Below are 109,809 nucleotides of genomic sequence, written 5' to 3' on the forward strand. Positions count from 1 at the left end.
GCCCGGATCCCATAGCTTGGTAAGCAGTACGAATAGCTTGCGCCATCTCTTCTGGTATTGGGGCGCTTAGGAATGCTTTTCTAATGGCCTCACCATTAACGGGTCTCTCTTTCAGGGCGCGCTCAATGACCTCGTCCAGATGGTTTCTTGAGACAAAGAGATCATAGGCAAGAGTCGTTACAACGAAACCAGGTGGAACTGGAAAACCTGAAGCCAACAGCTCGCCAAGGACGGCAGCCTTGCCGCCTACAAGATGGATATCTTTTCTGCTAATTTCTTGTAGATTCAGGACATAACGCTTGTTCATACAGCACCCCTATGAGAACGTGAAAAAAGTCCGAGATATAAAATTTGTGTAACTATAGTAGTTACAGTTTTGGATTCTTAATTAAAACCGTAGAAAGAGTTTAGTTTTCTCACAGACTGAACTGAACGAATGGCTTCATGTTGCCATGAGTCTCCTCATTGCCATAGAAATCAAAAATGTCTCAAATGATCTCCGTTTTGGAAATGGATGATTTTAGGGGGCCACTAGTGACTACAAAAAGAGGATCCTTCAGGTGGGCGAAAACGAGTATATCGTTGAGCGATCTGTCTCCTGCACTACCAGACAAGCAGTTCGACTCCTATAAAGAACTGCTCATGGTCTGATCTTAACCATCAGAGAGTCCATTGGATGCGACGGGATTAATGTCAGGATAAACAAAGTGTGAGCACGAGAAGCAACCTTTAAAGGAAAACCTCGAACTAAGACCATGCGCATCGTTCCTCTCGCGGCCGAAAGTCTTGGGGTGAGGAGCCTGGCAACGTTCGTGGAAGCTGGAGGAATAAAAATTCTCATCGACCCCGGTGTCGCCCTCGGGCCGAAGCGCTACGGCCTTCCACCAGCTAAGGCTGAAATAGGCGCCCTCCAACAGATGAGGAGAAAGCTTCAGGGCTACGCGCGAAGGAGTGATGCTGTCGTTATATCCCACTACCATTACGACCACTACACACCGTTCTTCGAAGGTCTGTACGAGAGCTCAAGCGAGAGCTACGCGAGGGAGATATACGAGAGAAAGCTCCTTTTCATAAAGCACCCACGGGAAAACATAAACTTCAGCCAGAAAAAGAGGGCCTGGGTCTTCCTCAAAAACGTCGAACCGATAGCGGAGAAGATTGAGTTCGCGGACGGCAAATCTTTTGACCTCGGCGGCGTTGAGTTGGAGTTCTCTCCAGCCGTTCCCCATGGAAGCGAAGGTTCTAGGCTCGGCTTCGTTGTGATGACGCTCATCGATGACGGCTCTAAGAGAGTAATCCACGCGAGCGATATTCAGTTGCTCAACAAAAAAGCTGTAGAGTGGATAATCGAGAAGGTTCCAGATTTTCTCATAACTGGGGGACCACCGGCATACCTCGGTAAGCGCGCTGAGGGAAGCTGGCAGGCGGGCATTAAAAACCTCAACGAGATAATCCGCGAAACAGGAGCAGAGATAATACTCGACCACCACATCATTAGGGATAAGAACTATCCGAGGTTCTTCGACGAGCTCGAGGAGAGACCAAAGACCTTCGCGGGCTACCTGAAGGTTGAAGATCGACCGTTGGAGGCTTACAGGCGGGAACTTCACAAAATCGAGGGAGGAGATAAGGAGGAAGTTCCCTTCAAAGTATAACCCTTTTCCCTATCAGGTCAGGAGACAGGGATTTCCTAACGATCAAGAGAAGAAGGCCCCCTGTATACAAGCTCGAAGACCGACGGGGCAAGCATCAAGATCGTGGTTTTGGGCGCACCTTTGCTATCATATCCTACAGGGCAACGCCTAGGGAAATCACTCATCATATTGCTTCGAATTCAGGAAATATAACCTGAACGCAGGTGTTCACAAACGTGGGTAGAAAGTGTTATGTATGGAAAGACAAAATTCAATTGAGGTGAGAAAGTTGGGATGTGAGAAAAATCCTCGAGAAAAAGCATTTAGGATAGCTATGATAGTACTAGTGATAGCAATGCTGGTCTACGCCTTTAAAAGTGGCAACTACTCGGTAGGTGCCCTAAGCGTAATACCCGTCCTTCTTTTTGTATACTCCGAGTGTGGCTCACTGCCCTTCCTGACCTGCGATCCAGAGGATGAGATCCCAGAGGAATTCAGTCTGTAGCCGAAAGGCTTAAGCTTTTTCCATGTTTTCTAAATTTGGTGGTCGATATGAGGAGCTTTTACATAGCTCACGAGGAGGATATAAAGGCTGGAAAGACGACGGATATTTACTTCATCAGAACGAGAAAGATATTGGTCGAAAGGGGAATCCACAGGAGAGTCTTCGCCGACGTAACCACGACGGGACTTCCAAAGGGCTGGAAGTGGGGAGTTCTGGCTGGAATCGAAGAAGTTGCCAAGCTCCTCGAAGGCCTGCCGGTGAACGTCTACGCCATGCCAGAGGGAACGATATTCCACCCCTATGAGCCTGTTCTTCAGATTGAAGGATACTACGAGGAATTCGGCATCTACGAGACTGCCTTACTCGGAATGCTCAGTCAGGCGAGCGGTATAGCCACCGCAGCATTGAGGGTCAAGATCGCCGCGAACTTCAAGCCAGTCTATTCCTTTGGCATAAGGCACATGCATCCTGCCATAGCCCCAATGATTGACCGCTCGGCATTCATAGGCGGCTGCGACGGGGTGAGCGGCGTTCTCGGGGCGGAGATGATAGGTGAAAAGCCCGTTGGAACGATGCCTCACGCGCTGATTCTTACCGTAGGTGACCAGGTGAAGGCCTGGAAGTACTTCGACGAGGTCGTCGAGCCGGAGGTGCCAAGGACAGCGCTGGTTGACACCATCTGCGACGAGAAGTTTGAGGCTCTGATGGCAGCTGAAGCCTTAGGAGAACGCCTGACCGCGGTGAGGCTCGACACGCCCGGCTCGAGGAGGGGCAACTTCAGGAGGATAATCGAAGAGGTCCGCTGGGAGCTCGACCTAAGGGGTTACGAGCACGTTAAAATCTTCGTCAGTGGAGGCCTAAACGAGGAGAGCATAAGGGAGATAGTGGACATCGCAGATGCTTTTGGCGTTGGCTCGTCCATAGCCAGTGCGAAACCTATAGACTTCTCCCTTGACATAGTCGAGATCGAAGGAAAGCCTTTCACCAAGCGTGGCAAGCTCAGCGGAAGGAAGCAGATATACCGCTGTGAGAACGGCCATTACCACAGGGTTTCAGCAGATAAAAAGCTGGAAAGGTGTCCAGTCTGTGGGGCGAAAGTCGAGCCGCTCTTAAAGCCGCTCATCGAAAACGGTGAAATAGTGGCAGAGCTTCCAAAGGCGACGGAGATAAGGGAGTACGTGCTTGAGCAAGCGGAGAGGTTCGGGCTGGGACTCGACTGACAGAGAAGATTGGATTGGCCGCCCCAATGGACCCTGTGGCTGACGGGAGCCTGATGGGCTGTTTTTATTCCTTTATTATGTTGTTAGGGTACTGTTGATAACTTGTGGATTTTGAAGGAGTACCAAAAACTGAAGGGCAATGGGAAGGAAAACGACGAATAGTGAGAATGAAAAAGGAGAGGCTTCAAGCCTCCTCAATGACGATAGCGCTGACCGGGCAGGCCTCAGCGGCCTCAACTGCGCAGTTGTAGAGGTTCTCGTCCTCGATAACCTCCACAACCGGAACTGCCTTGCCCTCGTCGTTCATCTCGAAGACGTCCGGGCAGAGGCTAGCACAGATGGCATCTCCAATACAGGTGTCCTGGTCAACCATAACCTTCCACGCCATGGCACATCACCGCTTTTAGATGAACTTCGGCGAATATAAACTTTTCGTCGAGGAAAAAGACTCAAAACGACGAAAATTCGTGGAAGAAGGAGAAAAATTGGACTCTCATGCACAGAGAGGAACAGGATGGGTCAATAAAGTCCGAGTTTCTTTTTGTACTCATCGCTTATCCTGTCCGGCGTCCACGGTGGGTCGAAGGTGAGCTCGATTTCGGCGTCTTTAACGCCCGGAATCTCGAGTATCTTATCCTCGACAGCCCTGAGAATCCACATCGTCAGCGGGCAGCCAGGGGTGGTCATCGTCATCTTGACGTAAACTGTCTTGTCTGGCCTGATGTCCAGCTCGTATATAAGGCCCAGATTGACAACATCAACGCCGATTTCTGGGTCGATGACTTCCTTGAGCTTCTCGAGTATCATTTCTCTTGTTACTTCGGCGTTGTCATCGACCTGCTTGTCCCTCTCACGGTTTATCGTGATTGTGCCAATTCCCTCGATCTTCTGGAGCTCAGTGTTGAGCCTTATGAGAACGTTGTCGATGTCTGGCGTGTCTTTTGAGAGGGTAATTGTTACAGAACCATCCTCACCGATTTCAAGCCCCTTAACGTACTTCTCATCAACTACCGCTTTAACCTTCTCCATTACCTCTTCTTTGGTTACCATAATTCACCACCTAAGCGAAGTTCAAGATAACAAATTTAAACCTTTTGGGTCAGAAATGGGTAATCAACGGGATAGGATATCGAATATCAATGCCTCTGCTATTTTTGGGGTTATTGCCCTGGCTCTAAGCTCACGGAGAACCCTTTGAATCGAGAAGCGCTTCACACTTGGGGCTTTTCTGAAGGTTTCCCATAGGAGAGGGCAGCCAAACTTGAGATCGTACTTCCCACCAATCAGCTCGATTATCTCAGCTTTATCAAGGGCCAGAAAGGCCGGGAAGTTAAGCGTTATCAGATCTCCGTTCTTGTAGATGGAAATAAGGCCAGAGCTCAGCAAGTCACCGCTGGCTACGATTTTGGCACCTATTTCTCTCGCGTAGTCCTCAACGGCCTTTATGACCATCGAATGGCAGCGGCCACAGATCGGAGCACCCTTGTTCATCTGCTCAGTCATCGCCTCAAGATAACCAGGAATATCAACAAAAACCGCGCCGTAGCTTTTGGCCTTCTCGATAACCCCTTCGTTCATCTGGGGGAGCTTTGCCGTAACTGGTACAACCTCGAAGCCAGCCCAGCGGAGGATTTTGAGGGTTGAGGTACTGTCAGAGCCGGCAGAGAAAGCCAGGACTATTTTTTCACCAACGGGTGAGCGGTCGAAGTCTTTACCTGTTAGGCGGTACTCCAGGAGGGCTCTGAGACGGGAGTAAGCCCTCTCGCCGATGTAAGGCCTAACCTGCTCAAGGGCCTCGCGGTTGTATTCGAGACGATAGCGCTTGATAAAGTCATATCCAACAATCCTCAGCATCAGAGAAGCAAAAGTTGGGAGACTTATTAACTTTACCACTGTGGAAAACATTTAAAAGCGCCTCACCTTAACCCCGTTCACGAACCAAAATCCTTCTGGAGGTGCTTGAAATGAGGGAGATAGTTGAGAGGGTTAAGGAGAAGACGAGCATTCCCGTTTATGATAGGACCATTGAGAACGTTCTGAGCGCGGTTCTCGCGAGCAGCGATGTCTGGCGCATAGTTGACCTCAGCGAGGAGCCGCTTCCGCTGGTCGTCGCGGTGATAACGGCCCTCCACGAGCTCGGCTACATCGCTTTCGAGGAGAACGGCGTGAGGCTCACCGCCAAGGGCAAGGAGCTGGTGGAGAAGTATGGAATCGGGTCGAGAAAGGACTACACCTGCTCCCACTGCGAGGGCAAGACCGTCGAGCTCGACGCCTTCAGCGATCTGCTCGAGCAGTTCAAGGAGATCGTCAAGGACAGGCCCCAGCCGCTCCACGACTTTGACCAGGCTTACGTTACGCCAGAGACCACCGTGGCAAGGATTGCCCTGATGCACACGAGGGGCGACCTTGAGAACAAGGAGGTCTTTGTCCTGGGTGATGACGACCTCACCAGTGTTGCCCTGATGCTCAGCGGCCTTCCGAAAAGGATAGCCGTCCTCGACATCGACGAGAGGCTTGTTAAGTTCATCGAGAAGGTCGCGGACGAGATAGGCTTCAGCAATATCGAGATGTTCACCTTTGACCTCAGGGAGCCGCTTCCCGACTATGCCCTCCACAAGTTCGACACCTTCATCACAGATCCGCCTGAGACTGTTGACGCTATAAGGGCCTTCGTCGGCAGGGGAATCGCCACCCTCAAGGGCCCCGGTTGCGCCGGCTACTTCGGTATAACCAGACGCGAGAGCTCTCTAGACAAGTGGCGCGATATACAGAGGGTTCTCCTCAACGAGTTCAACGTCGTCATAACGGACATCATCAGGAACTTCAACGAGTACGTCAACTGGGGCTACGAGGAGGAGACCAGGGCCTGGAAGCTCCTTCCGGTTAAGGTCAAGCCGTCCTACAACTGGTACAAGAGCTACATGTTCAGGATTCAGACCCTGGAAGGCTCAAAGGGCTACGAGGAAAAAATAGAGAACTGGGACATCTACAACGACGAGGAAGCCTCGACCACATGAAGGTTGAAGGCCTCATAGAATGCTTGAGGCAAAAGCTCGGCCGGGTTCCCGGCCTCCACTCTTTAATTCTCTTCGGCTCGCTGGTTGGGGGCAACTTCATTCCCGGAACGAGCGATGTTGACTTCTTCGCGATCCTTGATGATGGTGTTGAATGGCTCTGGCCTGAAGAAGGACGACGTCCTTAAAACGCTGAAAGATCTCGGCGATGGTGATGCGGTTAGAATATACGAGGCATATCTTGATGGAAGAAAAACATACTTTGACGAAGAGTTTCTGAAAGAGTTCGTGAGATTCAGGGTAGGAAAAATGAGGAAAGGCCTTTAGATCACCTTTTATTTCGTTTCTTCCAGGACCTTGACACCACAACGGCAAGTGTTATCAGAACTGCTCCTGCTATCATGTAGACGTATGTCATCCTTTCACTTGGTGCCGGCTCGCTGGCGATGAAGCCATCAACCTTATAGGCATTAATCATCAGTGGACTCTGAGAGGGATAAATGACCACGTAGCCGTCCAAGCTGCTAACATCTGCGCTGTTCGTAGAGTTACCGATGTAAAGTCCATTTCTCACGAGAAGGAACGTCGCATTGGCCAGCTTTACTGCATTCCCGCTTTCCTCGGGCTCTGGTATGTCAACGTAGAGTATGGTCCTGAGGAACTGAACTCCCTTCTCGTATATTGAGGTATCCGTAAGCCCTGCCTCCTGGAGGGCCCACAGAACCCTGGTCGTGGACGTCAGTCCTACCACCGAGCCCTGAGTGTATGGCCAGCCGCCGTTAGGATACTGTCTTTCTGCGAGGATGCTGAGGCTCTCGTTAAGGGGCCTTTCGAGGCCAAACTCCTTGAAGACGATGGCCGCGTAAGCGAAGTAGTAGGTGGGCGTGTTGTAGTAAATCGGGTTGCCTGTTTTGGAATCTTTCGTCTCGAGCATCCAAGTGAGGTTCTCCTGGAGATATTCTAGAGACCTGGCATAGTCATAGTTCACACCAAGATTCTTGAGCACCCAGACGACGTATTCCGTGTTGTAGAAGTCCTTCCAGATGCCATCCTTAGATATCTTGAGGAGGTAGCTGACAGCATCTTCATAATCCTCGCTGAGCAGGGCCTTAACTCTCGCTACTTCAGCGATCTGCCATGGGAGCAGAGCCGAGTAGTTGGTAGGGAGTTTGGGCTTCTTGCCACAGGCTATATAGTAGTCGGCGAGAATCACCTTCTCCCAGTCGTCGTTGGGTGTTATCTTGTCAATATAAGGGCAGGCTATCGGCTTTAAGTCCTCAAAACCACTTATCTTCGAAGCGCTCAACAGGTCGAGGACGCGATAGTGAAGAATCCCCCAGAAGCCGAAGTGTTCTCTCTTGAGGAGTTCCTCGCGGTATTTTTCACTACCGGTAGCGTAGAGGGCCATTGCTATTGCTACCGTGCTCTGAAAGTCCTCAGTCAACTCAGTCCTCTCACCCATATAGGCGAGTGCAAATGCCCAGTATGCCGCCAGTTCACCCACAACTTCCATCTTCTTCAGGTCTTCCTTTTTTCCCAAAGCCATATAGCCAAATACTCTCTCGACGTCGTTCTTCGGCTGTGCGGCCATAAGCCAACCCTGGGCCCTGTCTATTGCCTCCTGAACCTGCTTCCTAAACCCTGGAAGCTTCTCGTTGAGATAGCCGCTATTGAGGAACTCCCTGAGGGCAATAAGTGCGAGGGCAGTGTCGGTATAGTCCTGCCAGGAGCCGTCTGGATTCTGCTTGTAGATGAGCCAATAAGCGGCGCTGTTTATGGTGGTATTGTACCTTCCACTAGCTATCCTCTCGCCCCTTATGAGCGCGAGTATCGCCATCGCGGTGTACTTGGCTTCGTGGTCTTCGCCGTATGCGAACCCCCATGAGTCAAAAGGTGTCCTGAGCATCATCAGCCACTCGCAGCCCTCGAGAACCTTCGCATAGTCACCAGTTTCATAGAGGGCAAGAACTGAAAAGGCCGTGTCAGGTACGGTCGGCTTGTATACGTAGGGCTCGATTTTAGCGTTTGTGAGAGGAACAGATGATAAGATGATCATAACAAAGAACATTGCTGTGAGAACTTTTCTCATGGCTATCACCTCAAATGAAAAGAGAAAAGAGGCTTAAAAATCAACCGTAGTAGACAACGACGTCAAGCTGGTAGCTGGCCCAGCCGTAGGTGTTGTAGGCGTAGACTATGAACTTCCATGTTCCAGGAGCCGGGTTAAGATATTCGACGTGCTCGTAGCTGGTGGAGGTCTCGGAGCGGTCGACGAGGTTGCCGTTCGGATCGTAGAGATAGAGGTCAAGGTCGTGGAGTGAAGTGTCGAAGGTGAGGTCACCGGTTATCTTGGTAGCTCCGCTGTTGACGGTCATGGTGAAGCTGTCGCTCTTGTCGTACCAGTCGTGGACATAACCAGTGAAGGTCTGGCTGTCGGTGGTGGGAGTTGGGGTAGGAGTGGGCGTCGGAGTGGTTCCGGTAGACTGGCTGAGAGTTCCATCACTGACAACGTCGACCTGGTAGTTGGCGGCACCGCTGTAGCTGACAACCTTAATCGTCCAGGTTCCAGCGGTTGGGTTATAATAACCAACCTTCTCGAATCCGTAGTAGGAGGTGTAGGAGTAGTCGACCTGGTTGCCGTTCGGGTCGTAGAGATAGAGGTCAATGTCACTGGCGCTGTTGTCCCAGTAAAGGGTAGCGGTGACGAAAGTCGCGCCGCTTATGTCGAAGGTGTGACTGACGCTTCCCTTATCCGCGACGGAGCCGGTGAAGACAAGCTTGGCGTAGTTGTCGTAGTTGATGGCCTTGTAGACATTGACCCTACCTGCACCGTATGCGATGTCGGCTATTTCAGCTGGGGCCACTATGTCGGCGGTCTCAATGAGGGCAGTCTTGATCTTGCTGTTGGTCCAGTCCGGGTGAGCCTGGAGGAGCAAGGCGGCAACTCCAGCGACGTGCGGGGTGGCCATGCTGGTTCCGGAGGCCTTGGTGTAGTAGGTGTCAATCGGGGTTCCCATGCTGGTTCCGGCGGCCCTCGGGGCAATGATGTCAACACCCGGAGCGACAACCTCCGGCTTAAGCCTGCCGTCGGCGGTCGGACCCCTGCTTGAGAAGCTGGCTATAGTGTCGGTGCTATCAACGGCACCCACGGTTATGACCTTACTGGCAGCAGCTGGAGAACCGACGGTGTAGGTGTTAGGACCGCTGTTTCCAGCTGCGACACAGACAACAAGGCCCGCATCCCAAGCGGCGTTGACCGCCTGGCTGAGTGAATCAGTACCGTCGGAGCTCTGACTTGAACCGAGGGAGAGGTTGATGACCTTAATTCCATAAGCGTCCTTGTTCTGGACTACCCAGTCAACACCGGCTATAATGTCTGATATGCTTCCAGAACCGTCAGCGGCAAGAACCTTGACGCCGACGAGCTTGGCGCCCGGAGCGACACCGATGTACTGGCCGTTGCTCGCGGCACCTGTTCCTGCGACAATACCAGCAACGTGGGTTCCATGACCGTTGTCATCGTACGGGGTGGTCTTTCCGTTCACGGCATCGTACCAAGCGATGACTTTACCCTGGAGGTCAGGGTGGTTGGCGTCGATACCGGTATCGATAACCGCAACGACTATTCCAGTGCCATCGTAACCGAGGTTCCATACGGCATCGGCCTGAATCTGAGCAACTGACGTTGAGTCAGCGGCCTGAACCTTGTAGTCCTCCTGGATAAACCTCACACCGGACAGCTTGCTGTTTCCAAAGAAGCCTGAGTCGATCATTCCCGCAACGAGAAGGAGATCCTTGACCTTTATTTTAACTGCAACCGCAGGTATAATCTTGTAGCTGTACTTAATCTCAGCGCCCATTATCTTGAGAATCTGCACTGCCCTGTCGCGGTCAGCTGGGCTGTTGAACATTATAACGGTGCTAATATCCTGGTTCCAGTTCATACCCTGGACCTTCTTGAAGAGTCCCGGAGTCAAGAGTCCATAGTTCTTTTCCTGTACAGGGCTCACTGCGATTGGCTTTGTTGGCACAGCTGCTGCAGTCCCTGCAATTAGACCAACAAGAAAGAGTGCAACCACAGCTGCTTTCCAACCTTTCATTCATATACCCCCTTGTTGGATTTTAGCGCATTGAACCATCCGGGTACTCTACCCGTCATCAAGGCACTTCTCTGGACATCTACCGTATAAATCTTTCGATTTTAAAGCGTATTATTACATATGGTCGGTATAACTGGGCGATTTTAGTTGTTTTACGTAAACTTAAAACACAACAGATTGTAAGTTATATTGAGAGAAAACTAACATATAATCCTCAACAGGGAACAATGTAGCACGATGTGCACGGGCCTCCGTAGGAACCCCAGAATATTGGAGAAACAACAATATATTAAAGAAAAGACAAGAGAATTCAGAACTCGTTCAGGCCGAGCTCCTTGAGCTTCTCCTCGGGAATTCTTCCATCCTCGGTCCAGCCGCGGAGTGCATAGTACCTCGGAAGCATCTCCTTGAGCCTGACGACCCTTCCCTTGTTCGGACCCTGTCTGACCGGCTCCTCAAGAAGGCGCTTGGGTAGAGTGTCCTCCTTGAGTGGATCGAGGCCGGCCTTGAGGTTGAAGAGCCTCTCTGCGTTCCAGATGCGCTCTCCGATCTTGAGGTACTCCTCGGTAGTGAGGTCCCATCCGAGAGCTGCATTAAGCATGTCGCGGTAGTCGTCCGCACCAAGTCCGAAGGTTGTGAATACACACAGACCCGCGGCGTCTATCAACGCGGTAAGGTCCTGGAAGATTATGACCATCTTGACCTTCTCGTCGCTGATGTCGTGCGGATCCATCTTGTACGGGTAGCCGAGGATCTCCGGGCTTATCATGTACTGCTTGATGTGGCAGCCACCGCGGTTGTTGGTAGCGTAACCAAGGCCATGACCCTCTGCACCCCTCGGGTCGTAGGCCGGAAGCTCCTGCTTCTTGACGCCCATGAAGTACTCGGTACCGTTGTACATCTCGGCAAGTCTGTAGCCACCCTCGGCAAGCTTGTCGCCGAAGCCCTCTCTTCTAGCTATCTTCTCGAGGTAGTAGTGGAGAACCTCGGTGTTGCCCCACCTGAAGGGCGGAGCCTCCTCTCCGAGATCCTCAGGCTTGATGAGGCCCTTCTCGAAGAGCTCCATGGCAGTGGCAAGGGTTCCACCGGTTGAAATGGTGTCCATACCGAGCTCGTCTATCATGTGGTTAGCCTCTATGATGCTTGCCAGGTCGTTTATTCCAAGATGGGCTCCGAGTGCCCAGATGCTCTCGTATTCGGGACCTTCGGTGACTCCGACCGTTGGGAGCTTGTTAACCCTTCCACAGCCGATCGGACAGGCGTAACAGGGCTTATTCCTGATGAGGTATTTGGCGGTCATGGCCTCACCGCTCTGCTCTTCGGCGTACTCAAACTGGCTGTCCTGGAAGTTCCTGGTCGGGTAGAGGCCATTCTGGTTGATTATATTGACAAGAACTGCGGTACCATACTTGGGCAGTCCACCGCCAGCAACAGGATCGTTCCTCAGCTTGTCGATCTTCTCCTTCACTACGCTGGTGAACTTGGCCCTGTCGGCCACCTCAACCCTCTTGTGGCCGCGAACGACTATCGCCTTGAGGTTCTTGCTTCCCATAACGGCGCCGACACCGCCCCTTCCCGCTGCTCTGTGCTCGTCGTTCATTACCGCAGCGAAGCGGACGAGGTTCTCACCTGCCGGGCCTATTGAGGCGATGCGAACCCTCTTGTCGCCGACTTCTTCCCTGAGTTTCTCCTCGGTCTCGCTCACGAGCTTGCCCCAGAGGTGGCTTGCATCCCTGATTTCAACCTGGTCGTCGTTTATGTATATGTAAACCGGGTGATCAGCCTTGCCCTCGACTATTATAGCGTCCCAGCCAGCGAACTTCAGCTCGGCTCCGAAGAAGCCACCGGAGTTGGCCATGGCTATATAGCCAGTCAGTGGGCTCTTGGTTATAACCATGTATCTGCCGCCAGTTGGGGCAGTGGTTCCAGTCAACGGGCCGGTGGCGTATATTATTTTGTTTTCAGGACTGAATGGGTCAACCGTTGGGTCTATCTCCTTCAGGAGGTAGTAGATACCAAATCCTCTGGTTCCAAGCCACTTCTGGGCAAACTTCTCGTCGAACTTCTCTTCACTGATTTTGCCTGTGCTTAGGTTAACCCTCAAAATTCTTCCCCAGTATGCAAACATGCTTCGATGCCCCCCAGTTGTTGTCGGAAACATTTTTGTACACTAGTGCTAATAAACTTGACGAAAGCAAGATAGGGAAACACAAATGTATCAAGCAAGTGGATTTGTTTAACAGGAAAAATTGTTTAACAAAAAAGTTGAGACCATTTCCGAACAACTAAGTTGGAAAACCGCACATTGGTTCCGAGGAAAATTAAAAATAGTCGAGCTACCAAAAGCCCTTCATACCCTTTTCGGGTATTGGGCAGAGGACTATGCGCCTGGACCATAGACAGTCCGCGCAGCTCGGGCTGTTGCCCCAGCAGTCGGAGTTTGTATCCTGGACAAAGGAGCAGGACCCATTGAGCGGACAGTCAGTGCAGCTTGGATAGAGGGAGTTCTTAACGACGAATCTGAACCAACTGTACTCCCTACTCGTCCAAATGTCCGCTAGGCTCTTCTCCCGAACATTGCCGAAGGAGTAAGCGGTGACTATTTTCTCCCTGCCGAAGACTATCTCAGGATATGTGTGCAAGAAGCGGTAGCAGGGAGCTACTTCACCATCCCACCTTACTACGGCCACTTTCTTATCAATGAACTCACAGTGCCGTTCTGTCCTCAGGGAGAACTCTGCTATCTTCTGTAGATAGCCATGGTAGATGGCTTGGAGCTTGTCAACTATCGGCTTCATGTCCACGCTACCATCGTAGACTATCATATCAGCATGCTCCTTGTTTATGGGAATGATGTTTGAGATGAGTAGCGTATCGACACCCAGAGAGCCAACGTAGTGCGCTATCTCGGGTAGCTCCTTGTAGTTCTCCTTTGTCGCCACGACCTCAACGCCTATGTGGGGAACGTCCCTTCCCAGCTTTTTCTTGGCCTCCTGAATCTTCCTGATGCGGGATCCGGTGTAGTCTGGCTTTATATGTCCAATGTCGACTGGCTGCGTCGGTACGGAATCGATCGAGAAGTATATCAAGTCAACCCCAAGCTTCACAAGCTCCTCTATTCGCTTGTCCGTAAGGAGGAATCCGTTGGTGCTTATGCCGAGGGCAAAGCCGCGTCTCTTCACTTCCCTGACCATGTCCATGAAGCGGGGGTGAACCGTTGGCTCGCCTATGCCACCAAAGTAAATCATCTCCAGCTCTGGAAGCTCCTCTGCATCATCGAGTATCTTGATGAAGAGATCCCAGTCCATGTCACCTTCGTCGTCTTCCCAGTACTGCTTGAAGCACATCTCACAGCGGAGGTTGCAGCGGTTGGTTATCTCTATGTAGAGATATTTCAAATCGGGCTTCTTGGGGATTAGAACGAATGCACCATCAAGGTCGAACTTATGAGCGCCGTTCTCCAACTTAAATCACCTGGCTGCGAAATAAAACGGATATATTTATAACGTTTAGTGGACAAGTTTGGGCAACGGATTTTGCTTGTGCAGTTTGATTCTTCAAACCACACTGGAGAACTAATTTATATGTTGGATTTGACGTACAAGCTTCGATGAAAAGTGAAACCCTGAAAAGTTGGCAACTAGTGAGTAAACCTATTTCACAAGAGACCATTTAGAATTGCACGCGATTTTCCGTCAACGCTCAGCCTTTGGGAAAGGCTGGCGAAAGGCTCGTGATTCTTTTTCAGTGCACGTCCAATTTTGGGATTTCACGTTTGAACGGCAAGTTGCTGATGGAATTCAATTCTGAAGTTTTACCTTGGTGAGGGTTTGCTTTCTTTAGCGCTCCGGAGGAGCGCGGGTGGAGTAAAAACCCAATCAAAGGTATATCAATACGACTGCATTCCTTCGAAAAGCACCCATTGAAACGAAATCCCTTCACGAGAAACCCGCAAACAGGAATCACGAACTTTGATGAAACTTTTGTTTGGCAAATAAACTTTGCAGACAAAGTTTAATCAAAGAGTGCCCTCCCCTTCAACTTGCTGGAGGACAGTCGTGCACTCATAATTTGCTGGTTGGAAAGTGGGTTTAACTTCAAGGGAAGTCTTTCAAGCAGTTTGCTTTTTGTTCTGGCGTCCAAAGGACGCCTTGAGATTAGCAAACCCTGAAAAACTGCAACTTGACTTGACGTTCTTAGAAAAGCATCTAATTTTCCGTCAGCGCTTGCGAAGCAAACTTTGCAGTGCAAAGTTTGACCAAAGAGCAAACTTCTCTTCAAAGTTGTTAAGATAAGTTTGCATGTCTTCTTGAAATTGCAAGTCTAACAGGGGTTTAACCCAAAAACAAGACATTAAAACTGGTTTCACCTCCTTTTTAACGCCCCGAGGGCGTTATATTTGCAGTGAAACACTGTGGAGGAGCCTTTGGAAAGTAAATCCACCTAAGAACAGCCACTTTAAGAGTGACATGCGAACCTTGATCAAACTTCGCGCAGGCGAAGTTTGTTAGAATGGTGCGGGGGCGGGGATTTGAACCCCGGAACCCCTTCGGGACGGGACCCTAAATCCCGCGCCTTTGACCAGGCTCGGCTACCCCCGCGCGGATGGAACTTCTTCCCTGCTCTTTAAAAACTTTGGGGGAACAAAGCTTATAAAGGATGTAAAGGAAGTTTTACGTAAAGGAAACTTTACATGGTGGGAGCATGAACTTGGGCGCTGTCGTTGGACTCATCCTCGGGCTCGCCGTAGGGACCTACCTTCCAGTTATTTACCGGAGGAACGTAGGGCTCGAAAGGGACGAGAGAGTTGAGAGAATAGAGGAAAAGGCCTCGAAGGTGACCCTTGAGCTCGTTCAGTTAGTAAGTGGCTTGGGAATCGCCTACTCGGCCTTTGTTGCCAAGAACCTCTCAACGGCCTTCACGTTCCTTCTGCTGGTTTTCATAGCATCAACCTTCGGACACCTCGCGTTGAAGGTTCACTACTCGAGGGTGATGTGAATGGAGCGATACCGCCCCTTGATTTTCGCCTTCCTCTTTGTGATGTACCTGCCGATGTTATATTTCCTGAACAGCAGGCCCGCCCTGAGCCTGGTCTTTTTCATAGGCGCAGTTGCCGGAACCTGGGCAATCGAGAGGTTCTACAACGCGAAGGTTGAACCTGTCAGGGACGAGAGGACGGAGCTGATAAAGCTGAGGAGCTTCTACCACGGCACATTAGCGTTCTTGACGGGAATAGCGCTCGAATTCATATGGCTCGCTGGAAACGACCAGGAGAGTGCTATCGTATTCGCAAAGCTCCTCGCAGTTCCGCTTACGTTGCTGTTAGGGGCCTTGGTCATCTCCAGGGGGTACTACGCGAGGGTGATGTGAGTGAAGAACCGCCTCCGCGAGCTCAGGGAAGCCAAGGGACTAACCCAGGAGGAGCTGGCCAAAGCCCTCGGCGTCACGAGGCAGACGATAATAGCGATAGAAAAGGGTAAGTACGATCCATCGCTTAAGCTAGCTTTCAAGATAGCGCGCTTTTTTGGAGTTCTCATTGAAGACATTTTCGTCTACGAGGGGGAGAGGGATGATAGTTGAGGTTGTGAACCTCGAGAAAGACTACGGAAAAGTGAAGGCCCTCAAGGGAATAAGCTTCGAGATTCCGGAGGGCGAAATCTTCGGTCTCATTGGGCCTAACGGTGCGGGAAAGAGTACTACGTTAAAGATACTCTCAACGCTCCTCAGACCAACGGCTGGAAAGGCGAGCATAGCTGGCTACGACGTTGTCAAGGACGCCTCAAAGGTCAGGGAGTTCATAAGCTACCTGCCGGAGGAAGCTGGCGCCTACAAGAACCTCACGGGTTACGAATATCTCGAGTTCATGGCGAGGCTCTACGCCAAGGGCGGGAGGAACTTTGAGGAGATGCTGGAGCTCGGCGTTAAGCTGAGCGACTTGGGGGACAGGCTCTATGACAAAGTCTCGACGTATTCCAAAGGAATGACGAGGAAGCTCCTTATAGCGAGGGCTCTGATGGTGAAGCCCAAGCTGGCAATTCTTGACGAACCCGCAAGCGGCCTCGATATAGTCAACGCTTACACCATAAGGAAGACCATCAGGAAGTTCGCGAGGAACGAGGGCGTTACGTTTCTCATCTCGAGCCACAACATGCTCGAAGTCGAGTACCTCTGCAACAGGGTTGCCTTCATCAATGAGGGCAGAATAGTCGACATAGGCACTCCGGCCGAGCTCAAGGAGAAGTACGGCGCTGAGAACCTCGAAGAGGTCTTCATGAGGGCTGTGGGGGCGGAAATCAATGAACCCGTTGGGGGTAAGGGCTCATGAGCGACTTCTGGGTGATGGCGAAGAAAGAACTCAGGAACCTCTTCAGGGACAGGAAGCTTATCTTCGGTCTTGTGGTCATACCTCTCATCCTGTTCCCGGTCATGGGCAAGGTGATAACCCTTGGGCTGGAGCAGGCACAGGGTGAGACGAAGGTCGCCATAGTGGACTTCGACGAGGGAGGGTACGGTGAAGTTCTGATAAAGGCTCTTGAGGTAACTCCAAACGTAACTGTCATGGTCATCAACGCAACATCTCTGGATGAAGCCCTTCAGAAGGCAGTTCTGGAGAAGCAGAACGTTCTTGTGGTGATCCCTCCAGACTTTTCGACGAGGCTTGAAGAAAACGAGAAAGCTACAGTTCAAATTTACGGTATCTTCACGACAATCGGTGCAGGTGTAAAGGAGAGCGTCAGTGAGGGCAGGATAAACGCCGTTATCGGAGTTTTAAGCGATGGGATAGCCCGGATAAAGATTGAGCAGCTCGGGGCTGGAAATCCAGACGCGATACTTCGGCCGATAGAGACAGAGAGCAAATCTGTCATCAGGGGTACGATAGTTGACATCCTGCCGAGCATAGTCTCGAACGTCATAGCCTCGCAGGCCTTCTCAATACCTATGATAGTCTTCCTTATGGTGATGGTCACCGCCCAGATGGCTGCCGGGGCGATGGCGGCCGAAAAGGAGAACAAAACCCTTGAGACGCTCCTGACCCTTCCCGTTGCCAGAACAAAGATAGTAGGTGCCAAGATCTTTGGAACCGCCGTCATGGGTCTGATGGCGGCGATAGCCTACATGATAGGAATGCGCAGCTACCTTGGCTCCTTCGGTCTGGGGGCGACGGGCATAACCCTCGAAGACATTGGTCTCAGCGTGACGCCGACGGGGATGCTGCTCTTCGCCCTCGTCGTCTTTCTGACCATAATCTTCTCCCTCAGCTTGGCGATGATACTCGCAATCTTCGCGGAAGACGTGCAGAGCGCCACAACGGTGGTGAGCGCAGTGATAATGCCCCTTGCCTTTCCCGCGTTCCTCCTTATGTACACTGACATCAGCGACCTGCCAGTGGCCATCAAGTATGTCCTGCTGGCGATTCCGTTCACACACCCGATAGTGGACTACCGCTACATCCTCCTTGGTGACTACGGTTCAGTATTTCTCAGCGTGGGGTATCTTGCCTTAATGGCCGGACTGACACTCTACGTTACCGCGTGGATATTCTCAACGGAGAAGGTTATGACGGCAAAAATAAGCTGGGGAAGGAAGAAGATGGAGTGAGCCTTTCTTTTTATTCTATAGGTACTCCATCTTTTGTCCTCGGTGCGAGCCACTTCATGAGCCTCTGCGGATCTTTGGTACGGATGATTATCGTTATCGGGCCTAGCGGGGATTCCTCGTTGAAGTTCACCACCCCAGCGTAAGCTGCCTGTTTGTTGACCTTTATGATTATCTCCTCGCCGAAGTAGCCCTCCTCAAGGAAAGAGCGCGCCGTGTCGAGTATTGCCTGGCCGCGGAAAAGCTCGTAGAGCCTCTGAAGGGCTTTCTTGCTCCTGGTTTTTCCGGTCAAGATGATGTAGTCTCCTCTGTCGAATGCCTCGAACTCCAAATCCGGAATCAGATTAAGCATCGCCCTCTTGACCTTCTCTATATCCTCCGTCGGATAAACGTAAGCCTCAACCTCAACTTCCTCGAACATATTCCCACCGTCATCCACTCGACCCAAAGCTTATAAAGGCAACCCCCCTATTAATTAGGGTGGCCTAACAGTGTTAGACAACTTCATCGCGAACCTCGCCGAATGGATGCTCGAGATCTCCGGGGGCAGCATCCTGTGGGTCTCCTTCTATGCGGGTCTGTTTGTGGCTATCATGACCTCTCTCGGCGCGATGGTGGCAATATTCGCCAAGAACATCCCTGAAAGGGGAGTTGACTTCAGCCTGAGCTTCGCGGCTGGAGTTATGATAGTCGCGAGCTTCACCAGCCTAATTCTCCCTGCTATAGAAAGCACCGGAGGCTTTGGGCCGGCTGGAATTGGAATAGCCCTTGGCATTCTCGTGGTCTCCATGATAGACCGCCTCATCCCCCATGAGCACATGGTCAAGGGCTACGAAGGCCCAAGCGATTTGAAAGATAGGCTCCGGAAGGTCTGGCTCCTCGTTCTCGCCCTCATAATCCACAACCTGCCAGAGGGATTAGCCATTGGTACTTCTCTAGTTTACAACCTTGAGGTTGGCCTAGTTACGGCCATCGCTATAGGCATTCAGGACTTCCCTGAAGGGACTGTCGTCTCGCTCCCTCTAGCCGTCATTCAGAAAAAGCGCCTCCAACCGATTATGATCGGTGTTCTGAGCGGGTTGGCTGAGATGGCGATGGTAATCCTTGGAGCGATCTTTTTCACGGCCTTTGCTTGGTCTCTGCCCTACGGCCTTGGTTTGGCAGGAGGAGCCATGCTCTACGTAACTGTGAAGGAGATGATTCCTGAGATATACAAGAGGGAAGAGAACGAGACGCTTGTAACTCTGGGCTTTTTCGTTGGATTCTACGTGATGCTCTTCCTCGACTCAATGCTCGGCTAAAATCTTCTCAACGAGCTCCTGAACTTTTCTCTCGTATTCTTCTTTTGGGCAGTCGTTGACTATCATGTAGTCGGCCATTGCTATGACGTTTCCGATGCCGAACTTGAGCTCCTTCCAATCGCGCTCTTCAAAGTCCTCCCAGCTCTGCGGGTCGTCGTGTCTTCCCCTGGCTTTGAGCCGCTCGAAGCGCATATGTGGCGGTGTATGGACAGCGACGATGATGATCTCCTCACCAGGAAAAGCGCTCCTGAAGGTTCCTACCTCGTCAAGAGAGCGGACGCCGTCGATTACAACTACTTTATTCCTTCTGAGCAGTTCTCTGACCTTCTCAACGGCGAGCTTTGCCACGGCATTCTGGCCCAGTTCCTGCCTCAGGCGAATGCTCACCTTGGCAACGTTCTCCTTTGTGAGCTCGAGGCCACGCTTGGCAGTCTCTTCCCTTACGACGTCGCCCATAGAAACGCTCGGGAAACCTCTCTTCTCGAACTCTTTAACGATCTTGCTTTTTCCTGAACCTGGCATTCCTGTCACGATGATTATCATAGTGCCCACGCCAAAGTAAAAGGTCGGGATTTAAAAATTTAATCCGCTCACTTCAAGAAGTCATCCAGGGTTCCCTTTCTTCTCTTTCTGTTCTCTTCTGTGCTTTTCTTTGAGGCTTTTGGGAGCTCGACTCCAAAGTGCATGAACAATCCCTCTACGACCTTCAAACCTATGCCCTCAACTGCCAGGAGCTCGCTCACTTTGGCTCTCATGATGTCCTCCGTTGTTCTAAAGCCCGCGTTGTAAAGCGCCCTCGCTCTCTTCCTTCCGATGTTGGGCAGTCTGACCAGTTCAAGAAGTTCCTCCCTGACGCCGTGCTTGAGCCTTAGATGCAGGTCACGGAGGTAGTCCAGAACGTCTTTCTTCGGCTCGAACAGCTTGTAGAGCTCGATGAGAGAGTACATCAGCCAGTCGGCGAGCTCAAGGATTCTGTAAAGGTCGCCGGGGTCGATGTTGTATGTATCATAGATTCTCGTCTCGGGCACCTCGTTTATCCAGTCAAGGAGAATCTTGGCCGTCTTGACCTCATTGAGAAAGCTCTGGAACCTGTAGTCCTCCCAGTAGGGGATGTTGACGTAGAGCTTCTCTTCCATCTCGTAGGCCAGGTCAAGATAGTCCTCCATTTCCTTCCTGCGTGCGTTCAGCGTGCCCATGTCGGGTGTTGAAGCTATGAGCTGGAAGATTCCGAAGGGATTGGGGTTCTTTTCGAGCTTCGGGAAGGCGTCCTTGAACTTCTTGGCAGTGAGCGGGTCTATGTAGAGCTGGGAAGTTCTCCTGCCGAAGGGAAGGGCTATGAAGCGATCCTCAATGTCCATGTCTATGAACTCGTTCTCAATGAGGAAGTAGACTATCTCCTTGGCCTTCCACTCTAGATGGGACGTGTCGCTTCTCTGGTAGAAGTAGAAGGTCTTTTCGAGGAAGCTTATAAGTTCCCGGAAGTTCTCCACCCCGAAGTTGGTTATTAGGGCTAAAATCTGTCCCCTGAAGGCGGACTCATTGGCGAGCATGGAGAACAGCTTTTCAGGCTTTCCGAAGACGTATCTGCCCATCAGTTTCTTTGGATCCTCGGTTCTCGCAACGATTATAGCCTCTCCAACCTTGTCGTACTTTGGCCTTCCCGCGCGCCCCATCATCTGCTGTATCTCGAGAACTGGGATGTCAATCCAGCCGAAGTTGGAGTAGCGCTTGGTGTCGCGGATTATGACGCGGAAAGCTGGGAGGTTTATTCCGGCCGAGAGTGTCGGAGTCGCCGTAATTACCTTAATCAGGCCTTCACGGAAGGCATCTTCTATCATCGTCCTTTCAGTTCTGCTCAAGCCGGCGTGGTGAAAGGCTACACCACCCCTCAAAGCCTTCTTGAGCTTCTCGTTGGTGGGATTGCTCTCAAGGGAATCCGCAAGCTCTTTGAGCCCCCTTTGTTCCGGCTTAGTCAGAAGCCTCGCTATCTTTGGGGCCAGGCTCACAGCTTCCTTCTCAGCGGAACGCCTTGTGTTGACGAAAACGAGGGCCTGCTTACCTCTTTTGACGGCGTCAATAGCCAACGAGTCCCAGTTGGCTGGATACCTATCTATCTTTCCGTCCTCCCAGAAGAGTTCACCCTGTGCAAAAACTCCCTTTCTGAGCTGAACCGGCCGCCAGTTGCTCACGACGAGCTCGGCGTTGAGCCATTCGGCCAGTTCTTCAGCGTTTCCGACGGTGGCGCTCAGGGCCAGAATCTGAGCCCTGCCGAGCATATGGCTTAGAATCATCTCAAGCGTCGCCCCCCTGTCGTAAGAACCGATGAGATGGACTTCATCCGCCACGACGAGCTTAACGTCCTTAATCCAGCTCGAGCCGTGCCTCAAAAGCGAATCAAACTTTTCGGCAGTCGCGACGATTATGTCATACCTCCCGAGCCACTCATCTGTGGAGTCGTAATCGCCGGTTGTGGCGGCAACGCGGAGACCGAGGACTTCCCACTCCTTAAATTCACGGTACTTCTCCTCGGCCAGGGCTTTAAGGGGAACGAGATAGACTGCTTTACCCCCCTCACGCAGGAGTTTGTTAACCATCACTATCTCGGAAACGAGGGTCTTTCCGCTGGCCGTTGGAATGGCCAGGACTAGGTTTTTCCCTTCCAGCACTCCACTCCTCAGGGCTTCCGCCTGGGGAGGATAGAGCTCCTCTATGCCCCTTTCCAGGATGATCCTTTTTATCCTCTCGTCAACGGGAAGCTCTTCAACCCTCATGGTCAACCAGAAAAAATCGGCGGGGCGCTTTATAGGTTTTTGGTTTTAGCGGGAGAGCCTATCACTCGGCCCCTACGAAAAGCTTAAATGAGATGGTCGGCTAAATAAAAACGTAAAGCCTTTCCGCGGTGGTGAAAAATGGTTAGGTCGTACGTTTTATTGACAGTTGAGATTGGAAAAGTCGAGAGCGTCATAGAGGCCCTCAAGCAGATTCCTGGAGTTACCAAGGCTGACGCAGTTACGGGCCCCTATGATGCCATAGTTCATATAGAGGCCAAGGACCTCGGCGAGCTGACCAGAAAGATACTCCACGACATACACAACATCGATGGCGTCATCGACACTACCACTGCAATAGTCGTAGAAATGGAAGAGGAGGAGTGATTACCTCTTTTTCCTCTTGGATTTGGACTTCTTGTCTTTGGCCTTAGCCCGGGTTTTTCTGATTTCCCTGATCTTCTGACCTATCATCTTCAGGCTCTTGCCCTTGGGGTGCTTGCTCTCTATCCTGACCATGCCACGCCTTCTGTACTCCTCGTCGAGGCCGGCTAACCTTGGATTCAGCTTGTTCTCATCCAATTCGACAACTTTCATCCCGAGGCTCTCGGCTGCATCGACGATTTCCTGAATCGTTGGCCCATCAACGGCAAATTCCTTTCCAACGGTCCGCCCGTATCGCCTGCTGAGCCTTACATCGAGCTCGTTGGGCCACACTACGAACTTTCTCATCCCTTCCACCTAAAAGGTTTAAAAGAGGAGCGGTTAAAAACCCTTTTGGTGAGCCCTATGGACACTTCCGTCTTTGAGAAATATCTCTTTGGTAAGGCCAACAGGGGAGACATTATTCTTGTGGAGTATCCATCAACATATCCTGTAGAGGAGTTCTCGTGGAGTTTCCTGATCCCGGCACTTGTTGAGAGGGGTGGGGTTGTTATAGGTGACTTCTTTGGCATTGGTGATCTTATGTTCCGGAAATACACCCGTAAGGTGTCCGGTAAGGGATACTCAAAGATAATCGAGCTCATCAAGGAAATTAAGATTGTCAAGATAGGTCCGGGTTCGGCCAGTTACGGTGAGGTGATAGAAGAAGTTGTGCCCGTCTATGACTCTCACAGCTTCCTGAAGAACTACCACATGGTTGTTAACAAGATGACGCACTTCCCCACCAAGCCGGAGTACTTCGTAACCTTTGGGATTGCCCTCTACGTCCACTTTGGGGGAGATGAGGCTGTGAAAGCAATACTCACGAGCATCAGCACCATCCCTCTGGAGGAGTGGGTTGGAATCCATTTCATCAACGTCGACATTTTAAGCAGGGAGCACGTAGCGATGCTCGAGGAGATGGCCTCGATGGTTTTCTACATATCAAAAGATGGCCTGATAGTAAAGAAGGGCGGTGAGGCATTTGATTCGGGAGGGGGATAGGGTACTGCTGATAGACAGAAGGGGGAAGAGGTACCTCGTAACGGTCTCGAATAGGGAGTTCCACACGGATTTGGGTATAATCAACCTTGGGGAGCTTCTCGATAAGAGCTATGGAGACACCCTGACCAGCCACAAGGGTGAGGAGTTCAAGATACTGAAGCCAGACATCAACGACATAATAGCCAAAATGAAACGAGGGCCTCAGATAGTGCATCCCAAGGACGCGGGAATAATCATCGCCTACGCTGGAATCTCACCAGGAAATACGGTTATAGAGGCCGGCGTTGGCAGTGGAGCGCTGACGATTTTCCTAGCGAACATCGTCGGCCCGGCCGGCAGAGTTATCAGCTATGAGGTAAGGGAAGACTTCGCCAGGATAGCTCAGAAGAACGTTGAGCTGGCCGGTTTCTCTGACAGGGTCACGATAAAGCTCAAGAACATTTACGAGGGCATCGATGAGGACTACGCCGACCACATTGTCCTCGACCTTCCACAGCCCGAGAATGTTCTCCCGCATGCCGTTGAAGTCCTCAGGCCCGGGGGTTACTTTGTTGCCTACACGCCGTGCATGAACCAGGTTCATCGCTTCTTCCAGGCCCTCCAGGAGTACAGGGATTACTTCTACAAACCGAGGGTTGTAGAGGTCCTTGTCAGGGAGCATGAGGTCAAAAAGGAGTGCATGAGACCAAAAACAACGATGCTGGCGCACACGGGATACATAACATTCCTTAGAAAGCTCTAAGGGCCTTTTCTCATTTTCCATGTGAGTATAGTTTAAGCTCGTTTCTTGGACGTTCGAATTTTCAAACTTTGTGAGTGTAATCGAGTCATTTTGGCATTCCGGACTCGTTCTTCGAAATTCTTTTCCATTTTTAAACCTTTGGTTGACAACATATTTATAAACACTTTATGTTGCAAACCTTTAGATGCCCAAGTTTGACCACGTGTACGGAGGTGTTCATTGTGTATAAAATCCTAGAGAAAAAGGAGATTGCCATGCGCAACACCTGGTATAAAGTTCACGCCCCCCATGTAGCCAGAAAGGTTCAGCCGGGGCAGTTCATAATCGTTAGGGCCTTCGAGAACGGAGAGAGAATCCCTCTCACCCCTGTCATGTGGGATCGCGAAGAGGGCTGGATAGTTCTCGTGGTCTTCACCAGGGGAAGGACCACCATGAGAATGGCCGCTGAGCTCAAGGAAGGCGACGAGATACTCAACATTGCCGGGCCTCTCGGAAACCCCGTTCCAATGAAGAAGTTTGGGAAGATCCTCGCAATTGGGGCCTACACCGGAATAGTGGAGGTCTTCCCGATAGCCAAGGCGTGGCAGGAACTTGGAAACGATGTTACGACCCTTAACGTTACCTTTGAACCGATGGTAGTTCTAAAAGAGGAGCTTGAGGGGGCAGTTTCAAGACACATAGTTGAACCCGTTCCAATAGATCCAAATCTAGACTTCCCGGCAAACATGAGGAACGTTACCAAGAGGCTCACTGAGAAGGTTCATGAGATGCTGGAGAAGGAGGGCTTTGACCTGGTCTTCATGGTCGGCCCGGCGGGCGACCAGAGAGCGGTTTTCAACGTCGTCAAGGAGTTTGGAGTCCCAATGAAGGTCGACCTTCACCCAATCATGGTTGACGGAACCGGAATGTGCGGAGCCTGCCGCGTCACCGTTGGCGGCGAGGTTAAGTTTGCCTGCATAGACGGTCCAGAGTTCGACGCCTACCAGGTCGCGTGGGACGAGCTCATAGCGAGGAGCGGTTACTATACTGACCTGGAGGCGAAGGCCATGCAGGAGTACATGAAAGCCCTCCAGGGAGGTGGGCAGTGATGGCCCTTAAGAGAAAGCTCATTAAGGAACGCGTTCCGACTTCCGAGATCCCGGTTAGGGAAAGGATAAATTCATTCAAAGAAGTCAATCTTGGTTATACCTTCGAGCTGGCCGTTAAGGAGGCCGAGCGCTGCCTTCAGTGTCCATACAACTATGCACCCTGTATCAAGGGATGTCCTGTTCACATCGACATTCCAGGATTCATAAGCAAGCTCGTTGAGTACCGCGACAACCCTGACAAGGCCGTTAAGGAGGCTCTCAACGTCATCTGGGCCTGCAACTCTCTGCCGGCAACCACCGGTCGTGTCTGCCCTCAGGAGGATCAGTGTGAGATGAACTGTGTTATGGGCAAAGTTGGTGACAAGATAAACATCGGCAAGCTCGAGAGGTTTGTCGCCGACTACGCGAGGGAGCACGGCATAGACGAGGAGCTTCTCTTTGAGATAGTACCCAAGATAGAGAAGAAGGGCCAGAAAGTTGCAATCATCGGAGCCGGTCCGGCCGGACTTACCGCCGCTGGCGAGCTGGCCAAGCTCGGCTACGACGTCACAATCTACGAGGCTCTCCACGAGGCCGGCGGAGTCCTTATGTACGGCATTCCAGAGTTCAGGCTGCCTAAGGAGATAGTCCAGAGCGAGATTGAAAAGCTCAAGAAGCTCGGTGTGAAAATCCTGACTGACCACATCGTCGGAAAGACTGTCACCATGGAAGAGTTGCTCGAGGAGTACGACGCCGTCTTCATTGGCTCCGGAGCTGGAACGCCGAGGTTCATCAACGCTCCAGGAATTAACCTCAACGGCATCTACTCGGCCAACGAGTTCCTGACCAGGGTCAATCTCATGAAGGCCTATAAGTTCCCGGAGTACGACACGCCCGTCAAAGTCGGCAAGCGCGTTATAGTCATTGGTGCCGGAAACACCGGAATGGACGCAGCGAGGAGCGCGAGGCGCTTCGGCGCCGAGGTCATCATCGCCTACAGGCGCGGTCCCGAGGATGTAAGTGCCCGTGTCGAGGAGGTTGAGCACGCCAAGGAGGAGGGCATCAAGTTCGAGTTCTTCCTCAACCCGGTCGAGTTCATAGGCGACGGCAAGGGCAACCTCAAGGCGGTTAAGTTCGAGAAGATGAAGCCGCTCGACGAGAAAGACAGCAGGGGCAAGAGGAAGATAGTCGGCACCGGCGAGTACGTCACCATCGAGACCGACACGGTCATCATAGCCATAGGCAAGCATCCAAACAGGCTCATCGTCAACACGCCTGGCCTGAAGGTCGAGCGCGGTAAGATAGTCGTCGACGAGAACCTCATGACGAGCATTCCGGGAGTCTTCGCCGGTGGCGATGCGATAAGGGGCGAAGCAACGGTTATCCTTGCCATGGGTGACGGAAGGAGGGCTGCCAAAGCCATCCATGAGTATCTGACGAAGAAGAGGGAAGAACAGAGAGAGAATGCCTGAGCTCTTTTTTCTGTTCTTCTCAACTTTCCTCTTACGACTACTATCTCATGCTTCTGCCCTAGAATTTGCGGCACCTTTATCAATTTCCCGACGAATAAAACTCCCGGCGATGACGAGCTCCGGAGTGGCTGAATCGGGCATGCCATGATGGAGGGCATACTGGCCGAGCCGTCAGCCTTTTAACCCCTTGAAAAGAGGAAGAAACGAGCGATGAAGACCTCTAGGGTATCTGAAACTGCGCTTCGCGCAGCGAAAAGATGATGAAAACCGAAGGCTGAGCTCACTCCTCCATCTCCTCGATTTCCTCCAGGATCTCCTCGAACTTCTTGAAGTCCTCACTCTTTGCCAGGAGTGTAACGAACTCGTCTATTTCTTTCTTCTCCAAGAACGCTCCAGCGAGGAGCTTGCCCGTGTAGCGGTTGTTCTTTATCTCCCAGAACATGTAGAACTCGGGGAAGTTCTCCTTAATCTTCCGGTAGGCAACGCCGTACTTGGAGTCCTTCAGCGGGTTCTGTTCGAGGTAGAAGTGCCCAGGCTCGAGCTCTATCATGTGAAGAATAGCACCGCGTTTCGTTTTCACGAGTCTAACCTTAACGTCCCATTCCTTCAGAACCTTCATGGGGGACCACCGAAGAGAATAGGGCTGTAAGATACTTAAGCGTTCCGAAGCGAAAGGGAGAGAAAAGTTGAGGGCAATCAAAGGGACTTGAGATACTCCGCGTAAGCCTCGGCGTCCATAAGCTCCTTGAGCTCCTCGTCGAGGTTGCTCGGCTTGAGCTTGGCTATCCAGTTCTCGTAGGGATCCTCGTTAAGAACCTCGGGGCTGTCCTCAAGCTCCTCGTTGACCTCGACAATCTCGCCACTGACCGGAGCGTAGACCTCGGAAACAGCCTTGACGCTCTCGAGCTCACAGAGAACGTCGCCCTTGCTGACCTCTTTACCGACCTCAGGAAGCTCGACGTAGGCAAGGTCACCGAGCTCCTTCTGGGCGTAGTCGCTTATTCCGACGAGAACAGTACCGTCCTCAAGAACCTGGACCCACTCGTGGTCCTTCGTGTAGTAAAGGCCCTCCTTGACCTTGTATTCACCGACCTCAATCATGAGCACCACCAAATTCCTCTAAAACCGCTCGAGATTTAAACCTTTCCATGACGGAACCCTCTCATGGCCGGTCGAGAAGGGCTCTGGGCGTAAAAATTCCCTATTTTTGGGAAGTTCTCCGAACGGATTTCACATTTCTGGGCATTCTCTTTGCATCTGCAAAACAGTTATAACTTCCCGTACCGTAGACTACAACATGAGCCGCATCCCCTTCTACCTCAAAGAGAGGCTCGAGAACCTCCGAGAAAGGATTCTCCATGAGAGGTTTGAGGCGTCGAAGCTCCCGGTCTGGGAGCGGATAGTCCTCACCTGGGCCGCCCTGCTGGCATTCTGGGTGGTCATCTCTGCTAACCTCGAGCCGAGGAACCTCTTTCTAGGTGCGACGGTTACCCTGATAATTGCCTCGTTCATGAGGGACATGCTGACCGAGGACATAAGGCGGACCGGCCACGTTTTGGAGAAACTTCTCTATTTCACCTTCCTCTACCTTCCGCAGTACCTCATCATAATGGCCTTCAGGCTCATAGAAAGCAACCTCAAGGTGGCTAAAAACGTGATCTTCTTAGACATCCATCCGGGCATAGTCAAGATAAAGACTGATCTGCACTCCGACACGGGCGTTACTATCTTGGCGAACTCCATAACCCTGACGCCGGGAACTCTAACCCTTGACGTCAGCAAGAAGCTCGGGGAAACTTACCTCTACGTCCACTGGATAGACCTCGAAACGCTCAACCGTGAGAAGGCCGGAGAGAAAATAAAGGGGGATATCGAGGAATGGCTCAAGAAAGTCTTCTGGTGAGTACCTTCTACCTGCTGGTCTTCACGGCGATATTGATAACCTACCGCGTGGTTAGGGGACCCACCCTTCCTGATAGGATAGTGGGGCTCAACACGATAACGACGAAGGTTGTGATGATAATAGCCATTGTATCGGTCATCCGGAAGGAGTACTATCTAATAGACCTCGCCATAGTCCTGCTCATGGTAAACGCCGTTGGGGGGTTAATTCTGGCCAAATACCTGGAGAGGAGGGCAGTTCATGATTGAGACGATACTTCTTTTGTTCGGTGGGGCGGTTATGCTCTTTGGTGCTTTGGGGATACTTCGCTTCCCCGACGTTTACACCCGCCTCCACGCGGCGACGAAGTGCGATACCGGTGGCGCGATGAGCATAATCTTAGCGCTCATCCTCATGATGGACGCTCCGGCCCTGGTGAGACTGAAGTTTCTTGTGCTGGCCTTCCTGATAGCGATGATAAATCCCATGGTCTCCCATGCCATAGCGCGTGGGGCCTATAAGTACGGCGTAAAGCCCAAAGTAGTGGTGGACATGTATGCTTGGGACAATCCTTGATGTCGTCTTTGTGGCCATGATAATACTCGCGGTGGCCGTTGTTGAGGAAAAGAACCTGGTTAGTGCGGTTGTTAAGTACTCCCTCCTCAGCCTGCTCTTCATCTTGGCTTTATTCGAGCTCAGAGCCCCCGACGTTGCCCTCTCAGCCATAGTCGTCGGCGCGATAGTCATAGGGATATTCCTCTTTACGATAGAGGAGGTGACGAGGTGAGGAAGGTCGCTCTCCTGATAACTCTCGCACTGGCCGTCGTCCTCCTTAGCCTGGACTACTCCCACTCCTTTGGCGGAAGTTATGCCTACTACGTTGGGAACTGGGATGAAATAGGGATACCCAACCTGGTTTCGGCCATCTTAGCCGGCTGGAGAGCCTACGACAGCCTCGGAGAGGCGAGCCTGCTCTTCACTGCCGTCATTGGCTTTTACTTGCTCATTGGAGGGAAGAAGAAGTGAAGATGAGCATCGTCGTGAGGACGACCACGAAGCTCGTCAGCCCCTTCCTCGTCACCTACGCGGCTTACCTTATGCTCTACGGCCATCTCAGCCCGGGAGGGGGCTTCCAGGGCGGTGTAATCCTCGCGGTGGCGGTAATACTTCTTATCACTTCCCACGGGTACAAAAAAGTCAGGAAGAAGTTCAAATTCAACTGGGCAAGCCTCATAGAGAGCTCCGCCGGGGCGATGCTCGTGCTCCTGGGAATAACCGGACTTGCGTTTGGGGCGTTCTATGCCAATTTCCTGCCCACGGAGGGGGGGATAATCCTTCCGTTCAACGTCATCGTCGGCCTTGAGGTCGGTGCGGCGTTCACGTTCGTATTCTACATCCTGCTGAGGTGGGTTGAAAGTGATTAGCCCGGAACAGGCTGGAGTAGTAATCATGCTCATCGGGACCTATGGCCTGATGGCTAAAAAGGAGCCGATAAAGCTAGTGCTCTCCATCAACGTTGTTTCCCTCGGTCTGGTTCTCTTCTTCGTGGGACTGGCATATTCACCGGGAAAGGACGTTCCCATAATGCCTACGGATCCCGTTGACCCGCTCCCAGCGACGCTTATGCTCACCACCCTTGTAGTTGATGTCGCGATAACTTCCCTGGCCTTGGCGATTATAATGCGCATGCGGAGGGATGGGCAGTGATTTCGCTTATGGTAGCGTTTCCGCTCCTCTTTGCCTTCTTCATCGTCCTGCTGGACACGCTGAGGGTGAAAAAGCCTATAATACAGGTTTCCTTCCTGCTCGGTGCCATCCTCCCTGCCGCGGTTCTCTTCATGGGCATCCCGGAGAGAGAGATAGTTGGCGGCTGGAACCGGATAAGCGGCATAGAGGTGGGGATAAGCGAACTGAACCTGCCGTTCATCGTAGGGGAGCTCATACTCTTTGCCTTTGCGGCACTTTACTCAATATCCTACTTCGACTTCAGGGACAAGAAAACACCCAAGGCTTTAGCTTTGCTACTGCTTCTCCACGCTGGCCTTCTGGGAGCGTTCATAGCGGGAGACCTCTTTAACTTCTACATCTACATGGAGATTGCATCTGTCTCGGCCTTCGCGCTCATAACCTTCTCGGGCGAGCCGAACTCTAGGAGAGCTGCCTTCAAGTACCTCATGCTCTCGCTTCTGGCTTCATACTTCTTCGTCTTCGCTATAGGGCTGATATACATGGAGACGGGCTATCTAAACTTGATCCTTATATCTGAGAACGCCGTCCACTCAAGGGAGCTGAACGCGGCCGTTGGGATAGCCTTTGCCTCGCTGCTCCTGAAGGCAGGCATCTTTCCGCTCCACTCATGGCTTCCGGATGCTCACTCGAGCGCTCCCACCCCTGTCAGCGCGGTTCTCTCGGGGGCGGTGGTTAAAGCTCCCGCCTACGGTTTGATCTTCATATTCTCTGTCCTCCCAGTAGGGGGGACCTTAAGAACCCTCGCCATGGGTACGGCAGTCGTGTCCATTTTCTTTGGCATAACTATGGCGCTCCTACAAAGGGACGCTAAGAGGCTTCTTGCATACCACACAGTTTCCCAGATGGGCTACGTCCTGCTTGGGATAGCAAGCCTCAACTTCCTTGGAGCAGCATACTACGCGCTCGCTCATTCACTCTTCAAGGGTGGCCTTTTCCTGAGCGTTGGTGCTCTAGGAAGAAAAACTCGGGAGCTAGGGAAGTTCGGCTACAGGAACGTGCCAATCATGGCGCTTTCCGTGGTCATGCTCAGTCTGGCCATAGGCGGCGTTTCTCCCTTCGTAGGCTCCTACGCGAAGGGTTTGATCTCTTCTGGCCTCGATGGGGCATGGAAGTATGTCCTCTACGCCGGAAGCGTCGGTACGCTGATTTCCTTCACAAAGCTCAACTACTACCTGCTAAGGGGCACCTCTGAGGACATTAAGGCTGTCTGGAAGTTTTCTTCCATCTTCCTCGCCTTCATCACCTTAGGCTCTGGGCTGTATTTAGGAGCCGTCTTTGATCCAAAGGACATCATATATGTAGTCTTGGCCATGGTTCTGTTCTTCCTCCTGAAGGCAGCGGATATCTTCAAGAAGAGAGTCCACGTAGGCTTCGGAGAAATAGGGGAGGAAGTGAACGTCCTCACGGCGGTTTTTATACTGGCAATTCTGGCATCGGTCCTACTCCAGGGGGCGTAGGACCACTTCCTTAACTTCCTTCAGCGCCTCAAGTTCTCCTCTCAGTTCTTCCAGCGTGCCACTCATCCCGCTCACGTCTATGACCGCAACTATCCCGGCCAGCTCTATGCCTTCAAGCTCCTCGGACTCGCTGAAGAGTATGTTTGCTCCGTGCTTCCCGAAGAGGCCGCTTATCTTTGCCAGAACGCCTGGCTTGTCATCTACAATAAGTTCAACTTCCACAAGCTTCTTCCCTGGTAGGGCTATCCTTTCCATGTGCACCTCATTGAGATCCGTGTCAATCTCCAGGAGGAAGTAGGCACCTTCGACAAGACCGAGCTCGTAGGCGTAATCGAGGGGTATCTCAACCTTTCCGCTCTCCTTTATTCGGACTATCTCGTAGTGCCTCATAATTAGAGCTCTCATTTAATTGATAAAAGCCTTGCCCATCAGAAACATTATTAACCCTGTCACCATAAGAAACCAACATGGAAATCATAGGGTACGTCTTTGTAATCATAGCCTTTGCGAGGCTTCTAGCTGAAGGCTTCGAGAGACTAGGCTATCCTGGCTTCCTCGGTGAAATAACCGCGGGTATGATACTCAGCGCCATTCTGCTGGAGATGCCGAGAGATCAGATGCTTCTGATGGCCGAGCTTGGTCTCTTTTTCCTGATGATTTCGGCTGGCCTTGAAGTGACGCCGGAGGAGCTCCACTACGCCGGCAGGATAACCCTTCCCCTCTATGTGCTCACTTATATTGCAATGTTTGTGGTGACCCTGCCCTTCACGAACTGGATGATAAGTTCGGACAACATCATTGTAGCGGCGATACTGTCAATAGCGTCCGCTCCAATAGTGCTCCGCCTCAAGCGCTTCTTCGGTGAGGATTTTCTTCATGTTGCCCTCTCATACGCGGTCATAAGTGAAGTCATGAGTCTCTTCATAGTCTATATAATGGTTAGAATACATGAAAGCCCCGGGAACTATACCCCCATTGTGACCAGCATCCTCAAGGATGCGGTCTTCATTGGCGGCATTATGTACATCAACTACATCATAGGCATAAAGCAGAAAGTCTACATCATAAGGTTCCTGAGGAGGCTTAAGAGCGACGAGGCTGTATTTGGCCTGTTCATGGTGTTTTCAACATCACTAGCGTTCATTAGCGAAGAGATTGGTATGCACTTCAGCATAGGTGGGTTCTTGGCAGGCCTCATGATGCACAGCGACCTCGTTGGAACCAAACAATACGACAGGCTTACCACCATAGTCAGCGGCGTCACTTACGGTATCTTTGCCCCAATATTCTTTGCCTGGCGTGGTCTGAACTTTGAGACAGAGCTTTCCCTCCTTGTACTGGAGTTTTTCGCTGTGGTCTACGTCGCTAGGCTTATCCTATCGGCAGCCATAGTCAGGCACAAGGATGTTTCAACGTCCATTGTCAGGGGTGCTGGAATAGCGAGCTTCGGGGTCCTTGGCCTTCTTGTAGGTGAAATCGGTTACGTCTCGGGCGTTTTAAGCGAACACATGTACGCCATGGCCTCCCTATCAAGCGTCCTTGGAATATTCACCTCTGCCACTCTAGGCAGAGTGGTGAATCACTACCTAGCAAAACCCCAGGAAACAGTCGATTGATGTCCCAAATCTTGTCCCTCAATGTTTTCCCAAGAGAAAGATTTTTTGACGTTCTTTCCAATATAGCGAAACGTTTTTAAGTCCCCCACAGAGTAGCGAGTGAGCGAATCCTTGCTTTGACGTATAACCGTCTAATCCGTGAGAAAGGAAAGGAGGAAGTTGGTATGAGCTGGACGACCCCGAAAAGAGCCTTTATAGGTGCTGCCACCGCGGAAGGTGGGACTAAACTTAACGCTTTCGATAACGCCCTCCTCAAGCTGGGCATAGGCAATGTCAACCTCGTCAAGCTGAGCAGCGTCATACCTGCTCACATCGAGTGGATCGACGAAGTCCACGACGTGCCAATAGGAATGCTCCTGCCAACAGTCTATGCACACATCGAGAGCGACGAGCCCGGGATGACCATCAGCGCCGCGCTTGGCATAGGCATCAGTGAGGGCAATCAGGGCGGACTAATCTACGAGTACGCCGGATACTGCACCAAGGAAGAGGCCGAGGAAATGGTCAGGAAGATGGTCGAGGAGGGCTTCCGCGTCAGGGGCTGGAAGATGAAGGAGTTCAAGGTCGCCTCGGCCGAAATAACCGTCAGGGACAAGCCGGCTGCGGCCATAGCCGCTGTCGTAATGTTCCCCTACTGAGGGTTTAGTTTTTAAGCCCTTTCCCTTCTTCAGCTTTTAGAGGTGGGAACTTATGGGATTTAACGAGCAGGAGAATGCATTTATCGAGTGGTATCCGAGGGGCTACGGAGTGGGCTTCAAGGTTAAGGAGAGGCTCTTTGAGACCCAGACTAAGTATCAGAGGCTTGAGCTCTACGAAACCGAAGGTTTCGGCAAACTCCTTGTCCTCGACGGGACGGTTCAGCTCGTCGAGATAGGTGAGGAAAGCTACCACGAGCCCCTCGTCCACCCCGTCATGCTCGCTCACCCTAATCCGAGAAGGGTGCTCATCATAGGTGGCGGCGACGGAGGAACGCTGAGGGAAGTGCTGAGGCATAAAACTATAGAAAAGGCCATCATGGTCGAGATAGACGAGATGGTCATAGAGGTCTCCAGGATCTACATGAACGTCGCGAGGGGCGCCTTCGAGGACCCGAGGGCGGAATTGATAGTCGGCGACGGCGTTGAGTATCTAAAAAACACGGACGAGAAGTTTGACGTCATCATCGTTGACTCAACGGACCCTGTTGGACCGGCAAAGATGCTCTTCAGCGAGGGATTCTTCAGAAACGCATACGAGAAGCTCAACGATAACGGTCTGTACATCACCCAGGCGGGCAGCGTGTACCTATTCACCAACGAGCTGCTCGACGCCTACAGGGATATGAGGAAGGTCTTCGACGAAGTCCACTACTTCAGCTTCCCGGTCATAGGATACGCATCTCCATGGAGCTTCCTCGTCGGAGTCAAGGGAGATATCAACTTCAGAAAGGTTGACCTTCAGCGCGCTAAGGAGCTTAAGCTCTACTACTACGATCCGGAGAGGCACGAAACCCTCTTTCAGATGCCAAAGTACGTGAGGGAGCTTCTGGAGAAGGTCTAACCCTTCTCCTTACTTCAATACCTTTTTGGAGGTGATTAACCCGTGCTCAAGGCAGCCTTCAAAAACACCAGAATCCTCGATGGAAGAGCGTTCATTGGCATTGGCCTTCTTGGCCTGGCGATGAGTTTTTCCCGTAATCCCGATGTTTATGATGCGTTCATACTGGTTGTTTCGCTCCTCCTGTATGTTGCATATGCCTTCGCGATAAACAACTGTTTCGATGCCGATACCGATTCCCTCAACCCGGCCAAGTGGGATAAGAACCCGGTAGCCAGCGGTGAGCTGAGCTTTCGTGCTGGAGTCATATCCTCCACGTTGATGGCCCTCGTGGGAATTTTCCTCGCCAGCACCCTTGATAGGGGCGAGTTCTGGATATACGTTACAATGGTTGTCCTTGCAACGGTTTACTCAGCCCCGCCGAGGCTCAAGGCCCGTCCGATAATCGACGTGCTCTCCCATGGAATATTCTTCGGGGTGCTGCCCTTCCTCTACGGGGCTTACTTCGATGGTATCCTCACGCAGGGGGAGATGACCATAGCCGTCGCGGTGCTCCTCTACTCCTTTGCCTTAGAGCTGAGAAACCACCTTGAGGACTACGAGAGCGACCTCAGGGCAGGCTTGAAAACCACGCCAATAGTCCTCGGCAGGGAAGCCTCAGAGACCCTCGTGGTGGTCTTCTCGGGCCTCTCACTGGTGCTCCTGCTCGCTTCCTTCAACTTCGCCCTCGGGGCACTGGGAGTGGCCGTTTACGGGTTCAGGGACAACTACAGGCTCATGGATGCGGGAGTGGTCGCTTTGCTAATCACACACATGCTCGGGACGGTGGTGTGAATGAAGATCGCCCTCGTCAGTGACTGGTACTACCCCAAGGTCGGCGGCGTCGCCAGCCACATGCACCACCTTGCAATCCACCTCAGAGAGCGCGGTCATGAAGTGGCCATTGTTACCAACGACCTCGAGACCGGGAAGGAGAAGGAACTCGAAAGCCTTGGCATCGAGCTCGTTAAGGTTCCGGGGAGGGTAAGCCCTATACTTGGGATAAACATGAGCTACTCCCTCGCATCGAGTGAAGAGCTGGGTGAATTTTTGGAGGATTACGATGTCGTGCACTCCCACCACGCCTTTACACCTCTTGCGCTTAAGGCTGTTAAAGCCGGTAGAACCCTTGGGAAGGCGACTCTGCTGACGACCCACAGCATATCCTTCTCCTACGAATCGCGGCTCTGGGAAGCTCTCGGACTGACTATCCCTCTCTTTAGCAGATACCTCCGCTATCCCCACGAAATAATAGCCGTCAGCAAGGCTGCAGAGGCATTCATCAACCACTTCACGGATGTTCCTGTGAGGGTCATCCCGAACGGGGTAGACGATGAGATCTTCAAACCCTTGAGTAATAAGGAAAGGGACCGCCTCAAGTCAGAACTCGGTATTGAGGGAAAGGTTGTCCTGTATGTCAGCAGGATGAGCTACCGCAAGGGACCTCAAGTTCTCATCAATGCCTTTTCGAAGATAGAGGACGCGACACTCATCCTGGTTGGCTCGGGGGAGATGCTTCCTTTCCTGAAGGCGCAGGCTAAGTTCCTGAAGATGGAGGACAGGGTGCGCTTCCTTGGCTACGTGGAGAGCTCTCTCCTTCCGAAGCTCTTCGGCATGGCGGATGTCTTTGTCCTTCCATCCATTACGGCGGAGGCTTTTGGTATAGTAATTCTCGAAGCGATGGCGTCAGGCATCCCCGTTGTCGCGACGGACGTTGGGGGAATCCCCGAGATAATTAAGGAGAGTGAAAGTGGACTCCTCGTTCCACCAGGCAACGAACTTTCGCTTAGGGATGCAATTCAAAAGCTCCTCAACGACGAGGAACTCGCAAAGTGGTTCGGAAGCAACGGAAGGAAAGCTGTAGAGGAGCGTTACTCGTGGAAAAAGGTCGCCGCAGAGATAGAAAAGGCTTATGAGGATGCACTCCTTATAGGGTAAGGGGATAATTATGTGGATGGAAGAACTTACCTGGCCTGATTTTGAGGAAGCTAAGAAATCGATAGATACGGTTCTTATTCCCGTTGGGAGTGTGGAAGCCCACGGCAGGCACCTGCCTCTTGGTACCGACGTTTTTGCCCCTCTAGAGCTCTGCAGGCGCGTGGAGAAGAGAGTGAGAAACGCGGGGAAGGACGTTCTAATAGCGCCGCCGATATGGTACGGCCATACATTCGTCCTGAACGTTTATCCCGGGACCATCGACGTTAGAGCCGATGCCTTCAAAGCCTACGTTAGGGAAGTCATCTCGGAGTTCGTCGAGGAGGGCTTCAAGAGGGTAGTCCTCATGAACGGCCATGGGGGCAACGTTTACCCTCTCGTTGAGGCAGCCGAGGAAGTTGCGGAGAGCTATCCGAACGCCGAGATATGGCTCATAAACTGGTGGATCGACTTCAGGGAGGACATACTCAGCATATGCTCCAGCCAGGGCCATGCAGGCCAGGACGAAACGTCGGTGATGCTCGCCATAAGGCCGGAACTCGTGAAGATGGACAAAGCAGTCGGCGACAAAAGGACGAGCAGGGTTAGGATCATCAGGAAGGACATAGGGAGGGAACTGTTTCCGGATGGAGTCAACGACGACCCCGGATCTGCGACGAGGGAGAACGGTGAGGCAATACTGGGTGTAATCAGCGAGAAGATAGCCCGCCTTCTGCTGGGTGAGGATTAATGGAAAATGAGAAAGTTCTGGAGGAACTTGATAAGCGCATAAAGCGCCTCGAGGCTGAGATAGAACTCGTGGAGAACAGACTTCGCTACCTTGATGAGATAGGCGCACCGTCCAAGTACAGGGCGTTCCGGAGAAAAGACTACTCAATCTACTATCTCCTGCTCATGGGCGTCTGGATGCTTGTGGGATTCCTCGCCCTCATGAGCATCAGGAACCGCCTCCCCGGAGAGATCAATATCCCGCTCCTGCCGTATCTCTTTGTTGCCTTAACGGCCATAGTTTTCCCGCTCATATACCTGCTGTGGAGCAAGCGGGAGGAGCCAAAGACACCAATGGATGAGCTAGAGGAGAGGGAGAGGCTCGCCAGACTTGTTTTGTCCCTCTTCTACCGTCCGCTTAGGAAGGCCATTGAGGATGGGGACAGGGAAGCCTTGAGGAGCCTCGCCGATGAGCTTCTAACCAATCCTATCCTGGCGGAAGCCGTTGAGAGGATGAACGAGGGCGACCCGAAGCTCATGGCCTACGCGCTGTACCTCTACACCTCCTATCAGAAGGGTATGGAGGGAGAACTTAAGGAAGTTCTCTCGTCCCTCCACAACAAGCCCCTGAAGGCGCTCCTCTCGACCCTTGCCGAGGCCTAAAGGTTAATAACCTTTCCTGCTTTCTCTTTAATCGGTGAGACGGTTGAGGTTCGAGGTTCTTAGCAAAGACGATATGAACGCCCTCTCGAGGGAGCTGAGCAGGGCTGGGATAATGAACAGGACCAAGGAAGAGGTTTCGCCCGAGATAGCGCACTACATCGTCATAAGCGGCACCTATGCCGAGCTCGTTGAGAAGGCGGAGGGTATAGAGCCCCTTGAAGAGAGCCTCGAGGAGCTGAGGGCTGCCTTCGACGACATCATGGCCAACTGGGAGATCAACCAGGGGAAGGCCCTTGAGGAGCTCTTTGACGAGTCTGACCTGGGTAAGCTGCTCATAGTCACATCGCTCATCGAGACCGGTGCGGTCGTTGAGGAGGACGGAAGGCTCGTCCTCATGGAGAAACCTCTGCTGGATGGCCTGAGGGTCGAGCTGCGCTTTCCGATAGAGGAGGTTGACGAGTACCTCGAGGAGCTCGAGGAGCGCTTCGAGACGAGCATGGTGACAGAGTTCACACTTGAGAAGCACTACTACGTTGAGGTCATGGAAGTTGACAGGGAGCTCGTTGAGGCTGCCCTTGAGATAGCTGAGGACTATGCAACTGAGGAGAGCATCGTTGAGGCGATGTTCGACGGTATAGCCCGCTCCGTCCTGACCGACGTCATCCTCGATCTCGCTGAAAAGCACAGAAGGAAGAACGAGCTCATTGACGCCCTCCTTGAGAGAGAACCCATAGTGGTCGAGGGAAAGCACGAGAGACTCAACATATACTTTGATGAAGAAGCGATAGAAGACTTCCTGAAGGAGCTTCAAACGCTGGGATACCTCAAGGTGAAGGGCAACAGGATATGGGTCTGACATAAAGCTTAAAAATTCAATCTCCTACCAGCGACGGGGGTGGAGGAGATGGCGGTGTTGAAGGCCATCAAGTTCAAGGACAGGGACGGAGAGCTCTACTTCCGCTGCCCCAGGTGCGGGATGGTCTTCCGCAGGAGCAAGGACTATGTGAGGCACATCAACAAAGCACACGGCCATCTCTTCAGAAAGGCCTGATTCTTCCCTTTTTCTGGGATGAAGAAAAGATTAAGGGTCTGAACCGTGATGAGCGGTTCGGGCTTGCTGACCGTTAGTCTCTGATTACTATCTCTTTCGTTAGCTTGACGATGAACGTCTTCCCGACCTTTTCTCTTGTGACGAGCTCCTTCTTCTCGAGTTCCTGGATGATTCTGCTTATCGTTGGCCTTGAGTAGCCGGTAAGCTCCGGAAGCTCTTCCTGCTTGACAATCCCGCCCCTCTCAAGGATTGCCCTGACAACTATGCGCTCTTTCTCGGTGAGAACCTCGATAGGCACCTTGTTTGCCGCCCAGCGTTTCTTGGCGTAGTAGAGCGAAACCGGCACTGCGACTGCCAGAGACAACATCACCGCGGCGATAACCATGACCCAGTTGGTTCCTTCTTTAGGTTTGGGCACAGTTATCTCTATGTTCTCCTTCACCCAGTAGGTCTCGTAGCCCAGGGACTCTATCTTCTTCTGGACATCCTTTGACATTCCTGCACCGATCAGGATGACAAGATCTGGGTTGAGTTTCTGTATTGCGTTGGCCGTTGAGTCTGACAGAGCGTCCTCCTGTGTGAGGAGCAGAGGATAGCCATAGTTCATTGCCCATCTTGCCGCCGCCAGAGCCGAACCGTAATCACTGGAGCTTGCGACAACAACGGTCTCCGCGCCGTTGGGGTAGAAATGGAGGGCCAGCTTTGCGGCGGTTTCCGTTCTAACGGCTCCACCTATCCTTTCGACCACAAAGCCTATGTTCAGCAGTTCGTCCTGAACCTCGTTGCTTACGGCCTGAGAGTCTCCTATGATAAGTACATGGTTCCAGCCGAACTGAGCGTAGGACTGGAGCTGGGCCAGCGTTCCAGGATCGAGTTCCTTCGGATCAACAGGCAGAATAGGGACACCGAGCATTTTGGCGTAGGGCCACGCCACGATGTAATCTATCAAATCATCGTTCCTCACGATTATCAGGTCGTATTTTGGGGTCTCCTCTTGAGCGGCGGAGAGGGGCAGTATGAGGGATGAAACCATGAACAGGATGAGCACCAAGGCAATGGCCCTTTTAACCATTTTATCACCTGAAAAAAGAGTGGGGAAAGCTCCTTAAAAGGTTTTTCAAAGTTCCAGGCTCTCGCCCGGCTTGAGGATGATGACCTCCGCCTTGTCCCCGACGAGCTTCTTGAACTCTTCCGGGTCCGCGGCGATCGGTGGCCAGGTGTTGTAGTGCATCGGAACGACCTTCCTCGGCTTAAGAAGCTCCACAGCCTTTGCGGCCTCCTTCGGTCCCATTGTGAAGTGACCACCTATCGGGAGTAAAGCCAGGTCAATCGGCCCGTAGAGTTCGTTGAGGAGTTCCATGTCCTTGAACACGAAGGTGTCGCCGGCGTGATATATCTTGACTCCATCGAGCTCGATTACGTAGCCGCAGGCGTTTCCGATGCTGTACTTGCCATCGCTGCTGGAGTGCCAGGCTGGGACTTGGACTATCTTGATCCCATCAACCTCGGTCGGACCATAGTTCATTCCGATAGTTGTTATACCAGGGTTGTTCTCGACGAGGTAATTGGCTATGTCGTACATGGCGACTATCTTGGCACCAGTTCTTTTGGCTATCCCTACGGCGTCACCAATGTGGTCACCGTGGGCGTGGGTTATTAAAATCAGGTCTGCTTCGAGCTCTTCCGGCTTTGCGGCAGCTGCAGGATTGCCGGTCAGGAAGGGATCTATCAGAATCCTTTTGCTTCCGACGATCTCGAAAGCAGCGTGGCCCAAAAACCTCACCTTCACCATGTCATCACCTCAGACGGATATAATAACCAGAACTTACTTAAATCTTTCGACTTCTCTGGAAGTGGGCAATGATGGTCTTTTTAGCCCATTGGGGCTTTATTTATTCTCTTCCATGCCCATATCTGCCTCACTGTCCTTTTTAGGAAAGCTTATATAGAATTCCGCCGAGTCTAGCTCGGTGATGTGATGACGTTTGATTACTTCTTTAAACCCAAGGCCATAGCTGTTATTGGAGCTTCTAATGACCCCCTCAAGTTAGGCTACGAGGTCTTCAAGAACCTCAAAGATTACAAGGACGGCAAGGTTTACCCGGTTAACGTCAAGGATGAGGTCGTTCAGGGCGTCAAAGCCTACAAAAACGTCAAGGACATCCCAGATGAGGTTGAGCTCGCGGTTGTCGTCGTCCCGAAGAGGTTCGTGAAGCAGACGATAATCGACTGCGGCGAAAAGGGCGTCAAGGGGATAATCCTCATAACAGCGGGCTTCGGCGAGGTTGGCGAGGAGGGCAAGAGGGAGGAGCGCGAGCTTGTCGAGATAGCCCACCGGTACGGCATGAGGATCGTCGGACCGAACTGCGTCGGCATAATGAACACTCACAACGACATGAACGCCACCTTCGTAGCCAACGCCAAGAAGGGGGACATCGCCTTCATCAGCCAGAGCGGAGCTCTGGGAGCTGGAATCATCTACAAGACCATCAAGGAGGGCATAGGGTTCTCCAAGTTCGTCAGCATAGGCAACATGGCCGATGTTGACTTCGCCGAGTTCATGGAGTATTTGGCGAACGACCCGGAGAGCAAGGCCATAGCACTCTACATCGAGGGCATCAAGGATGGAAGGAAGTTCATGGAGGTCGCAAAGCGCGTTACCAAGAAGAAGCCGGTCATAGTCCTCAAGGCTGGAAAGAGTGAGAGTGGAGCCAGGGCAGCCTCAAGCCACACGGGTTCTCTTGCTGGTTCATACAAGATATACGAGGCCGCATTCAAGCAGAGCGGCATCATCGTGGCTGATACTATAGATGACATGCTAAGCATGGCGAGGGCTTTCACCCAGCCATTGCCGAAGGGTAAGCGCGTCGCGATAATGACCAACGCCGGCGGGCCAGGAGTCCTCACTGCGGATGAAATTGACAAGCGCGGCCTCAAGCTTGCCAACCTCGAGGAGAAGACGATGGAGGGACTCCGCTCCTTCCTCCCGCCGATGGCAGCGGTGAAGAACCCTGTTGACATGATAGCGAGCGCGAGAGGCGAGGACTACTATAAGACTGCGAAGCTCCTCCTTGAGGACCCGAACGTTGACATGCTCATAGCGATATGCGTCGTCCCAACCTTCGCAGGAATGACGCCAACCGAGCACGCTGAAGGCGTCGTCAGGGCGGTTAAAGAGGTCAACAACGGCAAGCCCGTTCTTGGACTCTTCATGGCCGGCTACATAAGCGAGCCCGCCAAGGAGGTTCTCGAAAAGGCAGGCATTCCAAGCTACGAGAGGCCGGAAGATGTTGCTTCTGCCGCTTATGCCCTTGTCGAGTTCGCGAAGGACGTTGGAGTTTTGAAGGAAGGAAAATGAGGTGATTTTGGATGGCGAAGGTTACCGACATAGTGTTGTGGGACAAGCCCGGGGAGAAGGTTATCCTCCTCGGTAACCAGGCCATAGCCAGAGGAGCGCTTGAGGCCAACATAGCGGTTTTCGCGGCATATCCTGGAACGCCGAGCTCAGAGCTCACCGACACTATGGCTATGGTTGCTAAAAAGGCCGGTGTTTACATGGAGTACTCGACCAACGAGAAGGTTGCCTTTGAGACCGCTTTGAGCGCCGCCTGGGCCGGATTGAGGGCTATGACGGCAATGAAGCACGTTGGTTTAAACGTCGCTGCTGACACCTTCATGAGCGCCGTCGGAATGGGTGTCGAGGGCGGCTTCGTCATAATGGTGGCGGACGACCCAAGCATGTGGAGCAGCCAGAACGAGCAGGATACCCGTGTTTACGCTAAGTTCGCCAACGTCCCGGTTCTAGAGCCGATTTCACCGCATGAAGCCAAGGAGATGACGAAGTACGCCTTCGAGCTGAGCGAGAAGTTTAAGCATTTCGTTATCCTCAGAACCACCACTAGGAGCTCCCACGCGAGGGGAGATGTTGTTCTCGGCGAGCTTCCAGAGGAAATAAAGACCGGTAAGAGGAAGTTCGGTGAGTTTAAGAAGGATCCGAGCAGATTCGTCGATGTTCCAGCCAACGCCAGACGCTTCCACCCGCAGATACTAGAGAAGATCGAGAAGATCCGCGAGGAGCTTAACAACTGCCCATTCAACTGGATAGAGGGTAAGGAAGACGCCAAGGTCGGTATCATCGCTCCCGGTCTGAGCTACGCCTACGTTAAAGAAGCCCTTGCCTGGCTCGGCATCGAAGACGTCAAAATCCTCAAGCTTGGAACGCCCTTCCCTGTCCCCTACGGCCTGCTCGAGAAGTTCGTTGACGGCCTTGAGAAGGTTCTCATCGTTGAGGAACTCGAGCCCGTCGTTGAGGAGCAAGTCAAGACCTGGGCCTACGACAAGGGCCTCACCATCCCGATTCACGGCAAGGATCTCGTCCCGAGGATTTACGAGATGACCACGAGAAGGGCCGTCGAGGCCATAGCGAAGTTCCTCGGCCTTGAGACGCCCATAGACTTCGCCGAGCTTGACGAGAAGTATAAGAAAGTTAGTGAGATGGTCCCGCCGAGGCCGCCGAGCCTCTGTCCTGCCTGTCCTCACAGGAACACCTTCTACGCCATAAAGAAGGCCGCGACGCCTAGGGCGATATTCCCGAGCGACATCGGCTGTTACACCCTCGGTGTTCTCCCGCCGCTCAAGGCCGTCGATACAACTGTCGCGATGGGCGGTTCGATCGGAGTTGCCCACGGTCTCAGCATAGCCCTCAACGGCTCTGTCGCTGAGGATGAGCACAAGGAGGGCAAAGAGAAGAAGGTCATCGTGGCAACCATTGGAGACTCGACCTTCTTCCACACGGGACTTCCAGCTTTGGCAAACGCCATCTACAACCGCTCCAACGTCGTCATAGTTGTCGTGGACAACCTCGTCACAGCAATGACCGGCGACCAGCCGAACCCGGGAACGGGCGACACCCCGCACGGACCGGGTAAGCAGATCAAGATCGAAGAGGTCGCCAAGGCACTCGGTGCGGACTTCGTTGCGGTCGTTGACCCCTACGACATAAAGGCCATCACCGAGACCATCAAGAAGGCCCTCCAGGTCGAGGGAGTCAGCGTCGTTGTTTCGAGAAGGGTCTGTGCCCTCCACAGGATCGGCGAGCTCAGAAGGGCTGGAATCAAGTGGCCGCTCTATCAGGTCAACGAGGAGAAGTGTACCGGCTGTAAGGTATGTATCAATGCTTATGGCTGTCCTGCGATCTACTGGGATGCCGAGAGCGGCAAGGCCAAGGTCGACCCGCTCATGTGCTGGGGCTGTGGCGGATGTGCGCAGGTCTGTCCGTTCGATGCCTTTGAGAAGGTCAGGGAGGGAGAGCTATGAGGGAGTACAACATCGTTATCACTGGAGTTGGCGGCCAGGGTATCCTCACCGCCGCCAACCTTCTTGGTTGGGCCGCCCTCCACGCCGGCTACAAAGTGAGAGTTGGTGAGGTTCACGGCATGAGCCAGCGTTTCGGTAGCGTTATCGCTTACGTCCGCTTCGGCGAGGACGTTTATGGCGCAATGGTTCCTGAAGGAAAGGCCGATGTTATCCTAAGCTTCGAGCCGGTTGAGGCTCTCCGCTATATCAACTACCTCAAGAAGGGTGGCCTGGTCTTCACTAACGCGAGGCCGATTCCGCCGGTTCAGGTCTCCATGGGACTCGCCAAGTACCCGAGTCTCGAGGAGATAAAGAAGGTCGTCGAGGAGGACTTTGAGGCCAAGTTCATGGCTTTCGACGCCGAAGAGCTCGCCATGAAGGCCGGCAACGTCATCACCACGAATGTCGTCCTCATCGGCGCACTGACCCAGACACCGGGCTTTCCGCTCGACGCCGAGCACGTCAAGGAAGTCATTCGCGTAAGCGTCCCGCCGAAGGCCGTTGAGGTCAACATGAAGGCCTTCGACCTCGGAGTCCAGGCGGCAAAAGAGATGCTGGGGCTCTGATGCCCCTGTTTTTCTTAAATCCTCCACCACTCCCTCTGTATTTCTACCACACTCTCCACAGTTTTTATTGCTTCGTAGCCGGGATGGGCGATTTCTTCGACGTCTTTCTCGTTTAAATAGCCCTCTATGAAGGCAGGCAGACCTTTCTTCAGCCCAACGTTGTAGCCACCCTCGAGGATTACCGCGAGGGAGTACTTGGACAGCGTTGAGCCCGCATAGCGGAAGAACCTTTCCGTTAGTCTGAGCATCGTGAGGTACTCGCCGCGAAAGCCATCAAAGCCTGCAGATACTAAAACGACCTTCGGTTTGATTTCCTCAAGGATCGGCAGTACGACCTCTCTCCAGGCGAAGATGTAGTCGTCATCAGTAGAGTAATGCGGCATGGGTATGTTTATTTTTGTTCCTTTTGCATCTCTGCCGCCGACGTCGTGCTCGTAACCGCTCCACGGATAGATGTCGCGCTCGTGAATGTCTATGTGGATTATGTTCGGGTCGTTCCAGAATATCTCCTGAGTGCCGTTGCCGTGGTGGGCATCGAAGTCTATGATAACGGCCTTCCCTTTGAGTTCCCTCAGAGTGTATGCGGCGAATGCAGCGTTGTTGAAGATGCAGAAGCCTAAAGAAGGGGCGTTGAAGGCCCTGCCGTCTTTGCCTGCGTGGTGCCCGGGCGGTCTAACTAGGGCAAGATAAAGGCCTTTCTTCTCCATGGCGGATAGAGCGGCCTCTTTTGAAGCTCCTAATGCTTTTAAAGCCGCCTCCCATGTTCCTGGAGAAACGTAGGTATCGAGATCGAGGTAGTCAAAACCTGTGCTCAGTTTTCTAACGAGTTCGACGTGTTCGCGTCCGTGAACTTTAAGAAGTTCGGTTATGGTCGTGTCCTCCGGCTCCCTCACGTTGATCCAGAGGTTGTGTTCTTTAAGTCCTCCGATTGCGTACTCAAGTCTGCTCGGATTTTCGGGATGGTACTCTTTTGGCCTGTGTTCACGGAAAAGGGGAGAGTACAAAACTTCATAAGCGGGCAAGGCCCGCGTCCTCCAAGCGGTTCACCACTCTTCCTCTTCCTCGATGAGCCCGTACTTCTCAAGCTCCCTGAGGAGCTTCCTAACAGCCTCCCAGGCGTCGTGCTCGCTCTTGGCTCCAGAGCAGACTATCTTTCCTGAGGAGAAGAGCAGTATAACGGCTCTTGGCTCCTTAACGCGGTAGATAACGCCCGGGAACTGCTCGGGCTCGTACTCACAGTTGGGCAGGCTCAGAGCGACGGCATCGAGGTTGAACTCCATTCCTATATCGCCGCTGAAGACCATGTTCTGGATGTCTATCTGCGGCGCGCGCTGGAACTTGGCACCTATACGCTTGAGCATCTGGATGAGCTTGTTGACAGCCCTCTCGATGTCCTCGACGCTCTTGGCACCGGTGACGACGAGCTTGCCGGAGCTGAATATTAGCAGGGCCACCTTCGGCTCCTCGAAGCGGCATATTATTCCCGGGAACTCCTCGGGATTGTACTTGGAGTTGGGGCATATTTCGATGACCTTCTCAAGGTTGAGCTGCGTGAATAAGTCCACAGAAGCGACAATATTCTCAATCCTGAGCTTTACATTGCTCATGTCGACCAAGGCTTACACCTCCAGATGGTGGGTTTAAAAACCCTTTATAAATGAACGCAAGGAGTTTTTAAAGGTTTAGGTCGTTCAAGTGTTAAAAGTAAAAGAATACTGGTTCAGAGGTAAGCCTCGACGAGCACCTTTCCAGCCTCTGTGAGGCTCTTCTCGCCGAGGAATCCAAGTGCCCTCAGCATTGTTAGGGCTTTCTTTATCTCCTCATCGCTGAGGCTTAGGTACTTCTTAATGACGTCGATCTCGTCCTTCTTGTATCCCTTGATTTCGGTGCTCTCCTTCCAGATCCTGTTGAATGTTTCTATGTTTTCGTAGATTACACGGAGCACGTTGTAGAGGGTTGGGGTAACGCTGAACTTGACTTTCACGATTTCTTGGGCCTTGGCGTTCTCTACGGCAGTCTTAACTTTCTCCCCAAGCTCGGTGAGCTTGATCATACCGTTCTGGAGCTCGGCGATGAATCCTTTGGCCTCTGCCTCGCCTATGGCCCTTACGATGTCCTTCTCGTTCCCGCCAACGTAGTCTCTAACGAGTCTGACCAGCTCGTCCCGCGGAATGTACTTCTTCCTGGGCGTCTTGATGAGTATGGCGGCATCGTACTTGGTGAGATATGGCTTCCTCTTGATTCCCCTGCTGAGCCTGAGGTAGAACCTGCCCTTGTCGGTTATTCCGTTCCTGATGAGGCCCTCCTCCCTGGCTTTAACCACCCATTCGGCCGTTGGAACGTCGCCGCTCTCGGCGTAGGTTAAGGCCTTCATTCCATCGGGCGTTACAACGCCGAACTCCTTGGCTTCTCTGCCCCACTCGGTTAACCAGTAGGTGTCTTTGTTCTTCATGAACTTCCTCTCGAGGAGTTCCTTTGATTCGAGCAGGTGAAGTATGGCTCCGAGGTCATCGACCTTGGCAAGCTTCTCGATCTCGGTGTAGGTGGGCAGTATCTCTGGGTTGGCCTCGTGCTTTTTCTCTATCTCTGCTATCGCCCTGAGAACTTTGAGCTCGTCTGCGAGCAGGTAAATGGGCAGTACCTTCTCCTCAACCCTTCCCATGGCCTCGTAGGTCTCCATGACGGTCTTACCGAATTCGGTGATTCCTTTCTCATCGGTGAAGCCCTGGGCATCGCTGCTCTCACTCCTCTTTCCGGCCTTGAGAGCTTCAAAATCTTCTTTCCTCAGGATTATGGCCCCGGCGAAGGCGGGAATCATGCTTGCGGCCTTGAGTGCGAGCTTGGCAGCCGGTGTTGTGGTGAAGGCCCTACCACTCTCCGTTGCCGGTGAAATCAGAAGCAGTCTCATGGCCTGCAGAGCGTTGACGATGTTGTCCCCGTAGAGCTTCGAGTTCTTGTAATTCACCAGCTCGTCGAGTGTTCCAATCTTGGGCATCCCTCTCAAGAAGGAGACTATCTCAGGTGTGAGGTAAACTATCGGGTGGCTCTCGCGGTATATCTGGAGAAGCTCTCTGCCGAGGTCGTTGACACTGTTCTCGTCGGCAAGTTGCCTCTCCCTGAGAAGCTCCATCCATTCCTCTGGAATCTGGCCGGTCTCGACAGCCAGTTCGAGTATCTTGATTATCTCACTGTCAGCGAAGAGGTCAGGGAGCTTCTCCACGTTGAGCTTCTCAGCGAACTCGAGCATTCTCTTCCCGGCCTCGGTGAACCTGATTTTTCCACCCTCAAGCTCGACAAAGCCGAGTATGTAGAGTTCAAGCGCTCTGAGCTGGAACTCCTCTGGAAGCTTGGCCTCGATTTCGGCTCCGCTTTCGGTGTTTTTCATCTCCCTGAGAATCTCCAGGTGCCTCCTCTTCAGGAACATCATTATCCCTCCGGTTGTTTTCTGCACTTTTTCCTCACTTGAATTTTTTAAAACTTTCGGTAACTAAAAATTGAGAAGGCTTAAAAAGGCTCACGACAAGGACGAATTGGTGAGAATATGAGAAACACGATGGTATTGGTAAGGACCGACAACTTCCAGAAGGCCAGCATAGCACTGGCCGACCTCGTCCGCTACGGCGGCATGAAGATAAGGGGAGACCCGAGGATAATACCCCCCGTACTCTCTGATTGGGCGTTTGAGAAGATAAGCGGTGAGAAGCCGAGGAAAAAGTTCAGGGCCCACGTGATAGCGCAGATAGATTTGCCTCCAGCTAAGGCAATAGGCAGGCTGATGGATATTCATCCACCTGCTCACATTCTGGTTATTCCCCCCGATACAGAGGTCTGGGAGGAGTTAATTCGTATGTGGGGAACCTTCGAGAAGCTCAAAGGCTTCCACCCGCCGAAGAGAACGAAGGCTGAGGAGCTCAAGAAGAAGAGGGAGGAAGATCTGGAGGAGTTCTAAGTCCTCACTTCTTCCTCTTCCGAATCTTGATGTTGGCTATATCACCAAGTGTCGGTTCGTAGTCCTTTGGAATTGTGACCTTCTCTTTAACTTCTTCTTCAACTCTCTCGATGAGTGTTATCTTGAAGTACTTCTCAAGCTTCTTCGCTTCCTTTATCGTGGGCTCACGGTAGCCGTGGGCTATCGCGCGCAGGTCCTTCATCGAAAGGCCAATTTCATGCGAAAGCTCCTCGTAGCTCTTGCCCGAGCGCTGTATGGCCCTGTAAACCCTTTCAGCGAAGTCCTCGACTATCTCCTCTGTGTAAAGAGGTCTTTCCGTCCTCGGCTTGGGAGCCGGCTTGGGTTTTGGCCGTGAGTAGGTCCTCCTGACTGGCTGCCTGCCCGTGGGCATTATGCTGAAGCCTGCCTTTTTCCTTCCATACTTCTCATAACAGCGGTCGCAGACGAGAACCTCGGCTCCTTCGAGCCTTATCCTGTGACCTGGACCCCTTATGGGCGCGCCGCATATCTCGCAGTACTTCGGCTTAGCCTTCGCCATTTCAATCACCTTCTGACTCCACCTAAAGCTCGGAGCTATCCTTTTTAAACCCCTCGATGAGCTTATATTGATGAGTAAGGTAAGGATAGAGAAGCTGCAAAAGCTCGATCAGGAGACCCTTGAGAGGCTGATAGAGATATACATGAGCGGCTACGAAGGTATGCGAGAGTACGGTGGTGAGGGGGAGAGTTACGCCAAGCGTTACCTTCGCTGGTGCTGGAACAAAGCCAAGGACGGCTTCTTTGTTGCCAAAGTCGGCGACGAGATAGCCGGCTTTATCGTCTGTGACAATGACTGGTACAGCAAGTACGAGGGGAGGACCGTTGGAGCTATCCACGAGTTCGTCGTTGACAAGCGCTTTCAGGGGCACGGAATCGGGCACAAGCTGATGGAAAAGTGCCTCGAATACTTGAGCAGGTACAACGACAGGATAGAGCTCTGGGTGGGCGAGAAGAACGAGAAGGCCATGAAATTCTACGAGGACTACGGCTTCAGAAGGGTAGAGCAGAGCGGGATATGGGTTCGAATGGTAAAGGACGTTCGAAAGGATGATAAAGGGAAGAGAGAAAGCTAAAACTATTGGGTGGATTGGATGCCCTGCATACGTCCGCCAAACCCTGAGAAGGTGGGAAACTTGAACGAGGAGAGTTTTATACGGGAAGGAAAGGGGAAGCTGAAGGTTACGATAGAGAGCGGTGGGGAGAAGCTCGAAACCACGATGAACGGCTCGCTGAGGAGCGTTGGAGAGATAGCCGAGATGCTCGGCGTCGAGGCCAAGGATGGAAAGCTAGAGGCCGTTGTTGATGGTGTGAAGGTGAAGATGGAGAAAGGCAAACTTGAGCTGGAGTTCGAGAGCGGGGATAAGATGAGGATTGAGAAGAGTTGATCCTGTTCCCGATTTCTTTTGTTTGGTTGGCTTTGTCTGGATAATGACGTCACCACTGGATTGATATATCAATGTCAAGAATTGTTTGGAAAAATGGTGAAAAAAGGTGCTCCTCACTTAATCGGCGGCCTGAACTTGTAGCCGTAGAGGATTATTCCGTCCTCCTCGAACTCCCTTATCTTCTTGGTGACGACCTCGACCTCCATGCCGAAGTCAATCTCCTCGGGATCGACGTCTGTCAGTTGGGCCAGTACCACCGGCCCCTCCTCAAGCTCTATAAGGGCGAGTGGATAGGGCTTGTAATACTCGAAGCCGCTTGGCGGGTTCCTAACGATGGTCCAGCTTAGGACCTTACCCTTGCCGCTGAGCTCAATCTCCTCGATGTTCCTCGAGCCGCAGACTGGACAGATGCTCCTCTTCGGGAAGTGAACGTGGCCGTTCTCACACTTACTGCCGATGAGTCTGTACTTCTCACGGAAGTGCCTCCAGTGCCTCGAAACCTGCATTGGCCTCGCCATTTCAGACCCTCCTCAGGATGTTAACAGTTATGTTCGAACCTGTTCCACCTATGTTCTGGGTCAGGCCTATCTCGGCGTCAGGTACCTGAGTCGGCGCTTCTCCGCGCAGCTGGAGAACCGCTTCGACCGTCTGGTAAACGCCGGTAGCTCCGACTGGGTGTCCCCTGGCCTTTAGCCCACCCATTGTTTGTATTGGATAATCTGCGTCGATGGCTATCTGGCCCTCCTTTGCGAGCTGGGCACCCTTACCACGCTCTGCGGCTCCGAGGGCTTCCAAGCTTAAAGCGGCCATAACCGTGAATGCATCGTGAACCTCGAAGAAGTCTATGTCCTTTGGCTCGACGCCTGCCATCTTGTATGCCCTCTGGGCGGCTACCCTTGCAGCTTTAAGGTCGAGCAGATCCTCCCTGTTGGCAAGATTTATGGTATCTATGGCCCTTCCTATTCCGGCAACCTCGACCCACTTCTCCTTAGGAACACCTAGCTCCTTCGCTTTCTCAGGCGTGGTGATTATCAGGGCCGCGGCACCGTCGCAGACAGGGGACGCGTCAAAGAGCTTGAGCGGGTCCGCCACATAAGGGCTCTTAAGGACAGTCTCAACCTTTATTGGCTTCTTGAACATTGCGTAAGGGTTCTTAGCACCGTTGGCGTGAGCATTAACTGCGAATAAGGCCAGATCCTCCTCGGTGTAGCCGTAAGTCTTCATGTAATAGCGCATGATGAGCGCGTTAAGGGCGACGAAGCTGGCCCCATGGAAGAGCTCCCACTCGGCGTCAGCGGCGTAGGCGAGATATCTGGTGGTATCGCTTGGCCAAGCGTCGGTCATCTTCTCAACGCCGACGACGACAACTACGTCCTCGAGACCGCTTAGAACGGCCTTAACTCCTTCCTGTACTGCAGCACCGCCGGAGGCACATGCTGCCTCGATTTTAACAGCTGGGATGTTGCCCAGGCCAGCCCAGTCGGCTATGAGCGCACCAAGGTTTTCCTGCTCAACGAGCGGTCCTGAAATCATATTTGCAACGTAAAGGGAATCAACACTGTCGATTCCAGCGTCCTCCATGGCCTTGAGGATCGCCTCAACGGCCAGATCGCGAAGGGCAAGCTTCCAGTGTTCCCCAACGGGAGTCATTCCGGCACCGATTATGACGGCCTTTTCCATCTCAACCACCTCACATTATATACTTCCTTCTCGCCTTTGCGTAGAGGGCATAGTCGATGTACTTCTTCCTGTTCACGTAGTCCATAGTCTTCGGCGCGAGGTCGCGCTTCTCTTCTATGGCGTCCTGTACAACGATGCTGAAGGCGTCGCTTCCGGCTCCAGAACCAAAGGATACCCACAGAATCCTGTCGCCAGGCTTGGCGATGTCGAGAACGGCAGAAACACCGACCATCGTGGCGCCGCTGTATGTATTTCCGATTATTCCAGTGAGCAGTCCCGGGAGGACTTTCTCCTTCGGAATTCCAAGTATCTTCGCGACGGTAAGCGGGAATTTGACGTTTGGCTGGTGGAAAACAGCATAGTCGAAGTCGTTAACGGTTAAACCGAGCTCCTCCATCAGGGTCTTGGCGGCGTTGATTATGTGGTGGAAGTAAGCCGGCTCTCCGGTGAACCTGTTTCCGTGCCTCGGATAGTGCTCGTGCTGGCGCCTCCAGAAGTCTGGAGTGTCGGTGACGTAGGAGTAGCTTCCCTCAAAATACGCAACGGTCTCGCTGCTCTTCTCGCCAATTATAAAAGCGGCACCTCCAGCGCCGGCGGTGAACTCGAGGTGGTCGCCGGGCCTTCCCTGGGCCGTGTCGGCGCCGATGGCCATAGCGTAGTCCGCCATCCCGGAGCCGACGAAGCCGATGGCAGTTTGGAGAGCCTCGGTTCCAGCCTTACAGGCGAACTCGAAGTCGGCGGTGCTAACGTCAGGAGTCGCACCGATTGCCTCGGCTATGACAGTTCCGGTTGGCTTGACCGCATAGGGCTTGCTCTCACTTCCAAACCACACCGCTCTGATGAGCTTTGGATCTATCCTCGCCCTTTTGAGGGCATTTCTCGCTGCCTCAATTCCAATTGTGAGTGCATCCTCGTCAAGACCTGGAACGGCTTTCTCCTCGATCGGGAAGCTCGAAACTCCCCAGACCCTTCCTATCTCTTCGGCTTTGATTCTATACCTTGGAACGTAGGCACCGTAGCCGACGATACCGACGTCCTTGACGGGCTTCAGGAGCTTTCTCATGGGGCATCACCTACAAAAGTTGAACGTAACTCCGCCTAAGGTTGAGACGGGAGTTATAAAAGTCTTTCGGTGAAAGTGAAAGGCTTTTTCGACGATTGGCGATACCCGGTGAAGCTCATCTGAATTCAACCGAGTCTCCAAGTGACAAGAATTCCAGAAAATGTTGTCGTTTCTGGATACTGCCGATCCCTTTAAGTTCTATTTTCCTTCGCTTTATCTCTCACCGTTATTGCCTTCTCTCTTATGCTGTCATCCATTATCGCATCCACGACTTCATCAATGTTATCAAAAGCGAGGTAGTATCTTTTCCCGTTTGTGTCCTCTATGAGCAGGCCGGAATCCGAGACCGCGTAGGAGTCGACATACCCGTATGCGCCCTTGTAGAGGCCCAGTCGGTACCTCCCAAAGGCAAGCCCGTTGAGCCTGACCTCAAGCGTCTCTCTGCAGTTCGTCCTCCAAAACTCCTTCACAGGTATCTGGATGTTTTTCTTCTTCGTCTCCACAGAAATGATCTTACGTCCGCCATCATGCCTAACGACAACCCTGCGGGGAACGTACTCATCGAGGTAGAGCTTTATCTTGATGGCCACAAAAGAAACAATGAGCAGAAATGGCGCCAGCACCACCAATAGAGGGATCGCCGAGTCAAAAACCATCCCGGTGCCCCCATGCTCAAAAGTAAAGAGAGACTCAAGGCTTCCTAACCACGAAGAGCGCGTGGTCCTTCTCGTAGGGCTCAAGGGAAAGCCTCTCGACGACCTCGAAGTAGGTAGCAAGCTCCTTTTCGACCTCCTTGAAGACCTGCTCCGGCTCCTTAGTGACGTCAATGCTCCTGCTCTTGACGGATATCATTCCGTAGCCGCCGCTCTTGAGAAAGACCTGTGCGTTGTCGATGAGTATCTTTGCCTGTGTCGGCTGGGCGACGTCCTCGAAGATGACGTCCACCTTGGGAACCAGCGCGCGATAACCTTCTGGCTTCGTTGCATCGCCGAGTATGGGGACTATGTTCCTTCTCTCCTCGACTATCGGAACGAGCTCCCTGAGGACGCGCGGCGAGAACTCCACTCCAAAGACCTTTCCTTCCCAGCCGACTATGTCGCTGACGTGGGATGCGGTAGTTCCGCTCGCCACACCGAGGTAGAGCACGGTTGAGCCCGGCTTAATCGGGAAGTGCTTAAGCCCGTTGAGTATGGCCGCGCCGAGCTTTGACCTCCTCGGGTTCCAGACCCTATACTCCTCGCCCTCGAACTTGATCAGCCTCTCGCCGTAGACCTTCTGGCCGGGGACGAGGTTCTTGGTAGCTATCTTCTCGCTCCCGTCCTCATCAATGAAGACGTAAACGCCCGGGAACTTGTGCTTTTTAATCTTCATTCAAATCACCTCTTGCCGCCCTTCTTTTTCTTCTTTCCACCCTTTTTACCCTCGCCTTTTCCTTTCTTCTTTTCCCTGCCCCTGAACTTCTCCTTGCCCTTCTTCTTGAACTTCTTCTCCTTCTTTTTCTTCTCTGGCTTGGCCTTCCTCTTGGGCGGGTTCGGGTACTTCTCCTTGATTTCCTTTATCCTCTGCTCCAGCTCCTGCTTGAGCTCTTCAGCGATATATTCACCGGAGAAGTAGTCAACCCTGGCAGCTATGGCGAGCTTGCCGGCGAGAGCCCTTGCTATCTTACCCCTCTGCCACCACGGTGAGCGGTTTATGGCTGGGTACTGGAATATGACACCGTGCTTCGGCGGCTTGGCACCGGTTCTGAGGTGCCTGAAGAGCGCCTTCTCGGCACCGAGAACCTGTATGGTCGATGCCGGCATCATGGCGAGCTCCTTGAGGCCTCCAGCGAGGCTGAGCAGCCTGGCACCGAGCTTCGCACCAACGAGGGCCTTGAGGTTTGGCGCTACTTCGTCCATGGCAGTCTCGAGGTAGTCCTCTATCTGCTCCCTCAGCTTGTAGAGGTCGCTTATCTCGCTGGCGAGCTTCTGGATTATGTCGCTGTCGAACTTGCCGAGCGGGGCACCCATGGAGCTCTCGGCGGCCTTGAGTATCTTTTCGATCTTCCCATTGGGAAGGCCAAGCTCCCTGAGCCTCTCATCGGTGACGTTCTCCCTCGGCCCGATTGTCTTGACGAAGGCAACGTACTGCTGGTGCTTGGGCAGAATCTCGTCCAGCTCCGGGAAGTGGAGGCTGTACCACTCCCTGAGGCGGGAAACTAGGAGATTGATGACTTTGTCAATGTCATCAAGCGCCTCAATGGCCTGGATTATCATTTTATCTCTCGCACCGCTCTGTTCCTGTATGCGAAGCCTTGTCAGGGCCACACCGACGCTGAAGTACTCGTCGAACCAGTTCTCACCCAAAAACTCCTCCGGGCTTGAACGAAGTTTTTCACCGGCTATGTTCGGAAACTCAGCAGTAACATTGTATCCAAGCTCCTTTAAAGCCCTGCTCAGCTCAGAGTCCTCGACCACGAACTCGTCGTAGCCCCTGCTTTCAAGCTCTTTGAGGAACGAAAGGAGCTCGTCGCTTAGCTCGCCATTCAAAAGCCTATCAAGACTAACCTCTGGCTTTCCCGAGAAGACCTTCTGGTCGATGAGATTACCGCTCTCGTCAAAGGCGTAGATGCCCCTGACGTTCTCGGCAAGGTACGCTTTCATTATCATCACCCTCTCAGTTTTTTGTCTCCGAAGTATAAAAGGGCTACCCCTTTTAAGGCCTATCGGTGGGGAGAAAAGGGAAGAAAAGGGTCAGTCCTCCCAGGGCTCGGTGTACTTGAGGGCCCAGCCGAACTCCTCCTTGAGGATGTCGATTGCTGCGCTCGGTGGAATAACTCCGCGCTCGGTTATTATGACATCCACGTACTCCGGTGGAGTGACATCAAAAGCTGGGTTCCAGACCTCGATGTTCTTTGGCCAGGTTTCCAGTTCTTCCTTTGGAATGACCTCATAGGGGTCACGCATTTCAATCTCGACGAGCTGGCCGAGCATGGTCTCCGGGTGGAACTTGTAGGTCTCGGCCGCTATCATCGTCCATACCCTGTGCTCTTTTGCGGTGAGCGCTATAAGAGCCGTTCCAATCTTGTTTATAACTGCACCGTTCACGGTGATGCTGTCCGCGCCCATGACGACCTTGTCCGTCATCTTCATGTAGTGTCTCGCCGCGGAATCAACGACGTATATAACCGGAATGCCGTAGCTGGCAAGCTCTTTTGCCGTTATTTTGCCCTGCCACTTGGGCCTTGTCTCCGTGACGATGACCTTTATGTCCTTGCCCTGCTCCCAGGCGGTCTTCATGACGCTTATAGCTGCTTTGCTGTGGCAGTGGGTCATTATGACGTCGCCATCCTCTATGCGCTTGGCACCGAACTCTCCAATCCTCACAACGGCGTTCTCGGAGTTGTGGATGAACTCTTTAGCTGCGTTGATAACGACGAACTTTAGCTGGTCGAGGTCGGCCCCTCCTGCGTAGGCCACCTTTCCGCGGTGCATGACGTAACGGAGCGCATTTGGCAGAGAGACTGCCGTCGGCCTCGTCTCGAAGAGAATCTTTGCCGCCTGCTTCATCTCGCTCCAGAATTCGTCAACGTTGGTCGCTTTGCTCTGCTCGGCCTGAACCTGGAGTGCGTAGGCGGCCGAGCGGGCTATCTTTCCGGCTCCTCTAATCTCCATGTTCTTAATCTTCTCTGCTATTTCGAGCACTTCTTTTACTACCGCCATCTCCATCACCCCTTACCGGTAAACTCACATTATGTCTAGGGGGTTTATAGAACTTTTCGTGTTCACTGATGGAGTCTTGTGTCCTTTGATGTTCATAAACAGGCTCAAAAAAGCCCATTTACAAAAGTAAAATGCTCTGACGACCATTGCAGAAAGATTTATAACCAATCGCCGCTACCATCACATGTATAGAATTGGTGATGCGCTCAAAAGTGTTCATTAAATGGGGGGAACGGAAGTGGAGGAAAAACTCATGCGGAAGTTAAGTTCCGATTCACTGGATTTTGAGACTTACTTCTCTAACAAGGCTCAGGAAATGAAGGCCTCGGAGATTAGGGAGCTCCTCAAGCTCGTCGAGACATCAGACGTTATCTCGCTCGCCGGCGGCCTTCCCGCCCCGGAGACATTCCCCGTGGAGACAATCAAGAAGATAACCGCCGAGATACTTAACACTCATGCAGACAAGGCACTCCAGTACGGAACGACGAAGGGCTTCACACCGCTCCGCCTTGCTCTCGCGGACTGGATGGAAAAGCGCTACGGTATTCCGACGAGCAAAGTCGAGATAATGATGGTCGCCGGCTCCCAGCAGGCCCTTGACCTCATTGGAAGGGTCTTCATAAACCCTGGAGACATAGTCGTTGTTGAGGGTCCGACCTATCTGGCTGCGCTTAATGCCTTCAAGTACTACGAGCCTGAATTCGTCTCAATTCCCATGGACGACAACGGTATGATGATTGATCTCCTTGAGGAGAAGTTAGAAAAGCTCAGGGCCGAAGGAAAGAAGGTCAAGTTCGTCTATACCGTCTCGACGTTCCAGAATCCGATGGGTGTTACGATGAGCCTTGACAGGAGGAAGAGACTCGTAGAGCTGGCCCAAGAGTACGACTTCCTCATCGTTGAGGACAGCCCGTACAGCGAGCTCCGCTACTCCGGAGAGCCAATTCCTCCCATTAAGCACTTCGACGACGAGGGAAGGGTTATCTATCTCGGCACCTTCTCGAAGATATTTGCTCCGGGCTTCAGGCTGGGATGGGTAGCGGCCCACCCGCACTTCATCAGGAAGATGGAGATAGCCAAGCAGGCCATTGATCTCTGTGCCAACCCATTCGGACAGGTCATAGCTTGGAAGTACGTTGCTGACGGCCACCTCGACGAGCACATTCCGAAGGTTATAGAGTTCTACAAGCCGAGAAGAGATGCGATGCTCGAGGCCCTCGAGGAGTACATGCCGGAGGGCGTTAAGTGGACCAAGCCAGACGGAGGAATGTTCATCTGGGTTACCCTCCCCGAGGGCATCGACACCAAGCTCATGATGGAGAAGGCCGTTGCCAAGGGTGTCGCCTACGTTCCGGGTGAGGCGTTCTTCGCCCACAGGGACGTCAAGAACACCATGCGCTTGAACTTTACATATGTCCCAGAGGAAAAGATACATGAGGGCGTTAAGAGGCTTGCAGAGGTCATAGAAGAGGAAATAAAGGCCATCAAGGGCTGATTCTATCCTTTTCCGTAAACCTTTTTATACTTCCTTCCTCAACTTCTTTCTAGGTGGTCGCTATGAAGCCTCTGATAGGTATAATCGGTCAGATAGACCATTCCAGAAATCGCCTTTTTCTCGATAAAATGCACTTGGAGAAGGTGATTAAAGCTGGGGGCATTCCTGCGGTTTTCACTGCGGATTCCTCTCCGGAGGAGGTTCTGGAGCACGCCGACGGAATCCTCCTCATCGAGGGCCCCGACGTTCATCCCCATTTCTACGGTGAGGATCCATCAAGTTCCATCAAGTATGTGGATGTTGAAAGGGACGAATTTGAGATATGCCTCGTAAAAAAAGCTATTGAAAAGGGTGTGCCGATTCTTGGCATCGGACGTGGAATGCAAGTTATAAACGTTGCCCTGGGTGGAACTCTGTATCAGGACCTAACGGAGATTCCTAAAGCCATCAAGCATGACTGGGATCTGAACATTATCGGTCCGACCCAGCGTGTTCACGGAGTAAGGATAAAGATGAGCTCGAAGCTCTATGAGATTCTCAAGGACGAGCTCAGCATAGAGGGCACCAACGAGGTTTATCTGCGCGTCAACAGCTTCCACCACCAGGCCATCAAGAGGGTTGGCGAGGGAATAAAGCCCGTTGCCTACGCCGTCGACGGTCTCATCGAGGCGATTGAGGCAGAAGAGAGCTTTGTGATTGGCGTCCAGTGGCAGGCGGAGCATTTGCCCGAAATGGAGCGGCTCTTCGAGGCTTTTGTACTGGCTGCTGCAGAATACCGTGCCAAGAAGCGGGAGATGGAGAGACTGGAGATAGAGGCTGAGGTCAGAGAGGAACTAGATGAGAACCGTCGCAGCTCGGATACGACCGATAACCTTCCCGACACGAGCCAAACGTAATACCCCTCTCGGTTATTTTTCTCTCCGCCTCTTGAAGGATCTTCGTTCTGAGCTCCCGTGGAAGGTAGTAATATCCTCCTATCCGCTCACCTTTTTCATAGAGCGGCCACAGCTTTTCCATGAGCTCCGGGAACTTCGCAAACATCCTTCTCTTTGAATCTGTCCTCAGCTTGAGCGTCGAAACGGTTATGTGGTCAACGAAGTTCAGCGCATCAAGGGTCTTGTTGAAGTCCCCCCAGGTGTAAAACGGGATTATCGGGTCTATGCGCGCGTAAACTGGGATTCCCTCACTCTTAGCCTTTTTGAGGGCTCTAATCCTGTCTTTAGGTGCGGGTGCATTCGGCTCCAGGAGCTTTGCCTTTCTCTCATCCACGGTGGTCACGGTTATCCCAACGGCGCACTTGAGCTCCTTCAGGATATCGAGGTCACGCTCGAAGACGTCCGACTTCGTGAGGAGCAAACAGCGGACGTCGTATCTCTTGAAAAGCTCGAGAACCTTCCTCGTTATTCCGAGCTCACCCTCTATGGTTGGATAGGGGTCGGAAGAGTATGAGAGCGCTATGATGTACCCCCTGTCGAACTTTCTCAGTTCTTTCTCAAGCTTCGGTAAAAGTCCTTCCTTTATCCTCACACGAAAGGCATGGGGGATGTAGCTCGTTATGTAGCAGTAAACGCAGGCATGATCGCAGCCGGTGTAGACGTTCAGCGTGTACTTAAAGGGACATGTACAGAGCTTTGCCTTCCATGGGTCGAAGGGCCGTATATACATGTTTGTGCCTACGAAAAGGCCTTAAAAGAAATTGTGTTTACTTTTACGGGTGAAAAATATGGCAGACGAGGTTAAAGGTCGGGTGGAGTGGTTCAAGGACTATCAGTTCATCGGAAGGATAGAGAGCGATAGCTGCTCTGTTATCCTTGGTGAAGGTGGCATAAGACCCATGAAGCTTCTCCTTCTGAGCGTTGCTGGCTGCACCGCCTATGATGTGGTTATGATACTCCAGAAGATGCGCGAGCCGATTGAGGGCCTGGAAGTCGAAATCAGCGGTGAAAGAAGGGAGGAGCACCCGAGAATATACAAGAAGGTTCACATCCATTACAAAATTTACGGTGACGTGAGTGAGGAGAAAGCCAAACGCGCGATAGAGCTGAGTCAGGACAAATACTGCTCCGCCTCGGCCCACATAAAGCTCAGTGGGGCGGAGCTTACGTACTCTTTCGAGATTATCAAGAGTTAGCTTTTTAACCTCTTTTCTTTCAGCCGCCGCGGGTGGTAAAGTGATAGAGCTGCTCAAGCACTTTGTCATACTCTATGGTGGCCTCTTTGCGATAACGAATCCCATTGGAGCGGTGCCAGTCTTCCTAGGCGTCACTCACGACCTTTCATGGAGCGAGAGAAGAGAGATAGCAAGGAAAACTGCCATAACGGTAGTGGTAACGCTCGTAACCTTCGCCCTCATCGGCCAGTGGATATTCCGGTTCTTCGGCTCTAGTATGGATGCCTTCGCCATAGCCGGCGGCATTCTTCTCTTCCGAATGGCCATGGACATGCTCTCAGGAAGGCTCTCTTCAATCAAGATAAGCAGGGAAGAAACAGAGGAGTTCGACGAAGAAGTGGTGACCCTTGAGGAGGTTGCGATAATTCCCCTTGCCATCCCGCTGATCTCCGGTCCGGGTGCGATAACGACGGTGATGATCTACACCGCCAAGAGCATTAGTCTTCCGGAGAAAGTGACGGTCATAGCCAGCATAATGGCAATAGGTCTCACGGTATGGCTCGTCCTGTGCTCGGCCAACAAGATCAAAACCAAACTCGGGAGGGTCGGAATCAAGGTCATGACGAGGATGATGGGTCTCATACTAACGTCCATGGCCGTTCAGATGATAATAAACGGCATAAAAGGCGCCTTCGGCCTCTGAGGAAGACTTTTAAGCCCCTTCTCCAACTTCTTTCGGTGGTTGTATGAGAGGAGATTTGATCAGGGTTCTAAGCCTGATTGAGGAGAAGGCCAACGAGCTAAAGCTCGACGGCTACGAGCCTGATGTTGTTCTCGTCGGCTTCGAAGCTTACGAATTCATAAAAGGGCAGGTGAACGAGGAGTTCGGCGGTGAGGAGGAAGTCCTCGAGCTTTCAGGATTAAAGCTCCGCATCCTCGACGAACTCGGAAAGGACGCGGTTGTTGTTGACAGTAAGGTTCTGGGCTTTGGTCTCGGCGGGGCAAAGCGGTTCAGGGTTCTGGAGTGAAACGGTAGCCCCTTAAAATGAGGAGACTCAACGCTACTGCCATTACGTCTGCCAGGCTTCCAGGGTTCCTTAAGTCCTTCTTTTCCCTCATAAATGAGTCAAACTCTTCGAGCGTAAGCTTACCTTCCAGGACTTCCCCCGCCTTTCTCTGGACGAGCTTTGCCTCTTCTATGCCAGCTTTTCTGATGATGAGCGTGTCGAGGTTGCTCGACAAAAGCTCCAGAAAAGCCGTTTGTACTGCTTCCTCAAGCGGTCTCCCCCTGACGAGCTCGTAAAGTCTCGCGAAGGTATTGTAACTCAGCTCGTACTGGTTGAGCCACTCGCAGAATATCAGCTCCCTCTCGCAACTTATCTCAGCGAGCCTTGCCAGGTTTATTCCGTCCTGGAAGAGCTCCCTGAAGGAATCGTCGCTGTAGACATCGTACTTAACGCCACTGGGGATGCCTTTCGGGTTGGCTATCCTTATCGCACGGTATAGCTCCATGGTATCTCTCACGATGGATTCCTCGATGAGGAGCTTCACCTTCTCCCTGGCATCGAGCATGTTCCTGCCCATTGATAGGGCAATCATCAGCGGAATGGATAGGGTTATTATGCCAAAGTTGGGATTGGCGTTCTGTGCTTCCCTCGCGTTCTGAACCGCCCTCCTAATCAGCTCGCCGATTCCTGCCTCACTCGGTAGGAGGGCTCCTTTCCGGAGAAGCTCACCGACCTTAACGGCCTCGTAGTAGATGTCTATAACGGCAGTTTCAGCGAAGAGGAAGTGGTAAAAGGTCAGATCCTCGAAGTCCCTAAAGCGGTTTACGTTGCCAGGCTTCGGGATAGTGGCTTCAATGAGCGGGCCGAGGGTGAAGGCCTTTATGATCCTCCACCGCTCCATTCAGACCACCAGATAGAGGAGCAGATAGATGAGGTAGAGGATCAGCACAACCCTCCTCGCGGTTCTCTTTGTCAGCATGTAGAGGCCGAAGGCTATTAGCGTAACGCCCCAGAAGGCATCCTTTATTGCCCCCGCGTAGGGCTGGAGCCAGGCTATGAAAGTTGGATTGAACTGCTTCAGCAGGAGGACAAACCCAAGGAAAACGAAGATTATTCCGAGCGTTCTCATCTTAATCACCCTTCGTCAGCAGTATTATGCCTATCACAAGGAGCGTAGCGGCGAGGAGCGTCGTTCCTCCAACAGGGTCGATTATCAATGGGAAGAGGGGCTTTGCTATAAGGGCCGCGCCGATTACTATCAGTATTACCGCGAGGGCTTTAGTGTTATCGTTCCCTGAGAAGACCTCGTTGATCCTCTTTCCAGTCTCGTCCGCCAGCTCGTTGAGCCTCTCCTCGATGGGCTTCTCCTCGCCCCCCTCCTCGGGCAGGACAAGGGCAAGCAGGAAGTAGAGCAGAACCATCGCGAAGGGGTTGAATACCAGCAGGACGACAAAGATAATCCTGAGGAGCGTCGGGTCTACTTCAAGGTGCTCGGCTATCCCTCCAATAACCCCGAGAAAGACCCTGTTCTCCTTTGAGCGCATCAGTTTCTTCACCATTTCTCCTCACCAGTTGTAAGAAAGGGGAAGGGGCTTAAAAAGTCATCCCTTGATGCTCACATCACCGACCACATTGGAAATCGAAACGACTATCGTGCCGTTGTTCCCGCTCGTTGTGCTCTTAACGTTTCCCACAACATCCTCGGCGTTTAGGGCCACACCAAAGTCCGGCGGGACGATTACTATGATATCGCCCACCACATTGTTGATGCTCACGTGATCGCTGGCGTGGAGCGTTATATCTCCAACCGCGTTCTCGATCGTGTACCCCGCCCAACTCTGGCCATCGAAATCGCCAACGACGTGCCTTACGGTTATCCTCTTGACTCCTGCCGAGACCAGAAACTCCCCGACGGCGTCTCTTATGCCCAGGTACTCGAGCTCTCCACCAACTTCTACCACAACGGTGCCGTTCTTGTAGTCGTTGCAGATGTTCCTTTTGCTGATAATGCCCTCTTTAATCGGACAGTACACTTCGAGGACGCCGTTTTCAAAGCTAACGTTTATTGGAAGGTTGCTCTTGACCACTATGCCGCTCACGTTCGCCTTGACCACGTATACATCTCCCACGGTGCCCCTGACAACAAGAGAGGGCGCGCTGAACTTTCCAAACTCGACGAGTGCTCCGGCGGTCTTTTTTGGGGTTATACCTCTGATCTCAATGTCGCCGTGGAGCGCTAAGGCTAACGTCACCGCCGCACCCACAAGAACTGCCACGAGGATTAATGCTAGGAGTGCACCGAGAGTCCCGCCTTGCCTTTTCATGGCTTACACCTATGAAAAATCTCATCACTTTTCTGTATAAGGCTTATGCCGGAGAAAAGTTAACAAGAAAAGTTGGAGCTCAGCGGAGGAGCTTCACAAACTCCCTCATCCAGGCGTACAGGTCGCCTGGGTGCCTTGAGCTGACCCAGTTGCCGTCGACGACGACCTCTGCGTCGATCCATTCTGCCCCTGCGTTTATCACGTCGTCCCTGATGGTTATCGTGCTGGTTCCCTTCCTGCCTTTAAGGACTTTGGCGGAGATGAGTATCTGTGGCCCATGGCATATGCTCGCGACCGGCTTGCCGTCCTCGAACATCCTTCTGGTTATCATAACTGCCTTCTCGTTAAGCCTGACTATCTCCGGGGCCCTCCCACCTGGAAGAACGAGGGCATCGAACTCGTCGGGGTCAACCTCCTCAAAAGTCAGATCAACGTTAACACTGTACCCGTGCTTTCCGGTTATCTTGCCTCTCTGAAAGCTGGCGACATAAACCTCGTGGCCTTCCTCTTTTATCCTATGGAGCGGGTATATTAGCTCCAGATCCTCGAAACCATCCGCGCTCAGAAACAGTACCTTCATAGAAACACCCCCATATTAACGCTCAGAGAGAAATAGAAATGGGACACTTATAAGCTTTTGTGGACAAAAATGGGCATTAGAGCGGAAGTTCCGTCGTCTCTTTGTGGACCTTGAGCACGACCATGGTGTGGGTCGCCTCAACGCCCTCGATTTCACCGATGGTGTCGAGGAACTCGTTGAGCTCCTCGCTTCCACTTGTTCTTATCTTCACGAGCATGTCGTAGTCGCCGGTGGTTTCATAGATTTCGACTATCTCCGGGTACTGCTTAAGCTCCTGGGCGACGTGGGAGTACTTGCCGGCCTTGGACTTTATGAGTATAAACGCGAGAATCCTGAAGCCGAGGGAATCGGGGTCGAGAATGACGGTGAATTTCTTTATGATGCCTTTCTCTTTCAGCTTCTTTATCCTCTCGTAAACGGTCGATTCGGCCAGATTGACCTCCTTGGAGATCTCCCGCAGGGGCGTTCTGCTGTTCTTTTGGAGTATGGCGAGAATCTTTTTGTCTATTTCGTCCAAACCCATTCGCATGAGCATCACCACCCCTAAAAAATTTTCGGATGATTATATAAACTTGCCGATTTTCGAGAACCATACTTTTATAAAACGCCATCCGCTCTTTAATCCAGAGGCTTCTGGAGGGTCAGCCATGCCAACCAACGTAACAGCGGAGTACCTAGCAGCGGAGGAAGAATACCGGAACGCCAAGACGATTCCAGAGAAGATTCGGGCCCTCGAGAAAATGTACTCCACCGTTCCCAAGCACAAGGGAACGGAGAAGCTCAGGCTCCAGATAAAGCGAAAGCTGGCTGAGCTGAGGAAGGAGCTTGAAAAGCAGAGGCAGGTTCAGAAGAAGGGTGGCGGCTACTCCTTCAGCGTGAGGAAGGAAGGTGCTGCTCAGATAGTATTGGCTGGCCTTCCGAATGTAGGAAAGTCCTCCCTCATGAAGGCGCTGACAAACGTTGATATCGACGTGGCTGATTATGCCTTCACAACAGTCGAACCTATCCCTGGAATGATGCATCACAAGGATGTTCAGATACAGCTCGTTGAGGTGCCCGGCCTCGTCGAGGGTGCCGCCCTCGGAAAGGGCATGGGACCCCAGCTCCTGAGTGTTATAAGGAACGCCGATGCTATAGCCATCGTCGTTGACCTCTCTCAGGATCCCGTAAAGCAGATGGAAATCCTCCTGAGGGAGTTCGAGAGGGCGGGAATAAAGCTCAACAAGCGCCGTCCAAGGGTCGAGATAAAGAGGACAGCGAGCGGTGGAATAATCATCAACGGTCAGGAGAACATAAAGGGCGACATAAGTGAAGTCATGAAGATGCTCCGCGAGGAGAGGATTCACTCAGCTGAGATAACCGTCAAAGAGCCCGTGACTCTGGAGGAGTTCGCTGACGCTTTAGACGAGAGCCTCGTCTGGAGGAGGGCGATAATCATTGCCAACAAGGGCGACGCCCCTGGAAGCAAAGAGAACTACGAGAGGCTCGTCCAGGCTTACGGAGACAGATTCAAAATCATCCCTGTCTCCGCGAGGAGGAAGATAAACCTCGACAAGCTCAAGGACGAGCTGTACGAGCTGGCCGGAATAATAAGGGTCTTCACGAAGAGTCCCGGGGAAGAGCCGGCCTATCCCCCCGTGCCGCTCAAGAAGGGCTCAACGGTTATGGATTTGGCGGAGAGAATCCACAAAGACTTTGCCAAGAACTTCCGATATGCCCGTGTCTGGGGTAAGAGCGTCAAGTTCCCGGGCCAGAGGGTTGGGGCCGACCACGTGCTGGAGGATGGGGACATAGTGGAGATTCACGCACGATAATGTTAGCTCGTTTCTTTCTTGTGTGTTGTTTATATGTCATTCCTTTAGTCATCGGGATGTTTTTAATGGTCTGAGGCGGGTGAAGGATAATTGCTCCCATCGGCGGATTCTGGTGTAATTTAACCAAATGTTGTAAACCATTTTTGGTCAGCCTAACGTTTATAAGCATTGGTGATCATCTTAGAACGCCTGCTTTTAGAAAATCCAGAGGTGGGAGCATGAGACCGCTCGACCTGACGGAAAAAGACCCTTCTAAGAGAATCACGATCTACTTTGAGGGGGAACCCCTCGAGGCCTATGAGGGTGAAAAGCTCACTGTTGCCCTTCTGGCTAACGGCATCTACTGGCTCACCACGAGCACCGAGGGGAGAAAGAGAGGGGCCTTTACGTTTGGCCCCGTTCCGATGGTCGTCAACGGCGTGAAGAACATCAACGGCAGAAAAACGGTTGTAAAGGATGGCATGAGGATAGAGCGTCAGAACTACGGTGATTTTCAGGAGACTGTTGAAGTAGATGAGAGCAAACCCGTAACGAGACAGGTCGTGGATGTGGCCGTTATAGGTGCTGGCCCCGCCGGAATAGGGGCAGCACTTGAGCTTCAGGAGCATCTGACGGTCGCCCTCATTGAGGAGCGCGGCTGGCTCGGCGGAGACATGTGGCTCAAGAGTCTCCCACAGGAAGGTTTTGATGGTGAACCAAAGAAGGTCATAAAGTCACTCGTTGCCCAGTTCAACGACAACGTTCGCGTTTTCAGGAAAACGATAGCGTTGGGAATCTTCGACAAGGGGGAGTACTTCCTGGTTCCCATCGTTAAGGGAGACCAGTTTATAGAACTTATGGCGAGACGCGTTGTTTTGGCCGTTGGAGCAGTTGACAATATTCTCCTCTTTGAGAACAACGACATTCCGGGCGTTTTCAGGCGCGACTTTGCCCTTGAGGTCATGAACGTCTGGGGTGTCGCTCCCGGCAAAAAAGTCGCAGTCGTCGGAAGCAGGCCGGAGGGCATCGTTCCTGAGCTTGAGAGATGGGATATCGAGTACATCGTCGTCCCAAACCCGAAGCGCGTTGAAGGAACGGAAAAGGTTGAAAAGCTGATAGATATGAACGGCAACGTTTACGAGGTTGACGCTGTGATAGTTTCCGATGGCAGAAGGCCGGACATAAACCCGATAACCCAGGCCGGCGGAAAGCTTCGCTTCAAGAGAGGCTACTACATGCCAGTTCTCGACTCACAGCACAGAATAAGGGACGGCATCTACGTCGCTGGAAGCGCCGTCAGCATAAAGCCCCACTATGCCAACTACCTTGAAGGCAGACTCGTTGGGGCGTACATCCTTGGAGAGTTCGGCTACGAGGCCCAGCCGTGTGTTTATGAGGAGAAGCTGAGGGAGTACGAGCCTGAGGCTATCACCATCCACAAGATAGAGTTCGATGCCTTTAGTCTGGAGGACGTCCAGATATGTGGCTGCGACGTCTCGCTGAAGAAGGTCGACGATGTGGTGAGAAGTGGTATAACAGACCTTCAGATAATCAAGCGTCTCACCCACCTAGCCATGGGCTTCTGCCAAGGCCGCTTCTGCCTCTTTAACGGCGCGGTGGTGGTTTCCCAGAGGGCCAACCTGGACATGGCGAGAATTGACCTGCCGGTCGCGAGACCGCCGCTCAAGAACGTGAAGATGAAGGTTACCGCCGCTGGGGGATGATGGCTATGCCGACGAAAGAACTTCCCGAAAGAAGCGAAATCGTTATCATTGGCGGGGGAATAATAGGTGTGACCCTCGCCCACGAGCTAGCTAAACGCGGTGAGGAGGTCACCGTCATAGAGAAGCGCTTCATAGGCTCAGGCTCGACCTTCCGTTGTGGAACTGGCATAAGGCAACAGTTCAACGACGAGGCCAACGTTCAGGTCATGAAGCGCTCCGTCGAGCTCTGGAAGCGCTATAGTGAAGAGTACGGCTTCTCCTTAGAGCAGACAGGTTATCTATTCTTGCTCTACGACGATGATGAGGTCAAGGAGTTCAAGAGGAACATAGCCATCCAGAACCGCTTCGGCGTCCCGACGAGGCTCATAACTCCAGAAGAGGCGAAGGAGATAGTCCCGCTCCTTGACATAAGTGAGGTCATAGCGGCATCGTGGAACCCCACTGATGGAAAGGCCGATCCCTTCTACTCGACCGCTGCATTCGCCCTCAACGCCGAGCGCTTTGGGGCTAAGCTGGTTGAGTACACGGAGGTCAAGGATTTCATCATCGAGAACGGTGAGATAAAGGGTCTCAAGACCAACCGGGGAGTTATCAAGACGGGCATCGTCGTTAACGCTACCAATGCGTGGGCCAAGCTCATCAACGCAATGGCCGGAATAAAGACTCCTATTCCGATAGAGCCTTACAAACATCAGGCAGTGATAACGCAACCGATAAGGAAGGGCGCGATAAAGCCGATGGTCATTTCCTTCAAGTACGGCCACGCTTATCTGACCCAGACCAGCCACGGCGGCATTGTTGGCGGTGTCGGCTACGAGCTGGGGCCAACCTACGACCTCAATCCGACCTATGAGTTCATGCGTGAGGTGAGCTACTACTTTACCAAGATAATCCCGGCTCTGAGGGAGCTTCTTATACTCAGAACATGGGCGGGCTACTACGCTAAAACGCCTGATAGCAACCCCGCCATAGGAAAAATCGAGGAGCTGAGCGACTACTACATTGCCGCTGGCTTTTCCGGCCATGGTTTCATGATGGCCCCGGCCGTTGCGGAGATGGTCGCCGATTTGATAACCAAAGGCAGAACGAGCCTTCCAGTCGAGTGGTATGACCCATACAGATTTGAGCGTGGTGAGCTCAGGGGCCAAGCCCTCCAGATGGGGTGAAGTCCTTTCTTTTTCCTTCGCTATCCTTAAATATTTTCTCGCCGAATTTTCGTGGGTGAAATCATGTATCGCGTTGATTCTCCCGGTCGGGTGAATCTTATCGGTGAGCACACTGATTACGCTCTTGGCTACGCCATGCCGATGGCAATAAACATCCACACGGTTCTGCATGCCATGGAGGACGAGCAGATCAGGGTTTACTCGCAGATATTCCGTGAGGTCAAGGAGTTCTCGCTCGATGACATTAGAAGGAGTGGAGACTGGGCGGACTACATAAAGGGAATTTTCTGGGTTCTCCGGGAGGAAGGACATGAGGTAGGCGGCATGAAGGGAATTCTGAATGGAGACTTACCTATAGGCTCGGGTTTAGGTTCTTCAGCGAGTCTTGAGCTTGCCGTTCTGGCGTTTCTCAACGAGGCATATAAACTTAGATTACTCCCCATAGAAATGGCCCTCTTGGCTCAGAAAGCCGAAAACGAGTTTGTGGGTGTCCCTTGTGGAATACTCGACCAGTTCATCATGACCCATGGGAAGAAGGAGCACGTCATTTTCCTTGATACTGATACGCTGAGGCACGAATACATAAAATTCCCGAGGGACATTCAGGTGATCGTCTTCTATACCGGTGTCAAGAGGGAGCTGGCCAACTCAGCCTACGCGGAGCGTAGGAAGGTTGCAGAAGAAACCTTAGGGCTTCTCGGTAAGAGAACTTCCAAGGAGGTTGAGGAGGCAGAGCTGAGAAACATTCCCTCCCTCTACAGGCGCCTCTTTGGCTACATCGTTAGAGAAAACCGGCGCGTTCTAGAGGCAAGAGATGCACTCAGGGAGGGAGATGTAGACACATTGGGAGAGCTTATCACAGCTTCTCACTGGGATCTTGCGAGGAGCTATGATGTAAGCTGTGAAGAGCTGGACTTCTTCGTTCGTAGATCCCTCCAGCTCGGCGCCTATGGCGCGAAGCTCACGGGAACAGGTTTCGGCGGTTCGGCCATAGCGATAGTCGATAGTGACAGGGCACTGAGCATTGCTAGGACAGTCTTAGAGGAGTACCAGCGTACCTTCAACTGGGAGGCCGACTACTATCTTGTCCTCCCGACCGATGGTGTTGCTGTGAGGAGGGTTTAGGGTGTCTCTCTTGTATCTTTTATCTCTCCATAAACGTTGGCACTTTTCCCAAGTTCTCTCAAAGGTCGTGTTCCGAAGAGAGAACCATCGAGATGCTTCAGCGCCATAATAAATCCTCAGCCTAAAATCACCTTGGAGGAAGTTTTATAAGAGGCTTCCCATAGGCGCGAGCGATGAGCAGAAGGGAGCTCGTCGTAACGCAGGGAAGGCGCGAGAAGGCAGGGAAGATTCGCAGAATAAGGATCAAGCGCAGGAACGTGGTCCTGCTAGCGGTTAGTATGTTCATCGCCAACGCGGCCTTTGGCATGGCGTTTCCATATCTCAGCGTCTACATGAAGCTCCTCGGCGGCGGCATGCTGATGGTCGGGCTTTTAAGCGTCGCCTTCAACCTGACCTCGACAGTCTTCCAGTATCCCTTTGGCTATCTCTCCGATAGGACTAGGAACAGGAAGGCCTTCATATCCTTCGGCCTGTTCTCTACGGGGACCTTCTATGCCCTCATGGCGGTCGTTTCAACTCCGTTAGCCCTGCTTACCCTGAGGACGTTTCAGGGGGCACTCGGCTCAGCCATTATGCCTGCCCATTCGGCGCTGATAGCGGAGCTCTCGACCCGTGTGGGTTCAGCCTACGGGCTCTTCGGTTCGATTGAGAACGCGGGCTACATGCTGGGCAACTTCATCGGCGGCTTCCTCATAAAATACATTGGAATTAGGGGAATCTTCCTCATAGCAGGGGCTCTCCTCGTCCTTTCCTCTGCGATAGTTCTCCTCCTCAGGGAGAGGCCGAGGCCGAAAAGGGCTCCAAGAAAGCTTATACTCGTCCAGGAAGGGCGGGAAAGCGAGAAGGCAACCTTCCAGGGTGCGGCATTCAAGCGGCTCATGAGGGGCCATCTGGGCCTTTTCTACTTTACAGTTCTGCTCGTAATGATAGCTTCCGGTCAGGTCTATTCAGTGGTCTCGGTTTACTTTGAGGAGGTCTTTGGGAGCGAGTGGGTCGGGATACTTTTTGGAATAGACTCTTTAGCGGCGGCGGTGAGCGGATACTACCTCGGGAAGCTGATTGACCGCTACGGCGCCAAGAAATTCTACCTGCTGGCGATAGCCGGCTACGCCATCGCTTTCCTCGGCTACGCTTTCGCGAAGAATCTCTACCTGATGATCGTCGTGGCCCTCCTTTCGGGCGTCAAGTGGTCACTGACCCTAAACGCCTCCTCGACCTATGTTGCCACGAAGGTCAGGGCGACGGAGAGGGGTCAGGCTATGGGCCTGCTCAACGCTATGATGAGCCTCGGCTGGGTCGTAGGTCCATTACTCGGAGGCTATCTCTCCGCCATAAGCTTCGAGCTGAACTTCACGAGCACGCTCGTGCCTCTCGGAGTAGCCTTCCTCTTCGCGCTTAGACTGCCAGAGTGATGCACTCCGGTGGGACTTTCTCGACTATCCTGACGTTCTTCCCGGCTTTGTAAATCTTCAAGCCTTTCTTTCGGAGGCATTCAGCCTCTATTACCAGAAGAGCCACGTCTCGCCCGTGCCGCCTGCCGGTTTCGATGGCCTCGCTTTTGCTCATGCTTAGGTGAACAAACTGCCGCCCCATGGGCTTCAACCCCTCGCGGAGAATGCTCTCGAGGTTCCTCCTCGGCGTGCCGTGATAGAGAAAGCGGCTCCCGGTGTCTTCTTCGTGGTTCAAGCTCACCGGAAAGCTGTGGCCGTAGCGGGCACGTATTTTATCGCCTTTAATCTCGTAGCGGCCCTTCGCATCGCGGGCGACTATTTCGCGTACGAACTCCTCCGTAACATCTGGATAAACCGTCCTTAGGGCATCGGCGAGTTCGGGAAGGGGCACAAAGCCTTCCATGTCTGGCCGCAGTCCGAACTCCTCCGGCGAGTGCCGCAGGATGTAGGCCATTAGCTTGCTGACCTTCACGCGGTTCATGGAACTCAATTTGCGGGCCGATTAAATAAGTTTGTCCCCAATGGCATTCTGGCACATTTACATGGGTGGGAGAACCGAGTGTGAAAGAAAAATGGAAAAGTCGCCCCGCTACTCCTTCTTGCCTTCGCTCAGCAGGATGAGTAATAACACAAGAAAAGCACCCATCCATATCAGCGTTGCGTTCATAGTAAAGAGGCCGAGGAGAACTGTGAATAACCCCCACAAGAGAAATGGGTTCTTCCGGACCTCCCGCTTAAACTCCTCCCAGTTCATCGCAATCACCTCTAAAGTTCTTCAGGTGCTTTATCCTCACCTCAATCGAAGGGTGTCTGTTCAACAGGTTAAACCATTTCCCCGTTTTTTCCGGCAGCAGGTTGAGCTCGGCCAGCTTTCTAAGCGCCCTTAGGGTTGGTTCAAGCCCCACGACATTCGCCGCGAACTCATCCGCCTTGAACTCGTTCCTTATGGCTATCCTTGATTCAATAACAAAGAGCCAGAAGTAGAAGGCAAAGAAGAAAACGCCGAAGAAAACCCACGGCGATGAGAACAGCTGAACGTTGAATTTGTGGAGGATGTAAATGAGTCCTATCCAGAAGATGAACCAGCCGATGCTCAAAGCCGCGTTTATCCAGAGGTGCTTTCCTTTTATGTGCCCTATCTCATGCGCTAAGACCGCTTTAATCTCGTCCTCTTCGAAGTTATCAACCAGATAGCGGGTTAAAACAACGTAGCGGTAGCGGGGAATTATACCCGTAACCATGGCGTTTGCGAGCTTTTGACCGGGCTTTCCTTTAACGATGATGTCCCTGACTTTAACCCCCTGCTCATCACAGAACCTCATGAGCTCGGCCTTAAGCTCGGGGTCGAGCTCGCTCTTTGTCCCGACTCTAATCAGGATGAGGGGAAAGAGCGCAAAGAAAGCGAGTATTAGGGTTGAGTACATGGGCAGGTCAAACCACCACTTTGAGGTTAAACTCTCTGGCAGGTAGAGCATCAGCAGCAGCCAGATAAAGGCAAAGCCGATGATTGGGCCCAGGATCAGTGCGAGAGCTTTCAGAACATCCTTTTTTGGATTTTCAATCTTTTCCTCTGTAATATTCACTCCTACTTTGACAGTCTCGTAGATGATGAGGAAGATTGACAGAAGAAGCGGGAAAAGCAGGATTGCTGCAAATGCAAACACCTTGAATATTTCAGGTAGGGGAAGCTTATCTACCATGTTAGAGGCCCAGTCAAGGGCTCCGAGGGCTATCATCGCCGGGAAGTAGAGTATGAAGGCCCCAAAGATACAAATGACCTCAGCCTTCAGCAGATTGTAGTTTTTCTCTTTTTTTGGTAGGTCTTCCCTCAGGATTTTGCGGCCCCAATACCTCATGATGATGGGAGGAATAAGGACGGTTGCAAGGGACACAAGAATCAATGAAATCTCCTTCATATTTTTCACCGGGCGGAGATACGTCTGGTTTGGAATTTAAGAGTTGTGGTTTAATTTTCGAAAAAGGTTGGAAGAGTAAAAACCTCACGGCAGCTCGATGACGGCCCATATGGGCCTGTGGTCGGAAACTTCCACATCGCAGAGGCATCCGTAGTCTTTGACCTTTGCCGGCCAGTCCTTCTTGAGCAGGATGTAGTCGATGTTTTCGATGTCGATGTTGCCCCAGTTGAAGGTGTATGGCGGCCTCTTCTCAAAGGAGTCATAGTAGTCGCGCGTGAGTATGGCTATCGCCTCATCGTCCGGCTCGGCGTTGGTGTCGCCGGCTATTATCTGAGCTACCGGCTCGCTCTCCGCGAACTTGAGGAGCTCTTCCGCTTGCATTGCTCTCTCTGTCTCGTTCAGCCCCATGTGCACGTTGACGAGGGTTAATCCGAGCTCATCGATGGTTACCTTCTGGGCTGGCCTCGCCTGTCCGATGCTCTCGAGGTTGAGTTCACTTTCCGTCTTCATGTGCCAGCGCGAGAAGACTGCTATGCCGTAGGTTCCTTCAACGGCCGGTTTGTACTTGTAGGCGTAGCCGAGGTATGCGGAGATCATCAGGGGGACATCCTGGTAGCCGTTGCCGATCATTCCACCGACGACCTCCTGCGCCGCCCAGATATCAGGCTTATGCTCCTTCAGGAGGTTAATCAGCTCGTAGCCGTTGAACGTCCCCTGGTAAGGCCCGAAGCCCTGGTGGACATTGTAGCTCCAGATGAGGACGTCCTTCTTGGCTTCAACGTAAGTTGGGCCCACGTTGAAGAGGGCGAGAACTATTACCGAAACCACTGCGAGGCCGAGGAGCGGGCCCGCTGTTTCTTTCGCGTTTGGAAGCCTAACCTCGGCACTTCCACCGTAGCTCGCGAGAGTGTAGATCACGGAAGCGGCTAGAATTAGGGCTTCAAGGTTGTCCTCCATGAAGGGCAGTCCAATATCCCTGCCGACGTAGGCGCCCAAAGCCAAAGTTGCCACGAGGAAGAGGTAAGCGGCGCCGATTACCCCACCCCTGCTGCCCTTAGCGCTCTCGACGAGAGCTATGGCTGATGCAAGGGCAAGGGGAAGACCTATCAAACTGGCAGGCTTGACGAAGAGCGTCGCCGCACCTACGATGAGAAGGGCAGACGCTACGCCAGGTTTTTTGGCCAGGTAGGGTCCTGCAATAATCGCCAGACCAATGACAAGCGAGTAGCCTATGAAATGCGGTAGGTAATAGACGGTGATTCCCGAGTAGCGCATGATGGCATTCGGATAGATGAGGCCGAGCTCCAGCAGGGCTGCGAAGGTGTAGAGGCCGAAGCCAGGTTTTTTGAGAGTTCCCTCTTCCTTCCAGAGGGCGAAGGCCCCGAGGAGCACCAGAACCGCAAGGATGACCCTCGTGTGCGGGAAGTCTAGGGGTTCGCCCCCGACCGCGAGAACCCTGAGGCTCAAGTCGGCCACAAGGCCCATTGTTAGGTATTTCACGTCGAGCTCCTTGACGAGTGCGAGGGCGATCGGAATGGTGAAGGCCGCTATCAGGTGGGTGTACTCGGTGGCGTCAGTGGCAAGGGAAGCCACCGCGTAGGCCGCCATTAGGGCCCCTCCAGCTTTTCTGCTCATTTTACCAACGAGGATGGCGGCGAGTATGAGGAGTATTATACCAAGTCCTGATGGGAAGTTCACGCCGTAGAAGAACGTCTTCTCAAGGCTGGAATAAGCGCCGGCAACGAAGATCCTCAGGCTCGACGCCAGCAGCACTCCGGTCCCGATTCCAAGCAGTATCTTATTCCTATCACTAACCTTCACTAGCATCACCTAAAACCCAAGTTTGCCAGAATGAACTTAAAGTTTGCTGAAATGTGAAGAGAAAAGAGGGGTCACTTGAACTTCCTCAAAGCCATCTCGGCCGCAACGCTTATCGGATCTATCGTCGGGCTTATCGGCGGGGCGTAAGCCGTTTCGAGGTAAACGATGTCCTCGACGGTTGCCTCTTTCTGTGCTAGGGCGGAGAGCGTCATTATCCTGCCCCAGACGCGCTCGCCGCCGACTATCTGCGCTCCGATGAGCTTTCTATCGTCTTTCCTGAAGATGACCTTCACTGTTATCGGCTTGCCGCCGGGATAGTACTCGGGCTTGGTGGAGCCTTTGAACTTACCGACGGCTATCGCGATGCCCTCCTTCCTCGCCCTATCCTCCGTTATGCCGAAGGTGCCGATCTCAAGGCCGAAGAGCTCGGTTATTGCCGTGTTGAAGACGGGCCTGAAGGCGATGTCCTTTCCTGCTATGTGCTCCGCTGCCACTTTTGCCATCCTCACTGCAGAAGTTCCCAGCTGGCTGAGGATTCTCTGCCCAGTAACGGCGTCAATAACTTCCGCACAGTCGCCTATCGCGTATATGTCAGGGTCGCTCGTCTGGAGGTGCTCGTTGACGACTATTCCGCGGTTAACTTCGAGGCCCGCTTTTTTAGCGAGGTCAACGTTGGCCCTCACACCGGTGGCGACGAGAACCAGATCAGCCTCGACTTCCTCGTCACCAATTTTTACGGCCTTGACGGGGCTGCCTATTATCTCGCTCACACCGACGCCGAAGCGGAAGGAAACGCCGTGCCTCTCCATCTCCGTTTGAACGAGCTTGGCGATATCTTTGTCCAGCATCGTGGGCAGAAGCCTGTCCAGCAGCTCGACGACGAGAACCTCCATGCCGAGCTTTGCGAAGGCCTCCGCGCCTTCAAGACCGATCAGGCCGGCACCTATGACCACGGCCTTCTTCGGCTTTCTCTCGGCTATGTAGGCCTTTATCTTCCTCACGTCGTCGAGGCTCTTGAGTGTGAAAACTCCTTCGTTCTCGACGCCCTTGATCGGCGGAACGAAGGCCTTTGAGCCTAGGGCCAGAACGAGCTTATCGTAGGGAACTTCGCCCTTATCGGTGATGACAACCTTCCGCTCCCTATCTATCTCCTTGGCCTCGGTGCCGAGCATGAGGGTTATTTTCTGCTTCTCGTAGAACTCGTTCGGGAAGACTATAACATCCTCGGGCTTCTCTATTGTGCCGCTTATCACGTGGGGGAGCGCACACGGCGAGTACTGCATCGTCTCCTCCTTTCCGATGACGGTTATCTCAGCTTTCCTGTCGAGCTTCCTCATGAAGAGGGCGAAGTTGCTTCCGGCAGTTCCAGAACCGATGACGACGATTTTCATAGACACCACCGGAGAAAAGAGGAAGGCGGGATATAAAAAGTTGGCCTTAACCGAAGGTTGATTAGCGCATCCACTTCCTTGCTATGACGGCGACAATAAGCGCCATGAAGACAGCGCCGGTGAGGGCTTCAGCGGCACTTAAAGCCTTCAGCCAGCCTGTCGGGTGCATGTCCCCGTAGCCGAGGGTGGTGAAGGTGACGAGGGAGTAGTAGAGGGAGTTAAGGAGAGTTCCAAAGCAACTTCCAGGATTCTCTGGATTTAGAGCGATTATCACATTATTCGAGAGCTGAATGGTTGCTTTGTTCAACACTCTTGCATTAAAGGGTAAAGAAAAGTTAGATAATCCAATCCATGCTAAATACGTTGGGCCTAATACAATTACCCAATATTTCCAATAGCGTCGAATTCCACTAATGAATTCCTCCAAGGTAGTTATGTTTTCAAAAATGCCACGATAATACAAAACTACCAAGTATGAAACTCCAAAAAGCGTCCAAAACATACCCAAGTCTAACCACTTAAACCACTCAATATCCCATTCAGTATAAAAACTATAGCTTAGTATCTCAAGCCAATATGCGATACCAAAATACAATACAACTAATAGGCTCACCCAGATAATTCGCCTCCAGTTTGTGCCATATTCCGAAGGCAGATCGCCAATGAGCCACTCAAGGAAATTACGAATTTTCATATTCGCTCTCTCGGATCTAACTCTCCTTCTGGCACGCATTTCGAGGACAAACATTCTGTCGGCTTCTTCCCGTTTGCCTTCTTTGTCAAAACTTACTCTTTGGATGCGAGCAGATTCTATGATTGCTTCGGGAACACGGAATAATCCAGCAAATTCCTGAAGAAGCATTTCATAATCAGAGGATTCGGGAATGAGCTTATCTAATTCAACGAATTTCATAGCAGTTACGCTAGTATGGGAAAAATCAACTTTGCCCCCAAATTTATACCCAAAATTAATCTGAATCTTTTTTGAGAGTAGTACATCTTTCAATCGCACATCACTCAAAACTTTTCTAAGCTCTTCTTCCGTCGGCTTCTCTGAAAAATCAACGCTCAATCTAAAAGAAGCATCCCTGAATATTGCATCTCCGTTGAAGAACGCTCTTTTAAAATCAGCCCTGTTGTTGAATATTGCCCCACTGAAGTCAGCAGACTGGAGAAATATAGCTTCTGGGAACTCTGCAATACTATCAAAAAATGTTGATTTAAACCTGACGTTTTCAATGAATCTCGTGCTATGGAACTCTACTGGCTCTCTGAACTTTGTTTCTTCAAATTGGGCTTCATCATAGAATATAGTGTAATTGAACCTCGCTCCCTTCTCAAAGACAGCAAAGTTGAAGATAGCTTTTCCAAACTCCGCAAAGTCAAAAGCAGCGACATCTTTAAACGTGGAGCGGGCAAAGCTCGTCTGTGGATATTCATAATTTGGATTTATAACCGGGATACTTGGTTCACGAAAGATACACCACTGAAAATCAGCCTCCTTTTCAAAAACGCACTCTACAAAATCGGCTCCTCGATGAAACGTGCAATATCGTGCGCCCATCTCTATAGTCCTAGTGAATGCTACAGAACCTTCAAAATGAGCTTCTGAGAAGTTAGGCTTAGAGTAAAATTGGGCACCCCTAAATGATGCATCACCCTTAAACCGAACTCCTCTAAAGTCAATGGGAGAAAATCCGAAACGTCCAGCACTCCTAGTCTCAACGTCTACTAGAAAGTTTGCATTACTAAACTCTGCAAATTTTTCGAATACTGATCCTTTGAAATTAACATAGCCTCTGAATTCAGTATTATCAAATCTGGACTCATAATGAAAAGTGCACTTAATAAACTCAGTTGAAGGACCTAAGAATTTCGTTTTTTCAAACTCGACATAAAACGAATCCCCAGGTGACTCCTCCTCAAATTTCGAGAAACTAAATCTGGTAGCCCCATAAAATGTTGCATTTTTAAAGGAAACCCTATTCTGAAAAGACGCTCTAATAAACGTGGCCGAGAATTCATAGAAGTCATTAGTGTAATAACTACCATCCCGGAGCTTCTTTTTTTGTGGATGTTCATGTCCAACTCTTAATTCCGGAGAAACTTCTTTCCAAAATCGTTTCATCTGGTCCTCTCTGTTTGCTGTAGGTGGAAATAGGTCTTCAGCATTTTCAAATTTTGCATCATTAAATCTGGCTGTTCCTTTAAATACTGCCCGGTCAAACGACACATAACCTTTGAACGTTGCATTGTCAAACGTAGCCTCTTCCTCAAAGGTGGCTTTATAAAAGGACATTATCCCCTCAAAGATAGCCCCATTGAATGATGCCTTCTTTTTAAACAGAGCATGTTTGAATGGGAACTTCCCAACCCACGTTAATCCCGTTTTTGGGTCTGAATACTCTAAAACCACTTTATCGTTTTCAAATAGCTTTGGAAACACGAAGCCTCCCGCAGTAATATCCTTTTCAAAAACCAATCTTTTCACTTTCTGACCGTTAACGTCAACTTCTTCGAGTTCCTCAACCCTCGCATGGAATTTCCTAAAAAACATTTCCCAAAACTTTTTGGCTTCTTCGGAGGTCTTATTCTTCTTGTAAAAAATCGACTCATCAACCGAGCCGTTCAGCGACATGATGTCATCTTACTTTCAGGAACTATAAAACCTTTCCGGAAAATCCGGACAAAAATTAATAAAAACCTCAGGGCTCCACAACCGTCCCGTTGTGCTTCCCCTTTATCACATCGAAGAGGCTGTAAGCGTCCTTCTTGCCCACGATGTACGTCCTTATCTTGCCGCGCTGGATGAACTTCGCAGCAAGGGCATCGACGACGCCGCTTCCACCGGCCTTGCTTTCGCCCTCCATTGCTATGTCGACGAGCTGATCCACGGTTATCCTGTCGAGCTTCTTTGCGTCAGGATTCTTCCTCGGATCGCTGTCGTAGACACCGTCAACGTTGGTGACCACGATCAGAAGGTCGGCCTGCAGGTACTCGGCGAGAAGGGCAGCGACCGCATCGGTCGTGTGTCCTGGGTGAGTTCCGCCCATTATGGGTATCTTCTTGAGCTGTATGACCTCCCAGGCCTTCCTGAAGTCCTGGACGACGAAGGGATAAGCTTTCTCGCCGAGCGCAGCTATCAGAAGCATTGCGTTGGCCCTGGTGATGTGAATTCCTATGTAGTCCTTGAAGGTCTCGTTGGGCGTGAAGGTCTTCGCAGCCTTGATGTACTTGCGCGCCACTTTGCCGCCACCGACTACCACAGCCACCTCATGGTCCTCGCTTATCTTGGTGAGCTCATACGCGATGGCCTTGATAAAATCGATGTCGGGATCGTCCGGAACGAGAACTGAACCGCCTATGTCAAAGACTATCCTCATGATGACCCTCACGATGCTAATTGGGGCCCCTTTATAACCTTTTCTTGCCAGTAAAATATCAAAAAGAGTAGAAAGCCCTCAGTAGTAGTACCAGATGGTCTCGTAGTCTTCCCGCTTTTCCCCGATGCTCTCCAGATAGCGGAGATACTCCTCTATTGGGACGTCCGTGTATGTGTAGAGTTTCGTCTCGCTGATGCCTTTCTCCCACGGGTGGAAGAGGTACACCCTGCTTCCGTCGGGCTTTATGGCTATGAGCTCCCTGTCCTGCCAGGCCCTCAGGTGGTTCTTGCCCATCCTCGGCACGTTGAAGATCGGCTCGTCCGTCCTGAACTGGCCCGGTAAGAGCCTTGCCTCCTCTTTCCTCTCCTGGATGACCCTCGCTATCGGCACGAGATAGTCTCTCTGCTCGATCTTACCTTTGGGATAGAAGGTGTAGTATGGATCGATGCCGATCTTCTTGAGGGCTATTCTAAGTGCAACGTTCTCGAAGCGCCTGCTGACGTTTCTCTGGTAGACCAGCTGGTTGTAGACGTATATTCCCTGCCTCCGGAGGTTGTAGACTGCCCTGGCCATCTCTGGGGTTACCTCGTAGGCTGTTTCTACGTGGGTCGAGACGGCCACGTTCCTCTTGCCTGGCTCGATGTACAATCCGAGTATCTCGGCCAGCTCTTCAGTTATGCGCATTGGGACGGTCACTGGAATCCTTGTTCCCCAGCGGATGTTAATGACGTGGTCGAACTCGCTCAGACGGGACATTATCTTGTCTATAATCTTGTTGCTCAGGGCGAAGGGGTCTCCTCCGGTTATGAGCACGTCTATCATCGACTCGCGCTCGCCGAACCACTCTATAGCCTTCTCTATCTTGTCCCATCCCGGGAACGAGCCTGCCATAAAGGGTTCAAGGACCTCCCAGTTCCTCTGGCAGTAGACGCATATCTGTGGGCAGGTGTCGAAGGCCTTGAGGATCGCTATCATCACGTACCTCCTCGTGACGAGGTCTATCGGAGAGGTGTCGTGTTCGCCCATGAAGTCGAAGGCGTACTCTCTGTCCTTGCGGTGGAGTATCATGTTGTCCATGTACCACTTGGGCGGCATCACCTGCCTTCTGACGTGCCTGTCCTCCTTGTAGGGCTCCTTAAAGTCCCAGAGGTGGAGGTAGTAAGGTGTTATTCCCCAGGGAATGCGATACTTGACTGCCCTCTCGACTTCTTCCAGATCCTCCTCTGGAACCTTGACGATGCCAAGTTCGTTGAGCTCTCTGAGGATTTCAAGGCCCTTCCTGCCCTTGAGGACATGGCTGAACTGCCACCTGTAGTCGAACCACTCCTCATCGCCTATGCCCCAGTACTCCTCGAGCTGCTTCCTCTGCTCCTCCCTCTTCTTGATTATCCTCCCGTCGAGTCCACTCGGATAGCGGTCGAGCCAGGCCTTTATGTACTCGTAGACCTTATCGAGGTAGTCGGAGCGCAGCTTCCCTGCCTCCCTGCCGTGAACCTTACTGAAGTCGGGTGAAACTATGCCTGCTTTTTCCAGCTTCGGCCCAAGCCAGCCCTTGGAGTAGTTGGCCTTGCCAGACATGGCAAGGAAGAGGTGCCTGAACTCCTCGAGGAATCCCTTAGTGAGAACACTAAGGGTCTTTTCGTCGCCCTTGGCGGCTTTCCAGAGATATTCCAGCGTTGAGAAGCCTGCTGCCTTTTCGTTGTATGGCGAGAGAATGTTCTCAAAGACGTCGCAGGCATAGATGGCGAGCCACCTGTCTATGGGGCTTACCTCTATCTCGCCGCTTTTGAACTTCCACCCCAGGTTCCTCGTGAATTCCAGGAGCTTCTCCCTTGCCTCCTCAAGACTCTCGCTCTTCTGGAGAATTTCGCCTATTTCTGGAAGTGGCTCGAAGATTTCCATGAATTCTCCGTGCCCCACCCCCTGCTCAAGACCCCATGGAGACTTCTCAACCCCAAAGGCTGAAAGGGCGCTCTCAACCCTAATCACGGTGATCACCTCCTGACCTTGAAGAGGACAGAAAGAGGCGTGGAAGTACGTATGCGTGCATTAATTCTGAGAATACCTATTTAAATTTTACTCCCATTCTCGAATAACCTGCGTCACATAGTGTAGAAAACAAAAGAATATTTGGCAGACTTTTGGGATATATTAGCCTATCTGAAAGGCCGAGCTCCTCAGTTCGCCGCGCTCGAATCTGTACGGGTCGTACCACTCCCAGTCGAGGGGCACTTTGCTTCTTCCTTTGGTCATGAACTCCGCCATCGCTTGGGCAACCGCTGGCGCCATCATAAAGCCGTGTCCGGAGAAGCCTGCCGCAATGTAGAAGTTGTCGAGGAGCCTTCCTATGGCAGGGTTCTTGTCAGGAGTTTTAGCGTAGAAGCCGGCCCACTGGCGGACGATATGGGCGTGTCTGATGGCGGGAATTATCTGAACGGCGTATCTCAGCACACCCCTCAGGAAGTCGTAGGTCGGCTCGTAGTCGTCGAGGCTTTTGGCTTTGTGCTCTATTCCCGAGCCACAGATTATTCCACCGTCCTCGCCGTCTTGGATGAGGTAGCTGTCGTTCCAGCTCGGCGGACAGACGAGGGGTTCGACCTGACCTGGCTTGAGGGGCTCCGTCTTCACGAGCTGGTGCTTGTATGCGGTTATTGGAACGAGTTCCCTGCTCAGGCCTGCCATCTCGTTAATCAGCGGTGCCCATGCGTTGGCCGCGTTGAGAAGGGCGTTAACCTTAACGCTCTCCACATTTCCGTTGCTTCTGAACTTCACCGCGATTATCTCGTCTCCCTCGCGCTCCAGAGCCACAACTTCGGTGTGCTCCCTCGCGTCAACGCCCATCTCCTTGGCTTTCGTGAGATATGCAAAGAGCGTCTTGAATGGGTTGGCCTTTCCGTCCATCGGGTTCCAGGCCCCGGCCAAGAACGGTTCTGTGTTGAGTGGCGGGACTATTTCCTTTGCCTCGTCCATATCTATGAGCCTCGTGGGAACGCCAAAGCTGTTCTGGAGCTTTATGTTGTTCTTGAACGCATCAACCTCCTCCTCGCTCGTCGCCAGGAAGAGGTAACCGGAGTGCCGGAAGCCTATCTCGGCCCCGAGCTCCTCTTCAAGTCTCTCCCAGCGCTCGATGGAGTACTTCATGAGCCTGATGTTGGCCTCGTCCGTGAACTGCGCCCGTATTCCCGTTGCACAGCGGAAGGTCGAACCCGAGCCGAAGTAGTTCTTCTCGAAGAGGATTACCTCTTCTCCGAGCTTTGCCAGCTCATAGGCCGTTGCGACGCCTATTATTCCGCCGCCGATGATCGCTATCTTACTCATCGGCACCACCCACCAGAACCTCGACGCGGACGGGCATTATCGGAACCCTCGACTTTGGGAGCGGTATATCCTCCTGCCTCTTTCCCGTCTTCCTCGCGAGGATTGAGATTACAATCGGGATGCACGTCCTTCCCTGGCAGGGCCCCATGCCTATCCTGAGAAGCCGCTTGATTTCCTCGATGTCCGTGATGCCCGAGTCGATGAGCCTCTCGACGTCTTCAACCGTGACGTCGTTGCAGCGGCAGACGATTTTCTTCCCGCTCATTCTCTCACCACCACAGCCCTTTCTGATGAAAGCGCTGGAGGAATGTTTCTGACTCCCGAACTAGCTTCAACGATATTGGGTGCCCGCGCAATTGATGCCATTCTGTTGTTCACCCCTGAAATGCGCCCTTCGGGCGCGAGATAACTGTGAACCTTACAGAGGTGTCCCATCTTTTGGCACCCATCAGATACAATCTCGGCGGCCGTCATTCTCTCACCACCTTAACCGCTCTGATCTCCCAGGCGAGTTCTATTGGAACCTCCACAGTGATTATCGGCGTGTCACCCTTGCTTTTCTCCCTCGGGACTACCGTGAGGACTTTCCCCTTGCCAACAGGCTCCCCGACGCGATTAAGGAGAACGACCTCCTCGTCCCTCTCCGGAACCGGCAGAAGCTCGTGGGGCATCGTTATCCTCGCCTTGTCACCAACGTAGTGCATCATGAAGAACGCTAGGCCAGGGCATATCTGGACACAGAGGGAGCAGCCTATGCACTTGTCATAGTCAACGATGGGCAAATCGTTCGGCGTGGGCATGCTTATGGCTCCAGTAGGGCATATCTCCCTGCAGGGGGCGCAGGGTATCTCCTGCGGACACTCTGGAATTGCCACTGGCCTTTTCCTCAATCTCTCCTTGCTCGGAAGCGGGATGAACTTCTGAAGCTCCTCGGGCGTTATGTAGCCGGTTCTCAGGTACTCAGGAATCTCGCTCATTCTCTCACCACCAGAGCTTTCTTAACACCTTCCATAGCGTGCCTGCCAAAGGGTCCGGAGCGGAACTCGTCCAAGTCTCTCTGTGCCTTCTCTATCTCTTTGACCCAGCTCTCGTCGGCTATGCCGAGCCTCAGGGCAGCGGCTATTCCTGCTATCTTGCCCTCCAGCATCGCAGTGGTAGCCTCCTCTATTCCGGCAGAATCGCCGGCCACGAAGATGCCTCTCACGGTTGTCTCCATCCACTCGTCGCGAACTGCCACATGGCCGCTGAGCTCCCGGATGTACTTTATCTGGCAGCCTACCTGGTGGAGGAGCTCTATGCTCGGCCTCAGGCCAACCGCGAGGGCTATCACATCGACCTCGAAGACCTTCTCCGTTCCGGGAATAACGTTCCAGTTCTCGTCGAGCTGAGCAACAACGGCCCTCTCGACCCTCTCCCTTCCTTCAGCGCGAAGAATAGTGTGCCTGGTCAGTATCGGAACGCCCAAGCGTCTAACCTTGGCCGCGTGAACGAAGTAGCCTCCCACCTTCGGCATCGCCTCGACTATAGCCTTGACTTCAACTCCAGCCTGAATGAGTTGATACGCCAGAATAAGTCCCACGTTGCCCGCACCAACGATTAGAACCTTGTCGCCCGGCTTCACCCCGTAGGTGTTCATGAGGGTCTGAATGGCTCCAGCACCGTAGATTCCGGGCAGATCGTTGTTCTCGAAGGGAATCATCTTCTCCATCGCACCGGTGGCGACGATGACGGCCCTTCCACGGAACTCTATCAGCTCGCGGTTGTTTTTGACGGCCAGAACGAGCTTCTCATCTCCATCTTGGAATATTCCCACCGCTGAAGTTTCGAGGAAGACCTCGACGTTCTCCCTTTTTCTGACTTCATCCTCCAGAATCCTGGCTATCTCGACGCCCCTCACTCCAGCGAACTGCTCGCGTTTGCCAAAGAACTTGTGGGTCTGCTTGACGAGCTGACCGCCGAGCATCGGATTCTCGTCGAGAAGAACGATCTTTGCTCCTGCGTCGGCCGCATGGATTGCCGCCATCAGTCCGGCGGGCCCACCTCCAATGATGACGATATCTGCCTTCACGACCTTGGCATCCTTCCACTCCGGAGGCTTGATGTCCTTCGGGAGCTCGGCCTTCCCTCTCTGGCGCTCTATGGTCATGCCGTCCTCGACGAGGGTTATGCACGTCCTGACGTTGGGGATTCCGTTAACAACCATCAAACAGGAGGAGCACTTTCCAATGGCACAGAAGAGGCCTCTTGGACGCTTTTCGTTGGCCGAGTAGTTCAGGACTCTGATTCCATTAGCGTGAAGTGCAGCGGCGATGGTTTCGTCCTCGTAGGCCTTGATTGGCTGTCCTTCAAAGTATATGATAACTTCTCTTCCGCGTTCAAAACGCAGAACAGGGTGTTCAGTTAGGCGCATGATGTATCACCTGTGCACCCATCCGTGCAGGAACTTATGAAAATTTTTCAATCCAATGGTGGGCAACCTTTGGTTTGCGAACCTACCAAAGCTTTATATATCTAGGAGCGGATAAGTTAGCTGGCGGCGGGCTAGGCCGGGGGGTTCGGCGTCCCCTGTAACCGGAAACCGCCGATATGCCGGGGCCGAAGCCCGGGGGGCGGTTCCCAAAGCCGCCTGCGGAAGCCGGGGCACAACGATGATCCCTCGTCCCACGGGGCCGACGGTGGGCGGGGTCCGGCTGGAGGGCCGGACTAACGCCCTTTGCCCGCCGAACCCCGCCAGGCCCGGAAGGGAGCAGCGGTAGGCGGGACGTTCGGCGCTCGTGGGGTAGCGGGGGTGAGCGAGTCCCGGTGGAAGCGGACGGTGGAGGGTTCCCACCCCCGGGCCCGCCCGCCGCCACTACAAGGCTTTTCTAAAGACACATTCAGCCAATATGATCAGAAACGTTTGCTCTTTTACTCAGCTTTCTTTTGGCCAATAGAGGAATAAAACCATAGTTTGAAAGACTTTTTTAAATATATAATAGTTAAATACTAACTATCTTTAATAAATCAAAAAATTTATATATGACTGATGATTAAATTTACACGCAAAACTGCTGGAGGCGTTGTTAAGTGAAGTGGAAACCACTGCTGGCTCTTGGCATTGCACTTTTAGTTTTTGTTATAGTGCCGGAAAGCCAGGGGGGTTTCTGCCAAGGACTCGCCAGAGTTGTACTCTCTCTACTATGACTGGCTTCAAGGCAAACCTGCAGGATTGGCAACTTTTAATGTGGAGCCTATTCTAAATGGGAAACCTTTCACTGGTGAGCTTATCCTCGCAATCATAGATTACAACACCAACCCTCCAAAAATAGTCAAAGTTGAAAGGATTAGAGGATCAACAAGTGCTTCTTTAAAAATCCAGAGAATTCCAATTGGAACAAAAGAAATGGTAGAACTAATTAATGGGAAACTAACTACTGTTAAGAGGACTACCTTTATGGAAAGAAAATATTTCATTTCTATTGTGGGAATTCAAGGAGACAAGATGTACTCAGGAGGAAAATTCATCGTATTTGAACCTAAAAATCCATTAACTCAGATAAACTTGAGGATAAAGTTGAATACAAAGGTTCTCAGTAATAGAGATATCGAGAAGCTAAAAAACAGTGCTAACAAGGCATTTTCAAAACTCAGCAACGGAAAAATAAAGGAATCTGATGGGATTCTATACAGTATTGAATCTCTTTCGTCAGATACAGACACTGCACTCCTTCCTGCAGGAGTAATTCATGCAGCTCCCGGAACAAAGGTTGAATGGCACATCTCATCTGGAGCGGAACTACCAGGACCCACGGGGTTATGGTATGACAGCTTCTATCAATACGTAATATGGGATGAACCTGATCCAAATGGGTGGGAAAAAGGAGATAAAAGCATAGCAATAGCAAATACAGATGACCATATTACCTTAGACAATACATATTCATCATTTTATAGACAAAGAAAAGTTTTTGCGCATGTCCAGTATAGAATAGATACGTATATGATAGGCTCATCTTGGTGGGTTGTCACCGAATATGTAATTACACCTCAGTATATACTGGACCTGGAAGGGGGTTCCATAACTACTGACTACTCTGTCCCATTAACCCCACCCAGTTATGCTGGAACAATTCATAACTCTCCGCAATGGATAAACTTTGAAACTAATGAAGACGGGCCAGGATGGATGGTTCAATCAGTTACATTTACATTCGGAATTGACTATGAAGCGATTACAGCAGACGTAACGGTAACCCTTTATAGAGCCGCGGGAAGCACAACAGCTAAACCTCCCTATGTGCGGGTGTATAATGCTATCGGAGCTAAATATTGGTACAAGGACAATGACAGAACAACATACGAAGTGTACTTTCACTGGTAGCAAGGACAATGCATGAATAATCTTTATTCTCTTTATTTTTTGTCGTAGACATTGAATTGCTGTAGAATTAACCTTTTTTATATAAGTATCCCCCGCGGACCACTAAATGAAAAGCAAAATCTTAATAACTCTCCACCATTTTTGCCCTTTAGGTGTGAAAATGCTGAGCGTTGAAGTTGCTAAGCTCAAGCTTGGGAATCCCCTCCTCTTAGCTTCTGGAGTAAACGATAAGACCCCTGAACAGTGGATACGCGCTCATGAGGAAGGTGCTGGCGGCGTCGTTACCAAGTCCATCGGAATCGAGCCGAGAAATGGCTACGACAACCCCACTATCGTGGAGCTCCCCTATGGACTGATAAACGCGATGGGACTGCCGAATCCCGGCTGGAAGGGCTTTCTGGAGATGGTCGAAGGCTACACCTTTGACTTTCCACTAATAGTCTCGATATTCGGCGGAACACCGGAGGAGTTCGCCTTTCTCGCTGAAAAGCTGAGCGACGTGGCAGATGCTTTCGAGCTCAACCTTAGCTGCCCCCATGCGAAGGGCTACGGCATGGAGATAGGCCAGAGGCCGGAGATGGTCTACGAGGTCGTCAAAGCCGTTAAGGACGTGACGGACAAGCCCGTTATAGCGAAGCTTACGCCAAACATAGACGACATAACGAAGCTCGGTCTGGCCGCTGAAAAGGCCGGTGCAGATGCGGTCGCAGCCATAAACACGCTGAAGGCGATAGCGATAGACGTCTACGCGAGGAGGCCGATACTGAGCAACAGAGTCGGCGGCTACTCTGGTCCGGGGGTCAAGCCCGTCGCCTTGAGGGCGGTCTACGATTTGGCCAAGGCCCTTGATATCCCGGTCATCGGGATAGGCGGCATAACCACGTGGCAGGATGCTGTGGAGTTTTTCCTCGCTGGAGCAAGAGCGCTCCAGATAGGAACTGCAGTGGCCCTACGCGACTGGAAGGTCTTCAGGGAGATAAACGAGGGAATAGCGAGGTATCTCGAGGAGGAAGGCTTTGAGAGTGTTGAGGAAATAGTTGGGCTGGCGCTGGAGTAGGTTTTTAACCTTCAGTCCTCTTTTTAACCTAAGCGGGGTGATAACATGAAGCGCGCAGTTGTGTTATTTTCCGGGGGGCTCGACTCGACGGCCTGCCTCTACTGGGCGAAGAGGAACTACGACGAGGTGATAATGCTGACAGTAAACTACGGCAGCAACGAGGAGAAGGTCACTAACAAGGTCGCGGAATTCTTCTCGAAGGAGCTGGACGTTCCGCTGAAAATAGTTAGGCTTGACTTTCTCGAGGAGTTCTCGAAGCTGAGGGGGACGACCTTGGTCTGCGGCGAGACTCCGAAGGTGACCGCTGAAGAGCTCGAAGATATGAGCGTTGCACAGGAAACTGCGAAAAGCGTCTGGGTTCCAGCAAGGAATGTCGTTCTCATCAGCGTCGCTGCTTCGCTCCTTGATGCGCTTGGTGGAGGCGATATAATAGTTGGCTTCAACGCTGAAGAGGGAGCAACGTTCCCCGACAACACGCCCGAGTTCGTCGAGAGGATGAACGAGATGCTGAAGTACGGAGCGATGGCGGAAGTTAGGGTCGTTGCCCCGCTCATAGACCTCGACAAGAAGGAAATCGCAAAACTCTTGAAAGAGCTAGATGCAAAGTACGAGTACTCTAACTCTTGCTACATGCCGAAGGGCTTCACGGAGGATGGCAAGCCTATACACTGCGGCGAGTGCGAGAGCTGCGTCAGGAGGCATCGCGGTCTGATGGAAGCCCTTGGGGAGGACAGGACGGTTTACGCGGTTGAGCCGAAGATATGACTGTTTCTTTCCATCTTCTTTAGGTTTTGAAAGACCTCTGGCCACACCACCGCAAGATTTATAAATACGCTCTCTACCCTATCCATTGGGCATGGGGCGGTAGCTCAGCCTGGGAGAGCGCCGGACTGAAGATCCGGGTGTCGGGGGTTCAAATCCCCCTCGCCCCACCACTTTCTCTCAATGCGGTGGTAGTCTAGCCTGGTCTAGGACACCGGCCTTCCAAGCCGGTGACCCGGGTTCAAATCCCGGCCACCGCACCACATTCTAACAAACTTCGCCTGCGCGACGTTGAAGCTCCGCTTCAACGCACGGGACGATAGTCCCGTTGAGTTTGATCAAGGCTCGCATGTCTTCTCAAACTGGTAGTTTTTGAGTGGTTTACTTCGCATTTTGCCAGTTTTATATCGTTTCACTGCAGGAATAACGCCCTTCGGGCGTTAAGAGGAAAGTGAAACATTTCAATTCACAGGTTTTCAAGTTAAACCCCTGGAAATTGCTGTTTTTGAAAAAGACATGCAAACTCATTCCAGCGGATTTAAGGTGAAGTCCGCTTTGCTGGAAGAATTTGATGGGGTTCGTGCATTTTTCTTCACATACTAACTTCGCAGGCTCTTCATTCGCTGGCTTTTGAGTCAAACCATGTTAAACTCGCAAGTTTGAGAAGACGTGCAAGTACCTTCCTTCGGCAGAGCCGGGGGACTGAAACGACAGTCTCAGGATGCACAGGCAGAGGTATTGTTCAGCTCTTCAGCTCCACTCTGACGTCCTCATCCAGCAGTATGAAAAGCGCCAGTGCTGAGAGCAGCGTTAAGCTTACCGCTGGAATTGAGAGGCCGATGAGAACCCACAGCAGGCCGAAGAGAAAGTCAAGGAGTGCTATATGGGGAGCGACATCGACTACGAGATCGCGGCCAGTTTTGATTCCATAGGCGAATATGAGATGGATCGTCGCTATTACGATAAAGCCCCCGAAGGTGTACCTATCTCCAAAGCTTATCGCTGCCATGCCGTAGAAGTAAGCCGCCAAAAGCAGAAAGAAGGAAATGACGATGGGCTTAGACCTCATCGCCGAGTTCCTCCACGGGGAGTTTCATCCTCGAGACAATCACCAGCGTCAGGATTCCGAGGAGGGGCATTATCGCCAGCTCCCCGAGGGCGAGGGCAGTACTCTGCCTTGCCAGCACATCAGTAAGGCCCGGGGCTATGATGTTGGCAGAGTTGGAGATGAGTCCAAGGGCAAAGCTGGCCTTGGGGAAGATGCTCTTCGGGTAGGTGGCTGGAGCGCTGGTCCAGAACGCCGGTCCCGTCCCCTGGAGGGCGCCGATGAGGACAACGGAAGCAAGGGCGAGGGTGTAGTTGCCCGCCAGCATGGCCTTCCCATACACGAGCAGACCGACAAAGGCCACCGCGTAGGAGAATATCATGACCTGAACAATGGCCTTGAAGAGTCCCCTGGCTGTCGGGTTCTTTCTTGAGAGCAGGTAGCCCACGTAGCCCATACCTATGCTCCAGAGGGCCTTTGATATGTTCAGGCTGGTACTTAGAGTTGCCACGTGCTCCTTAGTCCAGCCGATCTCATAGCCGAGCGAAGCTGAGAAGCCGACGATGGTGAAGATTATCCACAGAGCTGGGAAGAAAGTCAGGCCAAGGATCCAGGTGAACGGCATCTTCCAGACGTTGATCTTTGTGCTGGCCTCATTTCTGTGGCTTATCTCAAAGTCCTCGGTGAACAGCCACCATATGGCCAGGACAGTGTACATGATAACGACTGTGCTCCAGAAGCCGCCTTTCCAACCGAAAGCCTCAACAGCGTACTTTGCGCTTATGCTTCCGAACACGCCACCCCAGAAAATGCCAGAGAGGATTATGCCCTTGGCGAAGGGCCTTTCAGCCACGAAGAAGTGGGCTATCTGGGTGCTAAAGAGCGGAACGAGCGTGACGACGAATCCCTGAATGAATCTCAGGAAAACTACAACGTGCCAATTGGGAGCGAGTGGGATGAGCGCCTGGGTTACAGCAGCCCAGCTCAAAGCTATTGCAACGCTCCTCTTAAAGCTGCCTTCGTAGATTTTGGTATGGCCGAGAAGGAAGGCTATGAAGAGACCGAAAACATAGGCGATATGCTGCCACTCGTAGGCGGCACTGTCGATTCCGAAGTGCGCCATGACGTCGGGCTTCGCAACGGCCATCATGGTGAGAGTTCCAAAACCGGCAGTCATAACCAGCGTGTCAAGCAGGACTGACCTCCACCGTTTGTCCATGATATCTCCTCCCTAAAGCTTTCCGAGTATCATTAGCACGCCGAAAATAATGAAAAGTCCTCCAGCAAGCTTGTGAACAACGTCCAGAGGCAGTACGTCGCCAAGCTTGTCCCCCAGAAATGCGCCGATAAGATTGACCGCCGCCAGGCCCAAGATCGCTCCAATGAAGGCTGTCTTCCAGCCGTATTTGGAAGCAAAGGCTATCGTTGCGAGCTGAGTTTTATCCCCCAGCTCGGCAAGAAATATTGCAATGAAGATGGTGAGGATACCATCCATGTCTTGTTCACCGTTAGAGCTTTGATAGTGCTTCATTCATTCTTTCCAGCGCCTCTAGGAGCTGACTCTTCTTAGTGGCGTAGCTTATCCTTATCCATCCCTCTCCGGCCTTGCCGAAGGCGGTTCCTGGAATAACGACAACCCTAGCGTTCTCGAGTAGCCACTCGGCGAAGTCTTCACTGCTCATATCGAGCTCTGGGCCAATTTTGGCCCAGATATAGAAGGCACCCTTTGGTCTGAATGGCGTTATATGGGGCATCTTGTTGAGGTACTTAAGAACGAGCCTTCTCCTTTCGGCGTAGGTCTGGCGCATCCTTTCAACTGCTTCCCAGCTGCGCTTGTCTCTCAGGGCCGTTATTCCTGCTATCTGAACGAAGGAGGTAACGTTGCCAACGACATAGGCGTGGAGCTTTATCATATCCCTGATTACCTGGGTCGGCGCTATGGCAAAGCCCAAACGCCAGCCGGTCATGGCGAAGGTCTTCGAGAAGCTGTTCGCGAGGATTGTGTTGTCAGGGGCGTACTTGATCATGGGGTAGTGTTTGGCCCCCTCATAGAGGAAGTGCTCGTAAGGTTCGTCGCTAAGGATGTAAAGGTTGTAGTCCTCGGCTATATCAGCTATGGCTTTCACGGTTTTCTTCTTGAGGATTGCACCTGTTGGGTTGTTGGGATAGTTGATAACCAACATCCTGGTACGTTTGGTTATAGCCTCGACAAGTTCATCAGGGTCAATCTGGAACTCGTTCTCCTCGCGGAGGGGGATTCTTATTATCCCCGCCTCGGCGATCTTGGCATCTTCAACATAGCAGACAAAAGCAGGATCGGGGATTATAACGTCGTCATCCCCTTCGAGAAGCGTCTGGAAGGCGAGGTAAGTTGCTTCATAAGCGCCAGCGGTAACGATTATATCGTCGGGAGAAACGTCAACCTTGTAGTGGGTCTTGTAGTACTCAGCTATGGCCTCCCTGAACTCTGGAATACCTGCGTTGGGCGTGTAGTGGGTGTAACCCTCGTCAATGGCTCTCTTCGCAGCATCCTTAACGACATCGGGCGTGTCGAAATCGGGCTCCCCTATTCCAAGGGAAATGACATCCTCCATTTTTCTGGCTTTCTCAAAAAGTTCTCTGATTTTTGAGCGCTGGATGAGGTTTATACGCCCTGCAAGGAAGTACTTGCGCTTTTTATATCTCATCGAGCATCACCTCAGGCAGTCCGAAAATGAGGACGGAATTTTATAAACCTATCCTCAATGAAGTACAAAAATGGGCATCTAATGCCTATAAAACTTCAACGAGGGCAGCCTTTTCAAAAAAAGTTTTCACTTTTTCCTTATCACAGTCGTTCATTGGTAACTCCTTGAGACCGAGTTCCTGGAGTATTGATTCTGCCCGCTCACGGCCTCCAAAGACAACCAGGTAGTTCTCTCCATTTCTTATTCCATGTTGGGCTATTGCATCCTTTATCTGAAGTGTTCCAGCAAGACGGAGAAGCAGCTCGCCGCCCACGGTTCTCGCGTGGTTTGTTCCCCTCTCAAATGAACGAAGGGCTAAGAGTGCTGCAAATGCTGCTGCCTCCCAGCATTCAACGTTCACTATCTGAAAGTCCCCACCCAACTTTGGGATGAGCTCTTCAGCATTGTCTACACGGACCTTTGCGATGTGAAGGTTATCTAGTATTTTTCTCATCGAGCCACCCAGAGTTAGCTGAAATTTCTGAAGTTAAAACCCTTTCTCCCCTCCAATCTTCCTTGAGTTGAGGTATTTTTTGCTTTTTTGGGTTTTTTCAAAAATTTTTTGAAAATCATAATATGCTAGTAATATTAAGCAAGCGCAAAGTATTTAACTAATTAAAGCACTACTTATTTCAGCGGCTTGCTGGACTGGGTGGTGCAACAATGAGCAAGATGCGTATCATCAGTGTACAGCTCCCCCAAGGACTGATTAACGCCATGGATCAACTCGTTAGGAAGGGAGTCTATCCTAACAGGAGCGAGATTATCAGAGAAGCCATTCGCGAGCTCCTGAAGAAGGAACTCTATCAGTTTGAGGCTGAGGAACGCTCAACGCCAGATTACATCATGAAATAAGCCGCTAAAATCAACGTTAAAATCACTATCCTCTAATGGCTGATGGACTGAGGGGGTTGGGGCCAATGGTATTTAAGCTCTTGGAACAGGCCGGAATTAAACTCGATTTGGACGACGAGCCGAAGACGGCAAAGCTAGATGGGTTTTCAGAGGATAATTTAGACGACCTGATAAGGATTGTAATAGTCGGCGTTGGCGGTTCTGGAAACAACACCATAACTAGACTCTACGAACTTGGTGTCCAGGGTGCTGAGCTGATAGCCATGAACACCGATGCTCAGCACCTTGCTAGGACGAAGGCTCATAAGAAGCTTCTCCTTGGTAGAGAGATAACTCACGGCAAGGGTTCCGGCGGGAACCCTGAGATAGGCTACCGGGCAGCCGAGGCGAGCGCTCACGAGATTGCCGAGACCATAGGTGACGCTGATTTGGTTTTCATAACAGCAGGTATGGGCAACGGCACAGGTACGGGTGCCGCTCCAGTCGTCGCTAAGGTTATCAAGGAGCGCGCTAGACACAACGGTCGCTTTAGGGAGCCGCTCGTTGTTAGCGTTGTCACGTTTCCGTTTAGGAACGAGGGTAAGATAAGGATAGAGAAAGCCAGGGCGGGTATAAAAGCCCTCATGTACTACTCGGACACCGTCATAATTATCGAGAACGACAAGCTCCTCAAGCTCGTTCCGAAGCTGCCCATCAATGCCGCCTTCCGCTTTGCGGATGAGATAATAGCAAGGATGGTCAAAGGCATCACCGAGACCATAAAGCTGCCCTCTATGGTTAACATTGACTTCGCCGACGTTTACAGCGTCATGCACAACGGTGGAGCTGCCCTCATCGGGATAGGCGAGAGTGACTCCAGCAACAGGGCAGTGGATGCCGTCAAGAACGCCCTCGAGAACAAGATGCTTGAAGTTGAGTTTGGCAGCGGTGATAAGGCTCTGGTTCACTTCACCGTTGGTCCGGACGTAAGCCTGGGCGAGATAAACGCCGCTATGGATATTGTCTATGAGAAGCTCGGTGAAAAGTCGGAGATAAAGTGGGGCGCTAGGATAGACGAGGACATGGGTAAAGTCGTTCGTGCGATGGTAATCATGACCGGAGTTAAATCACCGCACATACTTGGCGGGGAGCACGCCCTCCAGATGGGCTCATCATTCAAGGAGAACCTGATAGCCCCAGAGCCGATAAAGCCCTTCAAGTCGGATGGTGATGGAGCGGACAAAATCTGGAGGGTTATCTCAGGGAACAAGAAGAACAAAAAGGAGCTTCCCCCCTACGCGAAGAGGGTTCTCGACGACTTTATCGACTTTACCTGACTTCTTCATCTTTAACTTTGAGCAGGTGATTCTATGGCAGTGGTGATTAGCGTAGCCAACCAAAAGGGTGGAGTTGGAAAGACGACGATCACTATGAACCTCGGTCACGCGCTGGCCTCGATGGGCAAGCGCGTTCTGCTCGTGGACATCGACCCTCAGTTCAACCTCACCTTCGGCCTGATCGGCATGGATGTGCTCGAATACGGGGAAAACAACGTCGGAACGCTGATGACGAGAGAGAGCAGTGTCGAAGAAACCATCGTCGAGGTCAGGGAGAATCTCCACCTGATACCGAGCCACCTCAACCTCTCGGCCAAGGAAATAGAGATAATCAACGCCTACAACCGCGAGAGGAGACTTGAAAAGGCTTTAACCCCTATACTGCCCGACTACGACTACGTGCTCATAGACAACCCGCCGAGCATGGGAATCTTCTTGGTTAACTCACTCACGGCGTCAGATTACGTTCTAATCCCACTCGAGCTCAGCTACTTCGGTGTCATCGGAATGCAGCTCATGTTCAACCTGATGCGCATGATAAGGGAAGAGACCAACGAGAACCTCAAGCTGCTTGGTTTAGTTCCCAACAAGTTCACGCGCCAGACTAAGGTTCCCAAGATGCGCCTCAGGGAGCTGAAGGAAACCTATCCAGATGCGCCGATTCTGACGACGATCCCAAAGGCCATAGCACTCGAGAAGGCCCAGAGCCAGGGGCTGAGCATATTCGAGTTTGAGGGTGACGGACGGGCCGCAAAGGCCCTCTTAAAGCTCGCCAGAGAGGTGGTTGAGATTGTCGAAGGATAAAATCCCGAGACTTTTTGACGGTTCCGTTAACGAGCTTACCAAGCCTTCCAGGCCAAAGAAACTGGAGGAGAAGGTCAAATTGAAATCAAAAGACCTGAAGAAGGAGAAGAAGCAGAAGACCCTCTACATAAGCCTCGACATGAACAGGAAGCTCATTGAGCTCTACGGGGAAGAGGGCAGGAGGCAGAGCGCCATCGTGGAGGATGCAGTTAACCTCTACTACTACCTCAAGCTGGCCCTTGGCGAAAAGAAATTCAACGAGTTAATGAGTGCCGTTAAGAGGGAAGACCCCGAGTTCCTGAGGGAGTACATGGGACGGTTTAAACTCTAACGTTAATCTAGGACAAGCGAAATAGGTGTCGGAATCGGCTCCAACTCCCGTTGGGAAGGATCCGTGATGAAATAAGGACTGAAATCAGAGCTGGAATCACTCACAGTATGTTTCCACTATCCTTTGAATTATTTTGCTCGTCTTTGCCCTATCCTCTTTGTAGAGGTATGGGATCCTTATGACCTCGGAGTTTATTCCGTGCTTTCTCAGTTCCTCCTTCAGCCTCTCGCAGCTGAATCCCTGATCCGGCCCTATTGCAACAATATCCGGATTTATTTTCCTGACAAGCTCGTAGTCTATCGTCCCTGGAGAGCCGATGTATACCTCGTCCACCATCTTGAGTGCTCTCAAAAGCTCGGCCCTGTCCTCAGCGGGGTTCACCGGCTCGCGGCGCTTCTGCATTCTAACCGTCTCATCGTGGGCGACTATGACCACCAGCTCATCTCCAAGGCTCTTTGCCTGGCTCAAAAAGTGGATGTGGCCAACGTGGAGGAGGTCAAAGACTCCGCCGACGAGGACTCTAATCTTCTTTCTCTCCCTTTTTTCCATATCATCCCACCGTTAGCTCCCAGATCCTGTCCTTTGCGTGGTGTATGACCTTGACGGCTTTGCCTTTGGGCTTCTCCTTCATATCCTTTCCGCTCATTAGGGCTATCCCAATTGCGAGAGGTCTGCCGTAGTCCTCCTCGACGACGAAGACGAAATCACCTTCTTTAATTCCCTCATCGGCGTCGGTTATTCCAGCTGCCATCACATCGGCGCCCTTAAGGATGAAGGGCACCGCCCCGGCATCGACGACAACCCTGCGCTTCCAGGTTCTCAGGTCTTCCTCATTGGACAGTTCGTAGAGCGCTATGACGAGCGGGAAGATTAGGTCCTTCCGCCTTATGAATGTCGGCTTCCCGTTCACGATGATTATCTCGGTAGTCTTGTCGAACTCGGCTAGCTCGACTCTGTCCTTTTTCTTGATTAGCTTTTGGGCGACCTCCTCTCCAAAGATCTCGCTCATCTCACGAATTATCTCTTTTACCTCCTTCTTGCTGAGCGGATGCTTGACTTTCAGCTCCATCTTCACACCCCCATTATTTCATCGTAGAGCTTTCTCGCACTCTCCTTTGGGTTCTCACTTGCGTAGATGCTCCTTCCGACGATAATGTAGTCGGCGCCGGCCTTTAAAACTTCCCAAGCCTTTCCTCCCTGTGCCCCGACACCGGGGGTCAGGATTTTAACCTCCTTTTTGAGCCTCTCACGGATGTAAGCGACGCGCTTGGGCCTCGTTGCTGGGGCGATAACACCGAAAGGCTCGAGCTCGTTTGCCATCTTGATGAGCTTGTCTGCTGCAGGCTGAATAAACTCTTTTGCCCCCGGGTGGCTCATCTCGACGACGATTATCGTCTTCCCGAGATCCATGATGGCCTTAACGCTGTCTTTGCCAACAAAACCATGAGCAATTACGTAATCTGCCCCCGCTTCGAAAACTCTGCTTGCTATGAGCCTGTTCGTGTTTGGAATGTCCGCCAGCTTTAAGTCCGCTATTATGGGGAGACCCGTAACCTGCTTCAGCTCCGTGATGATTCTCAAACCCGAGCCGATTATAAGCGGCCAGTTTACCTTGATAGCCCAGAGATAATCAGCTGTGCATTTGGCTATCTCCAACGCCCTGTTTTGTTCGTAGACATCTAACGCCAGTATAAGCTTGCGCTCTTTGTGGGATGCCATGCAGTCACCTCACAAGGCACTGGATGTCCTCTGGAAGCTCCTCCCCTTTTAAGAACAGGGCTACATGATAGGCGCTCTTCATGGCCTCGGGCTCCTTCTCAGCCCAGGTAACCACAATAAGATCGCTCTCTTCCAATTGAAATGCCTTCTTGAGCTTTTCTGCCAGTTCAGGCATTGTGTCACTAAGTGGCCTACTATCCTCTGGAAAGACTGGCTCACCCTTCTTAACGACGAGTATCATCGCTCCCTTCGCGAAGAACCTTATTGCCTCGTCGCGGAGCTCTATACTTTTGAACTCTGGCGGATCCTTCACGATAAGAGCATAGGCTGGATAATCTTCAACTTTCCCTACTTTTTGAACTTCTGAGAAGCTCTTGGAGATTCTTTCGAGGAGTTTCAGGCCCTTATCATTTAGTGAGTGCCCTCTCTGAGTCGACTCAATGACTTCGAGACTGGCAAGCTTCTTCAAGAGAGTTCTAACACTCCCCTCACCGAGGTCGAGAACCTCCGAGATAGTTTTTCTACCCGTTGGATTTCTCAGCATAAACAGAACCGCAATGACATCCTCAAGTGTGAACTCGGGATAGGCTCCTCTCTTCCAGCTCATCGGCTTCCCTCCGAGAAAAGTAGGGCGAGGAGATTAAAACTTTATTGGAAAATGAAAAAGGCTCAGAGCAACTTGGATCCGAGACCAGCCCACATGCGCATCTTCTCGTGGGCGATGATCCTCGGGATGTTGCCCTTCTCCTTCGGTCCCGGGTTCTTCATGTAGAAGGCGTTGACCTCGTAAACTGTTCCATACTCCTTCTTGTCGAGGGCTATCTTACCTAGCCTGGCGAGGTCAACGAGCAGGCCGGCCAGAGCAGGGCTGTCGTTTATCCTTCCAGTTATGACGAGTTCGTCGTGGGCGCCATTGAAGCTGACGTACTCGATGTGCATGGCGATGAACTTCTTGTCGCCGAGCGGTTCGAGGAAGCCGGTGGGCTTAATGTAGTGCGGTGCGTCGTAGCCGAGCAGGTCCTTGACGATGGAGCTCTTGGTGAACTCCTTGCTCTTGTTCCTCTCCTTGTCGGTGAGAGCCAGGAAGTCGTTGTTTCCACCGATGTTGAACTGGGCTATATCGATGACGTAGCGGTTCCTCTGGGCGAGGTGAGTGAGTATGTCTGCGGTGAGTGGGGTTGCACCGGTGGCACCGTCGTCACCAAATATGACCATGTTGCTATCCTTGGCGAGTTCTACAAAGACCGGGTCGTTGGCGATGAGGGTCGGAATAGCGTTGACAAAGGCAGCGCCGCCGACCTCCTTGGCGTACTGGGCAATGGCGTAGGCGTAGACCTGCGTTGCCGTGAGCCTGTCCCTGTTGTCCTCCGCGATGGCCTTCTCAAGCTCCTCCCTGCTCTCGAATGGAACGAAGGCCTCGGTGGTGCAGACGTTGATGAAGACCTCAGCCTTCATCTCCTTCCACTCGTTTACGAGGTGTTCAATGGCATCCTTAAGGCTCATCTCGTCCTCCAAACCAGTGGCCTCAATCGGAAGGTTCCTGAGGCTCCTCAGGTGGATTCCCTTCCTCACGGTTATTCCTTTGAGGCTTTCTGGCGCCTCTGGATCGTAGGCCTTGACGACCTCATGGAGATCCTTGCCAACCTTGGAGGCATCGACGTCGTAGGAGCCAACTATTTCGATGTCCTTTATCTTGATTGGGAGCTCGTCAGCCAGGGGAACGCCGTAGGGCTTAAGCTTTCCGGCTTTTATCTTCTCAAGACCACTCGCAAAGATGCTGGCAACGTAGCCCTGTCCGAGGATTACAACCCTAACCATTTTCCCACCTCCTTTACTTGTTTATAGGATATTTTACAGCAGTTAAATAGTTTTTGGTAGAAAAACGCTTTAACGGATTTTTGAACATGTTCTCTTCCCCGCTTTCGTGGTGAGGAGCTGGAGAAGACCCCTCCAAAACCTTTATAAATAACAAAATCTGAATAAAATTCGACATCAGCTCACTTTTTTAAATAAGCCCCTCAGAGCCTTTTTGGGCTCGCTTTTGACGACTTGGGGTGTGGTAGCCATGAGGACCGCGGCACTCTGGCTGGTCGCACTGGTGGTTTTCGGAGTGATTGCCAGCGGTTGCATAGGCGGAGAGCAGACCGCGACCTCTTCTGAACAGGTTCAGCTTACGGGAGACTTTACAAAGGACGCTGTTGAGATAGGCAAGATTCTAGAGCAGAATGGAGTTAAGGAGGTCAAGTTCTCTGCATGGGGTTCCGGCGACCCCAACAGCGTGATGAGGGTTTATGGCATAGTTGAAGCGGCGAGGAGGATAAACAAAATCTGGGCCGACAACGGTATCAACGTCAAAATCGTGATAACCGACACTCACTACGTCGCCTCCTTCCAGGACGCTTACAACGAGTACCTAAGCAAGCAGCCCCTTGGACAGGCCGGGGACTTCTTCGTCAACAGCTACGCCTTCCTGCCGACCCTGGCCGATGAGGGCTACATCCTTGACATAACAGACTATGCGAAGGCCTACCAGAGCGTTATCGACGACTTCTATCCGTCCCTGATTGAGGCCTCAAAGTACAACGGAAAGCTCTACGGCCTGCCTCAGGATACCGAGGCGAGGCCCCTCTACATAAGGAAGGACGTCGCGGCGAAGATAGGCTTCGACCTCAACGGTCTCGACGAGAAGGTGAAGAACGGTGAGTTCACATGGAGCGACATCTACTACTGGGCCAAGAAGGCCAAGGATGAGGGAGCCGCCGAGTGGGGCCTCATCCACAGAAAGGGTTCAGCCCACCCTGACCTGATACAGTTCATCTTCGCCTTCGGGGGCAGGCTCTATGACCCAAACACCGGAAAGCTGATCGTTGATGTTCCGGCCGTTTACAAGTGGCTCTACGTCGAGTGGAAGTTTGCCCGCGATGGCCTCCTCCCGGAGGACATAATGAGTTGGGACTGGGCGAAGCAGATACATCCAACGGTGGTCGAGGGGAGAACGCTCTTTGACATAGGCGGAACGTGGTACTGGACCGAGTGGCAGACCAAGCAGTACTACGCCAAGGGCGGAACTCCGAGGGGCCTCAAGCCCGAGGAAGTGAAGGAGTGGTTCTACTACACGCTCTTCCCGGCGGGTGAGAAGGGCGAGAAGCCGGTAACGCTGAGCCAGCCGTTCGTCTGGATGATAAACTCCAAGGCCGGCCAGCTGAACCCGAAGTACGATGAGCTCAAAGATGTCTACCACAAGCTCGCCTTCCTGATGCTCATCAAGGCCAGCGACCCGGACATAAACGCGATACACAGCGTCATCTCCGCTCACCTGCCCGTGAGAAAAGCTGCTGCAGAGCTCATCAAGGACGAAAAGTGGCTCAACGACCTCAAGTCGCTCAACCTCGACCTGAGCGATGAGGTGAAGAACAACATCAAGGACATAGTTCAGGCGACCGTCAACCCGATAAACGCCCAGTTCCTGGCAGATGTTAGCTACATGCTGGAGTACACCCACCTGGCTCCTGCTCACCCGAAGTATCCTGCCCTGGCCAACATCTTCAGGGAGGCGGTTGACAAGGTCCTCAGGGGCGAGATGAAGCCGGACGAAGCCGTTAATTACATAATTCAGAAGGTCAATGCCGATCCCGAGCTTAAAGATGCCGTCGAGATACAGGGGGAGATACCCAAAGACTGGAAGTTCCCCCAGGGATGAGGTGATTTCATGAGGGGAAAGGTTAGGGATCTTTCCTTCTTTCTTTCCCCTATGATAATTATGGTGTTCCTGTTCTACCTGATACCCCTAGTCATGACCGTTTATATTAGCATGACCCGGATGAGGAACTGGAACGTTGACAGGTATCTTACCGAGTTTGTGGGCCTCTACAACTACGATAGGCTTTTCTACATGTTCCAGCACGACCCGACCTTCAAGGCCGTTGTTCTGACCACCATCGTCTTCGTCGGAATCACGCTCATGATAAACGTCTTTGGGGGCCTCGCCCTCGCCCTGGCGACATTCTTCATTAACGAAAAATCCGCCTCCTCATACCGTCTGCTCTGGCTCCTCCCCAGGATGTCGCCGATAGCGGTTTACAGCCTTGTCTGGTACTACTTCTTTCACGGGAGTGAAATCGGAACTCTGAACTCCGTCCTGATGCACCTCGGCCTCATTTCCGAACCCATCCCCTGGGGACAGGTCATACCCTGGGGGGCGTGGAGCATAATAATCTTCGTTAACGGCCTCGTGGGAGTAAGCTTCGGAATGATAGTCTTCACCTCAGCGCTGAACCAGATACCCCGGGAGCTGGTCGTTGCGGCGAGGGTTGACGGCGCTTCCTCGTGGCAGATATCAAGGAGGATACTAATTCCCATGATCAAGTGGCACCTGCTCTACGTCCTCACCTGGCAGTTCCTCAGCCTGCTCACCACATATCCCCACCTCTTCCTGCTCGTTCAGTGGGATCTCGTTAACAGGGACTACGGAACAACGCTGGCGCTGTACGTATTCAATACTGCCTTCGGCAGGGGTGAGCAGGACCAGGGGCTGGCAGCGGCGGCAGCGGTGATTCTCTCAATAATAGGCATAATAGGTGGCTTTGTGACTCTTAAGGTGCTCAAGTTCGAGAGGATGATGAGAAGGCCAAGGGGGGACTTCTGATGAGGGACGTTGAGGCTAGACCCAAGAGGTACGAGTGGCTAATCCTCCTCGCCCTCCTCCTTGCAAGCCTTCCCCTCATCGTCGGCTTTTCCCTCCTCATGCTGTCGAGCTTCAGCACCGAGATGGTCACAAACCTCGACCCGGGTTCCTTTCACTTCACCCTTGAAAACTGGATAAACCTCTTCCAGGGGAAGATAGCCACAACCGGCGGGATAAGGGTCAACATCTGGAGGATAACCCTCAACACCCTCATTGTGGCCCTAGGGGTTGCCGGGGTAGTCACGCTGACGAGCACGATGGCGGGCTACTCACTGTCGAGGATAGACTTTAAGGGAAGGAAGACCATGATGGTTCTCCTCCTGGTTCTCCACGCCTTTCCGGGTGTTGCCCTCATAGTCGGAGTCTACCTCCTATACCGCCTTACTTTTCCGGAGTCAACGGACTTCGTCGGGCTTTACTCCTTCCTCTACGTTATTCTCGCCCGCGCGGCCCTTGAAATCCCGATGTCAATATGGCTGATGAAGGGCTTCTTCGACACAGTCCCCTGGGAGTTTGAGTGGTCGGGGATAATCGACGGGGCATCCAGGATAACCGTCTGGAGGAAGATTATGCTCCCCCTGATAAAGCCGGGAATTCTTTCGGTGGCCCTCTTTGCCTTCCTCGCCGGCTGGCAGGACATAATCTACGTCAGGACTTTCCTGATATACCAGACGCTCGCGACGTTCATAGAGGCCAACATAGAGGCGGAGTACTCGCACATGCCCCTCATTGCCGCCGCCGGGACGTTCTACCTTCTTCCCACCATAATATTCTTCCTGACGGCCCAGAAGCTCCTCCTCCAGGGCTATTCGGGTGGAATTAAGGGATGAGGTGGTGGATATGGTCAGGATAACCCTGGAAAACATCACGAAGAAGTTCGGTGATTTCACAGCCCTTAGGGGCATAAGCCTTGAGATAGAGGACAAGGAGTTCATGGCCCTCCTCGGGCCGAGCGGAAGCGGGAAGTCGACGCTCCTCTACACGATAGCTGGAATCTATAAACCAACGAGCGGGAGGATATACTTTGACGGACGCGACATAACTGACGTCCCCCCGAAGGACAGGAACGTCGGACTCGTCTTCCAGAACTGGGCGCTCTATCCCCACATGAAGGTCTTCGACAACATCGCCTTCCCCCTTGAGCTGAGAAAGGCTCCGAAGGACGAGATCGAGCGGAAGGTGAGAGAAGTAGCCGAGATGCTCCGCATAGAGAAGCTCCTCGACAGGTATCCCTGGCAGCTGAGCGGCGGCCAGCAGCAACGCGTGGCAATAGCGAGGGCCCTCGTCAAGGAACCGGACGTCCTCCTCCTCGATGAGCCCCTCAGCAACCTCGATGCTCTCCTCAGGCTGGAGGTGAGAGCAGAGCTCAAGAGGCTCCAGAAGGAGCTGGGCATAACGGCCGTCTACGTAACCCACGACCAGGCCGAGGCTCTGGCCATGGCCGACAGGATAGCCGTGATAAGGGAGGGAAAGATACTACAGGTCGGGGACCCGGACGACGTTTATTACCGTCCCAAGTACCGCTTCGTCGGCGGTTTTCTTGGAAGCCCGCCCATGAACTTCCTCGATGCGGAGGTTGAGAATGAGCACCTCAATGTTTACGGTAATAGAATTCCGGTTCCGGCGCAGTACCGGGAGCTTGTGAAAAGGATCAACGTTGAGGAGGTTATACTCGGCTTCAGGCCCCATGATGCCGAGGTCGTTAGGGGAGAGGCCGAGGGATTAAAAGGTGCCGTTTACTCCTTTGAACCCTTGGGTAGGGAGCAGATAGTTACGGTTTCATTCAATGGAGCCCACGTTAAGGTATTCGCACCGGAGGGAGAGCACTTCCGCTTTGGGGAGGATGTAACGGTCAGGATCAGGGAGGATAGAATTGTCCTTTTCGATAGAAAGACGGAGAAAGCCCTGGAATTCCTTGAATCTTAGCTTCCCTCTTTTCTCCATATGAGATAGGCCGTGAGACCAACCCGGAGGTTCGTCAAAACTGCCAGGAGAGCAAAGAGAGCCTTAACCTGGCCGGGAAGGAGCAGGATCATCGTTAAAAATATCCTCTCATCTCTCTTGCCCGGCAGATATCGAAGCGTTGGAACGGCTCTGTAAGCATCCTTGCAGTAGGCCGCTTTAAAGCGCTCTGTGGAGTAGCTCACCATCACTGAGCCTAACAAGGCCAACAGAGCTACGAGCCACCAGACTGGTTCGCTTAGCGTTGAGTATGCGAGTAGGGCCAAAAATGCTCCATCCACGTAGCGGTCGAGGAGGGAATCAACATAGCCTCCAAAGCGGCTTGTCTGCAGTCTCGCTCGAGCCAGTTCACCGTCCATCCCGTCAAGGATTGAACTGAGCTGGTACAGAATTCCAGCTACCGCTGGATTCCAGAGGTTTAGCAGTGCCGAGAGCAGGCCAAAGAGGAACGTAACGACGGTCATTGAGTTTGGGCTGACGTACTCGATCAGCAGTATGCTCATCTCGGTTGAAATCTTCCTGTTCAGATGCCTGCTGATGAAGCCATCGCCGGTTCCTTTAACGGCGCTCTTAATAAGCATCCTCCTGGCGCGCTTGACGTCCTCTGGCGTGTCCACATCGATCCATGGAAGGCCGTCAACGAAGGTAACTTTCAGCTTTGTCCTTTCAACAACCTCCCTAAGCTCAAAGCTGTCCTTCTCCATGACTAGTGAGGACGTGACTTCAAAGATATCCTCCTCGAGGACGAAGAAACCGGTATCTACGGCATCCCACCTCGGGAGATCCTTCCCGATTCTCGCCACTTTTCCGTTCTCGACCTTCACCTTGGTGGCCTCTTCAACGTCGGCCCATTCTGGTTTCCTGTCCGCTATGAGTCCTTTACCCTTCACTGCTTCCCTGACAAAGGCTTCCGAATATACGTGGTCGCTCATTACGAGGACAAACCTTCCACTAACCCTTCCCCTCGCGAGATGAAGGGAGTAGCCGTTTCCTCGCTCCGGGGCGGGGTTTGTCACGAACTCTGCATTGAAGCCGTGTTTTTCGATGAACTCTCTGTAAAGCTCGACATAGTGCTCGTTGGTGACTATAACGAACCTCTTGACTCCCTCATTGCTCAGAAGCTTCATGGTGCGGTAGAGTATCTCTCTTCCTGCTACCTTGAGCAGTCCCTTGGGCCTTCCGCCGATCCTCGTCCCGAGGCCAGCTGCCAGAATCACTGCCGTAGTTGGAACCATGGGCATCACCTTTTTAAGGCATTTCAAGTGCGTTGGATTAGAAATCTGAAATTAAATTAACGGAAGGTGATTTAAAGCTTTCGGGTGAGAGAGATGCGCGTTGCGGTGCTCTACTCCGGCGGTAAGGATTCGAACTATGCCCTATACTGGGCTCTGAAGCAGGGCTTTGAGGTCAAATATCTTGTCAGCATGGTTAGCGAGAGCGACGAGAGCTACATGTACCACGTGCCGAACATTCACCTGACCGAGCTTCAGGCCAAAGCGATTGGAATACCCCTCATTAAGGGCTTCACCAGCGGCGAGAAGGAGAAGGAAGTCGAAGACATGAAGGCCGTCCTTGAGGGGCTGAAGGTAGACGGCATCGTTGCTGGAGCTTTAGCGAGCGAGTACCAGAAGAAGAGGGTTGATAGGGTTGCAGAAGAGCTCGGACTTGAGAGCTTCGCTCCCGCCTGGCATCGCGATCCGGTTGACTACATGCGCGAGCTGATAAACATCTTTGACATCGTGATGGTCGGCGTTTCCGCTTACGGCCTCGACCAGAAGTGGCTCGGAAGGAGGATAGATGAGAAAGCTTTAGAAGAGCTTATCAAAATTCACGAAAAGTACAGCATTCACGTCGCTGGCGAGGGTGGCGAGTTTGAGACCTTCGTTCGCGATGCGCCCTTCTTCAAAGCCAGGATAGTCTTCGATGAGGTAGAAAAGCGGTGGGACGAGTGCAGCTATTCCGGCGTTCTTGAGGTTAAGAGGGCGCATCTGGAGCCAAAAGAGTGATCCTTCCCTTTTAAAATTTGGAAAAGAAGGGAAAGCCTCAGCCCTCTGGCTTCACCCTTACCCACAGCCAAGCCTTACTGCAGCCTCCGCTGACGCCGCAGACGTTGAAATCCAGGCCCCACTCCTTGGTCGGGATTCCGGAGAAAACGTGCCAGTCGAAGTAGTCGTCGTCGAGCAGGATCGTTATCCCCACGATGCCCACCGGGTCGTCGTTGTTCCACCCGGTGGTTTTGATCAGAATCCTCCTGTACTTCCGGGCCTCGTCGAGCGGCATCACAAAGATAGGATAGCCGTTGATGTAGGACCAGTTTACGCTTATCGCCCTATCGTCGTGATACAAAAGCCTGCTGTGGTCGTTCGCCCCGACTCGTTCCCGTTGATGTTGATGTGGGGTATTACTCGCACATCCGCTGATAATGACTAATAACGTCAGGAATACAAAAATTAGAACCTTTGATGTCTCTCTCATGAAGGCGCCTCCAAATCCAAACCCTTGGAGGCAAGAAACGAAATTAGGCCCCATACAAGGGTTTGGATTTCATACAATTTGACACTCATTTTATTTAGTTATTCAATGGACAAGACTTATTAGCGGTGGGTGAAATTTTATCCCGGGTGGTAGGGTGATTGAAGCCGAGAACCTCGTCAAGACCTTTGGTTCCACTCACGCCCTTAGGGGAATCAGCTTCACGGTAAAAAATGGCGAGATATACGGCCTTCTTGGTCCCAACGGTAGTGGAAAGTCAACAACGATGAAAATCCTTGCGGGGATCCTGAGACCCACCTCTGGGAGGGTTCTCGTTGATGGTGTTAATGTATCGGAAAATCCAATCAAAGTGAAAGAAATCACCGGCTACGTCCCTGAAACTCCCGTTCTCTATGAAAGCCTCACCCCAATCGAGTTCTTCAACTTCATCGGGAGTGTGAGACGGATTCCAGGAGAGAGGCTCAATGAGATGGTCGAGACCCTTGTGAAGGCCTTCGGGATAGAGAAATACCTCGGTGAGCTGATAGGCTCTCTCAGCTTCGGAACCAAGCAGAAGGTTTCCCTCATAAGCGCCCTCCTCCATGATCCAAAAGTCCTTATCCTTGATGAGGCCATGAACGGCCTCGACCCTAAAAGCGCTCGCATTCTCAGGGAACTTCTCCTTCAGTTCAAAGGGGAGGGCAGGAGCATTGTCTTCTCCACCCACGTGCTCCAGCTGGCGGAGATGATCTGCGACCGTGTTGGCGTTATCTACAACGGCGAAATAATTGCCGAAGGAACGGTTGACGAACTCAAGAAGTTCGCCCATGAGGAGAGCTTGGAGGATGTCTTCCTCAAACTGACCGAGAGCCAAGACGAGATTTTTGCCGTAGTTCGGGCTCTCAAGGAGAGGCTTTAGGTGGGAGCATGTTCGAGGTTGTGAGGATACTCTACCGGGAGCTGCACTACAGACGGCTCAAAAGCAACCCTCAGATAGCAAGCGATCCCAAAAAGTTCGAGAAGCAGCTTAAAACCAGCGGGGACATAATCCGGGGCATTCTTTTCCAGTCCATTGCGTTCCTCTTCTTTGGTTTCATGATGGCGATGGCCATAAAATCCACCGGAGACAAAACCAAGGCAGTTATAATGTTCTCAACATACGCAATGCTTCCCTTTGTGATGGCTCTCTACACAACTGCAGTCAACGCTTCCTACACTACCTCTATGGGAATTTTTGAGCCGTTGAAGCCGCTCCCAATAAAAACCGGGGCCAAATATCTCAGCCTGCTTCTCATGATTGACAACGTTCCGGCCCTGGTCGCCATGCTTCCGTCAGTCGGGGTTTTGGCTCTCAACTACGGCCTCACAGGCATCCTGGGTCTTCTCTGGATAACCATTGGTGCGTTCCTCGGCCACGTTCTGGGCCTGGTGATATTCAGATTCTTCGGCTCCGCCAGTGTCGACGGAAGATTCTCAGGCCTGAAGACCCTTGCGAGAACGATGGGGGTACTGCTATTCATCAGCATGTTTTACGCCCTCAACTACATCCAGGCCTACGTTTCTGAACACTATGAGGAGCTTATTCCGGTTTTTTCGCGCTATTCCATAGCATACCCGTTCTCTGTGACGTCAATACTCGAACCCATTACCTCGGTTTTAATACTGCTCGGCTACATTGCCATCCTTGCTCCTTTATACCTGGTAGTTATTCGTAGGCTGTGGGAAAGGATGGGTGAGAACCTCAAGACCTCCCGCACTGTCGTTTCCAAGTTCAGGGCCAAAATCCTGTCCCCAGTGCTGGCGCTAACAATGAAGGACCTCAGGATAATTTTCAGGAAGAGCTCCCTGCTCGTTGGGCTTTTACTTCCCCTATTTATCGTCCTCCCGAGCG

124 protein-coding genes, 3 tRNA genes and 1 other RNA gene (2 of these 128 running past the window's edge) are annotated in these 109,809 nt (G+C 52.2%); 67 read left to right on the forward strand and 61 right to left on the reverse strand.

Features of this window, described 5'->3' with window-relative positions; translation table 11 throughout:
- Positions 1–307, reverse strand: partial view of a PEP/pyruvate-binding domain-containing protein gene (locus E3E32_RS09190; RefSeq protein WP_167731443.1) — the 5' end (the start) only. The gene continues 2,204 nt to the left of window position 1, outside the view; 307 of the gene's 2,511 nt are visible here — the first part of the coding sequence; the start codon lies at positions 305–307; its stop codon lies beyond the left edge, outside the window.
- 448 nt (positions 308–755) lie between these two features.
- Here E3E32_RS09190 and E3E32_RS09195 point away from each other — a divergent pair, with 448 nt between their 5' ends.
- The 3 genes from E3E32_RS09195 to E3E32_RS09205 all read left to right on the forward strand — a co-directional run bounded on the left by E3E32_RS09195 (position 756) and on the right by E3E32_RS09205 (position 3,359).
- Positions 756–1,655: an MBL fold metallo-hydrolase gene (locus tag E3E32_RS09195; protein ID WP_167731444.1), complete on the forward strand. Its 900-nt coding sequence runs from the start codon at positions 756–758 to the stop codon at positions 1,653–1,655.
- 268 nt (positions 1,656–1,923) lie between these two features.
- Positions 1,924–2,139 carry a hypothetical protein gene (locus E3E32_RS09200; protein ID WP_167731445.1) on the forward strand — a complete coding sequence of 72 codons (216 nt, stop codon included), beginning with the start codon at positions 1,924–1,926 and terminating at the stop codon, positions 2,137–2,139.
- A gap of 47 nt (positions 2,140–2,186) precedes the next feature.
- The gene (locus E3E32_RS09205; protein ID WP_167731446.1) at positions 2,187–3,359 is read left to right on the forward strand and encodes a nicotinate phosphoribosyltransferase; all 1,173 of its coding nucleotides are present in this window, start codon (positions 2,187–2,189) and stop codon (positions 3,357–3,359) included.
- A 184-nt stretch (positions 3,360–3,543) separates the two neighbouring features.
- On the opposite strand, the gene E3E32_RS09210 is transcribed toward E3E32_RS09205, so the two are convergent.
- The 3 genes from E3E32_RS09210 to E3E32_RS09220 form a co-directional block, all read right to left on the reverse strand.
- On the reverse strand, positions 3,544–3,747 hold the full coding sequence (locus E3E32_RS09210; protein ID WP_012572323.1) for a ferredoxin: 204 nt from the start codon (positions 3,745–3,747) through the stop codon (positions 3,544–3,546).
- Positions 3,748–3,878: 131 nt separating this feature from the next.
- Positions 3,879–4,409, reverse strand: coding sequence for a metal-sulfur cluster assembly factor (locus E3E32_RS09215; RefSeq protein WP_167731447.1), 531 nt, complete (start codon positions 4,407–4,409; stop codon positions 3,879–3,881).
- 63 nt (positions 4,410–4,472) lie between these two features.
- A complete protein-coding gene (locus tag E3E32_RS09220) occupies positions 4,473–5,213 on the reverse strand; it encodes an ATPase (protein WP_167731448.1) in 741 nt (246 codons plus the stop codon).
- Positions 5,214–5,323: 110 nt separating this feature from the next.
- On the opposite strand from E3E32_RS09220, the gene bpsA reads away from it, so the two are divergent.
- From bpsA to E3E32_RS10140, 3 genes are read left to right on the forward strand one after another with little or no spacing between them, the layout of a single operon-like run.
- Positions 5,324–6,376 (forward strand): N(4)-bis(aminopropyl)spermidine synthase, encoded by a 1,053-nt coding sequence (gene bpsA / locus E3E32_RS09225; protein WP_167710841.1) that lies wholly within the window; start codon positions 5,324–5,326, stop codon positions 6,374–6,376.
- Positions 6,373–6,561 carry a nucleotidyltransferase domain-containing protein gene (locus E3E32_RS10135; RefSeq protein WP_240910608.1) on the forward strand — a complete coding sequence of 63 codons (189 nt, stop codon included), beginning with the start codon at positions 6,373–6,375 and terminating at the stop codon, positions 6,559–6,561. The genes bpsA and E3E32_RS10135 overlap by 4 nt, the downstream gene beginning before the upstream one ends.
- Positions 6,524–6,700, forward strand: coding sequence for a hypothetical protein (locus tag E3E32_RS10140; protein WP_240910609.1), 177 nt, complete (start codon positions 6,524–6,526; stop codon positions 6,698–6,700). Before E3E32_RS10135 ends, E3E32_RS10140 begins: the two co-directional genes overlap by 38 nt.
- Position 6,701: 1 nt before the next feature.
- On the opposite strand, the gene E3E32_RS09235 is transcribed toward E3E32_RS10140, so the two are convergent.
- From E3E32_RS09235 to E3E32_RS09255, 5 genes are all read right to left on the reverse strand, one after another.
- Positions 6,702–8,462 (reverse strand): prenyltransferase/squalene oxidase repeat-containing protein, encoded by a 1,761-nt coding sequence (locus tag E3E32_RS09235; protein WP_167731636.1) that lies wholly within the window; start codon positions 8,460–8,462, stop codon positions 6,702–6,704.
- Positions 8,463–8,502: 40 nt separating this feature from the next.
- The gene (locus tag E3E32_RS09240; RefSeq protein ID WP_167731449.1) at positions 8,503–10,473 is read right to left on the reverse strand and encodes a S8 family serine peptidase; all 1,971 of its coding nucleotides are present in this window, start codon (positions 10,471–10,473) and stop codon (positions 8,503–8,505) included.
- A gap of 310 nt (positions 10,474–10,783) precedes the next feature.
- Complete coding sequence (locus tag E3E32_RS09245) at positions 10,784–12,601, reverse strand: aldehyde ferredoxin oxidoreductase family protein (RefSeq protein ID WP_167731450.1); 1,818 nt, start codon at positions 12,599–12,601, stop codon at positions 10,784–10,786.
- A 208-nt stretch (positions 12,602–12,809) separates the two neighbouring features.
- Positions 12,810–13,937, reverse strand: a complete 1,128-nt coding sequence (locus E3E32_RS09250) for a tungsten cofactor oxidoreductase radical SAM maturase (protein WP_167731451.1) — start codon at positions 13,935–13,937, stop codon at positions 12,810–12,812.
- A 1,049-nt stretch (positions 13,938–14,986) separates the two neighbouring features.
- A tRNA-Leu gene (locus E3E32_RS09255) sits at positions 14,987–15,074 on the reverse strand.
- A 103-nt stretch (positions 15,075–15,177) separates the two neighbouring features.
- On the opposite strand from E3E32_RS09255, the gene E3E32_RS09260 reads away from it, so the two are divergent.
- Genes E3E32_RS09260 through E3E32_RS09280 form a run of 5 tightly spaced genes read left to right on the forward strand, consistent with a single transcriptional unit; the run spans position 15,178 to position 18,072 of the window.
- Positions 15,178–15,471 carry a DUF2178 domain-containing protein gene (locus E3E32_RS09260; protein ID WP_167731452.1) on the forward strand — a complete coding sequence of 98 codons (294 nt, stop codon included), beginning with the start codon at positions 15,178–15,180 and terminating at the stop codon, positions 15,469–15,471.
- The gene (locus tag E3E32_RS09265) at positions 15,472–15,843 is read left to right on the forward strand and encodes a hypothetical protein (RefSeq protein WP_167731453.1); all 372 of its coding nucleotides are present in this window, start codon (positions 15,472–15,474) and stop codon (positions 15,841–15,843) included.
- Positions 15,844–16,053 carry a helix-turn-helix transcriptional regulator gene (locus tag E3E32_RS09270; RefSeq protein ID WP_167731454.1) on the forward strand — a complete coding sequence of 70 codons (210 nt, stop codon included), beginning with the start codon at positions 15,844–15,846 and terminating at the stop codon, positions 16,051–16,053.
- Positions 16,043–16,798 carry an ABC transporter ATP-binding protein gene (locus E3E32_RS09275; RefSeq protein ID WP_167731455.1) on the forward strand — a complete coding sequence of 252 codons (756 nt, stop codon included), beginning with the start codon at positions 16,043–16,045 and terminating at the stop codon, positions 16,796–16,798. Before E3E32_RS09270 ends, E3E32_RS09275 begins: the two co-directional genes overlap by 11 nt.
- On the forward strand, positions 16,795–18,072 hold the full coding sequence (locus tag E3E32_RS09280) for an ABC transporter permease (protein WP_167731456.1): 1,278 nt from the start codon (positions 16,795–16,797) through the stop codon (positions 18,070–18,072). The genes E3E32_RS09275 and E3E32_RS09280 overlap by 4 nt, the downstream gene beginning before the upstream one ends.
- A 10-nt stretch (positions 18,073–18,082) precedes the next feature.
- Here the strand turns inward: E3E32_RS09280 and E3E32_RS09285 are convergent, their stop codons facing one another.
- Positions 18,083–18,490: an RNA-binding domain-containing protein gene (locus tag E3E32_RS09285; protein WP_012572308.1), complete on the reverse strand. Its 408-nt coding sequence runs from the start codon at positions 18,488–18,490 to the stop codon at positions 18,083–18,085.
- Positions 18,491–18,560: 70 nt separating this feature from the next.
- Between E3E32_RS09285 and E3E32_RS09290 the strand changes: the two genes are divergently transcribed.
- A complete protein-coding gene (locus E3E32_RS09290) occupies positions 18,561–19,370 on the forward strand; it encodes a ZIP family metal transporter (RefSeq protein WP_167731457.1) in 810 nt (269 codons plus the stop codon).
- On the opposite strand, the gene E3E32_RS09295 is transcribed toward E3E32_RS09290, so the two are convergent.
- Positions 19,356–19,913, reverse strand: coding sequence for a dephospho-CoA kinase (locus E3E32_RS09295; RefSeq protein ID WP_167731458.1), 558 nt, complete (start codon positions 19,911–19,913; stop codon positions 19,356–19,358). The two genes, E3E32_RS09290 and E3E32_RS09295, sit on opposite strands and share 15 nt — an antisense overlap.
- Before the next feature lie 47 nt (positions 19,914–19,960).
- Positions 19,961–22,141, reverse strand: a complete 2,181-nt coding sequence (locus E3E32_RS09300; RefSeq protein ID WP_167731459.1) for an ATP-dependent DNA helicase — start codon at positions 22,139–22,141, stop codon at positions 19,961–19,963.
- 138 nt (positions 22,142–22,279) lie between these two features.
- Between E3E32_RS09300 and E3E32_RS09305 the strand changes: the two genes are divergently transcribed.
- A complete protein-coding gene (locus tag E3E32_RS09305) occupies positions 22,280–22,525 on the forward strand; it encodes an Lrp/AsnC family transcriptional regulator (RefSeq protein ID WP_014789277.1) in 246 nt (81 codons plus the stop codon).
- On the opposite strand, the gene E3E32_RS09310 is transcribed toward E3E32_RS09305, so the two are convergent.
- Complete coding sequence (locus tag E3E32_RS09310; protein WP_167731460.1) at positions 22,526–22,870, reverse strand: signal recognition particle protein Srp19; 345 nt, start codon at positions 22,868–22,870, stop codon at positions 22,526–22,528.
- Between the two features lie 57 nt (positions 22,871–22,927).
- Between E3E32_RS09310 and E3E32_RS09315 the strand changes: the two genes are divergently transcribed.
- From E3E32_RS09315 to gltA, 4 genes are all read left to right on the forward strand, one after another.
- Positions 22,928–23,566 (forward strand): DUF257 family protein, encoded by a 639-nt coding sequence (locus tag E3E32_RS09315; protein ID WP_167731637.1) that lies wholly within the window; start codon positions 22,928–22,930, stop codon positions 23,564–23,566.
- The gene (locus tag E3E32_RS09320; protein ID WP_167731461.1) at positions 23,547–24,308 is read left to right on the forward strand and encodes a tRNA (adenine-N1)-methyltransferase; all 762 of its coding nucleotides are present in this window, start codon (positions 23,547–23,549) and stop codon (positions 24,306–24,308) included. Before E3E32_RS09315 ends, E3E32_RS09320 begins: the two co-directional genes overlap by 20 nt.
- Before the next feature lie 221 nt (positions 24,309–24,529).
- Positions 24,530–25,396 (forward strand): sulfide/dihydroorotate dehydrogenase-like FAD/NAD-binding protein, encoded by an 867-nt coding sequence (locus E3E32_RS09325; RefSeq protein WP_167731462.1) that lies wholly within the window; start codon positions 24,530–24,532, stop codon positions 25,394–25,396.
- Positions 25,396–26,847 (forward strand): NADPH-dependent glutamate synthase, encoded by a 1,452-nt coding sequence (gene gltA / locus E3E32_RS09330; RefSeq protein ID WP_167731463.1) that lies wholly within the window; start codon positions 25,396–25,398, stop codon positions 26,845–26,847. Before E3E32_RS09325 ends, gltA begins: the two co-directional genes overlap by 1 nt.
- A gap of 280 nt (positions 26,848–27,127) precedes the next feature.
- On the opposite strand, the gene E3E32_RS09335 is transcribed toward gltA, so the two are convergent.
- Both E3E32_RS09335 and gcvH read right to left on the reverse strand, forming a co-directional pair.
- A complete protein-coding gene (locus E3E32_RS09335) occupies positions 27,128–27,466 on the reverse strand; it encodes a hypothetical protein (RefSeq protein ID WP_167731464.1) in 339 nt (112 codons plus the stop codon).
- A gap of 77 nt (positions 27,467–27,543) precedes the next feature.
- Positions 27,544–27,948 (reverse strand): glycine cleavage system protein GcvH, encoded by a 405-nt coding sequence (gcvH, locus tag E3E32_RS09340; RefSeq protein WP_012572296.1) that lies wholly within the window; start codon positions 27,946–27,948, stop codon positions 27,544–27,546.
- Between the two features lie 196 nt (positions 27,949–28,144).
- On the opposite strand from gcvH, the gene E3E32_RS09345 reads away from it, so the two are divergent.
- Genes E3E32_RS09345 through E3E32_RS09380 form a run of 8 tightly spaced genes read left to right on the forward strand, consistent with a single transcriptional unit; the run spans position 28,145 to position 31,935 of the window.
- Entirely contained in the window at positions 28,145–28,750 is a 606-nt protein-coding gene (locus E3E32_RS09345) for a monovalent cation/H+ antiporter subunit E (protein WP_167731465.1), read from the forward strand.
- Positions 28,726–28,998, forward strand: coding sequence for a monovalent cation/H+ antiporter complex subunit F (locus E3E32_RS09350; RefSeq protein ID WP_012572294.1), 273 nt, complete (start codon positions 28,726–28,728; stop codon positions 28,996–28,998). Before E3E32_RS09345 ends, E3E32_RS09350 begins: the two co-directional genes overlap by 25 nt.
- Positions 28,991–29,305 carry a monovalent cation/H(+) antiporter subunit G gene (gene mnhG / locus E3E32_RS09355; protein WP_167731466.1) on the forward strand — a complete coding sequence of 105 codons (315 nt, stop codon included), beginning with the start codon at positions 28,991–28,993 and terminating at the stop codon, positions 29,303–29,305. Before E3E32_RS09350 ends, mnhG begins: the two co-directional genes overlap by 8 nt.
- Positions 29,286–29,516 carry a hydrogenase subunit MbhD domain-containing protein gene (locus E3E32_RS09360; RefSeq protein WP_012572292.1) on the forward strand — a complete coding sequence of 77 codons (231 nt, stop codon included), beginning with the start codon at positions 29,286–29,288 and terminating at the stop codon, positions 29,514–29,516. The genes mnhG and E3E32_RS09360 overlap by 20 nt, the downstream gene beginning before the upstream one ends.
- Complete coding sequence (locus tag E3E32_RS09365; RefSeq protein WP_167731467.1) at positions 29,513–29,755, forward strand: hypothetical protein; 243 nt, start codon at positions 29,513–29,515, stop codon at positions 29,753–29,755. Before E3E32_RS09360 ends, E3E32_RS09365 begins: the two co-directional genes overlap by 4 nt.
- Positions 29,752–30,153, forward strand: a complete 402-nt coding sequence (locus E3E32_RS09370; protein ID WP_012572290.1) for a Na(+)/H(+) antiporter subunit B — start codon at positions 29,752–29,754, stop codon at positions 30,151–30,153. The genes E3E32_RS09365 and E3E32_RS09370 overlap by 4 nt, the downstream gene beginning before the upstream one ends.
- Complete coding sequence (locus E3E32_RS09375) at positions 30,146–30,436, forward strand: cation:proton antiporter subunit C (protein ID WP_048055085.1); 291 nt, start codon at positions 30,146–30,148, stop codon at positions 30,434–30,436. Before E3E32_RS09370 ends, E3E32_RS09375 begins: the two co-directional genes overlap by 8 nt.
- An 8-nt stretch (positions 30,437–30,444) precedes the next feature.
- Positions 30,445–31,935, forward strand: coding sequence for a proton-conducting transporter membrane subunit (locus tag E3E32_RS09380; protein ID WP_206205265.1), 1,491 nt, complete (start codon positions 30,445–30,447; stop codon positions 31,933–31,935).
- Here the strand turns inward: E3E32_RS09380 and E3E32_RS09385 are convergent.
- Positions 31,918–32,325 carry an ACT domain-containing protein gene (locus E3E32_RS09385; RefSeq protein WP_167731469.1) on the reverse strand — a complete coding sequence of 136 codons (408 nt, stop codon included), beginning with the start codon at positions 32,323–32,325 and terminating at the stop codon, positions 31,918–31,920. The two genes, E3E32_RS09380 and E3E32_RS09385, sit on opposite strands and share 18 nt — an antisense overlap.
- 77 nt (positions 32,326–32,402) lie before the next feature.
- On the opposite strand from E3E32_RS09385, the gene E3E32_RS09390 reads away from it, so the two are divergent.
- From E3E32_RS09390 to E3E32_RS09430, 9 genes are all read left to right on the forward strand, one after another.
- Positions 32,403–33,551: a cation:proton antiporter gene (locus E3E32_RS09390; protein ID WP_167731470.1), complete on the forward strand. Its 1,149-nt coding sequence runs from the start codon at positions 32,403–32,405 to the stop codon at positions 33,549–33,551.
- Between the two features lie 164 nt (positions 33,552–33,715).
- Positions 33,716–34,189: a pyruvoyl-dependent arginine decarboxylase gene (locus tag E3E32_RS09395; RefSeq protein WP_167731471.1), complete on the forward strand. Its 474-nt coding sequence runs from the start codon at positions 33,716–33,718 to the stop codon at positions 34,187–34,189.
- 52 nt (positions 34,190–34,241) lie between these two features.
- Positions 34,242–35,090: a polyamine aminopropyltransferase gene (gene speE, locus E3E32_RS09400; RefSeq protein ID WP_167731472.1), complete on the forward strand. Its 849-nt coding sequence runs from the start codon at positions 34,242–34,244 to the stop codon at positions 35,088–35,090.
- Positions 35,091–35,132: 42 nt separating this feature from the next.
- Entirely contained in the window at positions 35,133–35,921 is a 789-nt protein-coding gene (locus E3E32_RS09405; protein WP_167731473.1) for a UbiA prenyltransferase family protein, read from the forward strand.
- The gene (locus E3E32_RS09410) at positions 35,922–37,064 is read left to right on the forward strand and encodes a glycosyltransferase family 4 protein (RefSeq protein WP_167731474.1); all 1,143 of its coding nucleotides are present in this window, start codon (positions 35,922–35,924) and stop codon (positions 37,062–37,064) included.
- Between the two features lie 10 nt (positions 37,065–37,074).
- A complete protein-coding gene (locus E3E32_RS09415; protein ID WP_167731475.1) occupies positions 37,075–37,791 on the forward strand; it encodes a creatininase family protein in 717 nt (238 codons plus the stop codon).
- On the forward strand, positions 37,791–38,432 hold the full coding sequence (locus E3E32_RS09420) for a hypothetical protein (RefSeq protein ID WP_167731476.1): 642 nt from the start codon (positions 37,791–37,793) through the stop codon (positions 38,430–38,432). Before E3E32_RS09415 ends, E3E32_RS09420 begins: the two co-directional genes overlap by 1 nt.
- Positions 38,433–38,475: 43 nt before the next feature.
- Positions 38,476–39,288, forward strand: coding sequence for a hypothetical protein (locus E3E32_RS09425; protein WP_167731638.1), 813 nt, complete (start codon positions 38,476–38,478; stop codon positions 39,286–39,288).
- A 48-nt stretch (positions 39,289–39,336) separates the two neighbouring features.
- Positions 39,337–39,483 carry a C2H2-type zinc finger protein gene (locus E3E32_RS09430; protein ID WP_167731639.1) on the forward strand — a complete coding sequence of 49 codons (147 nt, stop codon included), beginning with the start codon at positions 39,337–39,339 and terminating at the stop codon, positions 39,481–39,483.
- Between the two features lie 73 nt (positions 39,484–39,556).
- On the opposite strand, the gene E3E32_RS09435 is transcribed toward E3E32_RS09430, so the two are convergent.
- Entirely contained in the window at positions 39,557–40,555 is a 999-nt protein-coding gene (locus tag E3E32_RS09435; protein ID WP_167731477.1) for a cell wall-binding repeat-containing protein, read from the reverse strand.
- 45 nt (positions 40,556–40,600) lie between these two features.
- Complete coding sequence (locus E3E32_RS09440; protein WP_167731478.1) at positions 40,601–41,275, reverse strand: metal-dependent hydrolase; 675 nt, start codon at positions 41,273–41,275, stop codon at positions 40,601–40,603.
- Positions 41,276–41,461: 186 nt separating this feature from the next.
- On the opposite strand from E3E32_RS09440, the gene acs reads away from it, so the two are divergent.
- From acs to E3E32_RS09455, 3 genes are read left to right on the forward strand one after another with little or no spacing between them, the layout of a single operon-like run.
- Positions 41,462–42,841 carry an acetate--CoA ligase alpha subunit gene (gene acs / locus E3E32_RS09445; RefSeq protein ID WP_167711336.1) on the forward strand — a complete coding sequence of 460 codons (1,380 nt, stop codon included), beginning with the start codon at positions 41,462–41,464 and terminating at the stop codon, positions 42,839–42,841.
- An 11-nt stretch (positions 42,842–42,852) separates the two neighbouring features.
- Complete coding sequence (gene iorA, locus E3E32_RS09450) at positions 42,853–44,799, forward strand: indolepyruvate ferredoxin oxidoreductase subunit alpha (RefSeq protein ID WP_167731479.1); 1,947 nt, start codon at positions 42,853–42,855, stop codon at positions 44,797–44,799.
- On the forward strand, positions 44,796–45,404 hold the full coding sequence (locus tag E3E32_RS09455; RefSeq protein WP_012572273.1) for an indolepyruvate oxidoreductase subunit beta: 609 nt from the start codon (positions 44,796–44,798) through the stop codon (positions 45,402–45,404). The genes iorA and E3E32_RS09455 overlap by 4 nt, the downstream gene beginning before the upstream one ends.
- 14 nt (positions 45,405–45,418) lie before the next feature.
- Here the strand turns inward: E3E32_RS09455 and E3E32_RS09460 are convergent, their stop codons facing one another.
- From E3E32_RS09460 to E3E32_RS09470, 3 genes are all read right to left on the reverse strand, one after another.
- Positions 45,419–46,426 carry a histone deacetylase family protein gene (locus E3E32_RS09460; RefSeq protein WP_167731480.1) on the reverse strand — a complete coding sequence of 336 codons (1,008 nt, stop codon included), beginning with the start codon at positions 46,424–46,426 and terminating at the stop codon, positions 45,419–45,421.
- 21 nt (positions 46,427–46,447) lie between these two features.
- A complete protein-coding gene (locus tag E3E32_RS09465; protein WP_167731481.1) occupies positions 46,448–47,020 on the reverse strand; it encodes a TATA-box-binding protein in 573 nt (190 codons plus the stop codon).
- 104 nt (positions 47,021–47,124) lie between these two features.
- The gene (locus tag E3E32_RS09470) at positions 47,125–48,855 is read right to left on the reverse strand and encodes a DUF505 family protein (RefSeq protein ID WP_370456372.1); all 1,731 of its coding nucleotides are present in this window, start codon (positions 48,853–48,855) and stop codon (positions 47,125–47,127) included.
- 90 nt (positions 48,856–48,945) lie between these two features.
- On the opposite strand from E3E32_RS09470, the gene E3E32_RS09475 reads away from it, so the two are divergent.
- Positions 48,946–49,353: a DUF356 domain-containing protein gene (locus E3E32_RS09475; RefSeq protein WP_167731482.1), complete on the forward strand. Its 408-nt coding sequence runs from the start codon at positions 48,946–48,948 to the stop codon at positions 49,351–49,353.
- A 4-nt stretch (positions 49,354–49,357) separates the two neighbouring features.
- Here the strand turns inward: E3E32_RS09475 and E3E32_RS09480 are convergent, their stop codons facing one another.
- Entirely contained in the window at positions 49,358–49,891 is a 534-nt protein-coding gene (locus E3E32_RS09480; protein ID WP_012572267.1) for a multiprotein bridging factor aMBF1, read from the reverse strand.
- A gap of 70 nt (positions 49,892–49,961) precedes the next feature.
- Here E3E32_RS09480 and E3E32_RS09485 point away from each other — a divergent pair, with 70 nt between their 5' ends.
- Complete coding sequence (locus E3E32_RS09485; RefSeq protein WP_167731483.1) at positions 49,962–50,465, forward strand: GNAT family N-acetyltransferase; 504 nt, start codon at positions 49,962–49,964, stop codon at positions 50,463–50,465.
- A gap of 18 nt (positions 50,466–50,483) precedes the next feature.
- Positions 50,484–50,777 carry a hypothetical protein gene (locus tag E3E32_RS09490; RefSeq protein WP_167731484.1) on the forward strand — a complete coding sequence of 98 codons (294 nt, stop codon included), beginning with the start codon at positions 50,484–50,486 and terminating at the stop codon, positions 50,775–50,777.
- Positions 50,778–50,890: 113 nt separating this feature from the next.
- Here the strand turns inward: E3E32_RS09490 and E3E32_RS09495 are convergent, their stop codons facing one another.
- The 7 genes from E3E32_RS09495 to E3E32_RS09525 all read right to left on the reverse strand — a co-directional run bounded on the left by E3E32_RS09495 (position 50,891) and on the right by E3E32_RS09525 (position 57,221).
- Positions 50,891–51,295 carry a Zn-ribbon domain-containing OB-fold protein gene (locus E3E32_RS09495; RefSeq protein ID WP_167731485.1) on the reverse strand — a complete coding sequence of 135 codons (405 nt, stop codon included), beginning with the start codon at positions 51,293–51,295 and terminating at the stop codon, positions 50,891–50,893.
- Between the two features lies 1 nt (position 51,296).
- Positions 51,297–52,457 carry a thiolase domain-containing protein gene (locus E3E32_RS09500; RefSeq protein WP_167731486.1) on the reverse strand — a complete coding sequence of 387 codons (1,161 nt, stop codon included), beginning with the start codon at positions 52,455–52,457 and terminating at the stop codon, positions 51,297–51,299.
- Between the two features lie 10 nt (positions 52,458–52,467).
- Positions 52,468–53,520 carry a hydroxymethylglutaryl-CoA synthase gene (locus E3E32_RS09505; protein WP_167731487.1) on the reverse strand — a complete coding sequence of 351 codons (1,053 nt, stop codon included), beginning with the start codon at positions 53,518–53,520 and terminating at the stop codon, positions 52,468–52,470.
- Between the two features lie 191 nt (positions 53,521–53,711).
- On the reverse strand, positions 53,712–54,143 hold the full coding sequence (locus E3E32_RS09510; RefSeq protein WP_167731488.1) for a hypothetical protein: 432 nt from the start codon (positions 54,141–54,143) through the stop codon (positions 53,712–53,714).
- Between the two features lie 67 nt (positions 54,144–54,210).
- The gene (locus tag E3E32_RS09515; RefSeq protein ID WP_167731489.1) at positions 54,211–54,891 is read right to left on the reverse strand and encodes a fibrillarin-like rRNA/tRNA 2'-O-methyltransferase; all 681 of its coding nucleotides are present in this window, start codon (positions 54,889–54,891) and stop codon (positions 54,211–54,213) included.
- Between the two features lie 5 nt (positions 54,892–54,896).
- On the reverse strand, positions 54,897–56,162 hold the full coding sequence (locus tag E3E32_RS09520; RefSeq protein WP_167731641.1) for a C/D box methylation guide ribonucleoprotein complex aNOP56 subunit: 1,266 nt from the start codon (positions 56,160–56,162) through the stop codon (positions 54,897–54,899).
- Positions 56,163–56,252: 90 nt separating this feature from the next.
- Complete coding sequence (locus E3E32_RS09525; protein ID WP_012572257.1) at positions 56,253–57,221, reverse strand: ribose 1,5-bisphosphate isomerase; 969 nt, start codon at positions 57,219–57,221, stop codon at positions 56,253–56,255.
- A gap of 238 nt (positions 57,222–57,459) precedes the next feature.
- Here E3E32_RS09525 and E3E32_RS09530 point away from each other — a divergent pair, with 238 nt between their 5' ends.
- Complete coding sequence (locus E3E32_RS09530) at positions 57,460–58,716, forward strand: PLP-dependent aminotransferase family protein (protein ID WP_167731490.1); 1,257 nt, start codon at positions 57,460–57,462, stop codon at positions 58,714–58,716.
- 62 nt (positions 58,717–58,778) lie between these two features.
- The gene (locus E3E32_RS09535; protein WP_167731642.1) at positions 58,779–59,612 is read left to right on the forward strand and encodes a gamma-glutamyl-gamma-aminobutyrate hydrolase family protein; all 834 of its coding nucleotides are present in this window, start codon (positions 58,779–58,781) and stop codon (positions 59,610–59,612) included.
- Here the strand turns inward: E3E32_RS09535 and E3E32_RS09540 are convergent.
- Complete coding sequence (locus E3E32_RS09540; RefSeq protein WP_167731491.1) at positions 59,539–60,381, reverse strand: radical SAM protein; 843 nt, start codon at positions 60,379–60,381, stop codon at positions 59,539–59,541. The genes E3E32_RS09535 and E3E32_RS09540 overlap by 74 nt on opposite strands.
- A 58-nt stretch (positions 60,382–60,439) precedes the next feature.
- On the opposite strand from E3E32_RS09540, the gene E3E32_RS09545 reads away from it, so the two are divergent.
- The 3 genes from E3E32_RS09545 to E3E32_RS09555 are packed head-to-tail and all read left to right on the forward strand — an operon-like array spanning position 60,440 to position 61,854.
- Entirely contained in the window at positions 60,440–60,847 is a 408-nt protein-coding gene (locus tag E3E32_RS09545; protein WP_167731643.1) for an OsmC family protein, read from the forward strand.
- Positions 60,848–60,887: 40 nt separating this feature from the next.
- Positions 60,888–61,529, forward strand: a complete 642-nt coding sequence (gene snatA / locus E3E32_RS09550; RefSeq protein WP_167731492.1) for a neutral amino acid NAAT transporter SnatA — start codon at positions 60,888–60,890, stop codon at positions 61,527–61,529.
- A gap of 43 nt (positions 61,530–61,572) precedes the next feature.
- A complete protein-coding gene (locus E3E32_RS09555; RefSeq protein ID WP_012572250.1) occupies positions 61,573–61,854 on the forward strand; it encodes a family 4A encapsulin nanocompartment shell protein in 282 nt (93 codons plus the stop codon).
- Here the strand turns inward: E3E32_RS09555 and E3E32_RS09560 are convergent.
- From E3E32_RS09560 to E3E32_RS09585, 6 genes are all read right to left on the reverse strand, one after another.
- Complete coding sequence (locus E3E32_RS09560; protein WP_167731493.1) at positions 61,838–62,734, reverse strand: triphosphoribosyl-dephospho-CoA synthase; 897 nt, start codon at positions 62,732–62,734, stop codon at positions 61,838–61,840. The two genes, E3E32_RS09555 and E3E32_RS09560, sit on opposite strands and share 17 nt — an antisense overlap.
- Positions 62,735–62,962, reverse strand: a complete 228-nt coding sequence (locus E3E32_RS09565) for a hypothetical protein (RefSeq protein ID WP_167731494.1) — start codon at positions 62,960–62,962, stop codon at positions 62,735–62,737.
- A 1-nt stretch (position 62,963) separates the two neighbouring features.
- On the reverse strand, positions 62,964–63,392 hold the full coding sequence (locus tag E3E32_RS09570; protein WP_240910610.1) for a PspC domain-containing protein: 429 nt from the start codon (positions 63,390–63,392) through the stop codon (positions 62,964–62,966).
- 42 nt (positions 63,393–63,434) lie between these two features.
- On the reverse strand, positions 63,435–64,157 hold the full coding sequence (locus E3E32_RS09575) for a hypothetical protein (protein WP_167731495.1): 723 nt from the start codon (positions 64,155–64,157) through the stop codon (positions 63,435–63,437).
- A gap of 79 nt (positions 64,158–64,236) precedes the next feature.
- Complete coding sequence (gene pfpI, locus E3E32_RS09580; protein WP_167731496.1) at positions 64,237–64,737, reverse strand: deglycase PfpI; 501 nt, start codon at positions 64,735–64,737, stop codon at positions 64,237–64,239.
- Between the two features lie 76 nt (positions 64,738–64,813).
- Positions 64,814–65,266, reverse strand: a complete 453-nt coding sequence (locus E3E32_RS09585; protein ID WP_167731645.1) for an Lrp/AsnC family transcriptional regulator — start codon at positions 65,264–65,266, stop codon at positions 64,814–64,816.
- A 118-nt stretch (positions 65,267–65,384) separates the two neighbouring features.
- Here E3E32_RS09585 and E3E32_RS09590 point away from each other — a divergent pair, with 118 nt between their 5' ends.
- The 5 genes from E3E32_RS09590 (at position 65,385) to E3E32_RS09610 (ending at position 71,957) form a co-directional block, all read left to right on the forward strand.
- Complete coding sequence (locus E3E32_RS09590) at positions 65,385–66,551, forward strand: GTP-binding protein (protein ID WP_167731497.1); 1,167 nt, start codon at positions 65,385–65,387, stop codon at positions 66,549–66,551.
- Between the two features lie 218 nt (positions 66,552–66,769).
- On the forward strand, positions 66,770–68,254 hold the full coding sequence (locus tag E3E32_RS09595; protein WP_167731498.1) for an FAD-dependent oxidoreductase: 1,485 nt from the start codon (positions 66,770–66,772) through the stop codon (positions 68,252–68,254).
- A 5-nt stretch (positions 68,255–68,259) separates the two neighbouring features.
- The gene (locus E3E32_RS09600; protein ID WP_167731499.1) at positions 68,260–69,420 is read left to right on the forward strand and encodes an FAD-binding oxidoreductase; all 1,161 of its coding nucleotides are present in this window, start codon (positions 68,260–68,262) and stop codon (positions 69,418–69,420) included.
- Between the two features lie 63 nt (positions 69,421–69,483).
- Positions 69,484–70,545, forward strand: a complete 1,062-nt coding sequence (locus tag E3E32_RS09605; RefSeq protein ID WP_167731500.1) for a galactokinase — start codon at positions 69,484–69,486, stop codon at positions 70,543–70,545.
- Between the two features lie 173 nt (positions 70,546–70,718).
- Positions 70,719–71,957: an MFS transporter gene (locus E3E32_RS09610; protein ID WP_167711353.1), complete on the forward strand. Its 1,239-nt coding sequence runs from the start codon at positions 70,719–70,721 to the stop codon at positions 71,955–71,957.
- Here the strand turns inward: E3E32_RS09610 and E3E32_RS09615 are convergent.
- The 13 genes from E3E32_RS09615 to E3E32_RS09675 form a co-directional block, all read right to left on the reverse strand.
- Complete coding sequence (locus E3E32_RS09615) at positions 71,941–72,477, reverse strand: RNA 2'-phosphotransferase (protein WP_167731501.1); 537 nt, start codon at positions 72,475–72,477, stop codon at positions 71,941–71,943. The two genes, E3E32_RS09610 and E3E32_RS09615, sit on opposite strands and share 17 nt — an antisense overlap.
- A gap of 108 nt (positions 72,478–72,585) precedes the next feature.
- Entirely contained in the window at positions 72,586–72,750 is a 165-nt protein-coding gene (locus E3E32_RS09620; protein WP_167731502.1) for a hypothetical protein, read from the reverse strand.
- Complete coding sequence (locus E3E32_RS09625) at positions 72,731–73,912, reverse strand: M48 family metalloprotease (protein WP_167731503.1); 1,182 nt, start codon at positions 73,910–73,912, stop codon at positions 72,731–72,733. Before E3E32_RS09625 ends, E3E32_RS09620 begins: the two co-directional genes overlap by 20 nt.
- Positions 73,913–73,996: 84 nt before the next feature.
- Positions 73,997–75,739, reverse strand: a complete 1,743-nt coding sequence (locus E3E32_RS09630) for an endonuclease/exonuclease/phosphatase family protein (protein ID WP_206205268.1) — start codon at positions 75,737–75,739, stop codon at positions 73,997–73,999.
- 65 nt (positions 75,740–75,804) lie between these two features.
- Positions 75,805–77,124, reverse strand: a complete 1,320-nt coding sequence (locus E3E32_RS09635) for an NAD(P)/FAD-dependent oxidoreductase (protein WP_167731647.1) — start codon at positions 77,122–77,124, stop codon at positions 75,805–75,807.
- Between the two features lie 61 nt (positions 77,125–77,185).
- Positions 77,186–79,762, reverse strand: coding sequence for a pentapeptide repeat-containing protein (locus E3E32_RS09640; RefSeq protein WP_167731504.1), 2,577 nt, complete (start codon positions 79,760–79,762; stop codon positions 77,186–77,188).
- Between the two features lie 67 nt (positions 79,763–79,829).
- Positions 79,830–80,507, reverse strand: a complete 678-nt coding sequence (gene pyrH, locus E3E32_RS09645; protein WP_167731648.1) for a UMP kinase — start codon at positions 80,505–80,507, stop codon at positions 79,830–79,832.
- A 78-nt stretch (positions 80,508–80,585) separates the two neighbouring features.
- Positions 80,586–82,496 (reverse strand): KamA family radical SAM protein, encoded by a 1,911-nt coding sequence (locus tag E3E32_RS09650; RefSeq protein ID WP_370456373.1) that lies wholly within the window; start codon positions 82,494–82,496, stop codon positions 80,586–80,588.
- A 162-nt stretch (positions 82,497–82,658) separates the two neighbouring features.
- Positions 82,659–83,825, reverse strand: coding sequence for an FAD-binding oxidoreductase (locus tag E3E32_RS09655; RefSeq protein WP_167731505.1), 1,167 nt, complete (start codon positions 83,823–83,825; stop codon positions 82,659–82,661).
- Positions 83,818–84,090, reverse strand: a complete 273-nt coding sequence (locus E3E32_RS09660; RefSeq protein ID WP_167731506.1) for a (2Fe-2S)-binding protein — start codon at positions 84,088–84,090, stop codon at positions 83,818–83,820. The genes E3E32_RS09655 and E3E32_RS09660 overlap by 8 nt, the downstream gene beginning before the upstream one ends.
- The gene (locus tag E3E32_RS09665) at positions 84,087–84,299 is read right to left on the reverse strand and encodes a hypothetical protein (RefSeq protein WP_167731507.1); all 213 of its coding nucleotides are present in this window, start codon (positions 84,297–84,299) and stop codon (positions 84,087–84,089) included. Before E3E32_RS09665 ends, E3E32_RS09660 begins: the two co-directional genes overlap by 4 nt.
- Positions 84,296–84,802 carry a 4Fe-4S dicluster domain-containing protein gene (locus E3E32_RS09670; protein WP_167731508.1) on the reverse strand — a complete coding sequence of 169 codons (507 nt, stop codon included), beginning with the start codon at positions 84,800–84,802 and terminating at the stop codon, positions 84,296–84,298. The genes E3E32_RS09665 and E3E32_RS09670 overlap by 4 nt, the downstream gene beginning before the upstream one ends.
- On the reverse strand, positions 84,799–86,235 hold the full coding sequence (locus E3E32_RS09675) for an FAD-dependent oxidoreductase (RefSeq protein ID WP_167731509.1): 1,437 nt from the start codon (positions 86,233–86,235) through the stop codon (positions 84,799–84,801). Before E3E32_RS09675 ends, E3E32_RS09670 begins: the two co-directional genes overlap by 4 nt.
- A 124-nt stretch (positions 86,236–86,359) precedes the next feature.
- Between E3E32_RS09675 and ffs the strand changes: the two genes are divergently transcribed.
- The 6 genes from ffs to E3E32_RS09705 all read left to right on the forward strand — a co-directional run bounded on the left by ffs (position 86,360) and on the right by E3E32_RS09705 (position 90,267).
- Positions 86,360–86,673: signal recognition particle sRNA (gene ffs, locus E3E32_RS09680), an RNA gene on the forward strand.
- Between the two features lie 315 nt (positions 86,674–86,988).
- Complete coding sequence (locus E3E32_RS09685; protein WP_167731510.1) at positions 86,989–88,185, forward strand: hypothetical protein; 1,197 nt, start codon at positions 86,989–86,991, stop codon at positions 88,183–88,185.
- Positions 88,186–88,339: 154 nt separating this feature from the next.
- Positions 88,340–89,242 carry a dihydroorotate dehydrogenase gene (locus E3E32_RS09690; RefSeq protein ID WP_370456374.1) on the forward strand — a complete coding sequence of 301 codons (903 nt, stop codon included), beginning with the start codon at positions 88,340–88,342 and terminating at the stop codon, positions 89,240–89,242.
- Between the two features lie 45 nt (positions 89,243–89,287).
- Complete coding sequence (gene queC, locus E3E32_RS09695; protein ID WP_167731512.1) at positions 89,288–90,007, forward strand: 7-cyano-7-deazaguanine synthase QueC; 720 nt, start codon at positions 89,288–89,290, stop codon at positions 90,005–90,007.
- Between the two features lie 93 nt (positions 90,008–90,100).
- A tRNA-Phe gene (locus E3E32_RS09700) sits at positions 90,101–90,177 on the forward strand.
- 12 nt (positions 90,178–90,189) lie between these two features.
- Positions 90,190–90,267, forward strand: a tRNA-Gly gene (locus tag E3E32_RS09705).
- Between the two features lie 479 nt (positions 90,268–90,746).
- Here the strand turns inward: E3E32_RS09705 and E3E32_RS09710 are convergent.
- The 5 genes from E3E32_RS09710 to cgi121 all read right to left on the reverse strand — a co-directional run bounded on the left by E3E32_RS09710 (position 90,747) and on the right by cgi121 (position 94,229).
- Entirely contained in the window at positions 90,747–91,073 is a 327-nt protein-coding gene (locus tag E3E32_RS09710) for a hypothetical protein (protein ID WP_167731513.1), read from the reverse strand.
- Positions 91,063–92,268: an MFS transporter gene (locus E3E32_RS09715; RefSeq protein ID WP_167731514.1), complete on the reverse strand. Its 1,206-nt coding sequence runs from the start codon at positions 92,266–92,268 to the stop codon at positions 91,063–91,065. Before E3E32_RS09715 ends, E3E32_RS09710 begins: the two co-directional genes overlap by 11 nt.
- Before the next feature lie 12 nt (positions 92,269–92,280).
- Complete coding sequence (locus tag E3E32_RS09720) at positions 92,281–92,544, reverse strand: TMEM165/GDT1 family protein (protein WP_012572220.1); 264 nt, start codon at positions 92,542–92,544, stop codon at positions 92,281–92,283.
- Between the two features lie 13 nt (positions 92,545–92,557).
- A complete protein-coding gene (locus E3E32_RS09725; RefSeq protein WP_167731515.1) occupies positions 92,558–93,736 on the reverse strand; it encodes a pyridoxal phosphate-dependent aminotransferase in 1,179 nt (392 codons plus the stop codon).
- An 85-nt stretch (positions 93,737–93,821) separates the two neighbouring features.
- Positions 93,822–94,229 (reverse strand): KEOPS complex subunit Cgi121, encoded by a 408-nt coding sequence (gene cgi121 / locus E3E32_RS09730; RefSeq protein WP_167731516.1) that lies wholly within the window; start codon positions 94,227–94,229, stop codon positions 93,822–93,824.
- A 209-nt stretch (positions 94,230–94,438) separates the two neighbouring features.
- Between cgi121 and E3E32_RS09735 the strand changes: the two genes are divergently transcribed.
- From E3E32_RS09735 to E3E32_RS09750, 4 genes are all read left to right on the forward strand, one after another.
- Positions 94,439–94,630: a ribbon-helix-helix domain-containing protein gene (locus E3E32_RS09735; protein WP_167731517.1), complete on the forward strand. Its 192-nt coding sequence runs from the start codon at positions 94,439–94,441 to the stop codon at positions 94,628–94,630.
- A gap of 65 nt (positions 94,631–94,695) precedes the next feature.
- Positions 94,696–95,946, forward strand: a complete 1,251-nt coding sequence (ftsZ, locus tag E3E32_RS09740) for a cell division protein FtsZ (RefSeq protein WP_167711366.1) — start codon at positions 94,696–94,698, stop codon at positions 95,944–95,946.
- Positions 95,947–95,979: 33 nt separating this feature from the next.
- On the forward strand, positions 95,980–96,750 hold the full coding sequence (locus tag E3E32_RS09745; RefSeq protein ID WP_167711367.1) for a ParA family protein: 771 nt from the start codon (positions 95,980–95,982) through the stop codon (positions 96,748–96,750).
- Positions 96,737–97,081: a hypothetical protein gene (locus E3E32_RS09750; RefSeq protein ID WP_012572214.1), complete on the forward strand. Its 345-nt coding sequence runs from the start codon at positions 96,737–96,739 to the stop codon at positions 97,079–97,081. Before E3E32_RS09745 ends, E3E32_RS09750 begins: the two co-directional genes overlap by 14 nt.
- 96 nt (positions 97,082–97,177) lie before the next feature.
- Here E3E32_RS09750 and E3E32_RS09755 read toward each other — a convergent pair whose 3' ends face one another.
- From E3E32_RS09755 to E3E32_RS09775, 5 genes are all read right to left on the reverse strand, one after another.
- On the reverse strand, positions 97,178–97,630 hold the full coding sequence (locus tag E3E32_RS09755; protein ID WP_167731518.1) for an adenylyltransferase/cytidyltransferase family protein: 453 nt from the start codon (positions 97,628–97,630) through the stop codon (positions 97,178–97,180).
- Position 97,631: 1 nt separating this feature from the next.
- The gene (locus tag E3E32_RS09760; protein WP_012572212.1) at positions 97,632–98,150 is read right to left on the reverse strand and encodes an RNA-binding protein; all 519 of its coding nucleotides are present in this window, start codon (positions 98,148–98,150) and stop codon (positions 97,632–97,634) included.
- Between the two features lie 2 nt (positions 98,151–98,152).
- Positions 98,153–98,800 (reverse strand): orotidine-5'-phosphate decarboxylase, encoded by a 648-nt coding sequence (gene pyrF / locus E3E32_RS09765; protein WP_167731519.1) that lies wholly within the window; start codon positions 98,798–98,800, stop codon positions 98,153–98,155.
- Positions 98,801–98,804: 4 nt separating this feature from the next.
- Positions 98,805–99,407: a DUF4443 domain-containing protein gene (locus E3E32_RS09770; RefSeq protein WP_167731520.1), complete on the reverse strand. Its 603-nt coding sequence runs from the start codon at positions 99,405–99,407 to the stop codon at positions 98,805–98,807.
- 62 nt (positions 99,408–99,469) lie between these two features.
- Complete coding sequence (locus tag E3E32_RS09775) at positions 99,470–100,618, reverse strand: inositol-3-phosphate synthase (protein WP_167731521.1); 1,149 nt, start codon at positions 100,616–100,618, stop codon at positions 99,470–99,472.
- A 247-nt stretch (positions 100,619–100,865) separates the two neighbouring features.
- Between E3E32_RS09775 and E3E32_RS09780 the strand changes: the two genes are divergently transcribed.
- Genes E3E32_RS09780 through E3E32_RS09795 form a run of 4 tightly spaced genes read left to right on the forward strand, consistent with a single transcriptional unit; the run spans position 100,866 to position 105,410 of the window.
- Positions 100,866–102,500, forward strand: a complete 1,635-nt coding sequence (locus tag E3E32_RS09780) for an extracellular solute-binding protein (RefSeq protein WP_167731650.1) — start codon at positions 100,866–100,868, stop codon at positions 102,498–102,500.
- Between the two features lie 9 nt (positions 102,501–102,509).
- Positions 102,510–103,445 carry a carbohydrate ABC transporter permease gene (locus E3E32_RS09785; RefSeq protein ID WP_167731522.1) on the forward strand — a complete coding sequence of 312 codons (936 nt, stop codon included), beginning with the start codon at positions 102,510–102,512 and terminating at the stop codon, positions 103,443–103,445.
- A complete protein-coding gene (locus E3E32_RS09790; protein ID WP_167731523.1) occupies positions 103,445–104,314 on the forward strand; it encodes a carbohydrate ABC transporter permease in 870 nt (289 codons plus the stop codon). Before E3E32_RS09785 ends, E3E32_RS09790 begins: the two co-directional genes overlap by 1 nt.
- Positions 104,315–104,324: 10 nt before the next feature.
- Positions 104,325–105,410: an ABC transporter ATP-binding protein gene (locus E3E32_RS09795; protein ID WP_167731524.1), complete on the forward strand. Its 1,086-nt coding sequence runs from the start codon at positions 104,325–104,327 to the stop codon at positions 105,408–105,410.
- On the opposite strand, the gene E3E32_RS09800 is transcribed toward E3E32_RS09795, so the two are convergent.
- Entirely contained in the window at positions 105,407–106,681 is a 1,275-nt protein-coding gene (locus E3E32_RS09800) for a bifunctional L-myo-inositol-1-phosphate cytidylyltransferase/CDP-L-myo-inositol myo-inositolphosphotransferase (RefSeq protein ID WP_167731651.1), read from the reverse strand. The two genes, E3E32_RS09795 and E3E32_RS09800, sit on opposite strands and share 4 nt — an antisense overlap.
- A 93-nt stretch (positions 106,682–106,774) precedes the next feature.
- Here E3E32_RS09800 and E3E32_RS09805 point away from each other — a divergent pair, with 93 nt between their 5' ends.
- Complete coding sequence (locus E3E32_RS09805; protein ID WP_012572207.1) at positions 106,775–107,452, forward strand: TIGR00289 family protein; 678 nt, start codon at positions 106,775–106,777, stop codon at positions 107,450–107,452.
- A gap of 37 nt (positions 107,453–107,489) precedes the next feature.
- On the opposite strand, the gene E3E32_RS10150 is transcribed toward E3E32_RS09805, so the two are convergent.
- On the reverse strand, positions 107,490–107,792 hold the full coding sequence (locus tag E3E32_RS10150) for a hypothetical protein (RefSeq protein ID WP_240910611.1): 303 nt from the start codon (positions 107,790–107,792) through the stop codon (positions 107,490–107,492).
- 283 nt (positions 107,793–108,075) lie between these two features.
- Between E3E32_RS10150 and E3E32_RS09815 the strand changes: the two genes are divergently transcribed.
- Positions 108,076–108,837 carry an ABC transporter ATP-binding protein gene (locus E3E32_RS09815; protein ID WP_167731525.1) on the forward strand — a complete coding sequence of 254 codons (762 nt, stop codon included), beginning with the start codon at positions 108,076–108,078 and terminating at the stop codon, positions 108,835–108,837.
- An 8-nt stretch (positions 108,838–108,845) separates the two neighbouring features.
- On the forward strand, positions 108,846–109,809 hold the 5' portion of the coding sequence (locus E3E32_RS09820; RefSeq protein ID WP_167731526.1) for a hypothetical protein. Its footprint extends 500 nt past the window's final position; the window shows 964 of its 1,464 coding nt (coding positions 1–964); its start codon is at positions 108,846–108,848; its stop codon lies off the right edge, out of view.

Origin of the sequence: Thermococcus sp. GR6 (assembly GCF_012027415.1) — an archaeon.
GTDB lineage: Archaea > Methanobacteriota_B > Thermococci > Thermococcales > Thermococcaceae > Thermococcus > Thermococcus onnurineus.

Coding starts and splice junctions, on each gene's coding strand:
- E3E32_RS09715 (WP_167731514.1), bottom strand. CDS start 92,268: ATGGACAAACGGTGGAGGTCAGTCCTGCTTGACACGCTGGTTATGACT.
- gcvH (WP_012572296.1), bottom strand. CDS start 27,948: ATGATTGAGGTCGGTGAATACAAGGTCAAGGAGGGCCTTTACTACACG.
- E3E32_RS10135 (WP_240910608.1), top strand. CDS start 6,373: ATGAAGGTTGAAGGCCTCATAGAATGCTTGAGGCAAAAGCTCGGCCGG.
- E3E32_RS09345 (WP_167731465.1), top strand. CDS start 28,145: ATGAGCCGCATCCCCTTCTACCTCAAAGAGAGGCTCGAGAACCTCCGA.
- E3E32_RS09575 (WP_167731495.1), bottom strand. CDS start 64,157: ATGAAAAGGCAAGGCGGGACTCTCGGTGCACTCCTAGCATTAATCCTC.
- E3E32_RS09605 (WP_167731500.1), top strand. CDS start 69,484: ATGTATCGCGTTGATTCTCCCGGTCGGGTGAATCTTATCGGTGAGCAC.
- E3E32_RS09590 (WP_167731497.1), top strand. CDS start 65,385: ATGCCAACCAACGTAACAGCGGAGTACCTAGCAGCGGAGGAAGAATAC.
- E3E32_RS09220 (WP_167731448.1), bottom strand. CDS start 5,213: ATGCTGAGGATTGTTGGATATGACTTTATCAAGCGCTATCGTCTCGAA.
- E3E32_RS09595 (WP_167731498.1), top strand. CDS start 66,770: ATGAGACCGCTCGACCTGACGGAAAAAGACCCTTCTAAGAGAATCACG.
- E3E32_RS09210 (WP_012572323.1), bottom strand. CDS start 3,747: ATGGCGTGGAAGGTTATGGTTGACCAGGACACCTGTATTGGAGATGCC.
- E3E32_RS09660 (WP_167731506.1), bottom strand. CDS start 84,090: ATGAGCGGGAAGAAAATCGTCTGCCGCTGCAACGACGTCACGGTTGAA.
- E3E32_RS09770 (WP_167731520.1), bottom strand. CDS start 99,407: ATGAGCTGGAAGAGAGGAGCCTATCCCGAGTTCACACTTGAGGATGTC.
- E3E32_RS09785 (WP_167731522.1), top strand. CDS start 102,510: ATGAGGGGAAAGGTTAGGGATCTTTCCTTCTTTCTTTCCCCTATGATA.
- E3E32_RS09205 (WP_167731446.1), top strand. CDS start 2,187: ATGAGGAGCTTTTACATAGCTCACGAGGAGGATATAAAGGCTGGAAAG.
- E3E32_RS09275 (WP_167731455.1), top strand. CDS start 16,043: ATGATAGTTGAGGTTGTGAACCTCGAGAAAGACTACGGAAAAGTGAAG.
- E3E32_RS09560 (WP_167731493.1), bottom strand. CDS start 62,734: ATGGAGCGGTGGAGGATCATAAAGGCCTTCACCCTCGGCCCGCTCATT.
- E3E32_RS09485 (WP_167731483.1), top strand. CDS start 49,962: ATGAGTAAGGTAAGGATAGAGAAGCTGCAAAAGCTCGATCAGGAGACC.
- E3E32_RS09655 (WP_167731505.1), bottom strand. CDS start 83,825: ATGAGTAAGATAGCGATCATCGGCGGCGGAATAATAGGCGTCGCAACG.
- E3E32_RS09455 (WP_012572273.1), top strand. CDS start 44,796: ATGAGGGAGTACAACATCGTTATCACTGGAGTTGGCGGCCAGGGTATC.
- cgi121 (WP_167731516.1), bottom strand. CDS start 94,229: ATGAGAAAAATACTAGATAACCTTCACATCGCAAAGGTCCGTGTAGAC.
- E3E32_RS09420 (WP_167731476.1), top strand. CDS start 37,791: ATGGAAAATGAGAAAGTTCTGGAGGAACTTGATAAGCGCATAAAGCGC.
- E3E32_RS09335 (WP_167731464.1), bottom strand. CDS start 27,466: ATGAAGGTTCTGAAGGAATGGGACGTTAAGGTTAGACTCGTGAAAACG.
- E3E32_RS09265 (WP_167731453.1), top strand. CDS start 15,472: ATGGAGCGATACCGCCCCTTGATTTTCGCCTTCCTCTTTGTGATGTAC.
- ftsZ (WP_167711366.1), top strand. CDS start 94,696: ATGGTATTTAAGCTCTTGGAACAGGCCGGAATTAAACTCGATTTGGAC.
- E3E32_RS09640 (WP_167731504.1), bottom strand. CDS start 79,762: ATGTCGCTGAACGGCTCGGTTGATGAGTCGATTTTTTACAAGAAGAAT.
- E3E32_RS09600 (WP_167731499.1), top strand. CDS start 68,260: ATGCCGACGAAAGAACTTCCCGAAAGAAGCGAAATCGTTATCATTGGC.
- E3E32_RS09380 (WP_206205265.1), top strand. CDS start 30,445: ATGGTAGCGTTTCCGCTCCTCTTTGCCTTCTTCATCGTCCTGCTGGAC.
- E3E32_RS09440 (WP_167731478.1), bottom strand. CDS start 41,275: ATGGTGAAGGTGAGGTTTTTGGGCCACGCTGCTTTCGAGATCGTCGGA.
- pfpI (WP_167731496.1), bottom strand. CDS start 64,737: ATGAAGGTACTGTTTCTGAGCGCGGATGGTTTCGAGGATCTGGAGCTA.
- E3E32_RS09585 (WP_167731645.1), bottom strand. CDS start 65,266: ATGCGAATGGGTTTGGACGAAATAGACAAAAAGATTCTCGCCATACTC.
- E3E32_RS09280 (WP_167731456.1), top strand. CDS start 16,795: ATGAGCGACTTCTGGGTGATGGCGAAGAAAGAACTCAGGAACCTCTTC.
- E3E32_RS09490 (WP_167731484.1), top strand. CDS start 50,484: ATGCCCTGCATACGTCCGCCAAACCCTGAGAAGGTGGGAAACTTGAAC.
- E3E32_RS09720 (WP_012572220.1), bottom strand. CDS start 92,544: ATGGATGGTATCCTCACCATCTTCATTGCAATATTTCTTGCCGAGCTG.
- E3E32_RS09430 (WP_167731639.1), top strand. CDS start 39,337: ATGGCGGTGTTGAAGGCCATCAAGTTCAAGGACAGGGACGGAGAGCTC.
- E3E32_RS09260 (WP_167731452.1), top strand. CDS start 15,178: ATGAACTTGGGCGCTGTCGTTGGACTCATCCTCGGGCTCGCCGTAGGG.
- E3E32_RS09725 (WP_167731515.1), bottom strand. CDS start 93,736: ATGAGATATAAAAAGCGCAAGTACTTCCTTGCAGGGCGTATAAACCTC.
- E3E32_RS09795 (WP_167731524.1), top strand. CDS start 104,325: ATGGTCAGGATAACCCTGGAAAACATCACGAAGAAGTTCGGTGATTTC.
- E3E32_RS09515 (WP_167731489.1), bottom strand. CDS start 54,891: ATGAAGATTAAAAAGCACAAGTTCCCGGGCGTTTACGTCTTCATTGAT.
- E3E32_RS09755 (WP_167731518.1), bottom strand. CDS start 97,630: ATGGAAAAAAGGGAGAGAAAGAAGATTAGAGTCCTCGTCGGCGGAGTC.
- mnhG (WP_167731466.1), top strand. CDS start 28,991: ATGATTGAGACGATACTTCTTTTGTTCGGTGGGGCGGTTATGCTCTTT.
- E3E32_RS09285 (WP_012572308.1), bottom strand. CDS start 18,490: ATGTTCGAGGAAGTTGAGGTTGAGGCTTACGTTTATCCGACGGAGGAT.
- E3E32_RS09570 (WP_240910610.1), bottom strand. CDS start 63,392: ATGGTGAAGAAACTGATGCGCTCAAAGGAGAACAGGGTCTTTCTCGGG.
- E3E32_RS09675 (WP_167731509.1), bottom strand. CDS start 86,235: ATGCGCCTAACTGAACACCCTGTTCTGCGTTTTGAACGCGGAAGAGAA.
- E3E32_RS09480 (WP_012572267.1), bottom strand. CDS start 49,891: ATGGCGAAGGCTAAGCCGAAGTACTGCGAGATATGCGGCGCGCCCATA.
- E3E32_RS09310 (WP_167731460.1), bottom strand. CDS start 22,870: ATGAGAAAGTTCGTAGTGTGGCCCAACGAGCTCGATGTAAGGCTCAGC.
- E3E32_RS09295 (WP_167731458.1), bottom strand. CDS start 19,913: ATGATAATCATCGTGACAGGAATGCCAGGTTCAGGAAAAAGCAAGATC.
- acs (WP_167711336.1), top strand. CDS start 41,462: ATGACGTTTGATTACTTCTTTAAACCCAAGGCCATAGCTGTTATTGGA.
- E3E32_RS09710 (WP_167731513.1), bottom strand. CDS start 91,073: ATGAGGTCTAAGCCCATCGTCATTTCCTTCTTTCTGCTTTTGGCGGCT.
- pyrH (WP_167731648.1), bottom strand. CDS start 80,507: ATGAGGATAGTCTTTGACATAGGCGGTTCAGTTCTCGTTCCGGACGAT.
- E3E32_RS09525 (WP_012572257.1), bottom strand. CDS start 57,221: ATGGCGGTAGTAAAAGAAGTGCTCGAAATAGCAGAGAAGATTAAGAAC.
- E3E32_RS09305 (WP_014789277.1), top strand. CDS start 22,280: ATGGTTAGGTCGTACGTTTTATTGACAGTTGAGATTGGAAAAGTCGAG.
- E3E32_RS09390 (WP_167731470.1), top strand. CDS start 32,403: ATGGAAATCATAGGGTACGTCTTTGTAATCATAGCCTTTGCGAGGCTT.
- E3E32_RS09300 (WP_167731459.1), bottom strand. CDS start 22,141: ATGAGGGTTGAAGAGCTTCCCGTTGACGAGAGGATAAAAAGGATCATC.
- E3E32_RS09505 (WP_167731487.1), bottom strand. CDS start 53,520: ATGAGAAAGCTCCTGAAGCCCGTCAAGGACGTCGGTATCGTCGGCTAC.
- gltA (WP_167731463.1), top strand. CDS start 25,396: ATGGCCCTTAAGAGAAAGCTCATTAAGGAACGCGTTCCGACTTCCGAG.
- E3E32_RS09610 (WP_167711353.1), top strand. CDS start 70,719: ATGAGCAGAAGGGAGCTCGTCGTAACGCAGGGAAGGCGCGAGAAGGCA.
- E3E32_RS09215 (WP_167731447.1), bottom strand. CDS start 4,409: ATGGTAACCAAAGAAGAGGTAATGGAGAAGGTTAAAGCGGTAGTTGAT.
- E3E32_RS09555 (WP_012572250.1), top strand. CDS start 61,573: ATGAGAGGAGATTTGATCAGGGTTCTAAGCCTGATTGAGGAGAAGGCC.
- E3E32_RS09240 (WP_167731449.1), bottom strand. CDS start 10,473: ATGAAAGGTTGGAAAGCAGCTGTGGTTGCACTCTTTCTTGTTGGTCTA.
- E3E32_RS09415 (WP_167731475.1), top strand. CDS start 37,075: ATGTGGATGGAAGAACTTACCTGGCCTGATTTTGAGGAAGCTAAGAAA.
- E3E32_RS09500 (WP_167731486.1), bottom strand. CDS start 52,457: ATGGAAAAGGCCGTCATAATCGGTGCCGGAATGACTCCCGTTGGGGAA.
- E3E32_RS09395 (WP_167731471.1), top strand. CDS start 33,716: ATGAGCTGGACGACCCCGAAAAGAGCCTTTATAGGTGCTGCCACCGCG.
- E3E32_RS09410 (WP_167731474.1), top strand. CDS start 35,922: ATGAAGATCGCCCTCGTCAGTGACTGGTACTACCCCAAGGTCGGCGGC.
- E3E32_RS09245 (WP_167731450.1), bottom strand. CDS start 12,601: ATGTTTGCATACTGGGGAAGAATTTTGAGGGTTAACCTAAGCACAGGC.
- E3E32_RS09195 (WP_167731444.1), top strand. CDS start 756: ATGCGCATCGTTCCTCTCGCGGCCGAAAGTCTTGGGGTGAGGAGCCTG.
- E3E32_RS09805 (WP_012572207.1), top strand. CDS start 106,775: ATGCGCGTTGCGGTGCTCTACTCCGGCGGTAAGGATTCGAACTATGCC.
- queC (WP_167731512.1), top strand. CDS start 89,288: ATGAAGCGCGCAGTTGTGTTATTTTCCGGGGGGCTCGACTCGACGGCC.
- E3E32_RS09760 (WP_012572212.1), bottom strand. CDS start 98,150: ATGGAGCTGAAAGTCAAGCATCCGCTCAGCAAGAAGGAGGTAAAAGAG.
- E3E32_RS09790 (WP_167731523.1), top strand. CDS start 103,445: ATGAGGGACGTTGAGGCTAGACCCAAGAGGTACGAGTGGCTAATCCTC.
- E3E32_RS09520 (WP_167731641.1), bottom strand. CDS start 56,162: ATGAAAGCGTACCTTGCCGAGAACGTCAGGGGCATCTACGCCTTTGAC.
- E3E32_RS09745 (WP_167711367.1), top strand. CDS start 95,980: ATGGCAGTGGTGATTAGCGTAGCCAACCAAAAGGGTGGAGTTGGAAAG.
- E3E32_RS09360 (WP_012572292.1), top strand. CDS start 29,286: ATGCTTGGGACAATCCTTGATGTCGTCTTTGTGGCCATGATAATACTC.
- E3E32_RS09670 (WP_167731508.1), bottom strand. CDS start 84,802: ATGAGCGAGATTCCTGAGTACCTGAGAACCGGCTACATAACGCCCGAG.
- E3E32_RS09615 (WP_167731501.1), bottom strand. CDS start 72,477: ATGAACCGCGTGAAGGTCAGCAAGCTAATGGCCTACATCCTGCGGCAC.
- E3E32_RS09435 (WP_167731477.1), bottom strand. CDS start 40,555: ATGGTTAAAAGGGCCATTGCCTTGGTGCTCATCCTGTTCATGGTTTCA.
- E3E32_RS09635 (WP_167731647.1), bottom strand. CDS start 77,124: ATGAAAATCGTCGTCATCGGTTCTGGAACTGCCGGAAGCAACTTCGCC.
- E3E32_RS09565 (WP_167731494.1), bottom strand. CDS start 62,962: ATGAGAACGCTCGGAATAATCTTCGTTTTCCTTGGGTTTGTCCTCCTG.
- iorA (WP_167731479.1), top strand. CDS start 42,853: ATGGCGAAGGTTACCGACATAGTGTTGTGGGACAAGCCCGGGGAGAAG.
- E3E32_RS09625 (WP_167731503.1), bottom strand. CDS start 73,912: ATGAAGGAGATTTCATTGATTCTTGTGTCCCTTGCAACCGTCCTTATT.
- E3E32_RS09540 (WP_167731491.1), bottom strand. CDS start 60,381: ATGTATATACGGCCCTTCGACCCATGGAAGGCAAAGCTCTGTACATGT.
- E3E32_RS09775 (WP_167731521.1), bottom strand. CDS start 100,618: ATGGTTAGGGTTGTAATCCTCGGACAGGGCTACGTTGCCAGCATCTTT.
- speE (WP_167731472.1), top strand. CDS start 34,242: ATGGGATTTAACGAGCAGGAGAATGCATTTATCGAGTGGTATCCGAGG.
- E3E32_RS09800 (WP_167731651.1), bottom strand. CDS start 106,681: ATGGTTCCAACTACGGCAGTGATTCTGGCAGCTGGCCTCGGGACGAGG.
- E3E32_RS09350 (WP_012572294.1), top strand. CDS start 28,726: ATGGCTCAAGAAAGTCTTCTGGTGAGTACCTTCTACCTGCTGGTCTTC.
- E3E32_RS09735 (WP_167731517.1), top strand. CDS start 94,439: ATGAGCAAGATGCGTATCATCAGTGTACAGCTCCCCCAAGGACTGATT.
- bpsA (WP_167710841.1), top strand. CDS start 5,324: ATGAGGGAGATAGTTGAGAGGGTTAAGGAGAAGACGAGCATTCCCGTT.
- E3E32_RS09535 (WP_167731642.1), top strand. CDS start 58,779: ATGAAGCCTCTGATAGGTATAATCGGTCAGATAGACCATTCCAGAAAT.
- E3E32_RS09235 (WP_167731636.1), bottom strand. CDS start 8,462: ATGAGAAAAGTTCTCACAGCAATGTTCTTTGTTATGATCATCTTATCA.
- E3E32_RS09780 (WP_167731650.1), top strand. CDS start 100,866: ATGAGGACCGCGGCACTCTGGCTGGTCGCACTGGTGGTTTTCGGAGTG.
- E3E32_RS09475 (WP_167731482.1), top strand. CDS start 48,946: ATGAGAAACACGATGGTATTGGTAAGGACCGACAACTTCCAGAAGGCC.
- E3E32_RS09630 (WP_206205268.1), bottom strand. CDS start 75,739: ATGCTAGTGAAGGTTAGTGATAGGAATAAGATACTGCTTGGAATCGGG.
- pyrF (WP_167731519.1), bottom strand. CDS start 98,800: ATGGCATCCCACAAAGAGCGCAAGCTTATACTGGCGTTAGATGTCTAC.
- E3E32_RS09385 (WP_167731469.1), bottom strand. CDS start 32,325: ATGAGGCACTACGAGATAGTCCGAATAAAGGAGAGCGGAAAGGTTGAG.
- E3E32_RS09665 (WP_167731507.1), bottom strand. CDS start 84,299: ATGACGGCCGCCGAGATTGTATCTGATGGGTGCCAAAAGATGGGACAC.
- E3E32_RS09315 (WP_167731637.1), top strand. CDS start 22,928: ATGGACACTTCCGTCTTTGAGAAATATCTCTTTGGTAAGGCCAACAGG.
- E3E32_RS09495 (WP_167731485.1), bottom strand. CDS start 51,295: ATGGCGAGGCCAATGCAGGTTTCGAGGCACTGGAGGCACTTCCGTGAG.
- E3E32_RS09620 (WP_167731502.1), bottom strand. CDS start 72,750: ATGAACTGGGAGGAGTTTAAGCGGGAGGTCCGGAAGAACCCATTTCTC.
- E3E32_RS09545 (WP_167731643.1), top strand. CDS start 60,440: ATGGCAGACGAGGTTAAAGGTCGGGTGGAGTGGTTCAAGGACTATCAG.